Annotated in this window: 95 protein-coding genes and 2 tRNA genes (2 of these 97 cut by a window edge); 39 read left to right on the top strand and 58 right to left on the bottom strand. The window is 64.7% G+C overall.

Annotated features, from left to right (window positions below):
* On the bottom strand, positions 1-369 hold the 5' portion of the coding sequence (locus N0B71_RS06410) for a metallophosphoesterase family protein (protein ID WP_259757918.1). The gene continues 99 nt to the left of window position 1, outside the view; the window shows 369 of its 468 coding nt (coding positions 1-369); it begins with the start codon at positions 367-369; the stop codon falls past the left edge of the window.
* A gap of 48 nt (positions 370-417) precedes the next feature.
* Positions 418-1,809 carry a uracil-xanthine permease family protein gene (locus tag N0B71_RS06405; protein ID WP_259757916.1) on the bottom strand — a complete coding sequence of 464 codons (1,392 nt, stop codon included), beginning with the start codon at positions 1,807-1,809 and terminating at the stop codon, positions 418-420.
* Positions 1,810-2,077: 268 nt separating this feature from the next.
* Here N0B71_RS06405 and N0B71_RS06395 point away from each other — a divergent pair, with 268 nt between their 5' ends.
* Positions 2,078-2,536 (top strand): pilin, encoded by a 459-nt coding sequence (locus tag N0B71_RS06395; protein WP_311197212.1) that lies wholly within the window; start codon positions 2,078-2,080, stop codon positions 2,534-2,536.
* Between the two features lie 68 nt (positions 2,537-2,604).
* Here N0B71_RS06395 and ilvD read toward each other — a convergent pair whose 3' ends face one another.
* Positions 2,605-4,443, bottom strand: a complete 1,839-nt coding sequence (ilvD, locus tag N0B71_RS06390; RefSeq protein WP_259757915.1) for a dihydroxy-acid dehydratase — start codon at positions 4,441-4,443, stop codon at positions 2,605-2,607.
* Positions 4,444-4,818: 375 nt separating this feature from the next.
* Between ilvD and N0B71_RS06385 the strand changes: the two genes are divergently transcribed.
* Positions 4,819-5,133, top strand: a complete 315-nt coding sequence (locus N0B71_RS06385; RefSeq protein WP_259757914.1) for a hypothetical protein — start codon at positions 4,819-4,821, stop codon at positions 5,131-5,133.
* A 155-nt stretch (positions 5,134-5,288) separates the two neighbouring features.
* Here the strand turns inward: N0B71_RS06385 and N0B71_RS06380 are convergent, their stop codons facing one another.
* The gene (locus tag N0B71_RS06380; protein WP_259757913.1) at positions 5,289-6,485 is read right to left on the bottom strand and encodes a class I SAM-dependent rRNA methyltransferase; all 1,197 of its coding nucleotides are present in this window, start codon (positions 6,483-6,485) and stop codon (positions 5,289-5,291) included.
* A gap of 251 nt (positions 6,486-6,736) precedes the next feature.
* On the opposite strand from N0B71_RS06380, the gene N0B71_RS06375 reads away from it, so the two are divergent.
* On the top strand, positions 6,737-7,561 hold the full coding sequence (locus tag N0B71_RS06375; RefSeq protein ID WP_259759489.1) for an HDOD domain-containing protein: 825 nt from the start codon (positions 6,737-6,739) through the stop codon (positions 7,559-7,561).
* Positions 7,562-7,782: 221 nt separating this feature from the next.
* Here N0B71_RS06375 and N0B71_RS06370 read toward each other — a convergent pair whose 3' ends face one another.
* From N0B71_RS06370 to panM, 39 genes are all read right to left on the bottom strand, one after another.
* Entirely contained in the window at positions 7,783-9,681 is a 1,899-nt protein-coding gene (locus tag N0B71_RS06370) for a beta-ketoacyl synthase (protein ID WP_259757912.1), read from the bottom strand.
* A 258-nt stretch (positions 9,682-9,939) separates the two neighbouring features.
* Positions 9,940-10,872 (bottom strand): carbamate kinase, encoded by a 933-nt coding sequence (gene arcC / locus N0B71_RS06365; protein WP_259757910.1) that lies wholly within the window; start codon positions 10,870-10,872, stop codon positions 9,940-9,942.
* 71 nt (positions 10,873-10,943) lie between these two features.
* Positions 10,944-11,954, bottom strand: a complete 1,011-nt coding sequence (locus N0B71_RS06360; protein WP_259757909.1) for an ornithine carbamoyltransferase — start codon at positions 11,952-11,954, stop codon at positions 10,944-10,946.
* Positions 11,955-12,096: 142 nt separating this feature from the next.
* Entirely contained in the window at positions 12,097-13,353 is a 1,257-nt protein-coding gene (arcA, locus tag N0B71_RS06355) for an arginine deiminase (protein ID WP_259757908.1), read from the bottom strand.
* Between the two features lie 16 nt (positions 13,354-13,369).
* Positions 13,370-14,818, bottom strand: a complete 1,449-nt coding sequence (arcD, locus tag N0B71_RS06350; protein ID WP_259757907.1) for an arginine-ornithine antiporter — start codon at positions 14,816-14,818, stop codon at positions 13,370-13,372.
* Between the two features lie 604 nt (positions 14,819-15,422).
* Entirely contained in the window at positions 15,423-16,817 is a 1,395-nt protein-coding gene (gene dctD / locus N0B71_RS06345) for a two-component system response regulator DctD (protein ID WP_259757906.1), read from the bottom strand.
* A complete protein-coding gene (locus tag N0B71_RS06340) occupies positions 16,814-18,625 on the bottom strand; it encodes a sensor histidine kinase (protein ID WP_259757905.1) in 1,812 nt (603 codons plus the stop codon). Before N0B71_RS06340 ends, dctD begins: the two co-directional genes overlap by 4 nt.
* A gap of 36 nt (positions 18,626-18,661) precedes the next feature.
* On the bottom strand, positions 18,662-19,261 hold the full coding sequence (cysC, locus tag N0B71_RS06335; RefSeq protein WP_259757904.1) for an adenylyl-sulfate kinase: 600 nt from the start codon (positions 19,259-19,261) through the stop codon (positions 18,662-18,664).
* A gap of 30 nt (positions 19,262-19,291) precedes the next feature.
* Complete coding sequence (locus N0B71_RS06330) at positions 19,292-23,332, bottom strand: rhamnan synthesis F family protein (RefSeq protein WP_259757903.1); 4,041 nt, start codon at positions 23,330-23,332, stop codon at positions 19,292-19,294.
* Positions 23,333-23,336: 4 nt separating this feature from the next.
* Entirely contained in the window at positions 23,337-23,882 is a 546-nt protein-coding gene (gene rfbC, locus N0B71_RS06325) for a dTDP-4-dehydrorhamnose 3,5-epimerase (RefSeq protein ID WP_259757902.1), read from the bottom strand.
* Positions 23,882-24,763 carry a glucose-1-phosphate thymidylyltransferase RfbA gene (rfbA, locus tag N0B71_RS06320; RefSeq protein ID WP_259757901.1) on the bottom strand — a complete coding sequence of 294 codons (882 nt, stop codon included), beginning with the start codon at positions 24,761-24,763 and terminating at the stop codon, positions 23,882-23,884. Before rfbA ends, rfbC begins: the two co-directional genes overlap by 1 nt.
* Positions 24,760-25,665 (bottom strand): dTDP-4-dehydrorhamnose reductase, encoded by a 906-nt coding sequence (rfbD, locus tag N0B71_RS06315; protein ID WP_259757900.1) that lies wholly within the window; start codon positions 25,663-25,665, stop codon positions 24,760-24,762. The genes rfbA and rfbD overlap by 4 nt, the downstream gene beginning before the upstream one ends.
* Entirely contained in the window at positions 25,662-26,720 is a 1,059-nt protein-coding gene (gene rfbB, locus N0B71_RS06310) for a dTDP-glucose 4,6-dehydratase (RefSeq protein ID WP_259757899.1), read from the bottom strand. The genes rfbD and rfbB overlap by 4 nt, the downstream gene beginning before the upstream one ends.
* Before the next feature lie 4 nt (positions 26,721-26,724).
* The gene (locus N0B71_RS06305) at positions 26,725-27,624 is read right to left on the bottom strand and encodes a glycosyltransferase family 2 protein (RefSeq protein WP_259757898.1); all 900 of its coding nucleotides are present in this window, start codon (positions 27,622-27,624) and stop codon (positions 26,725-26,727) included.
* A 230-nt stretch (positions 27,625-27,854) separates the two neighbouring features.
* Complete coding sequence (locus N0B71_RS06300; RefSeq protein ID WP_259757897.1) at positions 27,855-28,997, bottom strand: glycosyltransferase; 1,143 nt, start codon at positions 28,995-28,997, stop codon at positions 27,855-27,857.
* A gap of 87 nt (positions 28,998-29,084) precedes the next feature.
* Positions 29,085-30,239, bottom strand: coding sequence for a glycosyltransferase family 4 protein (locus N0B71_RS06295; RefSeq protein WP_259757896.1), 1,155 nt, complete (start codon positions 30,237-30,239; stop codon positions 29,085-29,087).
* Between the two features lie 72 nt (positions 30,240-30,311).
* The gene (gmd, locus tag N0B71_RS06290; RefSeq protein WP_259757895.1) at positions 30,312-31,346 is read right to left on the bottom strand and encodes a GDP-mannose 4,6-dehydratase; all 1,035 of its coding nucleotides are present in this window, start codon (positions 31,344-31,346) and stop codon (positions 30,312-30,314) included.
* Between the two features lie 268 nt (positions 31,347-31,614).
* A complete protein-coding gene (locus N0B71_RS06285; protein WP_259757894.1) occupies positions 31,615-32,520 on the bottom strand; it encodes an NAD-dependent epimerase/dehydratase family protein in 906 nt (301 codons plus the stop codon).
* Complete coding sequence (locus N0B71_RS06280; RefSeq protein WP_259757893.1) at positions 32,517-35,552, bottom strand: glycosyltransferase; 3,036 nt, start codon at positions 35,550-35,552, stop codon at positions 32,517-32,519. Before N0B71_RS06280 ends, N0B71_RS06285 begins: the two co-directional genes overlap by 4 nt.
* A 9-nt stretch (positions 35,553-35,561) precedes the next feature.
* Complete coding sequence (locus N0B71_RS06275; RefSeq protein WP_259757892.1) at positions 35,562-37,070, bottom strand: hypothetical protein; 1,509 nt, start codon at positions 37,068-37,070, stop codon at positions 35,562-35,564.
* The gene (locus N0B71_RS06270) at positions 37,063-38,313 is read right to left on the bottom strand and encodes an ABC transporter ATP-binding protein (RefSeq protein WP_259757890.1); all 1,251 of its coding nucleotides are present in this window, start codon (positions 38,311-38,313) and stop codon (positions 37,063-37,065) included. The genes N0B71_RS06275 and N0B71_RS06270 overlap by 8 nt, the downstream gene beginning before the upstream one ends.
* Positions 38,310-39,107, bottom strand: coding sequence for an ABC transporter permease (locus N0B71_RS06265; RefSeq protein ID WP_259757889.1), 798 nt, complete (start codon positions 39,105-39,107; stop codon positions 38,310-38,312). The genes N0B71_RS06270 and N0B71_RS06265 overlap by 4 nt, the downstream gene beginning before the upstream one ends.
* A gap of 186 nt (positions 39,108-39,293) precedes the next feature.
* Positions 39,294-40,730 (bottom strand): mannose-1-phosphate guanylyltransferase/mannose-6-phosphate isomerase, encoded by a 1,437-nt coding sequence (locus N0B71_RS06260; protein WP_259757887.1) that lies wholly within the window; start codon positions 40,728-40,730, stop codon positions 39,294-39,296.
* A 237-nt stretch (positions 40,731-40,967) separates the two neighbouring features.
* Positions 40,968-41,043: transfer RNA gene (locus tag N0B71_RS06255), tRNA-Thr, on the bottom strand.
* 74 nt (positions 41,044-41,117) lie between these two features.
* Positions 41,118-42,656 carry a DHA2 family efflux MFS transporter permease subunit gene (locus tag N0B71_RS06250; RefSeq protein WP_259757886.1) on the bottom strand — a complete coding sequence of 513 codons (1,539 nt, stop codon included), beginning with the start codon at positions 42,654-42,656 and terminating at the stop codon, positions 41,118-41,120.
* 12 nt (positions 42,657-42,668) lie between these two features.
* A complete protein-coding gene (locus N0B71_RS06245) occupies positions 42,669-43,853 on the bottom strand; it encodes an HlyD family secretion protein (RefSeq protein WP_259757884.1) in 1,185 nt (394 codons plus the stop codon).
* A gap of 13 nt (positions 43,854-43,866) precedes the next feature.
* Positions 43,867-45,348, bottom strand: coding sequence for an efflux transporter outer membrane subunit (locus tag N0B71_RS06240; protein ID WP_259757883.1), 1,482 nt, complete (start codon positions 45,346-45,348; stop codon positions 43,867-43,869).
* Positions 45,345-45,824, bottom strand: coding sequence for a MarR family winged helix-turn-helix transcriptional regulator (locus tag N0B71_RS06235; RefSeq protein ID WP_259757882.1), 480 nt, complete (start codon positions 45,822-45,824; stop codon positions 45,345-45,347). The genes N0B71_RS06240 and N0B71_RS06235 overlap by 4 nt, the downstream gene beginning before the upstream one ends.
* 389 nt (positions 45,825-46,213) lie before the next feature.
* On the bottom strand, positions 46,214-47,434 hold the full coding sequence (locus N0B71_RS06230) for an SAM-dependent methyltransferase (protein ID WP_259759487.1): 1,221 nt from the start codon (positions 47,432-47,434) through the stop codon (positions 46,214-46,216).
* Positions 47,435-47,498: 64 nt separating this feature from the next.
* Positions 47,499-48,191: an ABC transporter permease gene (locus N0B71_RS06225; RefSeq protein WP_259757881.1), complete on the bottom strand. Its 693-nt coding sequence runs from the start codon at positions 48,189-48,191 to the stop codon at positions 47,499-47,501.
* Entirely contained in the window at positions 48,188-48,883 is a 696-nt protein-coding gene (locus N0B71_RS06220) for an ABC transporter permease (RefSeq protein WP_259757880.1), read from the bottom strand. The genes N0B71_RS06225 and N0B71_RS06220 overlap by 4 nt, the downstream gene beginning before the upstream one ends.
* Positions 48,884-48,938: 55 nt before the next feature.
* Complete coding sequence (locus N0B71_RS06215) at positions 48,939-49,691, bottom strand: ABC transporter substrate-binding protein (RefSeq protein WP_138523706.1); 753 nt, start codon at positions 49,689-49,691, stop codon at positions 48,939-48,941.
* A 14-nt stretch (positions 49,692-49,705) separates the two neighbouring features.
* Positions 49,706-50,479, bottom strand: a complete 774-nt coding sequence (locus tag N0B71_RS06210; protein ID WP_259757879.1) for an ABC transporter ATP-binding protein — start codon at positions 50,477-50,479, stop codon at positions 49,706-49,708.
* A 282-nt stretch (positions 50,480-50,761) separates the two neighbouring features.
* Positions 50,762-53,092 carry an LTA synthase family protein gene (locus N0B71_RS06205; RefSeq protein WP_259757878.1) on the bottom strand — a complete coding sequence of 777 codons (2,331 nt, stop codon included), beginning with the start codon at positions 53,090-53,092 and terminating at the stop codon, positions 50,762-50,764.
* A 228-nt stretch (positions 53,093-53,320) separates the two neighbouring features.
* A tRNA-Phe gene (locus N0B71_RS06200) sits at positions 53,321-53,396 on the bottom strand.
* Between the two features lie 78 nt (positions 53,397-53,474).
* Positions 53,475-53,747, bottom strand: coding sequence for an oxidative damage protection protein (locus N0B71_RS06195; protein WP_015479334.1), 273 nt, complete (start codon positions 53,745-53,747; stop codon positions 53,475-53,477).
* Positions 53,744-54,811 carry an A/G-specific adenine glycosylase gene (mutY, locus tag N0B71_RS06190; RefSeq protein ID WP_259757876.1) on the bottom strand — a complete coding sequence of 356 codons (1,068 nt, stop codon included), beginning with the start codon at positions 54,809-54,811 and terminating at the stop codon, positions 53,744-53,746. The genes N0B71_RS06195 and mutY overlap by 4 nt, the downstream gene beginning before the upstream one ends.
* Positions 54,808-57,036: an AsmA family protein gene (locus N0B71_RS06185; RefSeq protein WP_259757875.1), complete on the bottom strand. Its 2,229-nt coding sequence runs from the start codon at positions 57,034-57,036 to the stop codon at positions 54,808-54,810. The genes mutY and N0B71_RS06185 overlap by 4 nt, the downstream gene beginning before the upstream one ends.
* A 139-nt stretch (positions 57,037-57,175) precedes the next feature.
* Positions 57,176-57,574 (bottom strand): aspartate 1-decarboxylase autocleavage activator PanM, encoded by a 399-nt coding sequence (panM, locus tag N0B71_RS06180; protein WP_259757874.1) that lies wholly within the window; start codon positions 57,572-57,574, stop codon positions 57,176-57,178.
* A gap of 140 nt (positions 57,575-57,714) precedes the next feature.
* Here panM and hisB point away from each other — a divergent pair, with 140 nt between their 5' ends.
* From hisB to N0B71_RS06145, 7 genes are all read left to right on the top strand, one after another.
* Complete coding sequence (gene hisB, locus N0B71_RS06175; protein WP_152226950.1) at positions 57,715-58,308, top strand: imidazoleglycerol-phosphate dehydratase HisB; 594 nt, start codon at positions 57,715-57,717, stop codon at positions 58,306-58,308.
* Complete coding sequence (gene hisH / locus N0B71_RS06170; RefSeq protein ID WP_259757873.1) at positions 58,308-58,946, top strand: imidazole glycerol phosphate synthase subunit HisH; 639 nt, start codon at positions 58,308-58,310, stop codon at positions 58,944-58,946. Before hisB ends, hisH begins: the two co-directional genes overlap by 1 nt.
* 3 nt (positions 58,947-58,949) lie before the next feature.
* Positions 58,950-59,210, top strand: a complete 261-nt coding sequence (locus N0B71_RS06165) for a DUF2164 domain-containing protein (protein WP_259757872.1) — start codon at positions 58,950-58,952, stop codon at positions 59,208-59,210.
* Positions 59,211-59,250: 40 nt separating this feature from the next.
* Positions 59,251-59,988, top strand: a complete 738-nt coding sequence (gene hisA / locus N0B71_RS06160) for a 1-(5-phosphoribosyl)-5-[(5-phosphoribosylamino)methylideneamino]imidazole-4-carboxamide isomerase (RefSeq protein ID WP_259757871.1) — start codon at positions 59,251-59,253, stop codon at positions 59,986-59,988.
* 107 nt (positions 59,989-60,095) lie between these two features.
* Positions 60,096-60,866, top strand: coding sequence for an imidazole glycerol phosphate synthase subunit HisF (gene hisF, locus N0B71_RS06155; RefSeq protein ID WP_259757870.1), 771 nt, complete (start codon positions 60,096-60,098; stop codon positions 60,864-60,866).
* A gap of 224 nt (positions 60,867-61,090) precedes the next feature.
* Positions 61,091-61,846 carry a substrate-binding periplasmic protein gene (locus N0B71_RS06150; protein WP_442964668.1) on the top strand — a complete coding sequence of 252 codons (756 nt, stop codon included), beginning with the start codon at positions 61,091-61,093 and terminating at the stop codon, positions 61,844-61,846.
* A gap of 152 nt (positions 61,847-61,998) precedes the next feature.
* Positions 61,999-62,754: a substrate-binding periplasmic protein gene (locus N0B71_RS06145; protein ID WP_259757868.1), complete on the top strand. Its 756-nt coding sequence runs from the start codon at positions 61,999-62,001 to the stop codon at positions 62,752-62,754.
* 139 nt (positions 62,755-62,893) lie between these two features.
* On the opposite strand, the gene N0B71_RS06140 is transcribed toward N0B71_RS06145, so the two are convergent.
* The 4 genes from N0B71_RS06140 to gpmI form a co-directional block, all read right to left on the bottom strand.
* Entirely contained in the window at positions 62,894-63,676 is a 783-nt protein-coding gene (locus tag N0B71_RS06140; protein WP_259757867.1) for a divergent polysaccharide deacetylase family protein, read from the bottom strand.
* Between the two features lie 3 nt (positions 63,677-63,679).
* On the bottom strand, positions 63,680-64,990 hold the full coding sequence (locus N0B71_RS06135; RefSeq protein WP_259757866.1) for a S41 family peptidase: 1,311 nt from the start codon (positions 64,988-64,990) through the stop codon (positions 63,680-63,682).
* A 27-nt stretch (positions 64,991-65,017) separates the two neighbouring features.
* A complete protein-coding gene (locus N0B71_RS06130) occupies positions 65,018-66,307 on the bottom strand; it encodes a murein hydrolase activator EnvC family protein (RefSeq protein ID WP_259757864.1) in 1,290 nt (429 codons plus the stop codon).
* Between the two features lie 138 nt (positions 66,308-66,445).
* Positions 66,446-67,981 (bottom strand): 2,3-bisphosphoglycerate-independent phosphoglycerate mutase, encoded by a 1,536-nt coding sequence (gpmI, locus tag N0B71_RS06125; RefSeq protein ID WP_259757863.1) that lies wholly within the window; start codon positions 67,979-67,981, stop codon positions 66,446-66,448.
* 145 nt (positions 67,982-68,126) lie between these two features.
* On the opposite strand from gpmI, the gene N0B71_RS06120 reads away from it, so the two are divergent.
* From N0B71_RS06120 to secB, 3 genes are read left to right on the top strand one after another with little or no spacing between them, the layout of a single operon-like run.
* A complete protein-coding gene (locus N0B71_RS06120; protein ID WP_138523680.1) occupies positions 68,127-68,549 on the top strand; it encodes a rhodanese-like domain-containing protein in 423 nt (140 codons plus the stop codon).
* Position 68,550: 1 nt separating this feature from the next.
* A complete protein-coding gene (gene grxC / locus N0B71_RS06115; RefSeq protein WP_024762249.1) occupies positions 68,551-68,805 on the top strand; it encodes a glutaredoxin 3 in 255 nt (84 codons plus the stop codon).
* A 38-nt stretch (positions 68,806-68,843) separates the two neighbouring features.
* Positions 68,844-69,326, top strand: a complete 483-nt coding sequence (secB, locus tag N0B71_RS06110; protein ID WP_017517171.1) for a protein-export chaperone SecB — start codon at positions 68,844-68,846, stop codon at positions 69,324-69,326.
* A gap of 768 nt (positions 69,327-70,094) precedes the next feature.
* On the opposite strand, the gene N0B71_RS06105 is transcribed toward secB, so the two are convergent.
* Complete coding sequence (locus N0B71_RS06105; protein ID WP_259757860.1) at positions 70,095-70,547, bottom strand: hypothetical protein; 453 nt, start codon at positions 70,545-70,547, stop codon at positions 70,095-70,097.
* Here N0B71_RS06105 and trmL point away from each other — a divergent pair.
* Positions 70,546-71,007 carry a tRNA (uridine(34)/cytosine(34)/5-carboxymethylaminomethyluridine(34)-2'-O)-methyltransferase TrmL gene (gene trmL / locus N0B71_RS06100; protein WP_259757859.1) on the top strand — a complete coding sequence of 154 codons (462 nt, stop codon included), beginning with the start codon at positions 70,546-70,548 and terminating at the stop codon, positions 71,005-71,007. The genes N0B71_RS06105 and trmL overlap by 2 nt on opposite strands.
* Before the next feature lie 458 nt (positions 71,008-71,465).
* Here trmL and ntrC read toward each other — a convergent pair whose 3' ends face one another.
* The 4 genes from ntrC to N0B71_RS06080 form a co-directional block, all read right to left on the bottom strand.
* Complete coding sequence (gene ntrC, locus N0B71_RS06095) at positions 71,466-72,896, bottom strand: two-component system response regulator NtrC (RefSeq protein WP_259757858.1); 1,431 nt, start codon at positions 72,894-72,896, stop codon at positions 71,466-71,468.
* A 2-nt stretch (positions 72,897-72,898) separates the two neighbouring features.
* A complete protein-coding gene (gene glnL / locus N0B71_RS06090; RefSeq protein ID WP_259757856.1) occupies positions 72,899-73,975 on the bottom strand; it encodes a nitrogen regulation protein NR(II) in 1,077 nt (358 codons plus the stop codon).
* 207 nt (positions 73,976-74,182) lie between these two features.
* Entirely contained in the window at positions 74,183-74,764 is a 582-nt protein-coding gene (locus N0B71_RS06085; RefSeq protein ID WP_442964667.1) for a DUF4124 domain-containing protein, read from the bottom strand.
* Positions 74,765-74,775: 11 nt separating this feature from the next.
* Entirely contained in the window at positions 74,776-75,324 is a 549-nt protein-coding gene (locus N0B71_RS06080; protein WP_259757853.1) for a DUF4124 domain-containing protein, read from the bottom strand.
* A 193-nt stretch (positions 75,325-75,517) separates the two neighbouring features.
* Between N0B71_RS06080 and N0B71_RS06075 the strand changes: the two genes are divergently transcribed.
* Positions 75,518-77,725: a mechanosensitive ion channel family protein gene (locus N0B71_RS06075; protein ID WP_259757851.1), complete on the top strand. Its 2,208-nt coding sequence runs from the start codon at positions 75,518-75,520 to the stop codon at positions 77,723-77,725.
* 240 nt (positions 77,726-77,965) lie between these two features.
* Here N0B71_RS06075 and glnA read toward each other — a convergent pair whose 3' ends face one another.
* Positions 77,966-79,375, bottom strand: a complete 1,410-nt coding sequence (glnA, locus tag N0B71_RS06070; RefSeq protein ID WP_259757849.1) for a glutamate--ammonia ligase — start codon at positions 79,373-79,375, stop codon at positions 77,966-77,968.
* 332 nt (positions 79,376-79,707) lie between these two features.
* On the opposite strand from glnA, the gene thiI reads away from it, so the two are divergent.
* The 9 genes from thiI to N0B71_RS06025 all read left to right on the top strand — a co-directional run bounded on the left by thiI (position 79,708) and on the right by N0B71_RS06025 (position 93,613).
* Positions 79,708-81,162 carry a tRNA uracil 4-sulfurtransferase ThiI gene (gene thiI, locus N0B71_RS06065; protein ID WP_259757847.1) on the top strand — a complete coding sequence of 485 codons (1,455 nt, stop codon included), beginning with the start codon at positions 79,708-79,710 and terminating at the stop codon, positions 81,160-81,162.
* A 169-nt stretch (positions 81,163-81,331) separates the two neighbouring features.
* Positions 81,332-83,152, top strand: coding sequence for a translational GTPase TypA (gene typA / locus N0B71_RS06060; RefSeq protein WP_259757846.1), 1,821 nt, complete (start codon positions 81,332-81,334; stop codon positions 83,150-83,152).
* A 587-nt stretch (positions 83,153-83,739) separates the two neighbouring features.
* A complete protein-coding gene (locus N0B71_RS06055) occupies positions 83,740-87,447 on the top strand; it encodes a DUF2339 domain-containing protein (RefSeq protein ID WP_259757845.1) in 3,708 nt (1,235 codons plus the stop codon).
* Positions 87,444-88,808 carry a DUF3999 domain-containing protein gene (locus N0B71_RS06050; protein WP_259757844.1) on the top strand — a complete coding sequence of 455 codons (1,365 nt, stop codon included), beginning with the start codon at positions 87,444-87,446 and terminating at the stop codon, positions 88,806-88,808. The genes N0B71_RS06055 and N0B71_RS06050 overlap by 4 nt, the downstream gene beginning before the upstream one ends.
* Before the next feature lie 102 nt (positions 88,809-88,910).
* Complete coding sequence (estP, locus tag N0B71_RS06045) at positions 88,911-90,818, top strand: esterase EstP (RefSeq protein WP_259757843.1); 1,908 nt, start codon at positions 88,911-88,913, stop codon at positions 90,816-90,818.
* Between the two features lie 235 nt (positions 90,819-91,053).
* Positions 91,054-92,067, top strand: coding sequence for a class 1 fructose-bisphosphatase (locus tag N0B71_RS06040; RefSeq protein ID WP_259757841.1), 1,014 nt, complete (start codon positions 91,054-91,056; stop codon positions 92,065-92,067).
* The gene (locus tag N0B71_RS06035) at positions 92,067-92,672 is read left to right on the top strand and encodes a DUF924 family protein (RefSeq protein WP_259757839.1); all 606 of its coding nucleotides are present in this window, start codon (positions 92,067-92,069) and stop codon (positions 92,670-92,672) included. The genes N0B71_RS06040 and N0B71_RS06035 overlap by 1 nt, the downstream gene beginning before the upstream one ends.
* 74 nt (positions 92,673-92,746) lie before the next feature.
* Entirely contained in the window at positions 92,747-93,001 is a 255-nt protein-coding gene (locus N0B71_RS06030; protein WP_259757837.1) for an outer membrane protein assembly factor BamE, read from the top strand.
* A 72-nt stretch (positions 93,002-93,073) separates the two neighbouring features.
* Entirely contained in the window at positions 93,074-93,613 is a 540-nt protein-coding gene (locus N0B71_RS06025; protein ID WP_259757836.1) for a lipocalin family protein, read from the top strand.
* 236 nt (positions 93,614-93,849) lie between these two features.
* Here N0B71_RS06025 and N0B71_RS06020 read toward each other — a convergent pair whose 3' ends face one another.
* A complete protein-coding gene (locus N0B71_RS06020; RefSeq protein ID WP_259757834.1) occupies positions 93,850-95,214 on the bottom strand; it encodes a formimidoylglutamate deiminase in 1,365 nt (454 codons plus the stop codon).
* Between the two features lie 233 nt (positions 95,215-95,447).
* On the opposite strand from N0B71_RS06020, the gene hutC reads away from it, so the two are divergent.
* Together hutC and N0B71_RS06010 are read left to right on the top strand one after the other, a co-directional pair.
* Positions 95,448-96,158: a histidine utilization repressor gene (gene hutC / locus N0B71_RS06015; protein WP_259759485.1), complete on the top strand. Its 711-nt coding sequence runs from the start codon at positions 95,448-95,450 to the stop codon at positions 96,156-96,158.
* Positions 96,155-96,745: a HutD/Ves family protein gene (locus tag N0B71_RS06010; RefSeq protein ID WP_259757832.1), complete on the top strand. Its 591-nt coding sequence runs from the start codon at positions 96,155-96,157 to the stop codon at positions 96,743-96,745. Before hutC ends, N0B71_RS06010 begins: the two co-directional genes overlap by 4 nt.
* A 489-nt stretch (positions 96,746-97,234) precedes the next feature.
* On the opposite strand, the gene hutH is transcribed toward N0B71_RS06010, so the two are convergent.
* Positions 97,235-98,764, bottom strand: coding sequence for a histidine ammonia-lyase (gene hutH, locus N0B71_RS06005; RefSeq protein WP_259757830.1), 1,530 nt, complete (start codon positions 98,762-98,764; stop codon positions 97,235-97,237).
* 233 nt (positions 98,765-98,997) lie between these two features.
* Between hutH and N0B71_RS06000 the strand changes: the two genes are divergently transcribed.
* The 9 genes from N0B71_RS06000 to hutG all read left to right on the top strand — a co-directional run bounded on the left by N0B71_RS06000 (position 98,998) and on the right by hutG (position 110,299).
* On the top strand, positions 98,998-100,011 hold the full coding sequence (locus N0B71_RS06000) for an ABC transporter substrate-binding protein (RefSeq protein ID WP_259757829.1): 1,014 nt from the start codon (positions 98,998-99,000) through the stop codon (positions 100,009-100,011).
* Positions 100,012-100,470: 459 nt separating this feature from the next.
* Positions 100,471-102,138: a urocanate hydratase gene (gene hutU, locus N0B71_RS05995; RefSeq protein ID WP_259757828.1), complete on the top strand. Its 1,668-nt coding sequence runs from the start codon at positions 100,471-100,473 to the stop codon at positions 102,136-102,138.
* 118 nt (positions 102,139-102,256) lie between these two features.
* Positions 102,257-103,669 (top strand): purine-cytosine permease family protein, encoded by a 1,413-nt coding sequence (locus N0B71_RS05990; protein ID WP_259757827.1) that lies wholly within the window; start codon positions 102,257-102,259, stop codon positions 103,667-103,669.
* A gap of 143 nt (positions 103,670-103,812) precedes the next feature.
* Entirely contained in the window at positions 103,813-104,721 is a 909-nt protein-coding gene (locus N0B71_RS05985; protein WP_442964666.1) for an ABC transporter substrate-binding protein, read from the top strand.
* Between the two features lie 207 nt (positions 104,722-104,928).
* On the top strand, positions 104,929-105,783 hold the full coding sequence (locus N0B71_RS05980; RefSeq protein ID WP_045215843.1) for an ABC transporter permease: 855 nt from the start codon (positions 104,929-104,931) through the stop codon (positions 105,781-105,783).
* A complete protein-coding gene (locus N0B71_RS05975) occupies positions 105,780-106,595 on the top strand; it encodes a quaternary amine ABC transporter ATP-binding protein (RefSeq protein ID WP_259757823.1) in 816 nt (271 codons plus the stop codon). The genes N0B71_RS05980 and N0B71_RS05975 overlap by 4 nt, the downstream gene beginning before the upstream one ends.
* Positions 106,596-106,643: 48 nt before the next feature.
* The gene (locus N0B71_RS05970; protein ID WP_259757822.1) at positions 106,644-108,176 is read left to right on the top strand and encodes an HAL/PAL/TAL family ammonia-lyase; all 1,533 of its coding nucleotides are present in this window, start codon (positions 106,644-106,646) and stop codon (positions 108,174-108,176) included.
* Entirely contained in the window at positions 108,173-109,369 is a 1,197-nt protein-coding gene (gene hutI, locus N0B71_RS05965) for an imidazolonepropionase (protein WP_259757821.1), read from the top strand. Before N0B71_RS05970 ends, hutI begins: the two co-directional genes overlap by 4 nt.
* Positions 109,370-109,495: 126 nt before the next feature.
* A complete protein-coding gene (hutG, locus tag N0B71_RS05960; RefSeq protein WP_259757820.1) occupies positions 109,496-110,299 on the top strand; it encodes an N-formylglutamate deformylase in 804 nt (267 codons plus the stop codon).
* Positions 110,300-110,395: 96 nt separating this feature from the next.
* Here hutG and N0B71_RS05955 read toward each other — a convergent pair whose 3' ends face one another.
* The gene (locus N0B71_RS05955) at positions 110,396-111,370 is read right to left on the bottom strand and encodes a LysR family transcriptional regulator (protein ID WP_442964649.1); all 975 of its coding nucleotides are present in this window, start codon (positions 111,368-111,370) and stop codon (positions 110,396-110,398) included.
* Positions 111,371-111,433: 63 nt separating this feature from the next.
* On the opposite strand from N0B71_RS05955, the gene N0B71_RS05950 reads away from it, so the two are divergent.
* The 3 genes from N0B71_RS05950 to N0B71_RS05940 are packed head-to-tail and all read left to right on the top strand — an operon-like array spanning position 111,434 to position 113,986.
* A complete protein-coding gene (locus N0B71_RS05950) occupies positions 111,434-112,678 on the top strand; it encodes a D-amino acid dehydrogenase (RefSeq protein WP_259757818.1) in 1,245 nt (414 codons plus the stop codon).
* 23 nt (positions 112,679-112,701) lie between these two features.
* Positions 112,702-113,052 carry a RidA family protein gene (locus tag N0B71_RS05945; RefSeq protein ID WP_259757816.1) on the top strand — a complete coding sequence of 117 codons (351 nt, stop codon included), beginning with the start codon at positions 112,702-112,704 and terminating at the stop codon, positions 113,050-113,052.
* A 34-nt stretch (positions 113,053-113,086) separates the two neighbouring features.
* Positions 113,087-113,986, top strand: a complete 900-nt coding sequence (locus N0B71_RS05940; RefSeq protein WP_259757814.1) for a transporter substrate-binding domain-containing protein — start codon at positions 113,087-113,089, stop codon at positions 113,984-113,986.
* Positions 113,987-113,991: 5 nt separating this feature from the next.
* Here the strand turns inward: N0B71_RS05940 and N0B71_RS05935 are convergent, their stop codons facing one another.
* Together N0B71_RS05935 and N0B71_RS05930 are read right to left on the bottom strand one after the other, a co-directional pair.
* The gene (locus N0B71_RS05935) at positions 113,992-114,468 is read right to left on the bottom strand and encodes an NUDIX domain-containing protein (RefSeq protein ID WP_259757812.1); all 477 of its coding nucleotides are present in this window, start codon (positions 114,466-114,468) and stop codon (positions 113,992-113,994) included.
* Complete coding sequence (locus N0B71_RS05930) at positions 114,465-114,893, bottom strand: hypothetical protein (RefSeq protein ID WP_259757810.1); 429 nt, start codon at positions 114,891-114,893, stop codon at positions 114,465-114,467. The genes N0B71_RS05935 and N0B71_RS05930 overlap by 4 nt, the downstream gene beginning before the upstream one ends.
* Before the next feature lie 179 nt (positions 114,894-115,072).
* On the opposite strand from N0B71_RS05930, the gene pip reads away from it, so the two are divergent.
* Positions 115,073-115,343 carry the start of a prolyl aminopeptidase gene (pip, locus tag N0B71_RS05925; RefSeq protein ID WP_259757809.1) on the top strand. It continues 701 nt past the right edge of the window, so 271 of the gene's 972 nt are visible here — the first part of the coding sequence; it begins with the start codon at positions 115,073-115,075; the stop codon falls past the right edge of the window.

Genomic DNA, 115,343 nt, shown 5'->3' with positions numbered 1-115,343 from the left:
CGGGTTGAGGTACAGCACGCCGTCGCGCACCTCGTTCAGCGGCTTGTGCGAATGCCCCGCGAGCACCACGTCGATGCCGTCGGCCACCGGGTCGATGGCCAGCTGCTTGAGGTCGTGGATCAGGTAGAGCCGCAGCCCGCCCAGCTCCAGCCGCAGCGTTTCCGGCAGGGCGGCGGCCCAGTCGTCGGTGTCGTTGTTGCCGCGCACGACGTCCAGCGGCGCGATGTCGCGCAACTGGTCGAGCAGCGAGGCGGGGCCGATGTCGCCCAGGTGCAGGATGCGTTGGCAGCCGTGCAGCGCCGCCAGCGCGTCGGGGCGCAGCAGGCCATGGGTGTCGGCGATGACGCCGATGCGCAGGGTCGTGGTCATGGCAGGAGCATAAACGACGACGCCACCCGAGGGTGGCGTCGTGGCGCTTCAGCCGTTGTGCGAGGCCCTGGCGGCGTCGGACTCGGGCAGGAACCAGTTCAGCAGCAGGGCGCAGATGCCGCCGGTGGCCACGCCCGATTCCAGCACGTTGCGGATGGCGTGGGGCATGTGCGCGAGGAACTCCGGCACCTGCGAGATACCCAGGCCCAGCGCCAGGCTGACGGCGATGATCAGCAGCGCGCGGCGGTCCAGGTGGGTGCCGGCGAGGATGTTGATGCCCGAGGCGGCGACCGCGCCGAACATCACCATTACCGCACCGCCGAGCACCGGCTCGGGAACCGCCTGGATCACCCCGGCGACGCTGGGGAACAGGCCGAGCACGATGAGCATGGCGGCGATCCACAGGCCGACGTGGCGGCTGGCGACGCCGGTCAGCTGGATGACGCCGTTATTCTGCGCGAACACCGAGCTGGGGAAGGTGTTGAACAGGCCGGCGAGCAGCGAGTTGGCGCCATTCACCAGCACGCCGCCCTTGATGCGCTGCATCCACAGCGGGCCTTCGACCGGCTGCTGGGAGATCTTGCTGGTGGCGGTGACGTCACCGATGGCTTCCAGTGAGGTGACCAGGTAGATCACCAGCATCGGGATGAACAGGCTCCAGGAGAACCCCACGCCGAAGTGCAGCGGCACCGGCACCTGGAAGGCCGGCGCCTCGTGCATGCCGGTGAAGTCCAGGCGGCCCAGGTAGCCGGCCAGCGCGTAGCCCACGGCGAGGGCGATGACGATGGCGCCGCTGCGCATCCACACCACCGGGATGCGGTTGAGGATGACGATGATCGCCAGCACCAGGCCTGAGAGCATCAGGTTTTCGCCGTTGGCGAAGGTGCCGTTGGCCATGGCGGAGAAGCCGCCGCCCATGCTGATCAGGCCGACCTTGATCAGCGTCAGGCCGATCATCAGCACCACGATGCCGGTGACCAGCGGGGTGATCAGGCGCTTCACGAAGGGCAGGATGCGCGACACGCCCATCTCCACGAAGGAGCCGGCCATGACCACGCCGAAGATGGCCGCCATCACCGCTTCCACCGGCGTGCCGTTCTTCACCATCAGCGCACCGCCGGCGATCAGCGGGCCGACGAAGTTGAAGCTGGTGCCCTGGACGATCAGCAGTCCCGCGCCGAACGGCCCGAAGCGCTTGCACTGGACGAAGGTGGCGATGCCGGAGATGACCAGCGACATCGACACGATCAGGTTGGTGTCGCGCGGCGACACGCCCAGCGCCTGGCAGATCAACAGGCCAGGGGTGACGATGGGCACGATGATCGCCAGCAGGTGCTGCAGCGCCGCCAGCCAGGCAATGGGCAGGGCGGGGCGATCTTCCAGGCCATAGACCAGGTCGGGTTGGTCCTTGGCGGCGGACGGGTTCTCAAGGGAGCTCATGGGCGGCGGTCCGGGAAAAAAGAGCGCGATTTTACTGGGCCAGGGCGGGATCGCACAGTGCCATGAGGCAGGTCGGGATGAGTGGACTGGTCCCATTGGCGCTTCTCGCTGTACGAGATGGCCCACTGTGGTCCCGATCGGGTGGTCAGCACCGAACTTTCTGCCCCGCAGGCGGGAGGCGTCTGAATGTAAGCGCCGGCTGGCGTGACTTCACTGGACTGCACCCGGAGCCATCCAGGCCTCCGGCTCATCCCAGAAGGACACGCAGATGCGCACACAACATGGTTTTACCCTGATCGAACTGATGATCGTGGTGGCGATCATCGGGATCCTGGCTTCGGTGTCGATCCCGCTGTATTCCAACTATTCCTCGCGCACCAAGGCGGCTGCGGCGGTCAGCGAACTGGCGGCGGTGAAGACGGCGGTCAGCCTGTGCATTTCCGAGGCGGACAAGCCCGAGGAGTGCAAGGGCGGGACATTTGGCATCCCGGCACTGCTGAAGACCGACAACATCACGTCGTACGCTGTGAAGGAGAAAGGCATCATCGACGTCACCACCAGCGCCACGACCAGCGATGGCACGGCGCTGACCCTGTTGATGACACCGACGAAATCGACCGGGGATACCCACGTGCTATGGAAAACCGAAGGCACCATCTGCAACTCGGATCGCGGCATCAAGCTCGGTACGGGCGGCTGCGCGGCCACGGCACCGGTCACGCCGTGACGCGAGTCGGGTGACGTGGGAAAGAAAAAGCCCGGCAGGTGCCGGGCTTTTTCTTGGTTCTACCAGACTCAGCCGTCCAGCAGCGCCTTGTTGCGCACCGCGCCCTTGTCGGCGCTGGTGGCGAGCAGGGCGTAGGCTTTCAGCGCGGTGCTCACCTTACGAGCGCGCGGCTGGGCCGGCTTCCAGCCCTTCTTGTCTTGCTCGACGCGGCGGGCAGCCAGTTCTTCATCGCTCACCAGCAGGTTGATGCTGCGGTTGGGGATGTCGATCAGCACCTTGTCGCCGTCCTGCACCAGGCCGATGGCACCGCCCGCGGCGGCTTCCGGCGAGGCGTGGCCGATGGACAGGCCCGAGGTGCCGCCGGAGAAGCGGCCGTCGGTGAGCAGGGCGCAGGCCTTGCCCAGGCCCTTGGACTTCAGGTAGCTGGTCGGATACAGCATTTCCTGCATGCCCGGGCCGCCTTTGGGGCCTTCGTAGCGGATGATCACGATGTCGCCCGGCTTCACTTCGTCGGCGAGGATGCCTTTCACGGCGCTGTCCTGGCTTTCGAAGATCTTCGCGCGGCCTTCGAATACGTGGATGGATTCGTCGACGCCAGCGGTCTTCACCACGCAACCGTCGAGGGCGATGTTGCCGTACAGCACGGCCAGGCCGCCTTCCTGGGAGTAGGCGTGCTCGACGCTGCGGATGCAGCCTTCGGCGCGGTCATCGTCCAGGGTGTCCCAGCGGGTGCTCTGGCTGAATGCGACCTGGGTCGGGATGCCGGCCGGGCCGGCCTTGAAGAAGGTGTGGACCTTCTCGTCCTGGGTCTGGGTGATGTCCCATTCGGCGATGGCGTCGGCCATGCTCGGGCTGTGCACGGTCGGTACGTCGGTGTGCAGCAGGCCGCCGCGGGCCAGCTCGCCGAGGATGGAGAAGATGCCACCGGCGCGGTGCACGTCTTCCATGTGGTACTTCTGGATGTTCGGCGCGACCTTGCACAGCTGCGGCACCTTGCGCGACAGGCGATCGATGTCGCGCAGGTCGAAGGCGATCTCCGCCTCCTGGGCGGCGGCCAGCAGGTGCAGGATGGTGTTGGTCGAACCGCCCATGGCGATGTCCAGGGTCATGGCGTTCTCGAACGCCTTGAAGCTGGCGACATTGCGCGGCAGCACGGACTCGTCGCCTTCGCCGTAGTAGCGCTGGCACAGCTCCACCGCCAGGCGGCCGGCGCGCAGGAACAGCTGCTCGCGGTCGGCGTGGGTGGCCAGGGTCGAGCCGTTGCCCGGCAGGGACAGGCCCAGGGCTTCGGTCAGGCAGTTCATCGAGTTGGCGGTGAACATGCCGGAGCAGGAGCCGCAGGTCGGGCAGGCGCTGCGCTCGTACTCGGCGACCTTTTCGTCGGAGCAGGAATCGTCGGCGGCGACGACCATGGCATCGACCAGGTCCAGGCCGTGGTTGGCCAGCTTGGTCTTGCCGGCTTCCATCGGGCCGCCGGAGACGAACACCACCGGAATGTTCAGGCGCAGGGCGGCCATCAGCATGCCGGGGGTGATCTTGTCGCAGTTGGAGATGCAGACGATGGCGTCGGCGCAGTGGGCGTTGACCATGTATTCCACGGAGTCGGCGATGATCTCGCGCGACGGCAGGGAATAGAGCATGCCGTCGTGGCCCATGGCGATGCCGTCGTCCACGGCGATGGTGTTGAATTCCTTGGCCACGCCGCCGTGTTTTTCGATCTCGCGGGCAACCAGCTGGCCCAGGTCCTTCAGGTGCACGTGGCCGGGCACGAACTGGGTGAAGGAGTTGGCGATGGCGATGATCGGCTTCTTGAAGTCTTCGTCCTTCATCCCGGTGGCGCGCCACAGGGCACGGGCGCCGGCCATGTTGCGGCCGTGGGTGGAGGTTTTCGAGCGGTAATCGGGCATGACGGGTTCCTGCGCATCAGGTCACGGTGGGAGTCGTTCCGGGTCTTCTATGCGGCGGCGTACAGCGGGTAGGGCTGGCCGACGAGACCTTGAGCAAACTCTAAGTCGTATCGTGAGCGCGGTACGCACCGGATGCAAACAGCAGATGGCCTTGCATGGGCGAGGTCGGCGCGGGGCGTGGCGGGGTCACCGCCTGCGCGGCCGGGGCTCACAGGCCCGCCGGGGGATAAATGGCAGGAATTGCCCGATTCTACGCCGGCCCTTGCCGCCAGGGAAAGGCTGGCGGTCGGGGCGCGGCGTAGACTGTTGCCATCCTGGCGTGGTCTGAATGGCCATTGGCGTTTTTCCGTCCCCCTTGGTTGCAGGAGCAACTTCATGAAAGTCACCCGTATCCTCGTGCTCGCCAGCCTCGTCGCCGGCAGCGCGCAGGCCTCCTCCGATGCGGCCTGGCAGGCGCAGGACAAGCAGCAGCGCGAGGCCTGCCTGGCGCTGAGCCATCTGCAGAACAAGAAGGTGCTGGGCTCGCCGGTGCTGTTCGACGACAGCGTGGGTTACACGGCGCTGATGATCGGCGGGACCTACGCCCAGAAGCACATGAAGGGCAAGCCGGGCCGCGAGCTGTGCCTGTTCGAGCGCAAGACCGGCAAGGCGGCGCTCAGCGAGGCGGATTCGCTGATGCCGATCAGATAAGAACGGGCGGTCCCGGAGGCAAGGCGGAGACGGCGGATAAAGCGTTCCACTTTATGCGCCCTACACGGGCGAGGGCGCGAGCCATCGGCCATTCGCTGACATGAAAACGGGGCGCTTCTGTCAGGGAGCGCCCCGTTTTCCGTTGCCCTGATGCCTCAGCCGTTGGGCAGCAGGCGCACGGTCAGGCTCTTGATGTAGCGGGTCTCCGGGATCGCCAGGTGGACCGGGTGGTCCGGGCCCTGGCCGCCGCGCTCGAGCAGCTGGATATTGCGGTCCAGGTGGCGGGCGCTGCCCAGCAGGATGTTCTGCAGGTCGTCCTCGGGCAGGTGCATGGAGCAGGAGGCGCTGACCAGGATGCCGTCCTTGGACAGCAGGCGCATGGCCTGTTCGTTGAGGCGGCGGTAGGCGGCCTCGCCGTTCTTCAGGTCCTTCTTGCGCTTGATGAAGGCGGGCGGGTCGGCCACGATCACGTCGAAGCGCTCGTCGGCGGCCTTCAGTTCCCGCAGGGCTTCGAAGACGTCGCCCTCGACGCAGGCGACCTTGTCGGCCACGCCGTTCAGCGCGGCGTTGCGCTCCACGCCGTCGAGGGCGAAGCCGGAGGCGTCCACGCACATCACGTCGCTGGCGCCGAACGCCGCGGCCTGGATGCCCCAGCCGCCGATGTAGCTGAACAGGTCGAGCACGCGCTTGCCTTGCACATAGGGCTGCAGGCGGGCGCGGTTCATGCGGTGGTCGTAGAACCAGCCGGTCTTCTGGCCGGCCAGCACCGGGGCTTCGAACTTCACGCCGTTCTCTTCCAGGGCGACCCATTCCGGCACGTCGCCGTAGGCGTTTGCCACGTAGCGCTCGAGGCCCTCGGCGTCGCGGGCGCTGGAGTCGTTCTTCCACAGCACGGCGCTGGGCTTGAGTACCTGCAGCAGGGCGGCGAGGACGTCGTCGCGGTGCTTCTCCATGGTCGCCGAGGCGAGTTGCACCACCAGCACGTCGCCGAAGCGGTCCACCACCAGGCCGGGCAGCAGGTCGGAGTCGCCGTAGACCAGGCGGTAGAACGGCTTGTCGAACAGGCGGTCGCGCAGGCTCAGGGCCACGTTCAGGCGATGAACCAGCAGCGATTTGTCGAGAACGTGCTTGGTATCGCGGGAAATCAGGCGGGCGCAGATGAGGTTGTTCGGGCTCAACGCGACGATGCCCAGCGGCTTGCCGTTGGCCATTTCGAGGATGGCCTGTTCGCCGGCGCCGAATCCGTTCAGCGGGGTGGCGGCAACGTCCACCTCGTTGCTGTAGACCCACAGGTGGCCGGCGCGCAGGCGGCGCTCGGCGTTGGCTTTCAGACGCAGGCTGGGCAGGGTCATGGGGAGGGCTCCGGCAAAAGAGCGGGATTATAGCGCAGCAGGGCGCTGCGCCGGTGCCCGAGGCACGCGCTTTTGGTCGCTTCGCTGCGCGGTAAAGGTTTGGCCGGCGCGGCCGATGCATGAAGCATCGAAAGGGCAGTTCCAGACGGCTCCGCTCTGGGTAAACTGTGCCCCCGTCCACTTCGCCAGCGCGCCCCATGTCCCAAGAACTCTCCGCCGAACAGATCCGTCAGGCCCTGCAGGGCATCAGCGTGCCGCCGCAGCCGCAGATCATGGTTGACCTGCAGATGGAGCAGTTCATGCCCAATCCGGACCTGAAGGCGATCGCCAGACTGATCAGCCAGGACCCGGGGCTCTCCGGTGCGCTGCTGAAGCTGGTGAACTCGCCGTTCTTCGGCCTGGCCAACCGCATCACCTCGATCCAGCGCGCGGTGAACCTGCTGGGCAGCCGCTCGGTGATCAACCTGATCAACGCCCAGTCGATCAAGGGCGAGATGAGCGACGCCACCATCGTCACCCTCAACCGCTTCTGGGATACCGCCCAGGACGTGGCCATGAGCTGCCTGAACCTGGCCAAGCGCATCGGCTACGAGTCGGTGGACGAGGCCTACGCGCTGGGGCTGTTCCACAACTGCGGCATCCCGCTGATGCTCAAGCGCTTCCCGCACTACATGGATGTGCTGGAGGAGGCCTACGCCAGCGCCAGCGATGAGCGCCGCGTGGTGGATACCGAAAACCGCGTGCTGAACACCAACCATGCGGTGGTCGGCTACTTCACCGCGCGCTCCTGGCGCCTGCCGGAGCATGTGTGCGAGGCCATCGCCAACCATCACAACGCGCTGTCGATCTTCAGCGACGACAATTCGCGCGACACCCAGCTGAAGAACCTGCTGGCGATCCTGAAGATGGCCGAGCACATCTGCGGGTCGTACCGCGTGCTGGGCAACCAGGACGAGGACCACGAGTGGGAAAGCGTGCGCGCGGTGGTGCTGGATTACGTCGGCCTGACCGAATACGACTTCGAGAATCTCAAGGCGAGCATTCTGGAGTTGGGCGTGGGGCAGGGGACGTATTGACTGGCCATCTCGGCGCGCGGTCGGTCATCGCGGATAAATCCGCACCTACGCAGGCGGTGGGGTTCGCCGTGGTCCTGTAGGAGCGAGCTTGCTCGCGAACCGCTCAACCTCAATGCCTCCGGTGACTCCGTTCGCGAGCAAGCTCGCTCCTACGAAGAGCCGCTCGTCTTCAGAAGTAAAAAGCCGGGCATTTGCCCGGCTTTTTCGTTGAACGTCGGCGATCAGTCGATCATGTCGCGGAAGCGCTCGTCCTTCTTGTAGGCGATGGTCTGGCTGAAGCCGGGGACCTGGATGCCCTGGTCGCTGATCTCGATGGCCTGCTCGTCGATCATGTCGTTGCCGAAGTTGTAGATGATGTCGAAACGGCCCTGCAGCGCGGCTTCGTCGTACTGCCGGGCAGCGGCGCGGGTGGCTTCGCGGCGGGCCTGGTAGTCGGCGAAGGCGGCGTCGCCGTGGCGCTTGCGCAGCATTTTCTCGGTGACGACCGGGGACAGCAGCACGCCGGTGGCGTTGTTGCCGCCAAAGCCCTTGGAGTTGATGAAGCAGACTTCCAGGTCGTCGCGGCGCACGTCGGTGTTGGACAGGACGATGTGGTCCTTGAAGACGTCGTCGGCGAACTTGTCCACGGTCTTGATGCCGGGTATGACGCCGTAGCGGAAGGTGCCCAGGGCGGAAATCAGCTGGTCGGCGCTGGCGGTCGCCAGGGAGTGGCCGACGAAGGCCTTCACCGCGGCGATGGGCCAGCTTTCGATGCCGAAGGCGGTGGCGACGCGGTCGAGAATCTCCGATTCGGTGACGCGGTTGGCCGGGGTGCTGGAGCCGTGGGCGTGGACGAAGCTGTGCTGGCGCACGCTGTTCTCGCCGACGATCTGCGCGGCGGCGGCCACGGCCTTGGCCATGGTCAGGTAGTTGCCCGGGCCGGGGGCGGAGATGGACTTCTTGAAGCCGTCGGCGTTGATGAACACGTCCGGCACCGAGCCGTGGATGTCCGCGCCCAGCTCCAGGGCCAGCTCGTCGTCCATCAGGACGACGTACTGCGCGGACTCGGCCAGGGAGAAGCCGCAGTTGTCGCCGAACGGGCGGCTGGCGCGGCGGAAGTCGACGTCGTCGCGGCCTTCGATGTGACGCAGGCCTTCCTCGGTGGCCAGCGCGCCCATGGCGGCGTAGCCCTCGATGATCTCCGAGGTGATCGGCGCCTCGGCGTTGCCGACGATGGCCACGCGGGCCTGGCCGGTGGTGATGACGTCGATGCCTTTCTGCAGGTTGTACAGGAAGGTGGCGCAGGCGCCAGTGACGCTGCCGGTCATGCCGACGCTGCCCAGTACGTAGGCATTGATGAAGTCGGTGGGCATGCTGTTGAAGCCCAGCGGCAGTTGCTTGGCCGAGACGCGGTGGCCGCGCAGGCGCGATTGCAGCAGGCCGCCGAAGCCGTTCTCGTCCAGCTGGCTCATGATGCTGCTGGAGAACACGGCGATTTCGTCGGGCTGTACGGCGTTGCAGATGGTCTGCCAGTCGAGGCCGGTGGAGCGCACCGCGTCGGTGGCGGCGACCACGGACATCTGCAGGCCGCGCGGGTGGAAGCGCGAGTTGTACAGCTCGCTCGGCTCGAAGCCGGTGGGCAGCTGGCCGGCGGATTTCACCGGCAGCGCGCGGTAGCTGTCGACCTTGAATTCGCAGCTGTCGTGCAGGGTGACGCGGACTTCGCCGCCGTCGAGGTCTTCCACCGACCAGTTGGCCGGCAGCGGCTCGGGCAGTTGCTTGCGCAGGGTGGTGAAGGTCACCGGGCTGCCCGCGGCGCTGACGGTCAGGCTCTTGTGGCAGTGGGCGGCGTCGACGTCGAGGTATTGCAGCTCGATGCGGCGGATCAGGGTGGACTGGCGAATCTGTTGCTCGAAGCGCTGCTCGATGGCGGCGAGGTCGAGGGGGTTGCCGTCGGCATCCTGGTGCTGGCCGTCGACGACCTTGACCAGTTTCATCATCACCGCAAGACCGGCGAGGGTTTCCTGGCGGGCGGTGCTCTCCATGGATTCGAGGACGGTGCGGCGGAACCCATGGTGGAAGGAACTGCGGCCTGCCGCGTTATATCCACCAAAACCAACGATGACCGGTAGTCGAGACATCTCTCGGAAACTCCTTCAGCAAGTGCATCTTGCGCGCCGGACGACGGTGGCCCATGGCGGGGCTGCCCGGTGGCACAAAGCCAGGCGGTGGCTTGTAGTGATTCGGAATGCTTTAGCTGACGAGGATGATGACCGCCGAGTCACGCTCGCGCCAGGATTTGACGGAAGAAGGCGACGAATTTCCGGGCAGATCGTGCAGGGACGTATGAATGAAAACGGGAGCCACAGAGGGCTCCCGTTTCTGACAGCAGGCGAAACTCAACGGTATTCGATGCCTGCTTTCTTGGTGCTGACGCGAGTGCCGGACTTGCCCTGGGTGATGGCAACGATGTTTTCCAGCGAGCCGATCACCGCGTCCTTGCCGGTGTTGCGGGCGAACTCCATGGCGGCCTGGACCTTCGGGCCCATGGAGCCGGCGGCGAAGCCGAGGCGCTCGAGTTCGTCCGGGTGGGCCTGGGCGATGGCTTTCTGGGTCGGTTTGCCCCAGTCGATGTAGGCCGCGTCCACGTCGGTGGCGATGATCAGGATGTCAGCCGACAGTTCCTGGGCCAGCAGCGAGGAGCACAGGTCCTTGTCGATCACCGCTTCGACGCCGGAGAGTTTCTTGCCGGATTCGTCGTACATGGTCGGGATGCCGCCGCCGCCCGCGCAGATGACGATGGTGCCTTTCTCCAGCAGCCACTTGACCGGGCGGATCTCGAAGATGCGCTTCGGACGCGGGCTGGCCACGACGCGGCGGAACTTGTCACCGTCCGGGGCGATGCTCCAGCCTTTCTCCTTGGCGAGGCTTTCGGCCTCTTCCTTGGTGTAGACCGGGCCGATGGGCTTGGTCGGGTTCTGGAAGGCCGGGTCCTTGGCGTCGACCTCGACCTGGGTGAGCAGGGTGGCGAACGGCACTTCGAACGGCAGCAGGTTGCCCATTTCCTGTTCGATCATGTAGCCGATCATGCCTTCGGTCTCGGCGCCCAGGACGTCCAGCGGGTAGGGGCTGACCTTTTCGTAGGCCGCACCCTGCAGGGCCAGCAGGCCGACCTGCGGGCCGTTGCCGTGGGCGATCACCAGTTCGTTGCCCGGGGCAACCTTGGCGATCTGTTCAGCCGCGATCCGTACGTTGGTGCGCTGGTTGTCGGCAGTCATGGGTTCGCCACGACGCAGCAGGGCATTGCCGCCCAATGCGACGACGATACGCATATTCATTTCCTCCGAAAGAGTGGAAACGCGCCCGGAGCCTGCGCGTGGCGCGGCTCCGGGGCGGCCCGGCATTACATGTCGGCGAGGGTCGAAACGAGGATTGCCTTGATGGTGTGCATGCGGTTTTCCGCTTGCTCGAAGGCAATGTTGTACGGGGATTCGAAGACGTCTTCGGTCACTTCGATGCCGTTCTTCAGGTTCGGGTACTGTTCGGCGATCTGCTTGCCGACCTTGGTCTCGCTGTTGTGGAAGGCGGGCAGGCAGTGCATGAACTTCACGCGCGGGTTGCCGGCGGCCTTCATCATCTCGGTGTTGACCTGGTAGGGCAGCAGTTCCTTGATGCGTTCGCCCCAGGCTTCCACCGGCTCACCCATGGATACCCACACGTCGGTGTGGATGAAGTCCACGCCCTTGACCGCGGCTTTCGGGTCTTCGGTGATGGTGATGCGGGCACCGCTTTCCTCGGCGAACTTCTTGCAGGCGGCGACGTGTTCGTCGGTCGGCCAGAGTTCCTTCGGTGCGGCGATGCGCACGTCCATGCCGAGCTTGGCGCCGATCAGCAGCAGGGAGTTACCCATGTTGTTGCGGGCGTCGCCCAGGTAGGCGTAGGCGATCTCGTGCAGCGGCTTGTCGCTGTGCTCGCGCATGGTCAGCACGTCGGCCAGCATCTGGGTCGGGTGGTATTCGTCGGTCAGGCCGTTGAATACCGGTACACCGGCGAACTTGGCGAGTTCTTCGACGATTTCCTGCTTGAAGCCACGGTACTCGATGGCGTCGTACATGCGGCCGAGGACGCGGGCGGTGTCCTTCATCGATTCCTTGTGGCCGATCTGCGAGGAGTTCGGGTCGATGTAGGTGACGTTGGCGCCCTGGTCATAGGCGGCGACTTCGAAGGCGCAGCGGGTGCGGGTCGAGGTCTTTTCGAAGATCAGCGCAATGTTGTTGCCTTTCAGGTGCTGCTGCTCGGTACCGGTGTACTTGGCGCGCTTCAGGTCGCGGGACAGGTCGAGCAGGTAGCGCAACTCGCGAGTGCTGTGGTGCATCAGGCTGAGCAGGTTGCGGTTGTGCATATTGAAAGCCATGGTCTATCTCCTTGTGGGATTCGTTCTCGGCCCTCGTCAGTACAGCTCGTGGCTGGCGGGGCTGGCGGCCCTGGCTAGGGCCGCCACATGAGGTGCTTGCGCTCTGGTTGAGGTAGTCGCGTCTATCTGTATAGCGCGCGGATCAGTAGTCGATCGGATCGCGGATGATCGGGCAGGTCATGCAGTGACCGCCGCCACGGCCCCGGCCCAGTTCGCCGGCGCTGATGGTGATGACTTCCACGCCGGCCTTGCGCAGCAGGGTGTTGGTGTAGGTGTTGCGGTCATAACCCACCACCACGCCCGGTTCGAGGCAGACCACGTTGTTGCCGTCGTCCCACTGCTCGCGTTCGGCGGCGAAGCTGTTGCCGCCGGTTTCGACGACGCGCAGTTTCTTCAGGCCCAGCGATTCGGCGACGACCGTGAGGAAGTCCTTGTCTTCGCGCTGGATGCTGATGCCGTAGGGGCTCTTCTCGTCGGGGCGCAGGATGAAGGGAACGATTTCCTTCACCACTTCCGGGAAGACGGTGACCAGGTCGCGGTCGCAGAAGGTGAAGACAGTGTCCAGGTGCATCGCGGCGCGGGATTTCGGCAGGCCGGCGACTATGACTTTCTCGGCGGCGCCCTTGGCGAACAGCGCCTGGGCTACCTGGCCGATGGCCTGGCGGGAGGAGCGCTCGCCCATGCCGATCAGGACGATGCCCTTGCCGATCGGCATCACGTCGCCGCCTTCCAGGGTGGAAGAGCCATGGTCCTTGTCCGGGTCGCCGTACCAGACTTCGAAGTCGGCGTTGGTGAATTCCGGGTGGAACTTGTAGATCGCGGTGGTCAGCAGGGTTTCCTGACGTCGCGCCGGCCAGTACATCGGGTTCAGGGTGACGCCGCCGTAGATCCAGCAGGTGGTGTCACGGGTGAACTGGGTGTTGGGCAGCGGCGGCAGCAGGAAGCTGGAGTGGCCCAGGTAGTCGCGGTACATCTTCAGCGCCTTGGCGCCTTCGCTTTCCGGGATATCGTCGGAGGCCACGCCACCGATCAGGAATTCGGCCAGCTTGCGCGGCTCCAGGCTTTCCAGCCAGCCACGCAGTTCCTGGGTCAGGCCCAGGCCGACGCTGTCGGCGGTGATCTTGCGGTCGAGAATCCACTTCAGGGCTTCGGGGTTCTGGACGGTCTCGGTCAGCAGGTTGTGCATTTCCAGGACGTCGATGCCGCGTTCACGCATCTTGGTGACGAAGTCGAAGTGGTCGCGCTTGGCCTGGTTCACCCAGATAACGTCGTCGAACAGCAACTCGTCGCAGTTGCTCGGGGTCAGGCGTTGATGGGCGAGTCCAGGCGAGCAGACCATCACTTTGCGTAGTTTGCCAGCTTCAGAATGAACGCCAAGTTTGGTTTTTTCCGTGCTCATGAGATGTCTCCAGGAGTTACAGAGTGAGGAAGCCGTCGTAGAGGCCGTAGGCCGCAATCAGCGCACCGATCACGACTGCCGCGAAGATGAGCTTCTCGACGTTGGTGAAGATGGGTTGGCCCACTTCATGTTTCGCTTTGGCGAAGAGGATGACGCCGGGGGCGTACAGCAGCGCCGACAGCAGCAGGTACTTCAGGCCGCCCGCGTAGATCAGCCACACCGCGTAGATCACCGAGATACCGGCGATGATCAGGTCTTTGCTGCGCTCGCCCGGATCGTTCTCGTAGGTCTCGCCCTTGACGGCCAACAGCAGGCCATAGGCGGCGGACCAGAAGTACGGGACCAGGATCATCGAGGTCGCCAGCAGCAGCATCTTGGTGTACGGGTCCATGCCGTTCGGGTCACCGGAGGTGAAGAAGGTGATCACCAGGAAGACCTGTACGCAGATGTTGGTCAGCCAGAGGGCGTTGGCCGGCACCTGGTTGGCGTTCTCCTTGCGGAGGAACTCCGGCATGGTGTGGTCCTTGGCGGCGGCGAACATGATCTCGGCGCACAGCAGGACCCAGGAGAGCAGGGCACCGAGCAGGGAGATCAGCAGGCCGACGCTGATCAGCACCGCGCCCCAGTGACCGACCACATGCTCCAGTACCAGCGCCATCGACGGGTTCTGCAGCTTGGCCAGTTCCGGTTGGGTCATCACGCCCATGGACAGGACGTTCACCAGCACCAGCAGCAGCAGGACGGTGATGAAGCCGATCACGGTGGCCTTGCCGACGTCCGAGCGTTTTTCCGCACGGGACGAGAAGATGCTTGCGCCCTCGATGCCGATGAACACCCACACGGTGACCAGCATCATGTTGCGCACCTGGTTCATCACGCTACCCAGGTCCGGGTTGCTCTTGCCCCAGATGTCAGCGGTGAAGATGTCCAGCTTGAAGGCGAACAGGCAGATCAGGATGAACAGGAACAGCGGGACGATCTTCGCCACCGTGGTGATGGTGTTGATGAACGCCGCTTCCTTGATCCCGCGCAGCACCAGGAAGTGCAGGGCCCACAGCAGCACCGAGGCGCAGACGATCGCCGCGACGGTGTCGCCCTTGCCGAAGATCGGGAAGAAGTAGCCCAGGGTGCTGAACAGCAGGAGGAAGTAGCCGACGTTGCCGAGCCACGCGCTGATCCAGTAACCCCAGGCCGACGAGAAGCCCATGTAGTCACCGAACCCGGCCTTGGCGTAGGCGTACACCCCACCGTCGAGTTGCGGCTTGCGGTTGGCGAGGGTCTGGAACACGAAGGCCAGGGTCAGCATGCCGACGGCAGTGATGGCCCAACCAATGAGGATGGCGCCAACGTCCGCGCTGGCCGCCATGTTTTGCGGGAGCGAGAAGATGCCCCCGCCGATCATCGAACCCACAACAAGAGCTGTCAAAGCGCCTAGCTTTAATTTTTGGCTGCTTTCTTCTGACATTTCAGAATCTCCCTATAGGAAGTTGGAGAGTGAAGCTATTGAGCGCCTTTCCCCGGGGCGGGCCCCTGACTCAGGTCAATAGCTTGCTATCCAATGTATTAGGCAGTACTTCCTGCTCTGCCCACCCCGCATAAACCATAGGAGAGGTTTTGCATTCCCGCCCCGATTTAGAGGGGATTTCGTGAAATTTTGATCGCGCGCGGATGACGGCTTCGTGGCAGCCCCTCGCGTGGCGCGGCGAGCAGGTGCATTAGCGGATTGGTGCTGAATGAGCACATCGCCTGTGCGACGCGGGATTCGCGCGTGTAGGGATTATCTGAAGGGAGCTGAAGGCTCAGCGAGAGGAAATTGGCCGGGGCAGGATCGCTGCACCCGGCGATGCGCCTTGCGAGTCGAAAGCGCGAGATGGCAAGAAGCCGGAAGGACACCGCCGGGTTCGTGGCCCGCCGGGCGCGGCGTGCCGGGCACGTCGCGAGGTGTGATGCACAAGGCAATCGCACCCGTGTGGAGGAGCAAGGTGTGTGCCAGGACTGCAGACTACGTCACAGTGCTCTACGACGCTGTTCTCCCTTGGTCGCAGGCAAGGGCATCGGCGGATTTCTGCTCAGGCGTCGCTGTCGTCGGCGGAATTTCCGCCACTGCCGGAGAACAGGAGGCCATGCTTGCGCAGCTTGTCGTGCAGGGTCTTGCGCGGCACGCCCAATGCTTCGGCCAGGCTGCGTAGCGAGCTATGCGGACGGCTCATCTCGGCGGCAATCAGGGCGCGCTCGAAGGATTCCACCTGCTCGTTGAGCCCGGCGCCGGGCGTAACGGCCATCGCGTGCCCGTGACTCTCATCCAGGCCCAAGTCCAGGCCGAGCGCATAGCGTTCTGCCGCGTTCTGCAGTTCGCGGACGTTGCCCGGCCAGCCGTGGGCCAGCAGTTGTGCGCGCTGTGCCGAATCCAGCGGGCGCGCGGTCAGGCCGTGGCGCTGCGCGCCCCGTTCGGCGAAATGCTGGAATAAAAGAAGGATGTCGTTACCGCGCTCGCGTAGCGGTGGAATGCGCAGGCTGGCGACGTTCAGACGGTAGTAGAGGTCGGCGCGGAAGCGGCCTTCGTCGGAGGCCAGGCGGAGGTCTTCCTTGGTCGCCGCGATGATGCGGATGTCCAGCGGGATCAGCTGGTTGGAGCCGAGGCGCTCGACGGTACGCTCCTGCAGCAGGCGCAACAGCTTCACCTGCACATCCAGGCTCATGCTTTCGATTTCGTCGAGGAACAGCGTGCCGCCGTTGGCGAATTCGAACTTGCCGATGCGGCGCTTCTGCGCGCCGGTGAAGGCGCCTTGCTCGTGGCCGAACAGCTCGCTTTCGACCACTGACTCAGCCAATGCGCCGGCGTTGATGGCTACGAAGGGGCCGTTGCGGCGGCTCGACAGGTCGTGCAGGGCACGGGCGACCACTTCCTTGCCCGAGCCGGTCTCCCCCAGCACGAGCACGTCCGCCTGGATCGCCGCCAACGATGCCACCTGCTGCTGCAACCGCTGCATCGGCGCGGACTGGCCGACCAGCCGGCCACGGACTTCCTTCTGTTCGGTGAGGGCCAGGCGCAGGCTGCGGTTTTCCAGCACCAGGCGGCGTACGTCCAGCGCGCGGCGCACGCTGTCCAGCAGCGCATCGCTGGGGAAGGGTTTTTCCAGGAAGTCATAGGCGCCGGAGCGCATGGCTTTCACGGCGAGCGGCACGTCGCCGTGGCCGGTGATCAGGATCACGGGCAGTTCGGAGTCCTGCGCGTGCAATTGTTCCAGTAATTGCAGGCCATCGATGCCCGGCATGCGGATGTCGCTGACGATCACTCCGGGCCAGTCGCGCGCCTGCTGTGGGTCGATCTGCCGCGCGTCGCCCAGCGTAACGACGTGGAAGCCCGCGAGGTCGAGTGTCTGGCAGAGCGCCTGGCGCAGGTGCGGATCGTCATCGATCAGCAGCACCTGGGTGGTGGAATCGAACGGCTCGGCCGAACTCATGCGCGGGTTTCCTCTTGCGGCGTCAGGGTCACGCCGGGGATGCCCGGCAACAGGTGCAATTGTACGAGAGCGCCGCCCTCGGGGTGATTCCCGAATTCCAGGTGTCCGCCCAGCGTGCGCAACAGCGTGTCGCAGATGGCCAGGCCCAGGCCCAGACCCTTCGCGCTGGTCTTGGTGGTGAAGAACGGCTCGCGCGCGTGGGCCAGGGCTTCGTCGGAGAAGCCGGGGCCGTTGTCGCGCAACGACAGGATGATGCGCTCGGGCGTCTGCTCGGCGGTCAGCCAGATGCGCCGCGGCAGGCCCTTCTCGGCCAGGGCATCGAGGGCGTTGGAAATCAGGTTGGAGAGGATCTGCCGCAGCCGCGTCTCGCCGGCCTGTACCCAGATCGCGGCATCGGGCAGGTCGCGGAGCAGCTCCACGTTCATCGCCTGGCGACGCGGCGCCACCAGCGCCAGGGCATCGTTGATCGCCGGCTGCAGCGCCACGTTTTCCGGCGCGCGCCGGGCGCCGCGGGCATAGGCCTTGAGGTGGCCGATGATGGAGGCCATGCGCCCGGTCAGCTCGCCGATCTGCACCAGGTTGCCGCGGGCGTCGTCGTAGCGCTCATGGTCGAGCAGCACGCGGGCGTTGTCCGCATAGCTGCGGATCGCCGCCAGCGGCTGATTGAGTTCGTGGCTGATGCTGGCGGACATGGTACCCAGCGCCGTGAGCTTGCCGGCCTGCACGACCTCGTCCTGCGCGTGCATCAGCTCGCGCTGCGCCTGTTCACGGTTGCTGACTTCTTCCTGCAAGCGGATGTTCGCGCTTTCTAGCTCCTGGGTGCGCTCCTGCACCCGCAGCTCCAGTTCGTGCTTGGCCTGGGCTTCCAGCGCGATACGTTCCAGGTAGTGACGGCGGCTGATGGTCAGCAGCGAGAGTAATAAAAGGAGGGCGACCAGCGTGGCCGCGCCGATCAGCACGACGCTGCGCACGGGCGCATCGACCTGGGTGCGCGGGGTGTAGATGCTCACCGTCCAGCCGGTTTCCGGCAGATGGCTGCTCTGGCTGATCCAGCGCCGCGGGTCGATCTTCAACGGCTCCGGGTGGAGCACCGGGTACGGGATGTTCTCGGCGATCTCGCGCTGCTTGGCAGGCGACAGCTCCTTTGCCGTGTGGAAGCGCCAGGCGTTGCTGGAGGACAGGATGACGACACCGTTGGCGTCCATCACCAGCAATTGCTCCGGCGTGTTGCCCCAGAGCTGCTCCATGTGTTCGAGGTCGACCTTGACCACCAGCACGCCGAGCAACTTGCCACCGTCTCGCACGTCGCTGGCGAAGTAGTAGCCGCGCCGTTTGGAGGTGGTGCCGAGCCCGAAGAAGCGCCCCTGCCGACCCTGCTTTGCCTCCTTGTAGTAGGGGCGGAAGGAGAAGTTGCGGCCGACGAAGCTGTCGGGCTGATCCCAGTTGGAGGCCGCGTGGGTCATGCCGTCCGCCTGGATCAGATAAATGACATCCGCCCCGGTGCGCCCGCGGATGCGCTGCAGTTCCAGGTTGGCCGCGTTCTGCGCCGCCAGGCTCTGCGGCGCCTGCAGCGCGGCACGCAACGTCGGCAGCTCGCCGAGGATCGGCGGCAGGTCCTCGTAGCGCCGCAGCGTGCCCAGCAGGTTGGCGACGTAGAGGTCGAGGGTCTGCTGGTTCTGCTCGGCCAGTTGCTGGCTGTAATAGCGCTCGGCGAAGTGGTGGAGGGGCCAGAGCAGCGGTGCGAGCAGGAGCAGGAGAAGCGCCAGCGAGCGCCAGCGGGTCAAATGTAGGTTCAAGGCGGCGTACATCGCATGCGGTTGTTTCCGCCGTCGATGCTACACCGATCAGCGCACGATGGGCTGCAACTGCAGCAGTTTCATCAGGCGCGCCACGCTCTCTTCGAGACTCAGGTGATCGGTGTCGATACGCTCGAAGGGGGCCAGCGGTTCTTCGTAGGGCGAACCGATACCGGTGAAGTCTGGCAGGGCTCCCGCGCGCGCTTTCTTGTACAAGCCCTTGGGGTCGCGCTCCTCGCAGACGCTGAGGGTCGTGCTCAGGTGGATTTCGCGAAAACGCTCTTCGCCGATGATCTGGCGCGCCTGGTCGCGATCCTGGCGGAAGGGCGAGATAAAGGAGGTGATGACGATCAAGCCGGCATCGTTCATCAGTTTGGACACCTCGGCCACTCGCCGGATGTTCTCTGTGCGGTCTTCGTGGCTGAATCCCAGGTCTTTGCACAGGCCGTGGCGGACATTATCGCCGTCGAGGACTACGGCAGAGTAGCCCAGCTCATGCAGGGCATACTCAAGGGCAAAGGCTAGCGTCGACTTGCCCGAACCACTCAGGCCGGTCAGCCAGAGTGTCGCCGGCTTCTGGTGCATCCGATTGTTGCGTTCGTCGATGCTGAGGCGGCCGGTATGCCAGCGTAGATTGCGGTCGGTCATGGCGTCGGTTCTCTTGCGATGCGGTACCTGTCAGCTAACGTAGCCGCGGCCGCAATAATGGTCATCCAGCGTCAGGCGCTGCAGCATGTGTTCTTCTTCCGCGCTGGGGCGTTCTATGAACAGCGACCATAAGCGCAGAGCAAACTCCCTGGGTGGGCGCAGGCCTGGTAGCAGGTTTTCACGTAGCTCGCGAGCGTGTGCAACATACGCCAGCGCCCCTTTTTGGACTGCTCGGCGCGTCACACAGGCGAGCCTTTCCTGCTCGGTTTGCGGTAGAAACCGCCCGAGCGGGTGGCCGGCGTCGTCCAGTTCATAGCGCAGCAATTGGGTGTCGTCGGCGCTGAGCAGTTTCTCCAGCTGAAAGCTCTGCCGGTACAATTCCGCGCCCGGCTGCAGCCGCGTAGCCTGGTCCAGGAAGCAACCCTGCGCCCAGACCCCGAGCGGCTCCACCACTTGGCCGATGTCCTTGTCGGTAATGAAGTAGTAGCCATGGATCGGGCGCGCTAACAGCCGGGTGAGCTGGGCCTGAATAGTGCCGGAATAGCCGACATCGACCACCGCCGTGTTCTGCGCCAACGCCAGGGGGGTCGACTGCAGGTACGCCATCATCGCCGGGCGCTCGCGGGCTCCCTGCTCCAGTAGTTCTGCCTGTAGCGCCTGCAGCACGGGGACGATGGAACGGATATCGTTGTCGATCACTTCCACCTGCTGCTCTTCGCGCCAATGGCCGGCACTGATCAACTGCTGGCGGCGCTCAGCGCTCAGCTGATAGCCGAAGCGTGAGTCGAGGAAGTTTTCCAGACTGTTGGCAAAGTAGGTGGGCCGCGCGAGGCGCTGGATGTCCTCCCAATCCGCGAGCCGAGCCATGGTGGTGGCCCGTCGCGAAACCACCAGGTAGTGCGCGGATGGAGTGTCCTCCAGCCCTTCGCACCAGAGGTCGTAGGCTGCCTTTAGCAACTTTCCTTCGCGGGACAGGAAGTGCAACTGGTCAATCCCGTCGCGCTGCGCGGTATGCCACAGCCAGTCGGAGAAGCTCGCCAGCAATGGGCCGAGGATGTTGTAGCCGAGCAGCTCGGCGTCGTCCCGAGTGATTTGGCGCACTGGCAGCCCCGCGTAGGTAAGCGGAGAGAAGTTGCGCCGTAGCAGGAGACCCAGCATGAGTTCGTGGTCCAACTCGGAATGGCGCTCACATTCTTCCACCAGTGGTCGGAACGCCGGAAGGCCCCGGGCCAGTTCGGTCGGCCGGAGCAGGTGCACCGTGCGAATGCCCAGGTCGTCAGGAATCTGGAAGTCCGAGCGCTCGTTGTCGCCGATCATCAGGAGGTCCTGGGGGGCCAACTGGCGATCACGCAGGACGTGATGGTAGAGCTCGCCCTGGTCCTTGCGCACCCCGACCTCGTTGGACAGGTAGAAGGTCATCCAGCCGTCGATACCGTTGCGACGAAGCATCTGCTCGATACAACGGCGCGGGAGGAACATGTCGCTGATCAGCAGGACCGGTTTGCCCAGTTGGCGAGCATGCATGAACAGGGCGACGGCTTCTGGGCGGGCGCTGACGCTGGCCAGCTCGATGCGCTCTTCGAGTGTTTGGAGTTGGCGCCGTTCCTCATCCTTGATGCCGGTTAGACGCTGCAGTTCGGCATAGATCTCGTCCAGGCCGACGTCTCGCCCGGCACGCTCGCGGGCGCGCCCCTCGGCGCTGGCGCGGTAATCGAGATAGAGGCCGCCAAGGGTGGCGCCGGCCTGCCGGGCGACCAGTTGCTTGGTGGATTCGGCATTGATCAGCGGCCGCAGCAGCAAGGTATCGAAGATGTCGAAGGCGACCGCTTTGGTCTGTTCGGCCGCAATCGCGTGTTGCAGGTGTTCATGGCTGCGGGCGAAGTAGTGGTGCAAGCCCCAGGGCGACCAGGCGTGGGGTTGAGAGTCGGCAAGGATCGCGATTGGCAGTTCCTGTGCCTGGCTGCTCAAGGTCAGCAGTCGCTCCAGGCAATGGGCCAGGGTCCCGTCGCGCTGGCCCGCTTCGGCCTCGAAGTCTTCCAGTTTCAGTTGAGCATCGAACAGCGGTTTGAGCGCTTCGCTGCGAGCCCAGAACATACTGCCGGCGGGGTAGTGAAAATAGCCTTCCGGCACCCGCGCCAGGCCGATGCGCTGTGCCCAGGTATGACCACGCGAACGGTTGGCCAGCCAGGTGTTGGCCATGTAGGGCAGACCGTCGTAGTTCTGCGGGTAGACGATGCCGCATCGGTCACTGTCGAGCAGCGTGAATATCGAGCGGATTCTGTCGGAGCTGCCCAGCAGCGACTCGCACAAGTACTCTCGCCAGCCCTGCGTAGCGCCCCGGTTGTAGAGGGATTTCTTGCTGTGCAGGTGCAACAGATAGTCGTAGTTGCGCAGCACTTCGCCGAAGGTGCAGAAGAATGGCGCCATGTCGCGCCCACGGTTTTCCACCTGTTGGAGGTGCAGGGCGCCACAATTTGGCAACGCGGCGAAAATGCGCTGAGCCACTTCTGACGCTGGCTGATCGCAAACGGAGACGAACAGGTCGTAGGTAAAGGGCATGTTCGCGAAATAGCTGCGAAATTCCTCGGCGAGATCGCTGTAGAACAGATGCAGATGAATCGCGATTCGGCCGTCGAGCGTGCTGCAGGCTGGTACGCGCTGGATATCGATCAGCTCCGGAGCCCGTTGATCGTCGCCAACGCCCTGTCGACCAAGGTTGCGCCACTGTTCGTAGTGCGGCACACCCTTGAAGGCAAAACCCATATGCCGGTAGACCAGGCGCACCATCGGGTCGCGATAGGCAACGGGCAGCTTCCAGTAGGCGCTGCGGCCTAATTGCACACCGTAGTTGCGTAGGCTGATCAGTGCCTCGCGGTGTCTTCCGCTGAACAGTCGGCTGGTGAAGCGGACGGGCTTGGTCAGCATCCACGAGGTGGAGGACTGGATCTTCTCTACAGTGGCACGGGAATCCTTGAGTGCCTGGCGGGTCTCGTCCAGCTCCGTGTCCAGACGTTTGCCTCGCTGCTGAGCGGCGCTCAGTTCAGCTACCAAATTGCGCAGGCGCTCGGCTTGTTCCTCCAGCCGTTGCTCCAGGGCCACACGGGTTTCCTCTACCTCCTCCGCCAAGGCTACGCGCCGTTGGTGTTCGCTATTATCGTGGCGGTGGAACAGCGTAAGGGCGTCGCGTTGGGCTTCAAATTGTTCACACAGGGAGTGCAGCAGGTCCTGCGTCTCGGTCTGTTCCAGGGAACGCCGATCAGCGGCCAACTCCATGCATAACCGATAAAGGTCCAGCAGTGCCGCCGGCGCCTGATTGGCCAGCTCAGGGTCGTCGATGGCGTGGCGGCCGTGCTGCAACTGATCGTCGAGGAATTCATGGACGTATTCGTCGAGGCTTTCACGGCTGCCGGGCTGGAGGTCGAGACGGGCGGCCATGCGCATGACCTGACCCTCTGGGTCGCCCATCAAGTACTCATAACAGATCACCAGGCGTCGGCTGTCGTCGCTGTGGCGCAGCGCATCGAGGGTGTGCTGTTGCCACAGTGCCAGGCTCTTGGCCGTGCTGAAACCGTCGCGCAAGGCAAGCGACCGGGCCACGCTAAGCGGGTGTCGCACGCAGATAACGTAATTGGCCTCGATGTCCTGGCGCTCCAGCAGGCGGCGCCAGAATGGCAGCAATCGGCTGATGCGCGGGTCCTTCAGGCCCAGCAGCGGGGACGTGCGGAAGCGCTCGTCGAGGTAGCGTACGGCACGCTCCTCCAGGTCGACGGTTAGCTGGGCATCAAGCTGGCGCTCGTCGAGCGGTGTCAGCGAGTCCCAGTGGCCGCCCAGGCGCTCCAGCAGAACTTCATTGATCGCCACAACTTCGCGGTCTTCCCAGAAGCCCTTATCATTGTTGCCCTCTACCGCTTCGGTGAGGTTCTCGCCCAGATCCAGATTGAGTGCCTGCAGTCCGCGCGTGAGCGCGCTGGTCCCGCTGCGATGCATGCCGAGGACGATCACAACCTTGCGCCGATGCTGCACAAGCATTCTCCGTACTGCGTTGTTCTTGTTGTGGTGGTATTGCGCCAAACCGTCAGTCGAACAGAGCGGCCTCAGCCAAAGACTTTCCTTCGCGGTCTTTGCCGGACAGTTCAGGCTGGACCTGTATTGGCCACTCGATGGCCAATTCCGGATCGTTCCAGGCTATGCAGCGCTCATGTTCGGGAGCCCAGAAATCGGTGGTCTTGTAGAGAAACTCGGCGCTTTCGCTGGTGACCACGAAGCCGTGGGCGAAACCCTCGGGGATCCACATCTGCAGCTTGTTGTCGGCGCTCAGAACCTGGCCTACCCAGCGGCCAAATGTCGGCGAGCTACGACGCAAGTCGACGGCGACGTCGAATACCTCGCCGTGGGTCACTCGCACGAGTTTCCCCTGAGCCTGGCAGATCTGATAGTGCAGGCCCCTCAGGACGTGGCGAGCCGAGCGGGAATGGTTGTCCTGAACGAATGTGACCGCGTGCCCCACGGCCTGCTCGAATTTCCGTTGATTGAAACTCTCGAAAAAAAAGCCGCGGCTGTCGCCAAAAACCTGCGGCTCCAGCAGTAGCACGTCGGGAATCGCCAGTGGAGTCACTTTCATCAGTAGACCGTTTGTGTCAGAAGACGTTGGAGGTAGCGACCATATCCACTCTTGGCGAGCGAGGCGGCTAGACGTTGTAGGTCGTCGGCACTGATCCATCCCTGGCGGAAGGCGATTTCTTCCGGGCAGGCCACTTTCAACCCCTGGCGGTTCTCGAGCGTTGCGATGAACTGGCTGGCATCCAGCAGGGACTCATGGGTGCCGGTGTCGAGCCAAGCGTAACCGCGGCCCATGATCTCCACCGAGAGTTCGCCCTGCTCAAGGTAGGCGCGGTTGACGTCGGTGATCTCCAGTTCGCCGCGGGCAGATGGGCGAATGCTCTTGGCGATCTCAACGACCTGCCGATCATAGAAATACAGACCGGTCACGGCATAGTTGGACTTGGGCGCGCTCGGCTTCTCCTCCAGGCTGATGGCTTTGCCTTGGCTATCGAACTCCACCACCCCGTAACGCTCCGGATCATGCACGTGGTAGGCAAACACGCTGGCCCCGCTTTCGCGCTGCATGGCACTGACCAGCAGTTCCTGGAAGTCGTGGCCATGGTAGATGTTATCGCCTAGCACCAGGGCACTGGGATTGTCTGCCAGGAAGTCTTCGCCAATCAGGAAGGCCTGCGCCAGCCCCTCGGGAGTCTGTTGCACGGCATATTGCAATTCCAGCCCCCAGCGGCGGCCGTCGCCCAGCAATTGCTGAAACCGCGGAGTGTCCTGTGGGGTGGATATGATTAGGATTTCGCGGATGCCCGCGAGCATCAAGGTGCTCAGCGGGTAGTAGATCATCGGCTTGTCGTAAACCGGCAGCAGTTGCTTGGAGACTGACAGCGTGGCCGGGTGTAGTCGGGTGCCGGATCCGCCGGCGAGGATGATGCCTTTGCGCTTCATGCGGCTTTTTCTCCGATCAGCTCGACCAGCATGCGCTGGACGTGAAACTGCCAGTCCGGCAGGGTTAGACCGAAGGTCTCCCTGAGATGGGTGGTGTCTAGCCTGGAGTTTGCCGGCCTCGGCGCGGGAAGCGGGTATTCGTGGGTCATGATCGGCAGGACGCGCTCGGGAGTGGTACGCAGCGGCAGGCCCAGTCGCTGGGCTTGGGCGATGACGAAGTGGGCGTAACCATGCCAGCTCGTCTCGCCGCTGGCCGTAAGGTGATAGAGACCGCTGAGGCTATCGGGTTGAGGATGGTTCCGGAGGCGCCCCAGCACCTGCGCGGTGATGTCGGCGATAAGGTCGGCGCTGGTAGGCGCGCCGATCTGGTCGGCGACGATGCGCAGCTCTTCCCGGTCTGCTGCCAGGCGCAGCATGGTCTTGGCGAAGTTTGCACCGCGCGCGGCATAGACCCAACTGGTGCGGAAGATCAGGTGGCGACAGCCGCTTTCGCGGATGGCCTGCTCGCCGGCCAGTTTGGTGCGGCCATAGGCGTTGAGCGGTGCCGGCAAGTCCTCTTCGCGAAACGGCTGCTCGCCCTCGCCATTGAACACGTAGTCGGTCGAGTAGTGCACGAGCCAGGCGCCAAGCTCGCCAGCCAGAGAGGCCAAGTGGCCGACAGCCTGGGCATTCACCCGTTGTGCACGCTCGAAATCCGTTTCTGCCTTGTCCACCGCCGTGTAGGCGGCAGCGTTGACGATGATGGCCGGTCGCTCGCTTTCAACAAGCTTTCGCAAGCCGTCCAGGTCTTCAAGGTTTCCCCGCTGACGGTCGCAGATCGTCAGGCGACCTAGCGGCGCCAATGCTCGCTGCAGTTCCCAGCCGACCTGGCCATTACCACCGAGGATTAGAATGTCGTTCATGCGTACTGCTGGCTGAGCCACTCCCGGTAGGCGCCGCTGGCAACGTTCTCCACCCAGGCCTGGTTGTCCAGGTACCAGCGCACTGTTTTGGCGATGCCCGTTTCGAAGGTTTCCGCCGGTTTCCAGCCCAGCTCGCGCTCCAGCCGAGTGGCGTCGATGGCATAGCGGCGGTCATGGCCGGGGCGATCCTTCACGAAGCTGATCTGGTCACGGTAGCTGCGCCCGTCCTGGCGTGGAGCCTCGCGATCCAGGGTGTCGCAGATGTGATGAACGACTTCCAGGTTGGTTTTCTCGTTCCAGCCTCCCACGTTGTAGGTTTCCCCCACCTGCCCGGCCTCGAGCACACGGCGAATGGCGCTGCAGTGGTCCTTCACGTACAGCCAGTCGCGGATCTGTTGGCCGTCGCCGTAGATCGGCAGCGCTTCGCCCGCAAGGGCGTTGCGGATCACCAGTGGTATGAGCTTCTCCGGGAAGTGATACGGCCCATAGTTGTTCGAGCAATTGGTGGTCAGCACTGGCAGACCATAGGTGTGATGGTAGGCACGCACCAGATGGTCGGAGGCGGCCTTGGACGCCGAGTAGGGGCTATTGGGCTGGTAGGGATGCTGCTCGGTAAAGGCAGGAGCCTGGGCTTCCAGCGTGCCGTAGACCTCATCGGTAGATACATGGAGGAAGCGGAACTCCGTCTTGCTCGTTGGCTCGAGGGCGTTCCAGTAAGTGCGTACCGCTTCGAGCAAGTGGAAGGTGCCCACCACGTTGGTCTGGATAAAGTCTTCCGGACCAAGAATCGAGCGGTCCACATGGGACTCGGCGGCGAAGTTCAGCACAGCGCGTGGCTGAAACTGCAGGAGCAGGGAGGACACCAACTGCGCGTCACCGATGTCGCCGTGCACGAAATGATGGCGCCCATCGTTATCAAGACTCGCCAGATTTTCGCGGTTGCCGGCGTAGGTGAGCTTGTCCAGGCTGACGATGGTTTCGTCGTGGCGAGCCAGCCAGTCGAGGACAAAGTTGGAGCCGATAAAGCCAGCGCTGCCTGTTACGAGGATCGTCATTGAGTCACAGCCTCTGCATGAGCGATGCGGCAACCAGTCCGAGGTTGCCGGGAAGCGTTTGTCGGTAAACGCCTGACTGGCTGATCAGCGACAGCTTGCGATACAGCGGCGCGCGGCGCGCACTGCCGAACAACTCGAGGATCTGCTGGTTTTCGTAGGTCAGGTGCTGCCTGAAATGGGAAACGGCCTCCAGATTCACGTCGTTCCAGTGTCGGAACGTTCCTTTGAGCATGCGGTGGAGCCGAACGAGTCGGTCCCTGACACTCGAGTTCGAGCCTATCAGGTTGTTGCCGTGTTGGCGGTAGTCGATCGCCGGATGTGCATCGTAATTCACGCGGCCGCCGCATCCAGTCACGATGATGTATGTCCACCAATCGTGGGAAATGATCGGCACATGGTCCGGCGTCAGGCTCAGCAACCGTGCGGTCGCGGCGTTGAACAGCATGGTGTTGCCGCCGGCAATGCTCTGCACCAGGGCATTGGCGAAGCTGGGGGCCCGGCGGAACAGCGGCGAGAAGCCGATGCCCAGGCCGTCAGCGTCGATCAGACGCGTACGCGAGCAATAGAGAAGGGGAAGGTCCGCCGGATGCGAAGCTGCCCAAGCCAGGCCGCGCGCGAGTTTGTCAGGCTGCCACAGATCATCTTGGTCGCAGAACGCGAAGTAATCGGCCTGCCCCTGGGTGCGTCGGATCGAGGAAAGGAAGTTGGCGGCAAATCCTTGGCGAGGTCCTGCATGGATCAGCAGGCGAGCAGGGCCAAGGCGGCGCTGATATTCACGGAGGATTCCTAGTGTGTCATCGCTGGAACCGTCGTCTGACGCATGGATCACCCAGTCTTGGCACGTCTGCGCGATCAACGATTCCAACTGCTCGCGAAGGTAGGCAGCGCCGTTGTAGGTCGACAACAGAATGGCGACCTTGGCTGGGCAGTCGGGACTGGTGCAAGACACGGCAAGCGCTGAATGCTGTCTTTCCAAAGCGGCATCCCCTGCTTCTTATTAGTTATTTTTTGCTTATATGACGCAGGATAAGTGTCTGGGTTGCGGCCGGGCAACCCCGCTGGCGGATGACTGGTTAGTCAGTTTTTGCCCCAAGGCCTAGAGCTCTGCAATAGGTGATTGCGTCCACTCGGCGATCACAGTTGGCGTATCAGCTCCAGGAAGCGGATGCGGACTGTCTCTTCGGAGAAAACTGTCCTGCAGCGTTGTTGTCCGCCTTGGCCGAGCGTGGCGAGCCGTGCGGGATCATTATGCAGAGCGAGAATCGCCTCGGCGAGCTTGTCGGCTTCGCCCGGTTGTACCGTAACCGCTGCCTCGTCTTCGGGGGCTACCCAATTCACGCCGGTCTGCAGCCGGCAATTGACGATCGGCTTGCCGCAGGCCATGGCGTCTAGCTGGGCGATGCCAAAAGCCTCGGAGTAATACACCGACGGAAACAGGAACATTCTCGCATTATGAATCAGATGGTATTTGTCGATGTCGCTGACGAACGCGTTGATGAAATGAACATGCTGCGGAAACTCTTCTGCGAGCTTCCAGAACCGTTGTTCTTCTGGCCCGATTCCAAAGACTGCCAGATTGATGTGCTCGCCACGTTGCATGAGTAGGCGAAATGCAGCCTCCAGCGGCTCGGTACCCTTGTAGCTCACGAGACGACCGAAGAAAACACAATACCCGTCTTGGAGGAAGTGCTCAGGAAGAGTTTGTGTAGGCGCCTGCGTCAGGCAATCCTCCACATACGGCAGGTTGATGGTGTAAGGCACTGCCGGAATCTCCCGGTCGATATTGCGCAGCACTTCTGAGTGCTCTCGTAACGCCGGGCTACCGGTTATAGCGAGGTCAGCCTTACGCACGGCGAAACGATCAAACAGATATGTCAGTCGCTTGAGGTAGCGTTGGCGATAGACGTCACAGTGATAACTGACCACCGTCTTGCCTCGCATTAGCCAGTGCGTAAGCAGTAGGGCGAGGCTTGCCGATGGAAACTGCAGGTTGATGTGGGTGATATCGGCGTGGCGGGCCAGCCGCAGGAAATGCCAGAAGAAAGCGAAACTTAAAGGGACTGACCAGAGATTCCCCATAGACGCTGCGCGGAGGACACGGATACCGTCGATATACTCCAGATGGCTGCGCAGGCTACGCGAGTTAGCGCAGCAAAGTACGGTCACATCGTGGTCATTATCCTGGTACCAGTGGGCGTACTGCTTGACGGCTGTCTCGATCCCTCCGGTGGAGGGGGCGTAGTACTTGTTGACTAGCAGGATTCGTTTGTTCGCCATTGTTGGTCTCGCGAGGGCATCATTCAGCTTAGCGGCGGATCGGACGAAGGAAAGGTGCGGGAAAAGCTCCGCCGGTGCTTGTACCGGTCAGGTGCGGCGGCCGCTGATGTGCCGATAGACATCCAGTGTGCTTTCGGCGCAAGCGTCCCAAGAATAACGAAGGGCCCGCTCCTGGCCGCGCTCGATGCGCTGCGCCGTACTTTTCGGTTGTTCCAGAATTTCTTGCATCGCTGCCGCTATTGAGTCGGCCTGTAAAGGGTCGACGAGCAGTGCTGCGTCTCCGGCTACCTCCGGTAGCGAGGTCGTATTAGAGGTGATGACTGGACAGCGGGCGGCGAAGGCTTCGACAACAGGTAGTCCGAATCCTTCATAGAGTGAAGGAAAAACCAATGCAGAAGCGCTCTGCAGCAAAGCTCGCACCATCTCCCCAGAGAGGTATTCAAAGCGCCTGCCTTCATTCCGCAGTTCTAGGGCGTCTAACTCGGTGAGCAACTTGTCAGCTTTCCATCCGGTGCGCCCGACAATGACGAGCGGGTGCTGACGACGCGTGGCAGCGGGAAGGGACTTATGCGCCTGTAGTACACGAGTCAGATTCTTGCGTGGTTGCAGAGTGCCGACAAAAAGAAAAAATCCAGGCTGAAGTCCAAGTTCGGACAGCACTCGGTCAACCGAGGGTTGCGGTATTCTCTCGAAGTATTCTGGTGAAACACCCAAAGGCGTCACCGAGATGCACTCCGGAGCGATGCCCAGGTGGTCAATCAGATCGCGCTTGCTGTATTCGGAGATGGTGATGATGTGGTCTGCACTGCGCACCGTGCGCGTGAACAGCCAATTCTTCAATGACCGTAAATTGGCAGCTGCCCATTCGGGATGGAGAATTGGGATCAGATCCATCACGTTGGCGACCACGGGTGTCGCCTTCAGGCGGGGTATGTGGTGATCGGTGGCATGAAATAAATCAATCTGCTTTGCGACATTTTTTGACAGCTTTCCCTGCGCGCCCAGAAGGGTACTGCGAAGGGCGTGCACGGAAAATCTTTCACCCAGACGGTACGGCGGGCCGCAGTCCAATAGGGGCAATGAGCTGCCGAATGCGAACGGGTGTAATGAAAAGCCCGCATCCGCTTGTTGCGCCTTGTTGTTTAATGCATGCCAAAGGGCTCGGGTATATACGCCGATTCCATCGAGATGACCAGCAGTACAGCCTTTGGCCCAGACAGTGACTCCCAGACCAACGCGCATGCGGGGCTCCTGGTTGAGATTACGGAGGGGGTATCGAAGGCGCGCCTTGAGGGCGCGCCCCGACGGGTCGTTTTAGAACGAGAAGCCTGCTTCGTTGCGACGTAGGTCGGCTTCGACCATCATTTTGCAGAGCTCCTCAAGGGTGGTCTTCGGTTCCCAGCCCAGCGTCTTGCGTGCATGAGCTGGATCGCCGATGAGCAGTTCGACTTCTGCCGGACGGTAGAACTTCGGATTGATGCGCACCAGGGTCTTGCCGGTGCCTGCATCGATGCCGATTTCGTTCTCGGCGCTGCCTTCAAAGCGGATTTCGATACCGGCGGCCTTGAAGGCCATGCTCACGAAGTCGCGAACCGTCTCTGTACGGTTAGTGGCCAGGACGAAGGTGTCTGGCTCGTCAGCCTGCAGCATACGCCACATCCCTTCCACATATTCCTTGGCGAATCCCCAGTCGCGTTTGGCGTCCAGATTGCCCAGTTCAAGCACGTCAAGTTTGCCCAGCTTAATTTTGGCAACGGAATCGGTGATCTTGCGGGTCACGAATTCGCGGCCGCGCAGCGGTGATTCGTGATTGAACAGGATGCCGCTGCTGCCAAAAATGCCGTAACTCTCGCGATAGTTGATGGTAATCCAGTGCGCGTAGAGCTTGGCGACCCCATAAGGGCTGCGCGGGTAGAAAGGCGTGTCCTCCTTTTGCGGAATGGCCTGGACTTTGCCAAACATTTCGGAGGTCGATGCCTGATAGAAGCGAATCTTCGGATTGACGATGCGAATAGCTTCGAGGAGATTCAGTGCGCCTACGCCAGTAATTTCAGCGGTGGTTGCCGGTTGCTCGAAGGAAACGCCGACGAAGCTTTGCGCCGCCAGGTTGTAGACCTCGGTGGCCTGGGTATTTTGGAGCAGACGGATGCTGGCGGAGAGATCGGTCAGATCATATTCGACCAGATGCAAGTTCGGGTGCTGGCTGACACCCAGTTCTTCGATACGCCAGAAATTGACGGAACTGGTCCGGCGATAGGTGCCATAGACGGTGTAGCCCTTCTCCAGCAGCAGCTGCGCCAGATAAGCGCCATCTTGCCCAGTAATGCCGGTAATCAGTGCAGTTTTCATAAATCCTCCTGCGTAGCTCCTTTGGTAGTGCGGAATAGAGTTGTGTTGGGTTTGCTTTTTTTAAGGAATGGTTCTTCGATGAACCGATAAGTAATGGTCGAATAATTGCTCCAGAGAGCATCAAGGTTTGGCAGATGAGAGCAAGCTTTATGAGTGGAATTAACGGGCCATATGAATTCCAAGCGCTTACTCGTTGTAGGTAATATCAAGTAAGCGAGCAGCAAGCTGATCAGGGTCAGATGCAGATAGGGAAGCTCGGCCCACATTCTTAAGTATCCCGCTTAAGGTCGTTGTACATTGATTCCAGGATTTGTCTGAGATCCGGCAGCTTGGGATTTGCTTGGAGGAGCTCGTGCAGCCTGCGATGGTCACCTACCAAGCGCCAAACTTCATTCTTGCGTACGAACTTGTCGGAGACCTCGATGTTCGGTCGATAGCCGCTGATTTCCGTCAGGCAGTCCAGCACGTCATAGCCAGTCCAGCCGCGGCCGGAGCACAAGTTCACCGTGAACGGGTCCTGGTGGTTTCTCGCCATTAGCTCTGCAACTATCCAGGCACAACGATGGACATCGACATAGTCACGTACCGAGTTGATATTGCCCAGTTTCAGTTCGGGGGCTCGGTCGACGAAGTGGCGGACGATTTTGGGGATCAGGAAGGATTCCGCCTGCCCAGAACCAATGATGTTGAAGGGACGGACGATGTGAATTTTCAGCTCGTCGGAGTACTGCTTTGCCAGCATCTCCATGACCATCTTGCTGTATGAATAATGGTTGGATGGGTTGTACGCCAGGTCTTCGGAAAGAAACTCCACGTTCTGGTTGCCGTATACCCCAGCCGTACTGGCTAGCAGCATTGTCGGGCGTTTGATGTTGGCAGCAAGTACTGCTTCGAAGAGATTTTCCGACCCCAGGACGTTAACGCCATAGATCTGCTGAATATCTCCGTGGGTGACAAGGGCAATGGCCGCGAGATGGACGATCCAGTCGGGAGCGAACTCCTCAATGGTACGAGTCAGCGTATCCTTGTCCGATAGCGAAATTGGCACCAGATCATTAGTCTTGGTGCCCATCGAGGTACCGAGCACGGTCGCACCGCGGTCTTTTAGCTCATTAATCAGATAATGGCCTATGAAGCCACTGCCGCCGGTGACGAGAACGCGGGAGCCTTTCATGCTTTATCCTCCGATTTGCTTTGGACTATCTGCTTGAAATAGCCAGTGAGGTTAGTGGCGCACTCTTTCCAGGTGATGGTGTGCCATTCCTGCTGGATGCGCTGTTCACGCTGCTTCAGTTCGTCGGGGCTGTTGGAATAGAAAGCGATGCGCTCCGCCCAGCGGACCACATCCCATGGATGGATGTATTCGACCAGATCGCGCCCGGTTTCCCGCAGCGGTGGAACGTCCGAGGTCAGGCAGAACTTCCCATAGCCAAGACTTTCGGGGAGCGTCAGGCTCCAACCTTCGTAAAGGCTGGACAGAAGAGTAAACTGGCAGTGACGATACAGGACATCCAACTGCTGATCGGTGGTACGCAGGATCAAAATACGGCCTTTGACGCGCTCGTCCCGCATGATCACTTCGAAGAGATCCTGAGCTTTCCAGCCTGGTCCGCCGACGAAGACCATCTGCGGTAGATCTTCAGTGCCGTCTTCCAGCAATTTGAGGTACGCCTTGTAGAGCGTTTCATGATTCTTACGGATTTCCAGTGTGCCCACGCTGAGGACGAAGGGACCGGTGACGCCCATCTCCTGCAGCAATTGCTGGTCGCGGGAATGATCTGTGTGTGGGGCGATATCCGAGCCGAACTTGATGGGCAGGCCCTCAACGACTGTCCAACCGTGGTCCTTCTGCCACTTCTGCCCGTCGAGCATTGCGGTTTCGCCACCATAGATAATCTTGTCGCTGGCGAGACCTGCTAGGTAGAAGAACTTCTGATACCAGTCGTAGGCTTCCTTGGCGTGCAAATGCGGGGTATTAAGTGGCGTCAGATCATAGATGATCTGAGCGAAATGGAAGGGCGATTGGCGCTTGGCCTTGATAATCTCGGCCAGAGGTTTGGGATCCCAATTAATACCGGCAGAGAACACCATGTCATCGCGGTCAAATGGCAACTTCTGCGCGGGCCCTTCCAACAATGGGAGGATGTCGGCGCGAATATCGCCCTGAGCAGGGCTGGCTTCCTGATTGCGCTTGTACTCTTCGGCAGTGAGCGCGTGTGCCGGAATGTTCCCGCTACGCTTGGCATACCGGATCGCCATTTCTCGCAAAGGCATTGGCAATACGCTGATTATATAGGCTGCAGCGATCTTCAGACGGGCGCGGCTAGTAATTGCCGGTGATGCTACGTGTTCCAGAGCCGGAATGTGCGGCTGCAGAATCGGAGCGGGGGTGCTGTCGCCCGGGCTTGTATGATAATTGGGGATGCGATGCCCTTCCCCAGTAGCTTCTTTTTCGCCCCAGAACTTCTGGAAGTGTGCATAGGAAGTGCTCACGTCAGAGTCGCCGAACAGCCAGAGCAAGCGATCTCTGGGAATTTCGAAGTATTGGCCTTCGTGGAACGCAAAGAAGCGTACGCCCGGAACCAATCTTTCCAGATGATGTGCAAGGATCAGTTCGGAGCGGATGATGCCGGTCACGCCGCCACGCCACACGGCATAGGACAGTGTCAGATCAACCCACAGTCGCCCGGTTTTTCTTCCGGATTGTGCAATAGCGGCGAAGCTCAGGATGGCGTCGAGAACATCACTGCCGCACTTTTCCCAGGAAGTGCCTTGCCAGTTGTCGCGAATGATTTCTTCTTTCTTGCGCAAGGCTTCGGGATTGTTGCTGTAGAACTCGATGCGATCGGCCCACCCCATGACGTCCAGCGGATGGATGTAATCGGGGAACTGGCCACCAATCTCCCGCAACGGCTCCACGTCGGACGCCAGGCAAAGCTTTCCGTAGCTGAGACCTTCCGGCATAGGGAGGCTCCAGCCCTCATAAAAGCTAGGCAACATGGTAAACAGGCAGTTGCGGTAGAGCGCATCCAATTCGGCGTCGGTAGGAGAAAGCACTAAGAGTTTTCCTGCCACTCTCGGATCGCGCTTGATGGTGTCGATCAAATCACCGGTGCGCCAGCCCGGCTTCCCTGCAAATACCATGGTGGGCAGGTTCTTCGCGCCTCGCTCAATGAGGGATACGTAGGCCTTGTACAAAGTGTCATGGTTCTTGCGAACCTCGACTGTGCCGACTGTGAGCACGAACGGGCCTTCGATGCCAATACTCTTCAGGAGCAGTTGGTCATCACCGTCACCGGACCTTTTCGTGAGGTCCGTTCCTCCATAGGGGATAGCGATGCTCGGGGGAGTCGGCCAGCCGAACTTCTTCTGGTAGTACTCACCATCACGCTGCGGGCTGCGACCACCATACAGAATGAAATCGCAATTCTCGGAAATCCACTTGAAGTAGGTGCGGAAGCTTTCTTCTTCCTGCGGTCGATAGAGATGATGAGTCGATTCGCCTAGCAGGATAGTGTCGTAGCACATGTAAGCCAATGCCACGCCCGGTTCGCGTTCTTTCACCTGTGTGTAGAAACGTTCCTTGCCGCTGTCTAACCAGCCCAGACAGACCACGAGGTCGCCGCTCTTGTACGGATAGCTCAGAGGTGGCATGCCAATCTGCGCGGGAGCGCCACCAGCAGTAGGCTGCGCAGGAGCGTTGGGCAGCAGATTGCGGAGCCATCGGTTTGTCCGGATGGCTACCCCCAGGGCCTTTCGTGGCAACCAGCTCAATGCAAGGCCTGCCGGCTGATAACGGTACGGCAGAGCACTGGCGCTCAGTAGCATTGCACGCTCGAGTCGAAGAGATCGACTGGGGGTCTCTGCTTGCAGATTCGCCAGATAGGTGTCTACCTTGGTGTTTTGTTCCGCCGCTTCAAGTCTGGCGAGTTGCTGTCCCTTCTTGTTGCGCGTTTCCAAATATTTTTCGGCGACGTTCTGATTGCCGTGTAACCAAGCCAGCTCTTTCTTGTCGATCTCGACGAAGCTTCCGTTGCTGAACATGCTGAAGCGCAGTTCGGGAAACTGACGGTTCAGGGCGGCGGCAACTTCTAGCTCCGCTCGAACGATGCCCACCACACCGCCGGGCCATTGCATGGAAGTCGTGATGTCCAGCCAAATGCTATTCGTGTTCAAAGTGCGGTCCTGATTAATTCTGCTATCCATGGATGTGAATCAGTTGTCTGGCTCTGCCGTGCGGAACCGGGCAAGTTCGGTCTCTAGTAATTCAACTCTCGCGAGTGCGTCCAACCGCGCTGTGTCCAGGTTCCGGGCATGGTCTTGGACCTTATTTAATGCGCTCTCCAAATCTTCCACGTAGCTGCGCAGGCGGGAGACAGCATCATCGTATTCGGCGATTATCTGACGAGACGTTTCACCATGCTCGGTCAGCAGCTTGATGGCGCGGTCCTGATCGGCAATCTGTTGGCGAGACGTGTCGCTGTGCGCAGTCAGGCGTTTGATAGCGTCATCCTGATCGGCGACCAGTTTGCGGGTTGCTTCTTCGTGCTCTTTCAGCAATTTGATGGCGTGATCTTGATCGGCAATCTGCTTACGAGAGGCATCTTCGTGTTCTTTCAACAGCTTTATCGCGTGATCTTGGCTCCCGATGTGGGTGCTCAGGCGCTGCAGCGTGTCCTGCAGGGAAAGGGTTTCCCTCGCTGCTTCAGCGTTGCGATCAAGTAGCCGCAGAGCCACAGAGCGAATATTGGCCGCAGCGCTGGTCGACGGGCTCTTCTCCAATGCCTGGAGAGAATTGATCCGCTCAAGCGCTTCTTCGATTCTTGGCGCGGGCTGCCCGTTAGCGATGAAGATGTCCGCGACTTGTTGTTCTATCTCACGGAAATCCGTCGCTTCGACATCAGATAGCCGTATCAGCGGGGAGCGGCAATCGGAAAGATCCAGATCAGCTATCCCCAGCTTGGCGAACTCCTCTAATTTGGCATTTCGATAAGAGTCGTCATGTGTAAGGTGATCGATACTCAGGTCGATATCACCGCAGTTGCCAAGTGTCAGTTGGGCGTGTAACCAGAGAGCAAAAAATGCCTTGTAATTATCACGCCACTTTAACGGACTTCGCTCCGCCAGCACTCTGTCGTGGCCGAGGTCTCCGTTGGTAGACAGGGCAATGCCGCAACTTGCCTTGACTGCTTGAAGCGCCGGCGGGAGTTGTGCAGCGCCATAGATCAACTGAGTCGCGGCGTCAAAGTAGTCATTGATCTTGAATGACCACCACTGGCTGCGAGGTTCGCGCCAGAGATGCACATGTATACCTCCGAATTGCTCTTTAAATGCCAAAGGCTGGCCGAAGCTGCGGCAAAACTGGAAGACGGTGCGTGCTCTGGAGGCGTTAATCAGTGCCTGGTAATACGTGCGCTGCTGTACAGACAGTGACGGGAGAAAAATTTCCTCGAAACAGAATTCCGCCTTGAACAGGCCCTTCAGTTCATCGCGAACTTCGTGGAACTCCCAGAAGTATGGCTTACCGATGTCGGGATGATGGATGTTGCCGCCATTGTTCGAGGTCAGAGCGAGTAGTGCATCCGGGTTGCTGTCCAATTCCAGCAACCATTCGTTCTCCGGCTCTTGATAGCACCAGTAATGGCCGGTGCGTCGGAATACGCTGAACAGAAATGTACTGCCTGAGCGAAACAGCGAATGGATGAAGATTGGGCTGTTATCCATGGGTTGCCTGCACACTGACAACGGCCTGCAGGTCGGTTAATCCTGCCAGCGCCGTTGAGCTTTCACTACTGGTAACTCTAAACATGGCGACATCCACCCTTCTATGAAGGAAGTCGGTATCAGATTCGCTGGGGTCGCGAACGCCACAGTTAATGTAATAAATGCCTGGCAGCAAAGCCGCCTTGAATGCGAATTCCACTTGCACGGAATTGCCCGCATCCACTGCGAGGATTTCTTGCTTGAGGAATGCAGAGTCCGTTCCGAATATCGCAATCCCTTCCCTGGTTTTTACCAAGCAAGTGAAAACCGGATTTCGTACGGTCTGGTGGAAATCCACCGTGAAGACAATCTTCATTGTCTCGTTGCAGCGCAGCACATTGGCGCTCATGCCACTGGAGTTGGCGAGCGCAACATCGCGGATGATTGCTCGCCCGTCGCCATAGGATAACTCGCAATCGCTGACCAGGCCGGCGTCCATGATCGGCATGGGAGTAGCGGACTCGGAAATGGCCGATGTTTTACTGAAGAGAGCCTTTTCGTAGCGATCGCAGACAGGTTTCGCCTCGCCGACTTCGACGAGGCTACCTGCTTCGATATGGACTGCCTTCTGGCAGATCTTCTTGATGCTTTCTATGTCATGACTAACGAATAGCAGGGCGGTGCCTTTATCGCAAAGCTCTTCCAAGCGCCTGAAGCACTTGCGTTGGAATGCAGCATCGCCTACGGCGAGGGCCTCGTCGATAATCAGGATGTCGGAATGAAAACTGGTCGCTACAGCGAATGAAACCCGCGACTGCATGCCGCTGGAATAGATTCGAACTGGCTGGTCGAAGTATTCACCGATATCGGCGAAGTGCTGGATTTCTTCGACAACCTCTTCTATCTGTTGCTGATTGAACCCCATCAGGCCTGCGGCATGGAAGACGTTCTGGCGCCCGGTTAACTCAGGATTGAACCCCATGCCAAGCTCTAGGATCGCCGCGACCCTTCCTCGTACGGATACATGGCCTTCGCTGGGCTGCAGGGTGCCCGTAATCATTTTGAGCAGTGTACTCTTGCCCGCACCGTTCTTGCCGAGAATGCCAATTTTCTCGCCGGGAAGAACGTCGAAGCTCACCCCGCGAACGACCCAGTGCTCGTGAGCAGGTCGGGACGGAATACCGAACCAGCGGGCGAAGCGTTGCCACTCGCTGTGATACTGCCGGTAGGATTTCCCTAGATTAGAAACGGTCAGGAGGCTCATAGCGAGTCCACGATTTCAGGCGCTGCGCGACGGAAGATGAACAGGCCAAAGGCGAGCAGTCCGAGCGCAAAGGCGATCAGTTGGAGCGATGTGACGTCCAACTGCGGTGCGGCGTTATACAGGATGATCTGATGGTATGCGCCGATGATGTGGTACAGCGGATTGTACTCAACCAGGCCCTTGAGACTTTCAGGAATGATGTTCACTGGATAGACGATCGGAGTGAACCAAAAGAGTATCTGCAGGAAAATCGGCACTACTTGCCCGATGTCGCGGACGAACACGTTCAAAATGCCCAAGGTTAGTCCTGCTCCCACCGCAATGGAGATCACCAAGAGGGTCAGCGGGATGAGCCAGAGCAGCTCCAGGCCTGGCGGATGACCGAGGACAAACAGCACCGCCACCATGGCGATCGCTAGCAGGGCATTGTTAACAAGGCACGAGCCCACTGCGATGGCTGGCAGAGTTATTCGTGGGAAGAGCATCTTTTTAAGGAGATTACCCTGATCTGTGAAAATGGTCAGGCACCGGCTGACGATTTCTGAAAACAGGTTCCAGCCAAGCATCCCAGCCAAAAGGTAGATCGCATAGGCGTAGTGATTGCTTACGCCAGGAAGTTTGGCTGCCAGGACGTTCGAAAGCACCAGGGCGTAGATCAGTACCTGGGTCAAGGGGTGAACCAGCATCCATAGTGCGCCTAGCCGACTTCTAGAAAATCGGACCAAGAATTCGTTTTTGATCGAAGAAAGGATGAAGTGCCGGTAAAGCCAGATGTTCTTGAGTAATCCAATCATTCTTCGGGTCCAGCAAGGAGCCGCATCACCATGTTCAATGCCCGGTGGCGCCGAGCGTCCGAGCAATTATGAAGACAATGACGATCACGGATAAGATCCGAACAGGTCGTCGGCCTGCTCGGAAGTGCGTGATTCCGACATGGGCGCTCATGGGCTAGCCAGAGCGCCTTTCGTCGTTGCACAGGTTCAACAGGGTGCGCGGCCGTAATTGTCCTGGAAGCGCACGATATCGTCTTCGCCCAGGTAATCCCCACTCTGTACCTCGATCAGCACGAGATCGATTACTCCGGGATTCTCCAGCCGATGTTTGTGTCCCGCGGGGATGAACGTCGATTCATTGCTGTTGAGCATCATGGTGCTGTCGCCGTTGACCACTTGAGCCATGCCGGTGACCACGATCCAGTGCTCGCTGCGGTGATGATGCATTTGCAGCGACAGCGATGCTCCCGGCTTGACCACGATGCGCTTGATCTTGAAGCGGTGGCCTTCCTCAAGCGTGGTGTAGGTGCCCCAAGGGCGGTGTACCGTGCGGTGCAGAAGGTGGGCGCTGTGGCCGTTCTTTTTCAGCTGCGCCACGATCTGCTTGACGTCTTGGGTATGCTCCTTATGCGCGATCAGCAGTGCGTCCGGAGTATCCACGACAATGAGGTTCTGTACTCCGACCAGAGCGGCAAGACGTTCAGGGCTGTGCACATAGTTGTTATTGGCGCCATGGACCAGCACTTCGCCTTCGCAGCGATTGCCGTTTGTGTCTTCCGGCGTCAGTTCGCTCAGGGCGTTCCAGGAACCGATATCGCTCCATCCCAGATTGCAGGGGACGGTGGCCACTTTCGAAGAGCGTTCCATCAGTGCGTAGTCGATCGAGATGTCTGGAACGTTCTTGAACAGGTCGCCTTCAAGCGACAGGCAGCGATGAGCGGGGGCCTCTGTCAGGCGGGATTGCTCAAGGGTGGCCTCTACGGCTTCGTGCACCTCAGGGGCATGGATCTTCATCTCGTCGATCAGAGTGCCCACTCGGAAGCAGAACATGCCCGAGTTCCAGAAGTAGTTACCTGCAGACAGGTACTCTTCGGCTTTCTCCAGGCTCGGCTTCTCCACGAAGCGTTTGACCTTCAGGCCGCCATCAAGGACATCGCTGTCACTTTCGATATAACCAAAGCCGGTCTCCGGGTACTGCGGCTCAATGCCAAAGGTGACGAGCCAGCCGGCACCTGCCAGGCGCGTCGCATTGGCGACTGCTTCAGCGAACGCATCGGTGTGTTTGATCAAATGGTCCGCAGGCAAAACCAGCATCAGCGCGTCCGGGCCGTGTGCCTGACTCAATTGCAGCGCAGCGGAAAGAACAGCAGCAGCGGTATTGCGGCCAAACGGCTCCAACACGTAGCTCAGGCAGGTGGCCTGATGCTTGAGGGCGCGGTATTCGTCTTCGGTCTTGAAAAACAGTTCGCGGTTGGTGACGGTCATTACTTCCGATACGCCATCCAAGGCAAGAGCGCGGAGCAGTGTCTTCTGCAAAAGATTCTGCCCATCGGGAAGGGGCATGAAGGGTTTGGGGTGCGCTTCGCGCGAAACTGGCCACAACCGGCTGCCTGCGCCGCCGCAAATGATCACTGGGATCAGCATCTATGAAAATTCCTTTGCAAAAGTCGTCCTGCGCCGCGTCGCTTGATAACGGGGCGATCCAGTGGATAACGGCACCCGTGCTCAAGGCGAGCGCGTAAGACTACCGCAATGAGGCCAGATGCTCCTAGAGCATCCGACCATTGAATCGGTCATACGCAACTACTCCAGTGATTGGAGTGCGTGGAAATGATTCAGTTCAAAAATGCAAAAACCCACCGACGGGTGGGCTTTTGAGAATGGTGCCGGCACCAGGAATCGAACCCGGGACCTACTGATTACAAGTCAGTTGCTCTACCAGCTGAGCTATACCGGCAAGGAGGGGCGCCATTATAGTCACGTCGCCGGGGGTGTAAACCACTGATTTGTCAGAATGATCCGCAGTTTTGGTCAGTGCCCTCCGGCGGTCGCTGCGCCGGGCTTGGCGCCGAAGGGGGGCTTGGCCAGGCAGATTACGACCAGCATGGCGAGGAACAACCAGCCGAGCAGGGTGAAGTAGTCGATGGTGCTGATCATGTAGGCCTGGCTTTCCACCATGCGCTCCAGCAAGGCAGCGCTGTGCTGGCCGGGGCCGCCGAGTTGTTCGACGGTGGCGCGGGTGGCCGGGTCGTACTGGCTGAGGTTCTCGGTCAGGTAGGCGTGGTGCATGGTGGCGCGGCGGTTCCAGATCCAGGTGGTGAGCGACGCGGCGAAGCTGCCGGCCAGCGTCCGCAGGAAGGTCGCAAGACCGGAGCCGTCGGCGATCTGGTCCGGCGGCAGGTCGGATAGCAGGATGCTCAGGATCGGCATGAAGAAGAACGCCACGCCCAGGCCCATGAACATCTGCACCAGGGCGATGTGCAGGTAGTCGACTTCGGTGGTGAAGTCGGCGCGCATGAAGCAGGTTGCCGCCATGGCGAGGAAGGCCAGGCCGGCGAGCAGGCGCAGGTCGAAGTTGTTCGCGTAGCGCCCGACCAGCGGCGAGAGGAACACCGGCAGGATGCCGATCGGCGCGGCCGCGAGGCCCGCCCATGTCGCCGTGTAGCCCATCTGCGTCTGCAGCCACTGGGGCAGCAGCAGGTTCATGCCGAAGAAGCCTGCGTAGCCGCCGACCAGTGCCAGGGTCCCCACGGTGAAGTTGCGGTGCACGAACAGTCGCAGGTTGACGATCGGGTGCTTGTCGGTCAGCTCCCAGATCACGAAGACCGCCAGGGCGATCACCGCGATCACCGTGCCGCCGATGATGAAGCCGGATTTGAACCAGTCCAGGTCGTTGCCCTTGTCGAGCACGATCTGCAGGGCGCCGACGCCGATCACCAGCATCGCCAGGCCCATGTAGTCCATGGGCGCGTGCTTGATCACCACCGGACGGGCGCGCAACTGCTGGTAGACGACCATGGCGGCGAACAGGCCGATGGGCACGTTGATGAAGAAGATCCACGGCCAGCTGTAGCTGTCGGTGATCCAGCCGCCGAGGATCGGCCCGGCGATGGGCGCGACCACCGTGACCATCGCCAGCAGTGCCAGCGCCATCCCCCGTTTTGCCGGGGGATAGATGGAGATCAGCAGTGTCTGGGTGATCGGGTAGAGCGGCCCGGCGACGAAGCCCTGGATGGCGCGGAAGCCCACCAGCATTCCCATCTGCTGCGCGACGCCGCAGAGGAACGAGGCGATCACGAAGAGCAGGGTGGCGGCGATGAACAGCCGAACCTCGCCGACCTTGCGGCTCAGCCAGCCGGTCAGCGGCAGGGCGATGGCGTTGCTCACCGCGAAGGAGGTGATGACCCAGGTGCCCTGCTCGGAGCTGACCCCGAGGTTGCCGGAGATGGTTGGCAGGGCGACGTTGGCGATGGTGGTGTCGAGGACCTGCATGAAGGTCGCCAGCGACAGCCCGATGGTGGCCATGACCAGGCTGGGCGGGCTGAAGCTGCTGCTGTTGGGCTGGCTCATGGCGACGGCTGATCAGCGCTGGGCGGTGCGATGGTTGGCGTCGGCCAGGTTGGCCTGGATCAGCTTCTCGATCAGTTGGTCGGCCGATGCCAGTTGCTCCTGGTACACGTCGGTGGAGAACACCGCCTGGTGCGGCGGCTGCTGGGCCAGGGCCGGGCCGCTCTGGTCGTGCAGGCTGACGTTGACGTCCATCGACAGGCCGATGCGCAGCGGATGCTTCGCCAGCTCCTCGGCATTGACGCGGATGCGCACCGGCACGCGCTGGACGATCTTGATCCAGTTGCCGGTGGCGTTCTGCGCCGGCAGCAGGGAGAAGGCGCTGCCGGTGCCGACCCCGAGGCTGTCCACGGTGCCGGAATACTTCACGTCGCTGCCGTAGAGGTCGGAGCGGATCTCCACCGGCTGGCCGATGCGCATGTGCTTGAGTTGGGTTTCCTTGAAGTTCGCGTCGATCCACACCTGGTCCAGCGGGATCACCGCCATCAGCGCGGCGCCCGGCTGCACGCGCTGGCCGACCTGTACGGTGCGCTTGGCGACGTAGCCGGTCACCGGCGCGATGATGACCGCGCGGGCGTCGTCCAGGTAGGCCTGGCGCAGCTTGGCGGCAGCGGCTTTGACGTCCGGGTGCGAGGCGATCACGGTGTCGTCCACCAGCGCGCGGTTGGTGTCCAGTTGCTGCTCGGCATTGGTCAGCGAACTGCGCGCCGTATCCAGGGCGTCGCGGGCGTGGGCCAGTTCCTCCTGGGAGATGGCGCCGTCGTTGGCGAGGTTCTGGCGGCGCTTGAAGTCGGCCTCGGCCTTGGCCAGGGCGACCTTCTTGGTGGCGACGTCGGCCTTGTAGCCATCGACATTGCTGAACAGCCCGCGCACCTGGCGCACGGTGCGCGCGAGGTTGGCCTCGGCCTGTTGCAGGGCGATGTCGGCGTCGCTGGGGTCGAACTTCACCAGCACCTGGCCCTTCTGCACCAGGTCACCGTCGTCGGCACCGATGCTGACCACGGTGCCGGTGATCTGCGGGGTGATCTGTACCACGTTGCCGTTCACGTAGGCGTCATCGGTATCCTCGTGCCAACGGCCGTAGAGGACTTCCCAGGCGACGCTGGCGAGGCCGGCCAGGATCACGACGGCGAGCAGGATCAGCAGCCAGCGTTTGCGCTTGGGATTGCTGTTGGGCGTCTCTTGGGTGGCGGTGCTCATGTCGATGCCTCGTTCAATGCGCGGCGGCCGCGCTCGCCTGGGCGAGCGGGGCGGAGGTGGAAGGGGTGTCGGGCCGGTAGCCACCGCCCAGGGCCTGGATCAGTTGCACCGAGAGGTCGATGCGCTGGGCGTCCAGGTTGGCCAGCTGGCGCTCGGCGAGGAGCAACTGCTGCTGCACGCTGAGGGCGTCGAGGTAGTTGCCGACGCCTTCGCCGTAGCGGCGCATGGCCAGGTCGAAGTTGGATTTGGCGATGTCGCGGGCATCGCGCTGGTCGTCGATCTGCTGCTCCAGCGAGCGCAGCTTGCCGAGGTCATCGGTGACTTCGCCGAGGGCGTTGACCAGGGTCTTGTTGTACTGCGCGACGGCCAGGTCGTAGTCGGCGTCCTTGCCGGCCAGGTTGGCGCGCAGGCGCCCGCCGTCGAAGATCGGCAGGGAGATCGCCGGGGCGACCTGGAAGAACCGGCTCGGCGCCTTCAGCACGTCGCTGGTGTGCAGGGCGGCCAGGCCGACCATCGCGCCCAGGTTCACGTTGGGATAGAACTCGGTCTTTGCCGAATCGATGCTTTTCGACGCAGCTTCGACGCGCCAGCGCGCGGCGACGATGTCCGGGCGGCGGCCCAGCAGTTCGGCCGGCAGGTTCGATGGCAGGCTCAGCGCGCCGGGCTTGAGCACCTGCGGGCGCTGCAGCTCCTGGCCACGGTCCGGGCCCTGGCCGAGCAGGACGGCGAGGGCGATGCGGTCGCTGGCGATCTCCTGTTCCGCGGCAGCCAGTTGCTGCTTCGCGCTGGCGACCTGGGACTGCGTCTGTTGCAGTTGGACCTTGCTGTCCAGCCCCGCGTCCATGCGCTTCTGGCTGAGCTGGAAGAGGTGCTGGGAGCGCTCCAGCTCATCGCGCGCCAGATCGCGGGCGACGAATGCGTGGGCCAGGTTGCTGTAGGCGCGGGCCACGTTGGTGGAGAGCGTGATCGCGGCGGCCTGGCGATCGACTTCGGCGGCGTTGGCCTGGCCGAGGGCGGCTTCCCAGGCATCGCGTTGGCCGCCCCAGAGGTCGAGGTCGTAGCTGAAGCTCAGCGACAGGTATTTCACGGCCGAGTAACGGCCGCCGGTCGGCGCCGGCAGAACGCTTTCGGGCGCGCGAATGCCGGCGTAGCTGGCGGTACCCTTGACGCTGGGCAGGCGTTCGGCATCCTGCGCCTGGGCCGCGGCGATGGCCTGGCGGGCGCGGGCGCTGGCGATGTCCAGGTCCGGCGTGCCCTGCAGGGCTTCGTTGATCAGGCTGTCCAGTTGCGGGTCGCCCAGGCTGGTCCACCAGTGGTCGCTGGGCCAGGCGGCAGGCGACAGCGCGGTACCGTCGAGGCTGACGCCTGCCTTCAGGCTGGCCGGGTCAACGGCCTTGCCGCTGGTGCCGAGGCCCGAGTAGCTGACGCAACCCGAAAGCCCCAGCAGGGCCGCGAATACGGCGGCTGGCAGCAGGGCGATGCGGAGGTGGCTCATGGTCTTTGCTCCTGCGCCGCGCAATGGGCCCCGGCGCCGTGGGCTCGCAGGATCTTGTCGAGCAGGCCGGTGAGGGTTTGCAGTTCATCGCGGGAGAGACCGCCGACCAGCTCGTTCATCGCCGCAGCGGCGATGCGCGGGGCCTCGTCGTTCACTGCCTGGCCTGCGCGGCTCAAGCTCAGGCGCACGCTGCGGCGGTCGTTCTGGCAGGGCGCGCGAAGCAGCAGGTCCTTGCGCGCGAGCCGATCGAGCATGCGGGTCATGGAGCCGCTGTCGATGGACAGCTCGCGGCACAGCTCAGCGGGCGTATTGGCGCGGTCGTTGCCGATGAAGAACAGCACCTTGAACTGCGCGGCCGTGATGTCCAGGTGAGCCAGGTGCTTGTCCAGCAGGCGATCCTTGAGGATGGCGGTGGCGCCCAGCAATTGGCCGATGGAGCCTTTGAACGGGAAATCCGCGACGTCGTAATGATTCATGTCAAAACAGATGGCTGCTTAGGCAGTGAAATGTTTCGAAATGATACTGCCTAGGCAGCGATTAACAAGATTCGATTGTCGCGATTACGCAACAATCCGTTCGAAGAAGCGCCATTGGAGCGGGAATTACAACAGGAATGGCTGATTTCCTACGACCTTGTCGGCCCTTTATGCACAACGGCGAACGTTGTAGGGCAAAAAACGCATATGGGATGTGATCGCAATCACGATTGTTCGTAACTTATTGTTTTTTAAAGAATATATTGGTGTGTTCAGAAAATGATCAGATCGCAGCGAGGCGGTCTGGAAGGACAGAAACGGGACTTTTTTCCGCAGTTACGAACAGAGTTATCCACAGGGGCTGTGAGTGAAGCCTTGGAACGCCCGTCTCAGATGCGTTCGGCAAGCAGCAGCAGATTGCGTGGGGTCATGTGGGTGGCACAGAAGGCGCCCAGGGTGGCGCGATAGCCCTGCTCTTCGAGGAATAACGCGCGGTCAAGCAGCAGCCACAATTCCATCGGCCGGCGGAACAGCCCGCGCACCAGTTCGAGATTGCGTACCTGGGCCAGGCGTTGCCAGCCTTGGCTTTCCAGTTGCGGCCAATCGAGGTCGTCGGGCAGGGCCAGGTCCTTGAGTGCGGCCAGCTCGCGGCAGTAGTCGGCGAAGGATTTGTCCAGCCAGGTCGGCGGCACGGAGGGAATGGGAAGGTAGGCGTCAACGCCGCGGACTTCTCGTTGCAGCAGGTCGAAGGCCAGTCGGCGCGCCATCGACCCATCCCGCTGGCGACGCACGCGGGCGCCGGCGGTCACGGTTTCTGCCAGTGGCAGGCGCAGGTCGTCGCGGGAGAGTTGCAGGGCCGATTGTTGCGCGGCCTGGGAGAGTGGTTGGTAGTGCTCGCTGTCGATGCGGTTGTAGCAGCAGGGCGCCACCGCGAGCTGGCGGCAGCCGCGGGTACTGGCCAGTTGCAACAGGCGCACGTGCAGATCGCCGCAGGCGTGCAGGGCGACGGCGGTGTGTTCGGGCTGCAGATGCTGGCCGGCGTCGGGAGCCAGCACATCCTGCTGACGATGATGGGCGTGCAACCGTAGCCGGTCACTCAGGCGCTGGCCGTCTTCCACCAGGGCGTTGTCGAACTCCAGGCTCAGCAGCGGCGTGCCGTGGCGCGCCAGCAGGCGACCCAGGTGGCCCTTGCCGGCGCACCAGTCGAGCCACTGGCGCGGCGCCTCGGCGAATGCCAGGCGGCTGGCAAAGGCTTCGATCTGCTGCCATTTCCGCCCGGGCACATCGACGGTGAGCAGATTGGGCAACGCGCCCAACGGCGTGCCGGGCAGCTCACCGACGGCGGCCAGCTCGGCCGCCCTGGCAGCCAGCGCGGGGAAGGGCGCGGGAGCGTCGAGTTGCGCGGGGCTGTTGTGCGCTGCGTCGGCGTCCTCGAGGCTGCGGCGGCGCAGCCAGGTGGCCAACTCCGGGTGATTGTGCTCCCACGGCAGCTCCAGCACGGTGAAGGGCTTGGGCCGCCACAGCGCCTGATTGGCCAGGAGGAAGCCATCCAGTGCCTGGAAGCGCTGGAGCAGGTTGGAGCCGGTCAGGGGCGCGTCGTTCGGGAGCACGGTGCGAGGAGGGCAAGCCACGGGGCGCGCATTATAACGGCCCCGTGGGCGGTCGGCGCGCCGGTCAGCGGCCTTGCATGGAGTCCACCTTCAGCCAGTGTTCCAGCAGGCGGAAGATGCGGGTCAGCAGCAGCGTGATGACTAGGTAGAACACCCCGGCCAGGCAGAAGAACAGCATGGCCTCGTAGGTGCGCGCGATGATGGTGCGGGTCATGCCCATGATGTCGAACAGCGTCACGGTGTACACCACGGCGCTGGCCTTGAGCATGAGGATCACCTCGTTGCTGTAGGCCGGCATGGCGATGCGCGCTGCGCGCGGCAGGATGATATGGAACAGCGCCTGGCGCCGGGACATGCCCAGCGCGCGGGCGGCTTCCACTTCACCCACCGGGATGGCGTGGATGGCGCCGCGCAGGATTTCGGCGATGTAGGCCGCGGTGTGCAGCGTCATGGTCAGCAGGGCGCACCAGTACGGGTCGCGCAGGTACGGCCAGAAGGGCCCCTTGCGCACGCTCTCGAACTGGGCGAAGCCGTAGTAGACGATGAACAGCTGCAGCAGCAGCGGTGTGCCGCGGAAGAAGAAGATGTAGGTGTAGGGCACCGCGCGCACGTACCAGTGCCGCGACGCGCGGGCGATGCCCAGCGGCACCGCCAGGCACAGGCCGGCGACCACGGCGATGGCCAGCAGCTCCAGGGTCAGCATGGCGCCCTGGAGCATCTTCGGCAGCCATTTGAGGATCAGCTCGAAATCGGTCATAGCTCGTTCCTCACGAAGCCACGGCCGGCGCGACGCTCGAGGAAGTGCAGGGCGGCCATGATGAAGACGGTCAGGCCCAGGTAGATGAAGGCCGCGGTCATGTAGAAGGTGAAGGGTTCCTTGGTCGCGTTGGAGGCGACCTGGGCCTTGCGCATGATCTCGTCGAGGGTGATCAGCGAGACCAGTGCGGTGTCCTTCAGCAGAATCAGGTAGAGGTTGCCCAGCCCGGGCAGCGCCACGCGCCATACCTGCGGCAGCACGATGCGCCAGAAGATCCGCGGCGCGGAGAGGCCCAGCGCCTGGCCGGCTTCGCGGTGGCCCTTGGGGATCGCCAGCAGCGCGCCACGGAAGACTTCAGTGGCGTAGGCGCCAAAGCACAGGCCCAGGGCGCAGGTGCCCGCGGCGAAGGGCGAGAGGGCGAATTCGGGGTAGCCGAACAGATTGCCGATGGCGTTCAGGCCGGTGACGGTACCGAAATAGATCATCAGTACCCAGAGTGTCTCGGGTACGCCACGCACCACGGTGGTGTAGAAACCGCCGAGCATGCGCAGGAAGGTGTTCTTCGAGGTCTTGGCGACGGCGCCGAGCAGGCCGAGGATCAGTCCGACGCAGACTGCGGCGAGCGAAAGCTTGAGCGTCATCCAGGTGCCGGCGATCAACTGATCGCCAAAGCCGTGCAGGTCGAAAATCATGGGGAGTCACGCCTGAAGGCGCGCGCCGCCCGGGACGGGCGGCGCGGCACGTGCATCAGTAGATGCTGAAGGGGAAGTACTTGTCGTTGATCTTCTTGTAGGTACCGTCGTCGACGATTTCCTTCAGAGCGGCGTTCAGCTTGTCACGCAGCGGGTCGCCCTTGCGCACGGCGATGCCGATCTTGTCGTTGTCGAACACCGGCTCGCCCTTGAACTCGAAGTCCTTGCCGGCGTCGCTTTTCAGCCAGTCGTACTGCACGAACTTGTCGGCCAGCACGCCGTCGAGGCGGCCCGAGGACAGGTCGAGGTAGGCGTTTTCCTGGGTGTCGTACAGCTTGATGGTGACGGTGTCGGACATATTGTCCTCCAGCCAGGTACCCGCGATGGTCGCGCGCTGGGCACCGATCACCTTGCCTTTCAGGTAACCCTTGTCGGTCTTGAAGTCGGTCGACTTGGGCGCCACGAACTGCAGCTTGTTGGTGTAGTAGGGGTTGGTGAAGTCCACCGCCTGCTTGCGCTCGTCGGTGATCGACATGGAGGCGACGATGAAATCGAACTTCTTGGCGTTCAGGGCGGGGATGATGCCGTCCCAGTCGGAGGTGACGACGTCGCACTCGGTCTTCATCTTGGCGCACAGCGCCTTGCCGATCTCGATGTCGAAACCGACGACCTGGCCGCTGGCGTCGATACCGTTGAAGGGCGGGTAGGCGCCTTCGGTGCCGATGCGCAGTTTGTCCGCGGCGATGGCCTGGCTCCCCAGTGCGAAGGTGGCCGCGATAGCCAGAACGATCTTCTTATAGTTGTTCATGCAGTGATGCTCCGTTAGCGGTGGCTGGACATGAATTGTTTACAGCGTGCCGATTGCGGGTTGTCAAATACCTGCTGCGGCGGTCCCTGCTCTTCTACCAGGCCCTGGTGGAGGAACACCACCTCGCTGGATACCTGGCGTGCAAAGTTCATTTCATGGGTGACCAGCAGCATGGTGCGACCCTCGTCGGCGAGCGCGCGGATAACGTTAAGCACTTCCTGGACCATTTCCGGGTCCAGTGCCGACGTCGGCTCGTCGAAGAGGATGACCTTGGGCTGCATCGCCAGGGTGCGGGCGATGGCGGCGCGCTGCTGCTGGCCGCCGGAAAGCTGCGCGGGGAAGCAGTGGCGCTTGTCGGAGATGCCCACCTTGGCCAGCAGGGCCTCGGCAATCTCGGTGGCTTCGGCGCGGGTCTTGCCCAGCACGCGGCGCGGGGCCTCGATGATGTTGTCGAGGATGCTCATGTGCGGCCAGAGGTTGAAGTTCTGGAAGACGAAGCCCAGTTCGCTGCGCAGCCGGTTGATCTGCTTGCTGTCGGAGGCGATCAGCGAGCCGTCCTTGGACTTCTTCAGCTTGAGCTCTTCACCGGCGACCAGGATCTGGCCCTGGTGCGGGTTCTCCAGCAGGTTGATGCAGCGCAGGAACGTGGATTTACCGGAACCGGAGGAGCCGAGGATGGAAATCACATCGCCGTCGCGGGCGGTCAGGGAAATGCCTTTGAGCACTTCCAGGTCACCGTAACGCTTGTGCAGGTTACGGATTTCCAGTGCGGGTATGGCCGTGGCCATAGGGGGCTCCTCTTTTGTTATTCGGACGCTTTCGCAGCGGGGTTACTGCAGAATCGGGGCCATCCTGGCGAGGGGCAACCTAACACGCACTCCAGAGTGCGCCAAGCGCCCATCTGCCGCGGTCGTCGGCTGTAGTGGCAAGTTGTCGCATTGCCGCTCGGCGTTGTCGCCTGGGCTGAACTAGCCGCGCCGGATGAGGGCATCAGGTGGGCGCGGGGGCGGGATAGTGCCAGTTTGGACCGGCCAGTAAAAGTCCGGCGGCCCTGGGGCCGCCGGATCGCGTTACTGCATCATCTGCCGCAATTGCGGGTTGGGATCGTCCAGTGTCTCGGCCGGGGTGATGTCGTCCTGGCCCTCCGGCGGCTGGCTGGCCATCAGGTTCGGGTGGCCGGACAGGCGCGGGATCGGCAGCGGCTTGGCGTCGGCGAGCCCGGTGCCGCCGGACCCGGTGGCATTGATCGTCGACTTGCGCGGCTGGGTCAGTACATGGAAGTCGGTGATCTCGATCACGCCCTTGCCTTCGGCCAGCAGGTGGAAGGAGAACGCCTTGCGTGCCTCCTCGTTGTCGAAGCCGAAGGTCACTTCCAGCGGCTGGTTGCGCTTCACCAGCGGGAAGTCCGGCATCTGGATGGGCACCGGTTTTTCGAAGGAGCGCGTCTTGAGCGTCACCTTCGCGCCATTGGCGTCCATCTGGATCGCGCGGATCTTCAGGCGCACCGTGGTGTGGGTGTTGGCCGGGAATTCCAGGTACTGCGCGCCGATCAGGTTGTCGGTGTACTCATTGTCGATCTGCGGCTTCAGGCGGATGCGCTCCTTGGTGGCGAACTGGTATTCGCGCGCCGACTGCGCCTTGGTCACCGACTGGTCGAGGAGGTCCGCGCGGGCGGTCATCAGGCGCGCGTCGCGGCCGCTGAAACGGCCTTCGAACTTGGCGGTGTCGGCGATGAAGCCATCGCTCTGGTAGCGCCGACACACCTGCTGGAAGTCGCACTCGGTGAAAGTGCCCTTGCCGTCGTGGTAACGCTGCATGCCGTTGGTGAACGACACCATCTCGCGGCCCGTGCTGTATTCACGGAACAGCGAGCGCCCGGCGATATCCTGGGGCGCCTTGATGGCGAAGTAATCCAGCACCGAGGACTCCAGGTCGACGTGGCCGTAGACGCCGGCCTTCACCGGCGGCAGCGCGGCCTGTTCCGGTGCAAGGATCAGGTTCAGGCCCCAGGCCGAGGCAAGGCGCACGTTGTCGATGCCGTGGGATTCGTCGGAGGTGACGATCACCAGGGTGTCCTTGAGGACGCCTTTCTCTTCCAGCCCCTTGAGGAACGCATCGACGGCGTCGTCCAGGTAGGCCACCGCCGCCTGGCGCGGCGTCGGGTACTTGGCCAGGTACTCGGGCGTGGCCGAATAGGGCTGGTGGGTGCCGACGGTGAGCAGCGTCAGCATCCACGGCTCTTTCTTCTGGCGCAGTTGGCCGACGTAGTCCAGGGCGCCCTCGAAGAAGGCCTTGTCATCCATGCCCCAGGCGAATTCCAGGTAGGGCTTCTTCTTGAACCAGTCGCGGCCCAGGGTCTTGTCGAAGCCCATGGCCGGCATGACCTTGTCCTTGGCCATGAAGCGCAGCCCGGCGCCCTGCAGGAAGTGGGTGCTGAAGCCGGCCTGGTGCATCTGCGCCGGCAGGCATTCGGCGGCGCGGGTCGGGTTGCCCAGCAGCTCGACGCCCTTGGGCGTGCCGTTGTCCAGCTTGCTGTAGTCGCCGCAAAGCATGGCGTAGAGGCCGCGGATGGTCTGGTGGCTATGCACCACGTAGTCCGGGGTGGTCATGGCGCGCTCGGCCCAGGTGCTCAGGCGCGGCATCATGGATTCTTCGTAGCTGCTGCTCAGCGCCGCACGGTTGGTGGCGACGTAGGCGCCGGGAATCCCCTCCATGGCGATGATCAGCACGTTCTTCGCCTGGCCGCGGCCGGCCAGCAACGGGGTGCCGTTGAGATCGTGCTGGGTCAGGCCGGTGACATCCGGGCGGACTTCCGGCAGGTCGCGGTCGCGCCAGTCCTGGTAGGCCATCTCGCCACCGGTGATGGCGCGCGAAACGAGCTGGTGGGGCAGGTTGAACTGCTTCCACATCTCCGCATCGCTGGGCTGGACGTACTGCACGCCGGCATGGGCGGCCAGGAGCGCGGCCGGCAGGGCGTAGGCATAGCGCGGCAGGGCCTTTTCGCGGCGGCGCCAGAGCAGGGCGCAGATCAGGATGCCCGCACCGATCAGGATCGCCAGGTGCAGGTGGTTCAAGCCGCCGCCCTCGGTGGAGTTGGCGACGAAGGTCGGGTCGGCGAGGAAATGCAGGTCTTCCGGCGCAGGCATGCGGCCCACGGCGCTGACCAGCTCGGCGGTGCCGATGACCGACAGCGCCCAGATGAGCATGACCGGAATCGCGATGAACAGTCGGCGGTTGTGCAGCGCGACGACCAGCAGCGTGCCGAGCGCGAGGTCCGACAGGTAGCCCAGCGGGGAGCCCCAGCCAAGGCTGTAGCGGCCGATCACCGGCACCAGCAGGAAGAGGGCAGACAGGGAAACCAGGTTGCCCCGGGAATTCCACCAGCTTATGAGTTTGCGCACAGTGACTCCGCTACGAAACATCGAATCCCGGAGGGTATCCCACTGAATGGCGAGAATCGTCCGGATGGTCATGATTCTGAAAGATCGATGTGCTACGTGCCAGTAGACACTGCAGTTAAGCAAACATTCGATACGAATCGTCGGGGCGGTGAGACGGGGGAGTGACTTGTGCGGAGCGCAATGAAAAAGCCCCTGAAATCTCGCGATTTCAGGGGCTTTCGGAAGGCTTGGTGCCCAGGGACGGAATCGAACCGCCGACACGGGGATTTTCAATCCCCTGCTCTACCAACTGAGCTACCTGGGCAACGTGGCGCGCATTAAAAGGGTTTTCGGAAGGGGTGTCAAGCGTGCCGCGAAAAAATTTTTCAAATAATACCGAAGCTTACGCGCTGGGCGGGACGTAGCCCTCGGCCTGGGCGTATTCCTCGCCGGAGAGGAACTTGTCCATCTCGGCAGTGAGGAACTTGCGATCCTCGGCATTCATCATGTTCAGGCGACGCTCGTTGATCAGCATGGTCTGGTGCTTCTGCCATTCATCCCAGGCTTTCTTCGAGACGTGCTCGTAGATGTCCTGGCCCTTGGCGCCGGGGTAGGGCGCGCGATCGAGGCCGGGCAGCTCTTCTTTGTACTTGCGGCACATCACCAGTCGGGTCATGACATTTCTCCTGCATTCAACACATCGGCGGCTCGTTTGAGCAGCTTCTTCACCGGGGCGGCAAGGCCGAGCCGCGGCGGGGTGGCGAGGTTATACCAGAGCCAGTCGGCCTCGGCCACGGCGGGCGCCGCGTCCTCGACGCGCACCAGCCAGGGCTCGATGGCCAGCTGGAAGTGGCTGAAGGTGTGGGTCAGGCCGGGCAGCTCGCGGCGCTCGCCCAGGCGCAGGGCGTGGCGCTGGGCCAGCGGATCGAGCGCGGTCAGGTCGTCCAGTTCGGGGAAGCTCCACAGGCCGCCCCAGAGGCCGGTCGAGGGGCGGCGGTAGAGCAGGATGTCGCCCTCGCGGTTGGCCAGGATCGGCATCAGCGTGCGCTTCTGCGGCAGTGCCTTGCGTGGCTTGGACACCGGGAAGTCGGTCTCGCGGCCGAGGAAGTGCGCGCGGCAGCCTTCGCGCAGCGGGCAGAGCAGGCAGCTCGGCTTGCTGCGGGTGCAGAGGGTCGCGCCCAGGTCCATCATCGCCTGGGTGTAGTGGTTGACCCGCTCCTGCGGCGTGAAACGCTCGGCGGCCTCCCACAGCTGCTTGGCGACCTTGGGTTCGCCCGGGTAGCCCTCGCAGGCGAGGTAGCGCGCCAGCACGCGCTTGACGTTGCCGTCGAGGATCGGTGCGCGCAGGCCCATGGAAATGCTGGCGATGGCGCCCGCGGTGGAGCGGCCGATGCCGGGCAGCTCGGCGAGCTGTTCGACGTCGCGGGGGAACTCGCCGCCGTGCTGCGCCATGACCATTTTCGCGGTCTTGTGCAGGTTGCGCGCGCGGGTGTAGTAGCCCAGGCCCGTCCACAGGTGCAGCACTTCGTCTTCCGGCGCGTTGGCGAGATCGGCCACGGTCGGCAGCGCGGTCATGAAGCGGTCGTAGTAGCCCATCACGGTGCTGACCTGGGTCTGCTGCAGCATGATTTCCGACACCCACACCCGGTACGGCGTGATGTTCTGCTGCCAGGGCAGGTCGTGGCGGCCGTGCGTGTCGAACCAGTCGAGCACGGCCGAGTTGAAGCGTTGCGGTGTCACTTCTTGAACAGCCCTTTGAGTGCGTCTTTGAGTTCGGGACTGACCTTGTCGCCGAGCTTCTCTTCGATTTTCTGGTTCAGCCGGTCCCCGGCCAACCGTGCGGCGATCTTGCCGATGCCGTCCTTGTCCAGGCGGCAGGCCTTGGCGCCCAGCTCCAGCGGCCCGCGGCAGCGCAGCGGCCATTCGATGCCGACGTAGCGCTGGTTCACCTCGCAGGCCGGGTCGGGCATGTCGCTCTTGTCACCTTCGATGGTGACGCCGACGCGGTAGTCCATGCCCAGCACGCGCAGGTCGATGTCGCCGTCGGCCTTGACGGAGAGGCCGGGAATGCTGGCCTTGAGATCGGGGTTGCTGGCGACGCCATTTTTGAACACCAGGTTGCCCTGCAGCTCGCGGAACGGTGTGTCCTTGCCGCCATGATCGCCGCTCAGCGACTTGCGGTTGAGCGTGGCGATGCCCTGGCACAGCTGCTGTTCGAGGTTGGCGTTGAGCAGCACGCCCTGGGCCAGAACGAAGTGGGCAGTGCCGTTGAGGTTGTCGATCCAGGCCTTCTGGCTGTTGCCCTGGGTGGTGAGGTCGGCGTCGAGGTCGAGCAGGCCCTTCACCGGCGGCTTCTGCCCCTGGGATTCGAGCAGGCGCTCCACCGGCACGTCGGCGATGTGTTTCTTCGCCTGCAGGGTCGGCACGTCCTGGCGCACGTCAAGGGTGGCGCTGGCGTTGAACTTGCCGTCGTACAGCTCGCCACGCAGGTCGTCGAGATTCAGCAGGCCGCCCTGGCCGCGCAGCTTGAGCACGGCGTTGTCGATGGGCAGCTTGTCCAGGGTCAGTTGGCCGAGGTTCAGGTTGGCGTCCAGGTCCAGCGCGCGCAGGCGGGCGATGGGCAACAGCGGGGCGTCGCTCCAGGCCTGCTGGGTCGGCTGGCTGGGCAGCGGGGTGTCGCCCTTGATGGCGTTCTGTTCGGTGCTGGCGACTTCCGCCTTGCGCGCACTGTTGGTGGCGTCCTGGGCTTGCTTGACCTTGGCGGGCAGGTAGCGATCCAGGTTCAGCTGGTCGCCGGAGAGTTGGGCGCGGATCGCCTGCTTGCCGAAGTCGGCGATGCCGAGGTTGCCGCTGAAGCTGCTGTCGTCCAGCTTCAGCTTGATGTCGCCCAGGGTCAGGCTGTTGCGGGTTCCGCTGATGCGGGTGGCCAGCTCCAGCTTGGTCAGGGTGTTGGCGTCGGCCATCTCCGGCAGGGTCTGGCCGATGCCCTGGAGGAATTCGCGCAGGTTGAACGGTGCCAGCGACAGGCCGCCGTCGAACTTGGGTTCCTTGTCCAGCTCGCGGGCCTTGATCTCGCCGAGGGCGCGCAGCTGGTTGACGGTGACCTTCAGGCCGTTCCACTCGGCGACCTGGGCGGCCTGGTCGAGCACCAGCTGGCCCTGGGCGCTGTAGCTCGCGGTCTTGCCCTGGAATGGGTCGCCGGAGACTTCGCCGGAGAGCTTGGCGTCTTCGAGCTGGTAGCGCTTGAGCGCGCGGTCGAAGCGCAGGCTGCCGGTCAGTTCGGTGCGCGCGCGGATCACCGGCTGGTTGGTGCCCAGGTAGGCGCTGAGCTTGAGCGGAATGTTGCTGCCCTCGCGGATGGCGCCGGTGGTCAGTTCGATGCCTTCGACGCTGTAGTTCTTGCCGCTCTGGGCGTCGGCGTAATCGATGCGGGCGTTCTTCACGCTCAGGCTGTCGATGTCCAGCTTCATGGCCTGGTGGGATTGCTGTGCGTCCGCCTTGGCCTGCTCGCTCGGCGCGGGCGCCGGTTGCGCGGTCGGCGATGAGCCGTTGGCGGTCTCGACGGGCTTGCCGATGCTTTCCCAGTTGCCGACGCCGTTCTTGTCCTTGTTCAGGGTCAGGGTCAGGCCTTCGACGCGGATGTCGCTCATCTGCACTTCCTTGCGCAGCAGCGGCAGCACGCGCACGGACATTGCCAGCAACTGCGCGTCGGCAAACGGCTGGTCCGGTGCCTGCAGGGTCGCCACGCTGGTGTCGTGCAGCTCCAGGCCCAGCCAGGGGAACAGGCTCCAGCCGATATCGCCCTTGAGGTTCAGCTCGAGGTGGGCCTTGTCCCGGGCGAGCTGGCGGATCTCGTCCTTGTAGTCGTTCGGGTCGAAGAAGTGGGTCAGCACGAAGCCGGCAGCGACGATGAGCAGCAGCAGGACCAGGGCAATGATGCCGATGATTTTGCCGAACGCTTTCATGGACGGGTCCTTGTTCAGGCGACGGGTTGGAGTCGCGGGAAGTATACCAATGACGCAGCGGCGCCCCAGCCCGAATGGGCGGTGCCGGTGTTGCCGAGTTGGAACGGCGTGATCGCCAGCGGTTCCCGCTGCGCCGGGATCAGGCCGGTTGCAGTGTCAGGCCCAGATGCCGCGCAAACTGTGCGGCCTGGGGTTGGTCGGCAGGCGCGCTCAGGCGCAGTGCGGCGCCCTGCAGCACCGCCAGGCGCTGCGCCTCTTCCAGCAGGCGGCGGGCCACGCCGCGGTAGCGGGTCACCTGGCGCACGCACAGGCGCGAAAGTCGCCAGGTTTCACCGTCGCGCTCGACCCAGGCGGCGCCCAGCAGGCGGTCATTGAAGCGCCCGGTGAACAGCCGGCCTTCGGCCAGGCCGCGTTCGACCAGTTCGCCGGCGTCGGCGAAGGGGGCGAGCAGCCATTGGGGCGCGTCGGCGTAGATCTTCAGCAGGTCCTGGCGGTCCTGGTCGCTGGGCTGGGTCAGGTGCTGGATGACGACGGGCATGGGCAATCCTCGGAAGGCGAGCCGCGCAGTGTAGGACGATCGGCCGGCGCCGACCACCGCCCATAGCCGCGCGGCGCCTGCCGCGCCTATAATGCCGGCCCTTCTTATAATTACGTGCAGTGTTAGCTGTGGAGCTGGTGATGGCCGAACGCAAGGCATCCGTCGCGCGCGACACCCTGGAGACCCAGATCAAGGTTTCCATCGACCTGGATGGAACGGGCAAGGCCCGCTTCGATACCGGGGTTCCCTTCCTCGAGCACATGATGGACCAGATCGCCCGCCACGGCCTGATCGACCTGGACATCGAGTGCAAGGGCGACCTGCATATCGACGACCACCATACCGTCGAAGACATCGGCATCACCCTCGGCCAGGCCTTCGCCAAGGCCATCGGCGACAAGAAGGGCATCCGCCGCTACGGCCATGCCTACGTGCCGCTGGACGAAGCGCTGTCGCGCGTGGTCATCGACTTCTCCGGCCGCCCCGGCCTGCAGATGCACGTGCCGTTCACCCGCGCCAGCGTCGGCGGCTTCGACGTCGACCTGTTCATGGAATTCTTCCAGGGCTTCGTCAACCACGCCCAGGTGACCCTGCACATCGACAACCTGCGCGGGCACAACACCCACCACCAGATCGAGACGGTGTTCAAGGCCTTCGGCCGCGCGCTGCGCATGGCCATCGAGCTGGACGAGCGCATGGCCGGCCAGATGCCGTCCACCAAAGGGTGCCTGTAATGCAGACGGTAGCCGTCATCGACTACGGCATGGGCAACCTGCACTCGGTGTCCAAGGCGCTGGAGCGCGTGGGCGCCGGGCGCGTGCTGGTAACCAGCGACGCCAACGTGATCCGTGAGGCGGACCGGGTGGTATTCCCCGGCGTCGGCGCGATCCGCGACTGCATGGCCGAGATCAAGCGCCTGGGCTTCGATGCCCTGGTGCGCGAAGTCAGCCAGGACCGACCGTTCCTCGGCATCTGCGTCGGCATGCAGGCGCTGCTGGAGCACAGCGAGGAAAACGACGGCGTCGACTGCATCGGCGTGTTCCCCGGCCAGGTGCGCTTCTTCGGCAAGGACCTGCACGAGGACGGCGAGCACCTGAAGGTGCCGCACATGGGCTGGAACGAAGTGGCGCAGAGCGTGGATCACCCGCTGTGGCACGACATCCCGAACCAGGCGCGCTTCTACTTCGTGCACAGCTACTACATCCAGGCTGGCAACCCGCGCCAGGTGGTCGGCCGCGGCCACTACGGCGTCGATTTCGCCGCCGCGCTGGCCGATGGCTCGCGCTTCGCCGTGCAGTTCCACCCAGAGAAGAGCCATACCCACGGCCTGCAGCTGCTGCAGAACTTCGCCGCCTGGGACGGCCGCTGGTAAGCCATGGCCCGTCAGAAGGACAAGCCGGCGATCCTCGAACTCGACGGCGCCCAGCGCCAGAGTGCGGCGCGGGCGATCCAGCGCTTCCTCGAAGATCGCTTCGAGCTGGACGTCGGTTCCTTCGAGGCCGAGGAGGCGCTGGACTTCATCCTGCGCGAGCTCGGCCCGCTGTTCTACAACAAGGCGATCTTCGATGTGCAAGCTCACCTGAAAGACCGGTTCGAGAGCATCGAAAGCGACTTGTGGGCGCTCGAGAAGAGCTGACCCGACCCCATTCATCTTTGGATTCGAGCAGGTTCAACCCATGCTGATCATCCCCGCAATCGATCTGAAAGACGGCGCCTGTGTGCGCCTGCGCCAGGGCCTGATGGAAGACGCCACGGTGTTCTCCGACGACCCGGTGTCCATGGCCGCCAAATGGGTGGAGGGCGGCTGCCGCCGTCTGCACCTGGTGGACCTGAACGGCGCCTTCGAAGGCAAGCCGGTCAACGGTGACGTGGTCACCGCCATCGCCAAGCGCTACCCGAACCTGCCGATCCAGATCGGCGGCGGCATCCGCTCGCTGGAAACCATCGAGCACTATGTCCGCGCCGGCGTCAGCTACGTGATCATCGGCACCAAGGCGGTCAAGCAGCCGGAGTTCGTCGCCGAAGCGTGCAAGGCATTCCCGGGCAAGGTGATCGTCGGCCTCGACGCCAAAGACGGCTTCGTCGCCACTGACGGCTGGGCCGAAGTGAGCTCCGTGCAGGTCATCGACCTGGCCAAGCGCTTCGAAGCCGATGGCGTCTCCGCCATCGTCTACACCGACATCGCGAAGGACGGCATGATGCAGGGCTGCAACGTCGAAGCCACCGCCGCCCTGGCCAACGCCACGCGCATCCCGGTGATCGCCTCCGGCGGCATCCACAACCTGGGTGATATCCAGAAGCTGCTGGACGCCCGCACCCCGGGCATCGTCGGCGCCATCACCGGCCGCGCGATCTACGAAGGCACCCTGGACGTCGCCGAAGCACAGGCGCTGTGCGACAGCTTCAACGGCTGATTCGAACGTAGGGTGGGTTAGCCGCGCAGCGGCGTAACCCACCGCTGAGGTCTCCGGTGGCGCGCATGGGTATCGCTGCGCTCCACCCATCCTACGAGAGCATTGCTATGGCACTGGCTAAACGCATCATTCCCTGCCTCGACGTGGACAACGGCCGCGTGGTGAAGGGCGTCAAGTTCGAGAACATCCGCGATGCCGGCGACCCGGTGGAAATCGCCCGCCGCTACGACGAGCAGGGCGCGGACGAGATCACCTTCCTCGACATCACCGCCAGCGTCGATGGCCGCGACACCACCCTGCATACCGTCGAGCGCATGGCCAGCCAGGTGTTCATCCCGCTGACCGTGGGCGGCGGCGTCAGGACGGTGCAGGACATCCGCAACCTGCTCAATGCCGGTGCGGACAAGGTCTCGATCAACACCGCCGCGGTGTTCACCCCGGAATTCGTCGGCGAAGCCGCCGCGCGCTTCGGCTCGCAGTGCATCGTGGTGGCCATCGACGCCAAGAAAGTGTCGGCACCCGGTGAAGCCCCGCGCTGGGAAATCTTCACCCACGGCGGCCGCAAGCCCACCGGGCTGGACGCGGTGGAGTGGGCGAAGAAGATGGAAGGCCTGGGCGCCGGTGAAATCCTGCTCACCAGCATGGACCAGGACGGCGTGAAGAGCGGCTACGACCTCGGCGTGACCCGCGCCATCAGCGAGGCGGTGGGCGTTCCGGTGATCGCTTCGGGCGGGGTCGGCAACCTGCAGCACCTGGCCGACGGCATCCTCGAAGGCAAGGCCGACGCGGTGCTCGCGGCGAGCATCTTCCACTTCGGCGAGTACAGCGTGCCGGAGGCCAAGGCCTACCTGGCCAGCCGCGGCATCGTCGTGCGCTGATTCCCTCCGGGCCGGGGTTCTCCCGGCCCGCTGGCTCACCCCGAGCCACCCCTGCATCCGCTGGGCGCATCCCCTGCTGCGCACGAAGCTTGCTAGCTGAAGGCTTCGGTCAAGGTAATGGCGGTTTCATGTCCCATTGCCATATTCATAGGGTTTATTGGCGTCAAATCTCCGAGTAAGCTCTGCCGCTTCTCAGAAACGTCTTACGCAGGAATATCTCGATGCTGAAGCGCATTCTGCTCGCATGGCTAGGCTGCGGCCTGCTTCTGGCCAGCGCGGCAAGGGCTGAAACGGATTCTTCGGACTACAGCGTGGTGCTGCTCACCGAGAACTTCCCCCCGTACAACATGGCCATCAACGGCAAGAACTTCGCCCAGGAAGACAGCATCGACGGCATCGCCGTGGATATCGTCAAGGAGATGTTCAAGCGTGCCGGCGTGCCGTACAGCCTGACCCTGCGCTTCCCCTGGGACCGCATCTACAAGCTGGCGCTGGAGAAGCCCGGCTACGGCGTGTTCGTCACCGCGCGGCTGCCCGAGCGCGAGAACCAGTTCAAGTGGGTCGGCCCGATCGGGCCGGACGACTGGGTCCTGCTCGCCAAGGCGGACAGCACGATCACCCTGAACAACCTGGACGAGGCGAAGAAGTACCGCGTGGGTGCCTACAAGGGAGACGCCATGGCCGACTACCTCGCCAAGCACGGCTTCGAGCCGGTGCTGGCGCTGCGCGACCAGGAAAACGCCGGCAAGCTGCAGGAAGGCTCCATCGATCTGTGGGCCAGCGGCGACCCGGCCGGCCGCTATCTGGCCAAGCAGGTGGGCGTCACCGGCCTGAAGATCGTCCTGCGCTTCAACAGCGACCAGCTGTACCTCGCGCTGAACCGCGAAACCCCGGATGCGGTGGTGCAGAAGCTGCAGGGCGCCCTGGACAAGATGCGCGCCGAAGGCTTCGTCGACGACGTGCTCAACAGCTACCTGTAACACCCGAAGGCCGGCCACTCGCCGGCCTTCGCGTTTGGCGCCGACACCCCTCGGCGCCGGTTTGGCCATGGAAGGCAGACGAGCGAAGTAGTCCGTCCCCTCTGCAGGGATGCCGCAAGCCCAATAACGATAACCACGCGAGCGGTATGACCATGCTGAAAGTCCTGATCAAGACCCTGACCCTGGGTCTGTTGCTGGGGGCCGCCACGGCCCGCGCCGAGTTGCCCGCCGATTACAAGATGGTGCTGCTCACCGAGAACTTCCCGCCCTTCAACATGGCGGTGGACGACAAGAACTTCGCCCGCGACGACGGCATCGACGGTATCAGCGCCGACATCGTCCGCGAGATGTTCAAGCGCGCCGGCATCCAGTACACCCTGAGCCTGCGCTTCCCCTGGGATCGCCTGTACAAGCTGGCGCTGGACAAGCCCGACTACGGGCTGTTCTCCACCACCTACACCCCCGAGCGGGTGCCGCTGTTCAAGTGGGTCGGCCCGATCGCCAAGACCAACTGGGTCCTGCTGGCACCGCCGGGCAGCACCATCAAGGTCAAGGACCTCAAGGACGCGGCCAAGTACAAGCTGGGCGCCTACAAGAACGACGCGGTCAGCCAGAACCTGGAAAGCCAGGGCATCCCGGTGATCAACGCGCTGCGCGACCAGGAAAACGTCAAGAAGCTGACCACCGGCGAGATCGACCTGTGGGCCACCACCGACCCGGTCGGTCGTTACCTGGCCAAGCAGGAAGGCGTGTCCGGCCTGCAGACCGTGCTGCGCTTCAACGAGGCCCAGTTGTACCTGGCGATCAACAAGGACACCCCCGACGAGGTGGTGGCGAAGCTGCAGAAGGCGCTGGATGAGATGCGCGCCGAGGGTTTCGTCGAGCAGGCGACCAATAACTATCTGTAAGCCTGCAGTCCGGGCACCCAGGTCCTACTGCTCTTTGTAGGAGCGAGCTTGCTCGCGAACCGCTCTCGGAAACTCTGGTGCCGGGGCTGTTCGCGAGCAAGCTCGCTCCTACGAAAAGCTTCCTGCGCTGGTTGAAAAGTTAGCGGTAGATCCCGTCCCGCCCATGCCCCGCCATGGCGCGGTTGCCGCGTTCGGCGATCATCAGCGGCGGCTGCACCAGCTCGAAGCCCTGGGCCTTCAGGCTCGGCAGCACGCGCCTGAGCACCGCCAGGGTCGCCGGCTTCGGGTGGCCGATCATCACGACCGTGCCCTGCTTGCGCGCCAGCGCAAGGCCGCGCTGCATCTGCTCCAGCACCGCCGCTTCGCTCGGGTCGTCGTCGAGGAACACGTCCCGCGACAGGCTGGCGAGGCCGATCTTCTGCGCCTCCGCCGCGGCCACCGTGGCGGCGCTGGTGCGGCTGTCGAGCAGGAACAGGTGGCGCCGCTGCAGTTCGACCGCCAGCCAGGCCATGGCGGGGCGGTCGGCGGTCATGCGGCTGCCTTCGTGGTTGTTCACGCCCTGCACGTAGGGCACCTTCGCCAGCGCGGCGTCGAGGCGGCGGGCGCGCTCGTCCTGGGTCAGTTCGGGGCGCCAGGCGTAGTCACCGCCGGCCGGGTCCATGGGCATGTGCAGCAGCACGGTGCGCCCGCGTTGGTGCGCCTCGCGCGCCAATTCCGCGGCGTGGGGCGTGTCGGGGATGATCGCCAGGGCAATGGCGGGGGAGATGTCGAGCACCTGGCGATCACGCGCCAGGTTCTGCCCGAGGTCGTCGATGACGATGCTCACCAGCGGCTTGCTGCCGTCCGGCCGGGGCGCGGCGGCCACCGGCAGGCACAGCAGCGCGCCCAGGCACAGGCCGAGCAGTAGCCGGGCCGGGCGCATCGGTCAGTTGTTGCCGCGGCTGACGCTGAGTCCTTTCAGCAGGCTGAGGGCTTGGCTGAGCTGGTAGTCGGCGTCCTGCGGACGATCCACCGGCGCCTTGCCGGCGGCGGTCGGGCGGTCCTTGCCGCCGTTGCCGTTGGCCAGGTGGCCTTGCAGGTCGGCTTCCTTGAAGCCGTCGAAATCGCTCTGCTCGCGGGTCACCTTGGCGCGTTCCACCTCGATGTCCGGGGTGATGCCCTGGGCCTGGATGGAGCGGCCGTTGGGGGTGTAGTACAGCGCGGTGGTGAGCTTCAGGGCGCGGTCGTTGTTCAGCGGCAGCACGGTCTGCACCGAGCCCTTGCCGAAGCTGTCGGTGCCCATGAGGATCGCGCGCTTCTGGTCCTGCAGGGCGCCGGCGACGATTTCCGCCGCCGAGGCGCTGCCGCCGTTGATCAGCACCACCAGCGGAACGCCGTCGCTCGGGTCGGCCGGGTCGGCGGAGAAGCGCAGCTCGGAGTTCGGGATACGGCCCTTGGTGTAGACGATCAGCCCTTTGGTGAGGAAGGCGTCGGCCACTTCCACCGCCGACTGCAGCACGCCGCCGGGGTTGTTGCGCAGGTCCAGCACCAGGCCCTTGAGCTTGCCCTTGTTGTCGTTGCGCAGCTTGGACAGCGCCTTGACGGTCTCTTCGCCCGTGTTCACCTGGAACTGGGTGATGCGCAGGTAGCCGTAGCCCGGTTCGAGCATCTGGCTGCGCACGCTCTTGACCTTGATGATGGCGCGCTTGAGTTCGACGTCGAACGGCTTGCCGCCACCGCGAACGATGGTCAGGGTGATCGGCGAGCCGGCCTTGCCGCGCATGCTGTCCACCGCCTCGTTCATCGACTGGCCCTTGGTCGGCTTGCCGTCGATCTTGACGATCAAATCGCCCGGCTGGATGCCCGCGGCAGCCGCCGGGGTGTCGTCGATGGGCGAGATCACCTTGACGAAGCCGTCTTCGCTGCCGACCTCGATGCCCAGGCCGCCGAACTCGCCGCTGGTGCTTTCCTGCAGCTCGGCGAATTCCTCCGGGCCGAGGTAGGCCGAGTGCGGGTCGAGGTTGCTGAGCATGCCCTTGATGGCATTCTCCAGCAGCGTCTTGTCGTCCACCGGCTCGACGTAGGCCGCCTTCACCCGGTCCAGGACCTCGGCGAAGGTGCGCAGCTCATCGAGCGGCAGCGGAGCCTCCTTGCCGTTGGCCGCGGGGGATGCGGCCGGCGCGTCGGCGGCCTGGGCCGCACCGACACCGAGCAGCAAGGCCAGGGCCAGGGTAGTGAGACGGAAAGCTTGCGACATGTTTGGCTCCTAATGCGTGATCGCCGCTTATCCCTGCGTGCGACACCAGGTCGAAGGGTCCGCCGGGCGACCCTGATGGCGAATGGCAAAATACACCGCCGGGGTACTCTGACCCCCGCTGGCTCCCACGGTTGCAATGGGATCGCCCGCTTTGACGGTATCGCCGGCGTCCTTCAGAAGACTTTGATTATGCCCATAAAGGCTGAGGTAGCCACCACCGTGGTCGAGAATGACCAGCAGGCCTGAGCCCCGCAGCCAGTCGGCGAATACCACGCGGCCGCCATGGACCGCGCGCACGGTGCTGCCGGCGGAGGCGCCGATCAGTACGCCATCCCAGGTGGCGCGGGGGTCGTCGCCGCGCGGGCTGCCGTAGCGCGCCAGCACGCGGCCATCCACAGGCCAGGGCAGCTTGCCCTTGGTGGCGGCGAAGGCGCCGCCGAACCCTGCGCCGCTGGAGACCAGCGGGCCGCTGTAATCGGGGCGCTTGGACGGTGTTTCCGGCTTCTCGCCGCGGCTGGCCAGTTCCTGCTCCCGCTTGACCCGCTCGCGCTCGGCGGCCAGGGCGCGCTGGCGCGCTTCCTCGGCTTCGCGTGCCTGGCGGGCGAGGGTTTCCTCGATGGTCTTGAGGACCTTGTTGAGGTCTTCCTGGCTCTGCTCGCGATCCTTGAGCTTGCTGCTGCTGTCCTTCAGGTCGCTGTTGAGCTTGGCCAGGGTCTCCTGGCGCGCCTTGCGGGCGTCGGCCAGTTCCTGGCGGCGGGCTTCGAGGGCGGCCTGCTGGGCGACCTGCTCGTCCTTCTGCGAAGTGATTTCCTGCTCGACGTTGCTCAGCTGGCGCAGGGTCTCGTTGAAGGCCGAGAGCTGCTCAAGGCGCGCCTTGTTGATGTACTCGTAGTAGGTGAGGGTGCGGCTGAACTTCTCCGGGTGTTCCTGGTTCAGCAGCAACTTGAGGTATTCCTGGCGGCCGCTCTGGTAGGCGGCGCGGGCCTGGATGGCGATCAGGCGCTGCTGCTCAAGGCGCGCGCCCTGGAGTTTTTTTTTCTCGTTGTCGAGGCGCTGCAGCTCTTCCTCGTTCTTCTTCATCTCGTCCTGGATCTGACGGATCTGCTTTTCGAGGTCGCCCATCTGGGTTTCGGTGGACTTGAGCTGCTTCTGCACCCCGGACTTCTCGTCCTGGATGTTCTTCAGGTTCTTCTTCAGCTCATTGATGTCTTTCTGCGTCTGCTCCAGCTGGCGCTGGGTGTCGGCGCGTTCGTCGGCGACGACCGCGAGCGGGCTCAGGAGGCAGATCAGCAGCAGCGGGAGGAGGGCGCGAGGCATTGGGCGGCGGGCACCTGGATTCTGGACCGGGCTAGTATGCCCGTGGCGGGCGCTAAAACAAACGCCCCACACCGCATGGCGTGGGGCGTTTGCTCTGACCGGCGGGAGCTGGCTCACGTTCCCGCGCAATCGGGGGCCTTACAGCAGGGTGATGATCGATTGGCCGGTCATCTCTTTGGGCTGCTCCAGACCCATCAGTTTGAGCAGGGTCGGGGCCACGTCGGCGAGCACACCGCCCTCGCGGATGCTGACCTTGCGCTTTCCGACGTAGACGAACGGCACCGGCTCGCAGGTGTGAGCGGTGTGCGCCTGACCGGTCATGGCGTCTTCCATCTGCTCGACGTTGCCGTGGTCGGCGGTGATCAGGGCTTCGCCGCCGACCTTGTCCAGCGCCTCGACGATCCGACCGACGCAGGTATCCAGGCACTCGACGGCTTTCACCGCAGCCTCGAACACGCCGGTGTGGCCGACCATGTCGCCGTTGGCGTAGTTGACGATGATCACGTCGAAACGCTGGTGCTCGATGGCGTCGACGATCTTGTCGGTGACTTCCGGCGCGCTCATTTCCGGCTGCAGGTCATAGGTGGCGACCTTGGGCGAGGGGATGAGGATGCGTTCTTCGCCTTCGAACGGCTCTTCGCGGCCGCCGGAGAAGAAGAAGGTCACGTGGGCGTATTTCTCGGTCTCGGCGATGCGCAGCTGGGTCTTGCCGTTCTTGGCCAGGTATTCGCCCAGCACGTTGTCCAGGGATTCGGGCTTGAACGCGCTGGGCGCCGGGATGCTCGCCGCGTACTGGGTGAGCATCACGTACTCGGCCAGGTGCAGCTCGCGCTGGCGCGGGAACTCCTTGAAGCCGGGCTCGACGAAGGCGCGCGACAGCTCGCGGGCGCGGTCGGCGCGGAAGTTCATGAACACCACGGCGTCGCCGTCTTCCACGCGCACCGGCTCGCCGATGCGGGTGGCCTTGACGAACTCGTCGCTCTCGCCGCGCTCATAGGCGGCGTTCAGCGCGCCCACGGCGGTCTCGGCGGTGTACTCGGCGGCGCCTTCGGTGATCAGGTTGTAGGCGGCTTCCACGCGGTCCCAGCGGTTGTCGCGGTCCATGGCGAAGTAGCGGCCGATGATGCTGGCGGTGCGGCCCTTGCCCAGGCGGGCGAAGGCGTCGTCGAGCAGTTTCAGCGACGGCTCGGCGCTCCTGGGCGGTGTGTCGCGGCCGTCGAGGAAGGCGTGCAGGTAGATGTTCTGCGCGCCGCGCTGCGCGGCCAGTTCGGCCATGGCGATCAGGTGGTCCTGGTGGCTGTGCACGCCGCCATCGGAGAGCAGGCCGAGGATGTGCACGGCCTTGCCGGCTCCCACGGCCTTGTCGACGGCGCCGGTCAGCACCGGGTTCTGGAAGAACTCGCCGTCGCGGATGGCCTTGGTGACGCGGGTGAAGTCCTGGTAGACGACACGGCCGGCGCCCAGGTTCATGTGGCCCACCTCGGAATTGCCCATCTGGCCGTCGGGCAGGCCGACGTCCATGCCCGAGCCGGAGATCAGGCCGTGCGGCTGGCTCGCCAGCAGGCGGTCCCAGTTGGGCTTCTTCGCGGCGTAGATGGCGTTGAATTCAGGGCTATCGCTATGGCCGAAGCCGTCCAGAATGATCAGGACCAGCGGTTTGCGCGTTGCAGTCATAGGTACGGCTCTTTCCGAGAATAGGGGTCAGAAAAGGACCGACATTTTACCGATTGGTGCCGACAGACGCCATGATCCGCAGGGTTCAGCCGTCAGATACGCGCGTGTATACTGGCCGGCATTTTTACGTCTGGATGTCTTGCGCATGTCTTCGTTTCTCCCTCGTCTGATCGAATTCGCCACCCACCACTACCTGCTGGTCGGTGCCCTGGTCATCCTGCTGGTGCTGCTGGCCCTGCACGAAATGCGCAAGGGCGGCCGCGCCCTGTCCACCCGCGAGCTGACCGCCATGGTCAACGCCGAGCAGGCCGTGGTGCTGGATATCCGCCCGACCAAGGAATTCGCCACCGGCCACATCGTCGGCGCGCTGAACATCCCGGCGGACAAACTGAACGCGCGCATGAGCGAACTGGACAAACACAAGGCCAAGACCATCATCGTGGTCGATGGCATGGGCCAGCACTCGGGCACCTGGTGCAGCGTGCTGCAGAAGGCCGGCTACACCGCTGCCAAGCTTTCCGGCGGCATCGGTAGCTGGCGTGGTGACAACCTCCCCCTGGTGAAGTGAGATGCCGTCGACCTTGATCTATACCAGCGCGTGGTGCCCTTATTGCATCCGCGCCAAGGCCCTGCTGGACAAGAAGGGTGTCGCCTACGAGGAAATCTCCGTGGACGGCAAGCCGGGCGTTCGCGCCGAGATGGCCAGCAAGGCGGGCCGCACCTCGGTGCCGCAGATCTGGATCGACGGAACCCACATCGGCGGCTGCGACGATCTTTACGCGCTGGAACGCGCGGGCAAGCTGGATACGCTGCTCTCGGCGTGATCCCTCATTACTGAAACGATGCACAAGAAGGTCCCGAAATGACTGAACAAGCCAGCAACGGCGCAGCCGAGCAAGACAACAACCCGCAGTTCTCGCTGCAGCGCATCTACGTGCGCGACCTCTCCTTCGAGGCGCCCAAGGCTCCGGAAATCTTCCGCCAGGAGTGGCAGCCCAGCATCGCCATGGACCTCAACACCCGTCAGAAGCAGCTCGATGGCGACTTCTACGAAGTGGTGCTGACCGTTTCGGTGACCGTGAAGAACAACGAAGAAACCGCGTTCATCGTTGAAGTGCAGCAGGCCGGCATCTTCCTGATCAAGGGCCTGGACGCGTCCAGCATGAGCCACACCCTGGGTGCCTTCTGCCCGAACATCCTGTTCCCGTACGCCCGCGAAACCCTGGACAGCCTGGTGGTGCGCGGCTCCTTCCCGGCGCTGATGCTGTCCCCGGTGAACTTCGATGCGCTGTACGCGCAGGAAATCGCCCGCATGCAGGCTTCCGGCGAGATCCCGGCCCAGTAAGCACTGAGGCCGCATGACAAAGGCGCCTTCGGGCGCCTTTTTCTTTGTCTGGCGTTTTGTTTGGTCAATTTTTGATCGGTCTCGCGCAAGCCATGTGCCCCTTCGGTTCCGCGCATTTATCCACAGGCTGTTCCCCCAGTTGCCCAGGAATGCTGTGAGTAAGCCTCAGGCTCTTCGTAGGAGCGAGCTTGCTCGCGAACCGCTTTTCCAAGTGCCTGCGGACACCGGCTGTTCGCGAGCAAGCTTGCTCCTACAGAAAAAGCGCAGCCGCGCGGCGTTCAAGTTTGGTGCGTGCGCACTAGAGGGGCGCAGGCGGGTGGCGGTCTGCTGCCTCGGTATTGGCCGCTCCGCGGTGTGCGCACGGGCTCTTGGAAATCCGCCGAAAGCCCCGTCGTTACTGGCTTTCAGGCGGTCAGCCGAGGTGCTGTGCGACACCAGGGGCGATCTTGGCACGCCCTCTGCAATACCCCTGACAACAGCGATTTCAGGGGCCTCGGTACAGGCAGGCTGGGGAACCCCTCTTTTACAACGTGCGAGCGTGCCACCCGAAGCGGTGGCCGTCGCAACCGGTTCGGGGGTCCTGGTACAGGCAGGCCGGGAAAACCCCCTTTTTATGCCCGCAGGCGCGTCCATGGCGCGCCGCGCACCCGTTAGGGGTCCTGGTACAGGCAGGCCGGGGAAACCCCTCTTTTATGCCGCGATCCTCCGTCGGAGGGTTCGCTTCCCACTTCGGGGCCCCGGACCAGGCAGGCCGGGAAAACCCCGCTTTTATTCGGGCCGCGCGCTGATCGTCAGCCGCCACTGGCCCTTGATCTCGGCGCTGTTCCAGGTGCCCTGCAGGCGCCGGGTCGACAGCAGCGTCAGCAGAACCCCCTTCTCCTGTGGCTCCAGCTTCCAACGCACCGGCGCGTCGCCGATCCGCAACTGGCCCTGCTGTGGCGTGCCGCGGGCGGCGATGTGCAACGCCAGGGCGCCTTCCAGTTGTCCGGCACGCACGGCAGGCTGCGCGTCCAGCACGAGTACCAGCCCCGTCGCCGAGGGCTCTACGGCAAGGATCTGAGGCGGGCCTTCGTGCGGCGGATTGACCAGGCGGCCGAGCATCAGGCCCAGCAGCAGGCCGAGCACGCCCAGCGAAACCATCACCTTCAGCCAGGGCCTGGGCCGCATTTGCGCCTGCGCGGGGGTAGAATGCCCGCCGTTCTCAGGCTCGGAGCGCTGCATGTTCCACGTAATCCTTTTTCAACCGGAAATCCCGCCCAATACCGGCAACATTATCAGGCTGTGCGCCAACGCGGGTTGCAGCCTGCACCTGATCGAGCCGCTGGGCTTCGAGTTGGACGACAAGCGCCTGCGCCGCGCCGGGCTGGACTACCACGAGTACGCCAGCGTGAAGCGTTACGCGACGCTGGAGGAGTGCCTGGAGCAGCTGGGCCGGCCGCGCCTGTTCGCCTTCACCACCAAGGGTTCGCAGCCGTTCCACGAGGTGGCCTACGCCCGCGGCGACGCCTTCCTGTTCGGACCGGAGAGCCGTGGCCTGCCGGAGGAGGTGCGTGATGCGCTGCCCCCCGAACAGCGCGTGCGCCTGCCGATGCGTCCCGGTTGCCGCAGCCTGAACCTGTCCAACACCGTGGCGGTCACCGTCTACGAAGCCTGGCGTCAGCACGGCTTCGCGATGGATTGAGCGTTTTCTGATCGATCCGCGCAAAGCCGCGCCGGGCGTGGAGGGCAGCGGCTTGCCCCAAGCTTATCCACAGGCGGGCGCACAGTGGATGTGGGCAAGCTGGAAAGTCCTGCACAGAAACCAGGCAAACCCACAGACCGCGCGTGCTCTGGGCTGTAGCACGTTCCTTCCCCGTTCCGTGCACAGGGTTATCCACAGGTTGTGGGGATAGATAGTGAAGGTATGTGAGGAGGCATCGGCGGTGCTACACGCTTTCTGTAGGAGCGAGCTTGCTCGCGAACGGGCTATCCGTCGGCGCCAGTGGTGGGGCGGTTCGCGAGCAAGCTCGCTCCTACAGGGGTTATCTGGCGCGTAGGAGCGGACTCCGTCCGCGATTGGCCTGAGCCGGCACCGCGGATACGGCGACGCGCGATGGAACAAAAAAAGGGGCCTTCCGGCCCCTTTTTCGCGACAGGACCTCAGTCCTCGCCATCCTCGTCCGGGCCGTCGATCTTCATGCCCAGTTCCTTGATCTTGCGGGTCAGGGTGTTGCGGCCCCAGCCCAGCAGCACGGCGGCGTCGCGGCGGCGGCCGGCGGTGTGCTTGAGCGCGGTCTCGATCATGATCCGCTCGAAGGCCGGCACGGCGGTGTCCAGCAGGCTGGACTGGCCGCGCGCCAGCGCCTGGTCGGCCCAGTGGCGCAGGGCCTGTTCCCAGTTGGCGGCCGGCACGCTGTCCTGGGGCTGGGTCATCAACTCCGGCGGCAGGTCGTCGATGTGCACCTCGCGGCCGGAGGCCATGACGGTGATCCAGCGGCAGGTGTTTTCCAGCTGGCGCACGTTGCCCGGCCAGCCGAGGTTCTTCAGGTATTCCTCGGTTTCCGGCTTCAGCAGCTTGGGTTCCACTGCCAGTTCCTGGGCGGCGCGGGCGAGGAAGTGGCGGGCCAGCGCCGGGATGTCCTCGCGGCGGTCGGCCAGGCGCGGGATGTGCACGCGGATGACGTTCAGGCGGTGGAACAGGTCCTCGCGGAACTTGCCCTCGCGCACGAGGTTTTCCAGGTTCTGGTGGGTCGCGGCGATGATCCGTACATCCACCTTCACCGGGGTGTGGCCGCCGACGCGGTAGAACTCGCCGTCGGCCAGCACGCGCAGCAGGCGGGTCTGGGTATCGGCGGGCATGTCGCCGATCTCGTCGAGGAACAGCGAGCCGCCGTCGGCCTGCTCGAAGCGCCCGCGACGCTGGTTGGCCGCGCCGGTGAAGGCGCCTTTTTCATGGCCGAACAGCTCGGATTCCATCAGGTCCTTGGGAATCGCCGCCATGTTCAGGGCGATGAACGGCGAGGCCGCGCGCGGGCTGTGGCGGTGCAGGGCGTGGGCGACCAGCTCCTTGCCGGTGCCGGATTCGCCGTTGATCAGCACGGTGATGTTGGAGTGGGAGAGGCGGCCGATGGCGCGGAACACCTCCTGCATCGCCGGCGCTTCGCCGATGATCTCCGGGGTGCGCGTCTGGTTGGCCGGCGCTTCCAGGCCCTGTTGTTCCTGGGCGTGCTGGTTGGCGCGCTTGACCAGGGAGACCGCTTCGTCGACGTCGAACGGCTTGGGCAGGTATTCGAAGGCGCCGCCCTGGTAGGAGGCCACCGCGCTGTCCAGGTCCGAATGCGCGGTCATGATGATCACCGGCAGGCGCGGGTGCACTTCGCGGATCTGCGCCAGCAGGTCCAGGCCGCTGGCGCCGGGCATGCGGATGTCGGAGATGATCACGTCCGGCTGCTGCCGGCCCAGGCGGCTCATCACGCTGTCGGCGCTGTCGAAGCTGACCGTGGTCATGCCTTCCTGCTGCAGGGCCTTTTCCAGTACCCAGCGGATGGAGCGGTCGTCGTCGACGATCCAGACGGTCTCTGATCGGCTCATGGTCAATGGACTCCTTGTTCCAGGGGCAGGAACAGACTGAACACGGTGTGGCCGGGATGGCTCTCGCATTCGATCAAGCCCTGGTGCTGGCTGATGATGTTCTGGGTAATCGCAAGACCCAGGCCGGTGCCGTCGGCGCGGCCGCTGACCATGGGATAGAAGATGGTGTCCTGCAGTTCAGCCGGGATGCCGGGACCGTTGTCGATGATCTCGACCTTGCACACCAGGCGGTGGCGCGTGTGGCCGATGGTGAACTGGCGCAGGGTGCGGGTGCGCAGGGTGATGCGCCCCAGCTTGAGTTCGTTCTGCGCGGCAATCGCCTGCATGGCGTTGCGCACGATGTTGAGCACCGCCTGGATCATCTGCTCGCGGTCGATCAGCAGGTCGGGGATGCTCGGGTCGTAGTCGCGCACCAGCGGGATGCTGCCCTGGGTTTCGGCTTCCACCAGGCTGCAGACGCGCTCCAGCACTTCGTGGACGTTGGTCACCGAGAGCTGCGGCAGCTTGTTCGAGCCGAGCATGCGGTCCACCAGGTTCCTCAGGCGGTCGGCTTCTTCGATGATGACGTTGGTGTAGTCCTTGAGCGATTCGTCCGGCAGCTCGCGGGACAGCAGCTGTGCCGCGCCGCGAATGCCGCCCAGCGGGTTCTTGATCTCGTGGGCCAGGCCGCGCACCAGCAGCTTGGTGGTCTCCTGCTTGGAGAGCTGGGCCTCTTCCTTGGTGATCCGCAGCAGTCGGTCGCGCGGGTGCACTTCCAGCAGCAGCAGGGTGTTGCGGCGGTCGAGGATCGGCGTCACCGCGTAGTCCACAGTGATGGTCTGGCCGGTCAGCGAAGTCAGGGTCGCCTCGCGCTTGGTGAACGGGTGCGCCTCTTCCACCGCCTGGCGCAGCGACTGCAGCGCCTCGGGCGATTCGGTGAACAGCTCGCTGATGAACTGCCCGTGGCTGCGCTGGCCGCTGACCGCCAGCAGCATTTCCGCCGCCGGGTTCATGTACTCCAGGCGCAGCTCGGCATTGAGCAGGATCACCGCCGTGGTGAGGTTGTCGAGCAACAGGCGGAGCTGGGTTTCTGTAGGCATGGTGTAGGAGATGTCCCAAGACTGTGCGGGAAAATGCAAAAAGCAAACCAGGCCCTGAAAAGACGCGTATTTAGCGGCACCGCGCTGATTGGCGGTGCGCGGACGGCCGGATCGGCCCTCGAGCGTGACCTGAAATGGGGAGAGTATAGAAAGTGGTGCAGGCATATGCACCGTTATGGTGCATTTGTGCTGACCGGTGCGCCGGACTCAACGACTGGCGGCGTTGAAGTCCGGCGTGGCGTCGAGGGTGGTCGCTTCGGCGATCGAGACGCGGAACATGTGGAAGGGCTGGTTGGGCGTCTGTTCGATGGTGCGCCCAAGGGTATCGACGATCTCCACCGATAACTGATGGGTGCCGCGGTCGATGTTGTACAGCGGGAATACCGGGCTGCGGCCGGGTTCGCCGACCGGCTTGCCGTCCAGCAGCAGGCGGTAGAGGTGGCCGGGGAGCAGGGCCGGGTCGCTGGTGGCGGAGACGATCAGCGCACCGTCGTTGGCCCGCACGGTGGCATCGGGCTCCGGCACGATGATGCGCAGCAGCTGGTACGCCGGCGGGCCGGGCGGCAGCGCCGGGGTGGCCGGGGCATAGAGCGGCGGCGGCATGCGCACGCCATTGGGGGCGCCCGGCTGGGCGTTGGTCGGCGCCAGTTGCAGTTTCTGCGCGTTGCCGCGCGGTGGCTGGTCGGTGAAGACGCGATTACCTTCCTTGTCGATGTAGGTGTACACCTCGGCGCTGGCCGGCAGGCAGCTCAGCGCCGACAGCAGGGTCGACAACAGGAGGGTCAGCAGCAGGCGCATCGTCAGCCGCCCACCCGGGGTTGGACTTTCGGTCGTTGCGGGCTGTGGGTGCTGATGCGCTGCAGGGTGAAGCTCACCGGCGCGCTGGCCTGGATCACGCGGCTGCCTTGCAGTACCTGGACCGCCAGGGTGTGGTCGCCGCGGTCGAGGTTGTCCAGGCCGATGCTGGTGCTGCTGGTCGGTGCGCCGTAGGGCTGGCCGTCGAGGACCAGTTGCAGTTGATGGGCCGGCGACAGGGCCGGCTGCACCACCACGTTGACCGTGAAGGTGCCGTTGTTCTGCCGCAGCGCCTCGTCATCGGGCAGGTTGCTCAGGGCGAGAATGGCGTAGGTGTTGCTGGCTTGGCTGCCCGTGTCGCTGTCGCTCGGCGCAACGACCGGCGCCTGCGGGCCGACGGTGTTGGTCGGCGGCAGTTCCACCGGCTTGGCGTCGACGTCGGTGGGGGGCTGGTTGGTGAACACCGTCTTGCCGTCGGCGTCGGTGTACTTGTAGATCTGCGCGCTGGCTGGCAATGCGGCGGCGAGCAGCAGGGCGGTAAGGATCAGGCGCATGAAGAATCTCCGGATGGTCGTGCCAAGCCTTGCACCGCCGGCGGCGGCTGGCAAGTTGCCTATTGTCTTTCAGGAGGGCGCCGCGCGTTGTGCGCTGCTGCTCGCCGGGGGACCTTTCCTGCGTGGGACGGGTCCGAGCCTGGCGCCGGCGTCTGTATGATGCGGCGAGCGTCATTGTCCATGGTTGTGGGGTATGTCTGTGATTCCAATTCGTTACCTGCTTCGTCAGTGGCTGTTGCTGTGCTGCCTGGGTCTGGGCTGGTGCGGCGCCGGACCGGCGCAGGCGGCGCTTCCCGGGCCGCTGGCCGGGGTGACGGGCAGTGGCGAGGCGAAGGTCAGCGACGCCCAGCTGGAGCAGTCGCTGAACCAGGTGATCAAGACCCTGGAGAATGACCAGCAGCGCGCCGACCTGTTGAAAAAGCTCAAGCAACTGCGCGACGCCACGCAGAAGAGCTCCGAGGACCAGGGCGGCGTGCTCGGGTTGATCGGCGACACCCTGGGCAGCCTGGAGCGGCAGTTCGAGGGTGCCAACAGCCCCGTGGTGCGCTGGTCCGAGCTGTTCCAGGGCGCCGGCTACGAGTTGGACGCGCGCACGCCGTCGCTGGCCGAGTGGCCGGGGATGATCCTCGATTTCGCCCTGGTGATCCTCATCTGGGCCTGCGTCGCCCTGGGCCTGCGCTGGCTCGCCGGGCGCATGCGCCAGCGCTTCGGCCTGGAGAGCGAGCTGCCCCAGCACCCCAAGACCCGCGACCTGCTGCTGTTCGCCCTGCGCAAGCTGGGCCCCTGGCTGGTGGCCTTCCTGATCACCGTCTACCTGTCCGTGGTGCTGCCCAGTTCGCTCGGCAAGCTGGTGGCCATGGTGATCGCCTACACCCTGGTGTGCGGCACGCTGTTCTCGGCGCTGTGCGTGATTTCCCTGTCGCTGCTCAGCGGCCCGCACCGCATGCGGGCCCTGGACATCCTGCGGCGCCGCGCCTTCCGCCCGTTGTGGCTGATCGGCAGCCTCGCCGCGCTGGGCGAGGTGATGCACGACCCGCGGGTGATCGAGAGCCTGGGCATGAACATCTCGCTGTTCGTCGGCTCGCTGGCGAACATCTGCGCGGCGCTGCTCACCGCCTTGTTCGTCCTGCAATTCCGCCGGCCCATCGCCCATCTGATCCGCAACCAGCCGCTGGAGCGTCGCCTGAAGCGCCGTGGCCTGAGCGACCTGGTGGAGCTGATCGGCTCGATCTGGTTCCTGCCCGTGCTGGTGCTGGTGGGCATCTCGCTGTTCGCCACCATCGTTACCGCCGGCGACAGCAGCTATGCCCTGCGGCGCGCCCTGGTCTGCGCCGCCGTGGCGGTGGTGGCGATGACCGTCAACGGGCTGATCCGCCGCGCCCACCTGCGCTCGACACGGCGCGGCGCGCGCCGGCATGCGCCGTACATCGAGCAGTTGCAGAACTTCGGCTACACGCTGCTGCACCTCGCCAGCCTGTTGTTCTTCCTGGAGATCGGCCTGCGCGTGTGGGGCATGTCGCTGATCCGCTTCGCCGAGGGCGATGGTTCGCAGATCAGCCTCAAGCTGTTCAGCTTCGGCACCACGCTGCTGGTCGCCTGGCTGGTGTGGATTCTCACCGACACTGCGGTGCAGCACAGCCTCGGGCTGGGCGGCAAGAAGAGCGCCAATGCCCGCGCCCTGACCATGCTGCCGCTGATCCGCAACGTGCTGTTCGTGACCATCGCGGTGATCGCGCTGATCGTCGCCCTGGCCAACATGGGCATGAACGTCACGCCGCTGCTCGCCGGTGCCGGCGTCATCGGCCTGGCCATCGGCTTCGGTGCGCAGTCGCTGGTGGCGGACCTGATCACCGGCCTGTTCATCATCATCGAGGACTCGCTGTCCATCGACGACTACGTGGACGTCGGCGGGCACCTCGGCACGGTGGAGGGCCTGACCATCCGCACCGTGCGCCTGCGCGACCTGGACGGCGTGGTGCACACCATCCCGTTCAGCGAGATCAAGAGCATCAAGAACTACTCGCGGCAGTTCGGCTACGCCATGTTCCGCTGGCCGGTGCCGGCGACCATGCCCATCGACGATGCGCTGGCGCTGGTCAAGGAGGTCTCCGGCGAGTTGCGCGGCGACCGCACCATCAACCGCGCCATCTGGTCGCCGCTGGAAATCCAGGGCATCGAGAGCTTCGACGCCGGCCAGGCGATCCTGCGCTTCCGCTTCAAGACCGCGCCCATTCGCCAGTGGGAGGTGCAGCGCGCCTTCAACCTGCGCCTGCGGCAGAAGCTCGACAAGGCGGGGCTGGAACTCTCCATGCCACGCCTGAACGTGCAGCTCTCACGCATGCGCAAGCCGCGCCGCGAGGACGACGAGGAACACGGCGCGCCGGCGGACGGTGGCATCTGATCCTGCGGCTCTTCGTAGGAGCGAGCTTGCTCGCGAACCGCCCGGCACCGGCGTTGCCGGGAAATCCGTTCGCGAGCAAGCTCGCTCCTGCAGGGATTCAGCCCGGACCTGTAGGAGCGGGCCACGCCCGCGATCGCGCGCATGGCGCGCCCTTACAAGGCGCGTCCGCTTTCCTGAGCCCATAAAAAAGGCCTCCCGAAGGAGGCCTTAATGGTGTCGCTATTTATAGGTATTCGTGGATCAGACGCTGTAGTACAGGTCGTATTCCAGCGGGTGCACGAAGGTGCGCACCTTGATTTCTTCTTCCGACTTCAGCTCGATGTAGGCATCGATGAACTCGTCGGTGAACACGCCGCCCTTGGTCAGGAACGCGCGGCCCTTGTCGAGTTCTTCCAGCGCCTCTTTCAGGCTGCCGCACACCTGCGGGATTTCCTTCGCCTCTTCCGGCGGCAGGTCGTACAGGTTCTTGTCGGCGGCATCGCCGGGGTGAATCTTGTTCTGGATGCCGTCCAGGCCCGCCATCAGCAGTGCAGCGAAGCACAGGTAGGGGTTGGCAGCCGGGTCCGGGAAGCGCGCTTCGATACGGCGGGCTTTCGGGCTGGAAACGTACGGGATACGGATCGAGGCGGAACGGTTGCGAGCCGAGTAGGCCAGCATGACCGGGGCTTCGAAGCCCGGAACCAGACGCTTGTAGGAGTTGGTGGCCGGGTTGGTGAAGCCGTTCAGGGCCTTGCCGTGCTTGATGATGCCGCCGATGAAGTACAGGGCGGTGTCGGACAGGCCGGCATAGCCTTCGCCAGCGAAGGTGTTCTTGCCATCCTTGGAGATGGACATGTGCACGTGCATGCCCGAGCCGTTGTCGCCGTACAGCGGCTTCGGCATGAAGGTCACGGTCTTGCCGTAGGCGTCAGCCACGTTGTGGATGCAGTACTTCAGGGTCTGCACTTCGTCAGCCTTGGCAACGAGGGTGTTGAACTTCACACCGATCTCGTTCTGGCCGGCGGTGGCCACTTCGTGGTGGTGCACTTCCACGGTCAGGCCCATTTCTTCCAGGGCGTTACACATGGCGGTACGGATTTCGTGGTCGTGGTCGACCGGCGGTACCGGGAAGTAGCCGCCCTTGACGCCGGGACGGTGGCCTTTGTTGCCGGTCTCGATGTCGGCGTCGGTGTTCCAGGAAGCCTGCTCGGAGAAGATCTTGAACATCGAGCCGGAGATGTCGGACTTGAACTTCACTTCGTCGAAGATGAAGAACTCCGGCTCCGGGCCAACGAATACGGTGTCACCGATACCGGTGGACTTCAGGTATTCCTCGGCGCGCTTGGCGATGTTGCGCGGGTCGCGCTCGTAGCCTTGCATGGTGCTCGGCTCGATGATGTCGCAGACGATGATCAGGGTCGGCTCTTCGGTGAACGGGTCCAGCACGGCGGTGCTGTCGTCCGGGAGCAGGATCATGTCGGAGGCTTCGATTCCTTTCCAACCGGCGATGGAGGAACCGTCGAACATCTTGCCGGCTTCGAAGAATTCATCGTCCAGGGCGTCGCGGGCGGGCATGGTGACGTGCTGCTGCTTGCCTTTGGTATCGGTGAAGCGCAGGTCAACCCACTTCACGTCATGATCTTTGATCAGTTGTTGCGACTTGTACGACATGCTGTCCTCCAGGAGGGATTAGAGCTGGGAGCTTTTCTATGCCCCAGTATCGGGTGATGCCGGCCGGAATACTCCGCCAGGGCAACCTGCCTCACAAGAGAGCAAGTTGCGTGCCAGTGCCCGTAAATGGGCAGGGGCCCTGAAATCACGGGTTACGGCGAGGGTGACGGGATTTCGCGCCACAATAGTGCACTGCTTTGGTGCTCCGTCATGGTGCATAAGTCCATTTTGGTGCACTCAAAAGAAAGTCTCCGATTTCTGCTCAAGTCTTGAGCAATTTCGGATATAATTCCGCCCCTTTTTTTCAGTCCCATGGCAATCGCCCGGTTCGCATGAAACTCATCGTCAAGGTCTTCCAGGAAATCACCATCAAGAGCCGGCCGGTGCGCAAGCGCTTCATCCGCCAGCTGGCGAAGAACATTCGCACGGTGCTCCGCGACCTCGACCCCGAACTGCTGGTCGAAGGCGAGTGGGACAACCTCGAGGTCGAGACCCAGGTCACCGACGCCAAGGTCCTGCGCGAGATGATCGAGCGCCTGACCTGCACGCCGGGCATCGGCCACTTCCTGGAAGTGCACGAATACCCGCTGGGCGATTTCGACGACATCCTCGAGAAGTGCAAGCAGCACTTCGGCGACAAGCTGCCGGGCAAGATCTTCTCCATGCGCTGCAAGCGCGCCGGCAAGCACCCGTTCACCTCTATAGATGTGGAGCGCTACGTCGGCGGTGGCCTGCGCCAGCACTGCGGCGCGGCGGGCGTGTCGCTGAAGAACCCGGAAGTGGAAGTGCGCGTGGAAATCCGCCACGACCGCCTCTACGTGATCCATGCCCAGCACGATGGCCTGGGCGGTTACCCGTTGGGCGCGCTGGAGCAGGTGCTGGTGCTGATGTCCGGTGGCTTCGACTCCACCGTGGCGGCCTACCAGATGATGCGCCGCGGCATGATCAGCCACTTCGTGTTCTTCAACCTCGGCGGCCGTGCCCACGAGCTGGGCGTGATGGAAGTCGCGCATTACCTGTGGGAGAAGTTCGGTCGTTCCCAGCGCGTGCTGTTCGTCAGCGTGCCCTTCGAGGAAGTGGTCGGCGAGATTCTCACCAAGGTCGACGACAGCTACATGGGCGTCACCTTGAAGCGCATGATGCTACGGGCCGCCAGCCGCGTGGCCGAGCGCCTGGAGCTCAATGCCCTGGTCACCGGCGAGGCGATCTCCCAGGTGTCCAGCCAGACCCTGCCGAACCTCTCGGTGATCGACCGGGTGACCGACACCCTGGTGCTGCGCCCGCTGATCGTCAGCCACAAGCAGGACATCATCGACACCGCGACGAAGATCGGTACCGCCGAGTTCGCCAAGCACATGCCCGAGTACTGCGGCGTGATCTCGGTGAACCCGACCACCCAGGCCAAGCCGTACCGGGTCGACCACGAAGAATCCAAGTTCGACATGGCCGTGCTCGACCGCGCCCTGGAGCGCTCCACCCAGATGACCGTCGACCGCGTGATCGACGAACTGGGCAAGGACCTGCCGGTGGAAATGGTCGACGAGGTGCTGCCCGGGCAGATCGTGGTGGACATCCGTCACCCCGACGCCCAGGAAGATGAACCGCTGGCCATCGACGGCATCGAAGTGCTGCCGATGCCGTTCTACGCGATCAACAGCAAGTTCAAGGAACTGGACCCCAACCGCCAGTACCTCCTGTATTGCGACAAGGGCGTCATGAGTCGCCTGCACGCCCACCACCTGGTCAACGAAGGGCACACCAATGTGCGTGTTTACCGTCCGCAATAAAGGCGCGGACCAACGCCGCCAGCCCGGACTGTTCGGCGGCAGCATCCGCCACCGACCTCCCGACACATTCGGTGCGTAGGCTCACGCCCTGACCTTTTGCACCGCCGCGCCACGGCCCGGCCCCCGCTGCCGAAACGGCAGCCGAAGATTCACTATCGAGACTGACACTGTGATCGAAAAACTGCGCAACATCGCCATCATCGCCCACGTCGACCATGGCAAGACCACCCTCGTAGACAAGCTCCTGCGCCTGTCCGGCACCCTCGACCGCAAAGAAGCGGAAAACGAGCGCGTGATGGACTCCAACGACCAGGAAAAAGAGCGTGGCATCACCATCCTGGCGAAGAACACCGCCCTGAAATGGAATGACTACAGCATCAACATCGTCGACACCCCCGGCCACGCCGACTTCGGCGGCGAGGTAGAGCGCGTGATGTCGATGGTGGACTCCGTGCTGCTGGTGGTCGACGCCCAGGACGGCCCCATGCCGCAGACCCGCTTCGTGACCCAGAAGGCGTTCAAGGCCGGTCTGCGTCCGATCGTCGTGGTGAACAAGATCGACCGTCCGGGCGCGCGTCCTGACTGGGTCATCGACCAGATCTTCGACCTGTTCGACAACCTCGGCGCCACCGACGAGCAGCTGGACTTCCCGATTGTCTACGCCAGTGCCCTGAACGGCATCGCCGGCATGGACCACGAGAAGATGGACGACAACATGGACGCGCTGTTCCAGGCGATCATCGACCACGTTCCGGCGCCGAAAGTCGACGTCGACGGTCCGTTCCAGATGCAGATTTCCCAGCTGGACTACAACAGCTTCCTCGGCGTGATCGGCATCGGCCGTATCGCCCGCGGCAAGATCAAGGCCAACACCCCGGTCGTGGCCATCAGCGACGACGGCACCAAGCGCAACGGCCGTATCCTGAAGATCATGGGCCACTCGGGCCTGCAGCGCATCGAAGTCGCTGAAGCCGAAGCCGGCGACATCGTCTGCGTGTCCGGCATGGACGAGCTGTTCATCTCCGACACCCTGTGCGACCCGCAGCACGTCGAAGCGCGCCCGCCGCTGACCGTTGACCAGCCGACCGTGAGCATGACCTTCCAGGTCAACGACTCGCCGTTCGCCGGCAAGGAAGGCAAGTTCGTCACCAGCCGCAACATCAAGGACCGTCTGGACAAGGAACTGCTGCACAACGTGGCCCTGCGCGTCGAGCAAGGCGACTCCCCGGAGAAGTTCAAGGTCTCCGGCCGTGGCGAACTGCACCTCTCGGTACTGATCGAAACCATGCGTCGTGAAGGCTTCGAGCTGGCCGTGGGCCGTCCGGAAGTGGTGATCATCGAGACCGCCGAAGGCGAGAAGCAGGAGCCTTACGAGAACGTCACCATCGACATCGAAGAGCAGCACCAGGGCTCGGTGATGGAGCAGATGGGCCTGCGCAAGGGCGATCTGACCAACATGATCCCCGACGGCAAGGGCCGCGTGCGCCTGGAATACACCATCCCGGCGCGTGGCCTGATCGGCTTCCGTAACAACTTCCTGACCCTGACCTCGGGCACCGGCATCCTGACCTCGACCTTCAGCCACTATGGCCCGATCAAGGCCGGCGAAGTGTCCAACCGCCAGAACGGCGTACTGGTCTCCATGGCCACCGGCACCGCGCTGACCTACTCGCTGGAAACCCTGCAAAGCCGCGGCAAGCTGTTCCTCGGCCCAGGCGACGAAATCTACGAAGGCCAGCTGGCCGGCATCAACAGCCGCGACAACGACCTGGTGATCAACCCCACCAAGGGCAAGAAGCTCGACAACATGCGTGCTTCGGGCAAGGACGAAGTCATCGCCCTGGTTCCGCCGATCCGCTTCACCCTGGAGCAGGCGCTGGAATTCATCGCCGATGACGAGCTGGTGGAAGTGACGCCGAAGTCGATCCGTCTGCGCAAGAAGCTGCTCAACGAAAACGACCGCAAGCGCTACGAACGCGCCAAGGTCTGATTCGATCAGCCGCACAAAAAGCCGGGCATCTGCCCGGCTTTTTTTGCCTGCCGAACGGCCCGTATCCGCCGGGCTCCGCGGTGCGACCCTGTAGGAGCGAGCTTGCTCGCGAACGCTTTTGCCGCCCACGCCGGAGCTGAGAGGTTCGCGAGCAAGCTCGCTCCTACGAAAGGCCACCGGGGCCTGGCATGGCGTAGGGCGAATAACGCGCCAGCGTTATCCGCCGCGAGATAGCCGGCGGATAACCCGTCCCGGGTTATGCGCCCTACGGGGCTGCTCTGTTTCGCCGGAGGGCCGTGGATGTAGGAGCGAGCTTGCTCGCGAACGCTTCGCCGCCTACGCCGGAGCCGAGAGGTTCGCGAGCAAGCTCGCTCCTGCCAAAAGCCATCGGGGCCGGGCAGGACATATGGCGTGCCCTGCGAAAAGAAACCCGCTCCCCGTGTCCGCGGGGCGTCGTGAAGACGTCTGAATCTTCGAAGCTGTGAGATCGTGAGCGCAGGCCAGGGACTCGGGCCGATATACTCAGCTGCCGGATGTTGCCGTCCGGATCGGGATGGATTCGCACAGAACCTCAAGGATTCGAAAGCATGCAATGGATTTTCATGCTGGTCGGCCTGGTCATCGGCGCCGCTGCGGGCGAGTCGATCACCGGGGCGGTGTTGGGCGCGGTAGCGGGGCTCGCGCTGGGGCAGACGTTCGCCCTGCACAGCCTGAAGCGGGAGAACGCCAGCCTTCGCGGCGAGTTGAAGGCCTTCGGCGCGCGCTTCGACCAGGGCACCCAGGCCCTGTACGAGCGGCTGCTGCAGGTGGAGCGCAGCGCCAGCGCGCAGACGCCGCCGGCGGGCAGCGACGCTGCCGCGCCGCCGATGCCGACCCCTGCTGCCGAATCCGAGCCGGAAGCCGAGGCGCCGGTCAGCGAACCCGCCGCCGGCGACCTGGACTGGAACATCGAACTGCCCACCGACGAGCCGGCCCCGGCGGCGGCTGCGCGGGTGCAAGCGCCCATCGAGTGGTCGGACCTGGTGCTGGAGCCGATGGAGAAGCCCGCCGCCCAGGCCCGCGCCGAAGCCCCCGACGCCCAACCGCAACCGGCGCCTGCCGCGCCTCCGCTGCCGCCGTCTCCGCCCGCTCCGTCCCTGTTCGACCGCGCCTTCGGCGCCGCCCGTGACTGGCTGCTGGGCGGCAATACCGTGCTGCGCGTCGGCGTGGTGCTGCTGTTCCTCGGCCTGGCCTTCCTGCTGCGCTACGCCACCGAAGGCATGACCCTGCCGCCGCAGGGGCCGTACATCGGTACCGCCGCCGCCGCGCTGGCGCTGCTCGGGCTCGGCTGGTGGCTGCGCCACCGGCGTCCGGCCTATGCGCTGATCCTCCAGGGCACCGGCGTCGCGGTGCTCTACCTGACGGTGTTCGCCAGCATCAAGCTGTACCCGGCGATGAACCACGGCGAGGTGCTGATCGACCCGAAAGCCGGCTTCGTGCTGCTGGTGGCGGTCACCCTGTTCTCGGCGATGCTCGCCATCCTGCAGGACGCCGTGGGCCTTGCCGCGGCCGCCGCCCTGGGCGGTTTCGCCGCGCCGATCCTGGCGTCCACCGGCGGCGGCAGCCATGTCGCGCTGTTCAGCTACTTCGCCCTGCTCAACGCCGGCATCTTCGCCATCGCCTGGTTCAAGGCCTGGCGCATGCTCAACCTGATCGGCTTCTTCGGCACCTTCGGCATCGGCCTGGCCTGGGGGCTGCGCTCCTACCAGCCGGAGTTGTTCGCCACCACCGAGCCCTTCCTGATCCTGTTCTTCCTGACCTACGTCGCCATCGGCCTGCTGTTCGCTCGCCGTCGCCTGCGCGAAGCCGCCGGTGCGCCGGAGGACGATTCCCGCGAGGCGCTGCTGCGTTGGTCGGCGCGGCAGACCGACTATGTCGACGGCACCGTGCTGTTCGGCACGCCGCTGGTGGGCTTCGGCCTGCAATACGCGATCATCCAGCACCTGGCGTTCGGCGCGGCGTTCAGCGCCCTGGCGCTGGGCCTGTTCTACATGCTTCTCGCCCGCCTGCTGGCCGGGCGTACCGCCGGCCGCGCGCTGCTGCTGGTGGAAACCTGCCTGGCGCTGGGCGTGGTGTTCGGCACCCTGGCGATCCCGCTGGGCCTGGACGCCCGCTGGACCTCCGCCGCCTGGGCGGTGGAAGGCGCCGGCATCTTCTGGCTCGGCTTGCGTCAACAGCGGCCGCTGGCGCGGATCTTCGCCCTGCTGCTGCAAATCGGCGCGGCGCTGGCCTTCCTCGGCGAACTGCGCGTCGACCCGCAGTCACTGACGCTGCTCGACGGGGCACCGCTGGGGGCGCTGATGCTCGGCGTCGCGCTGCTGTTCAGTTTCTGGAACCTGCGCACTGCCGACGCGCAAACCCTGCGCAGCTGGGAGCCGAATGCCCGCCCGGTGCTGGCAGCTTTTGGCCTGGCCTTCCTCTACCTGATCGCGCCGCTGTTGCTGGGCGCGGACGGCACCGCCATGGCCTGGGCCGTGGCCGGCCTGGCCACGCTGTTTGCCGCACTGCGCCTGCGTTCGCGCACCTTCCTGGCGTGCGCCTTCGCGGTGCAGTTGCTGGGCGGGGCGGTGTTCCTCCTGCATCTGCACGGCGCGGACGAGGGCAGCGGCGTTCTCGGCTCCGGCTGGCGCGGGCTGGTGACCGCCTCGCTGATCGGCCTGGCGCTGATCGCCGCCATGCTGATCGCCGCGCGCGATGCCATGGTGCGCGACGACCGCCGGCTGATGCTCGGCCTGAGCGTCGTCCTGCTGCTGGGCCTGGCCTTCATCAACCTCGCCGTGCTCTTCGTGCTGCCCTGGCAGACCGCCGCCGCGGTATGGGCCGGCAGCGGCCTGCTGATCCTCTGGCTGAGCCTGCAGTTGCAGCAGCGCGCGGCGTTCGTTTTCGGCCTGCTGCTGCAGGTGATCGGTGCGGGGGCCTTCCTCTTCGGCGGCGCGGCGCTGTTCGGCGATTTGCCCAGCGAAGGCCTGAAACCGCTGGCGCACATGGGCTTCTGGACACCAGCAGTGCTGGCCCTGGCGGCGATGATCGGCGCCTGGCGTCTGCACCGGGCCAGTGAGCGCGAGCGCAACCTGGCGCTGGGTGGGTTGGGGCTGGCGCAACTGTCGCACCTGCTGCTGGCGTGGGGCGCCGGCTGGTGGGCGCTGACCGCCCTGTGGGAGATTGCCCGCTTCGTGCCCGGTGAGAAGCGCGAGCACGTGGCGCTGCTGGTGGCGGCGCTCAGTGTCGGCCTCTGGTCGCTGCTGGCGCGCCGCGAGCAATGGCGCGCGCTGGCGCTGCTGTGCCTGGCACTGGTGCCGGTGTCGCTGGTGGCGCTGGCCAGCGCCTGGAACCTGCAGTATCACCCGCTGGCGGAGCTGGGCTGGCTCGGCTGGCTGGCGGTATTCGCGGTGCACTTCTTCACCCTGCGTCGCCTCGCCGAGTGGCTGCCACCGCGTGCCGCACAGGCCGCCCACGTGCTGGGCTGCTGGCTGATCCTCGGCGTGCTGGCGCTGGAATTGCGCTACCTGTTCTTCGCCCTGGCCGAGCACTACAACGCCTGGCGCTGGCTGGGTTGGGCGCTGGTACCGAGCCTGTTCCTGATCCTCATGGGCGGCGTCGCGCGCTTGCCATGGCCGGTGGCGGCCTTCGAGCGCGAGTATCGCGCCATCGCCGCCGCGCCCGTCGCGGCGGCGCTGCTGGGCTGGTTCTGGCTGGTCAACCTGTTCAGCAACGGCGCGGCCGACCCGCTGCCCTACCTGCCGTTGGTGAACCCCCTGGAGCTGGGCATGCTCATCGTGCTGGCGGCAATCTTCCAGTGGACGCGCCTGGGCCTGCCGCAGCTGGGCGTGGCCGAGTCCACCCTGCGCCTGCCGGTGCAGGCGCTGCTGGGCGCCTCGCTGTTCGCCCTGTTGACCATGGCCGTGTGCCGCACCGCGCACCACTGGGGCGGCGTGCCGTTCGAGTTCGACGCGCTGGGCCAGTCGATGCTGGTGCAGGCCGGGCTGTCCATCGTCTGGGCGCTGATCGCCCTGGGCCTGATGATCGTCGGGCACCTGCGCGGTCGCCGCGACTTCTGGGTGGTCGGCGCGGTGCTGATCGCCGTGGTCGTGGCCAAGCTGTTCTTCGTCGACCGCGCCAGCAGCGGCAGCCTGGAACGCATCATTTCCTTCATCGGCGTCGGCGTCCTCATGCTGATCGTCGGCTACTTCGCGCCGCTGCCGCCACGCCGGCCCGCGCCGCAAGAGCACCTGCAACAGGAGCAACCCAGCGCATGAAGCTGACATCCTTCGTCCTGCTCGCCGCGGCGAGCCTGTTGGGCAACGCCGCCGGTGCCGCGCCGGCGCCTGCGGACTTCGCCCACCGGGTGCCGCTGGAGGTGTCCGGCAACGGCCCCTGGTACCGCGTGCAACTGCCCATCGAGGTCCTGTTCGCCGCGCGCCATGGCGACCTGCGCGACCTGCGCATCTTCAACGCCGAAGGCGAGGCACTGCCTTATAGCCTGCGTACCAGCGCGGCCAGCGAGAAACAGGTGCGCAGCGAGGTGCAGGCGCGCATCTTCCCGCTGCGCGGCGCCACCGGCAGCGCTGCGGGCGACAACCTGAAGATCGTTCGCAGCACCACCGGCACCATCCTGGAGATCACCCCGAACGCACCCGCGCAGGACAAGACCCAGGTGCTGCGCGGCTGGCTGCTGGAAACCGGTTCCGGCGACCTGCCGCTGGACCGCCTGCAACTGGACTGGACGGCGGAGGGCGACGGCTTCCAGCGCCTGCGCATCGAGGCCAGCGACGACCTGGAACACTGGCGCTCGCTGGGCGAAGGCCAGCTGGCGCGGCTGGACTTCAATGGCCAGCGCATCGAGCAGAACGACATCCCGCTGCCCGGCCAGACGGCGCGCTACCTGCGCCTGTGGTGGGAATCGCCGGAGCAGGCGGCGCAACTGGTCGGCGCCACCCTCAGCGGCAGCCGCAGCAGTACCGGGCCGGTGCCGATGCTCTGGTCCGAGCCGCTGGCGGCCAAGGCCGACAGCAAGGGTGAATTCAGCTGGAGCCTGCCCCTGGCGCTGCCGGTGGAGCGCGTGCGGATTCCCCTGCAGCAGGACAACACCCTGGCGCCGGTGGTGATCTCCGGCCGCCACGACGGCAATGTGCAATGGACGCCCCTGGCGCGCGGCGTGCTGTATCGCCTGCCGGGGCAGGGCGGGGAAATCACCCAGGAAGAGCTGGAGCTGCCGGGCATCAGCCTGGGGCAACTGCGTCTGCAGGTGGACTCGCGCGGCGGCGGTCTGGGCGGTTCCACCGCGCACCTGAGCGTCGGCGTGCGCGCCAGCGAGCTGGTGTTCCTCGCCCGCGGCGGCGCACCCTACGAACTGGCCGTGGGCAGCGATTCGATCAATGACGGCAGCCTGCCGCTGACCACCCTGGTGCCCGGGTACGAGCCCAAGCGCCTGGCGAGCATGGGCGAGGCGCGGCTCAAGGGCACGCTGCAGGCGCCGGCGGCAGCGGTGCCCGCCACTGTCGCGACAGCCGATACACAGTGGAAACGCTACGGTCTTTGGGCGTTGCTGCTGGCCGGCGTCGGCCTGCTCGCGCTGATGGCGCTGAGCCTGTTGCGGAGCAGTCGTCAAACGGGCTGATCGCCGCGGATCGCCGCACGATAGGGGTGTCGCCTGTAGAAATTCTGATACTGTCTTGTGGTTTCTGATTGCCCGAATAACAACAACGCATGGAGTAGCAGAATGATCAGAAAGGCGCTCACCCCGCTGGCGGCTGCGTGCGCGATGGCCATTGCCACACAGGCCCTTGCAGCCCCTTCGCCGTATTCCACCCTGGTCGTCTTCGGCGACAGCCTGAGCGATTCCGGCCAGTTCGCCGATGCCGGCGGCCCGGCTGGCGCCAGCACCCGTTTCACCAACCGCGTCGGCCCGACCTACCTGGACGGCAGCGGCGAGATCTTCGGCCCCACCGCGCCGATGATCCTGGGCGGCAAGCTGGGGATCGGTGGCACCGACCTGAACCCCTCGACCTCGCTGGTCCCCGGCACCGTGGACGGCAACAACTGGGCGGTCGGCGGCTACCGCACCGACCAGATCTACGATTCGATCACCGCCCCGGGCGGCTCGGTCGTCACCGCCGGCTCCACCAGCCGCACCCGTGACGGCTACCTGGTGAACAACCGCGCCGATCCGAACGCGCTCTACTACCTCACCGGCGGCGGCAACGACTTCCTCCAGCTGCGCATCACCAACGACCCCACGGCCCGTGCCGCGGCCGGCCGCCTGGTGGACAGCGTGGACGCCCTGCACAATGCCGGTGCGCGCTACATCATGGTCTGGCTGCTGCCCGACCTGGGCCAGACGCCGGCCACCAACGGCACCGCGCTGCAATCCTTCGGCACGCAGCTGTCGGGCATCTTCAACCAGGAACTGGTCAGCCAGCTGGCGGCCTCCAACGCCAACGTCATCCCGCTGAACATCCCGGCGATGTTCAAGGAAGTGCTGGCCAACCCGGGCGCCTACGGCCTGGCCACTGACCAGAACCTGATCGGCACCTGCTTCAGCGGCAACAGCTGCCCCGAGAACGCCGTGTACGGCCGCCACGGGAGCAACCCCGACCCGACCAAGCTGATCTTCAACGATGGCGTGCACCCGACCATCGCCGGCCAGACCCTGATCGCCGACTACGCCTACTCGGTGCTCGCCGCCCCGTGGGAAGCCACGATGCTGCCGGAGATGGCCCTGGGCAGCTACAACGCCTACCAGGACCAGTTGCGCAGCCAATGGCTGGCAGACTGGGAAAACTGGCAGGCCACCGGCCAGTGGCGCGGCTTCGTCACCGGCGGCGCCCAGCACCTGGACTACGACGACCAGGACAGCGCTGCCGATGGTTCCGGCTACGGCGCCAACCTGACCCTGGGCACCAGCTACCGCCTCGACGACGCCTGGCGCGTGGGCGGCTCGCTGGGCTTCTACCGGCAGAAGCTGGAACTGGGCTCGGACGACTCCGACTACAGGCTGAACAGCTACCTGGGCAGCCTGTTCGTGCAGTTCCAGCAGAACCGCTGGTGGGCTGACGCGTCGGTGACCGGGGGCAAGCTCGACTTCGAGGACGCCAACCGCAAGTTCACCATCATCAACCACGAGGTCGAGGAGAAGGCCGACACCGACGGCAGCCTGCTGGCCTTCAGCGGTCGCCTGGGCTACGACATTGCCCAGGGTGGCGAGAACTGGCACCTGTCGCCCTTCGTCAGCGCCGACTGGGCGCGGGTGAAAGTGGATGGCTACGACGAGGGCAGCGGCCGCTCCACCGCGCTGGCCTTCGAAGAGCAGAACCGCTATTCCCGTCGCCTCGGCGTCGGCCTGCAGGGCAAGCTGGACCTGTCGCAGGAAACCCAGCTGTTCGGCGAGGTCGCCGTGGAGCGCGAATACGCCGACGACACGCAGAATGTCGGGATGAACTTCACCAGCCTGCCGGACATCGGCTTCAGCCTGCAGGGCTATACCCCGCAGAGCCACCTGCAGCGCGCCACCATCGGCTTCGCCCAGAAGCTGACTCCGGAGCTGTCGCTGCGCGGCGGCTACAGCGCGCACCGCAGCAGCGACGACCTGGCCCAGGGCGTGAACCTGGCGTTGAGCCTGGACTTCTGATCGGCTCAGGTAGGCGATGCGGGGCGACGGCCGGGTCCGGCTGTCGCCCCGCTTTCTTTCCGGCGCGCACTGCGTTGCGCGGCTGAAGGTCGCGGCGCCGATGAGCGTCGGGGAACTGCCCGTGCCCGGCGGGCTCCAAGCATTCGGCGAGGCCACCGTGCAGGAGGCGTCGCGGACGTTTCCACGCTAGAATGCGCCCTGATTTTTTCTACCTTCTTCTCCCCTGGAGCCTTCCATGTCCCGCGTTACCCTGAGCCGCTACCTGATCGAGCAGACCCGCAGTCACAACACCCCGGCCGACCTGCGCTTCCTCGTCGAGGTGGTAGCGCGTGCCTGCAAGGAAATCAGCCACGCCGTCTCCAAGGGCGCCCTCGGCGGCGTACTGGGCAGCATGGGCACCGAGAACGTGCAGGGCGAAGTGCAGAAGAAGCTGGACGTGATCTCCAACGAGATCCTCCTGGAAGCCAACGAGTGGGCCGGCAACCTGGCCGGCATGGCCTCCGAGGAGATGGACCATCCCTACCAGATCCCCGGCAAGTACCCCAAGGGCGCCTACCTGCTGGTCTTCGACCCGCTGGACGGCTCCTCCAACATCGACGTCAACGTCTCGGTCGGCACCATCTTCTCCGTGCTGCGCTGCCCCACCGAGTACCTGAGCCAGAATGACAGCCTGCGCGAGGAAGCCTTCCTCCAGCCGGGCACCACCCAGGTCGCCGCTGGCTACGCCATCTACGGCCCGCAGACCATGCTCATCCTGACCCTGGGCAACGGCGTGAAGGGCTTCACCCTGGACCGCGAGCTGGGCAGCTTCGTGCTGACCCACGAGAACATCACCGTTCCGACCAGCACCGCCGAATTCGCCATCAACATGTCCAACGAGCGCCACTGGGAAGCCCCGGTGAAGCGTTACGTCAGCGAACTGCTGGCCGGCAAGGAAGGCCCGCTGGGCAAGAACTACAACATGCGCTGGATCGCCTCCATGGTGGCCGACGTGCACCGCATCCTGACCCGCGGTGGCGTGTTCATGTACCCGCGCGATTCCCGCGAGCCGGAGAAGCCCGGCAAGCTGCGCCTGATGTACGAAGCCAACCCGATGTCCTTCATCATCGAGCAGGCCGGCGGCGCCGCCACCAACGGCCACCAGCGCATCCTCGACATCAAGCCGGAAAACCTGCACCAGCGCGTCGCGGTGTTCCTGGGCTCGAAGGAAGAAGTCGAACGCGCCACCGCCTACCACCAGGAGGGCTGATGAGCACCGCGCCCTGGCAGAGCCTGCTCGACTGGTGGTTCGGTAGCGCACTGGATGCCAACGAGGTCGCCGCCCAGCGCAATGCGCTGTGGTTCGGCAAGAGCGCCTGCCAGGACGTGGACTCGGAGAACCGTTTCGGCGGCCTGGTGCGCCAGGCCCTGGACGGTGGTTTGCAGGCGTGGGAGCGCGAGCCGCAGAGCTGGCTGGCGCTGATCCTGCTGCTGGACCAGCTGCCGCGCATGGTCTTCCGCGATTGCCCGCGCGCCTATGCCGGTGACGCCCGCGCCCAGCAACTGGTGCGCCGGGGCCTGGAGGCCGGTTTCGACCGCCAGTTGCCGCGCATCGAGCGGGTGTTCGTCTACCTCGTGCTGGAGCACGCCGAGGACCTGGCCAGCCAGAACGAGGCGGTGCGCCTGTTCGAGCAGTTGCAGGCCGAGGCCAGCGAGAGCGAGAAGGTGCTGTTCGCCGGCTACCTCGCCTACGCGCGCAAGCACCAGGTGGTGGTCGAGCGCTTTGGCCGCTTCCCCCATCGCAACGCCATCCTCGGCCGCGAATCCACCGCCGAAGAAGCGACGTTCCTCACGGAACCTGGCTCACGTTTCTGACTCCAACCCGGCGGCCGAACCGGCCGCCCTGTGCCAAGCTTGTTGGCCTGTCCCCCAAAACCATGGAGTCGTCGATGTCCTTCCGCCGCCTCGCGCTCGTCGCGTTCTGTGTCGTCCTGGCCGCTTGCAGCAAAGTGAACCAGGAGAACTATTCCAAGATCAAAACCGGCATGAGCAAGGCCGAGGTCGAAGGCCTGCTCGGCAAACCCGCCGAATGCTCCGGCGCACTGGGCGTTTCCAGCTGCACCTGGGGTGACGAAAAGGCCTTCATCAGCATCCAGTACGCTGGCGACAAAGTGCTGCTGTTCTCCGCCCAGGGTCTGAAGTAAGCATCTTGGGCGAAGCCGGCGGCCAAGGAGAAGCGAATGCGTCGACTCATCCCTCGATCCATCTCTCGATCCATGAGCTGGCTGGTCTGCCTCGGGGTTCTTGGCGGTTGCGCGGGGTCTGCCCAGCAACCGCCGCAGACCGTGCAGGTCGACCTCAAGCGGTACGAGGGGACCTGGTACGAGCTGGCGCGCAAGCCGATGTTCTTCCAGCGCCAGTGCGCGCAATCCGAAGCCCGCTACCGCCTGCAGGAAGACAGCAGCATCGCGGTGACCAACCGCTGCCTGACCAAAGACGGCGAATGGGACCAGGCCACTGGCCGCGCCGAAGCGCAGGTGCCGGGCCGCACGGACAAGCTCTGGGTGCGCTTCGACAACACCTTCTCGCGGATCTTCCCGGGCCTGGCCAAGGGCGACTACTGGGTGCTCTACGTCGACGATGACTACCAGACCGCGCTGGTGGGCAACCCCAACCGCGAATACCTCTGGCTGCTCTCGCGCCAGCCCGTGGTGCCCGATGCCACCCGCCTGAAATTGCTCGAGCTGGCCCACGAACGCGGCTACCAGACCGACGACCTGATCTGGCGGTCTGGGAAGACGACGACCGCGCCCTGACGAAAAAACGCCCCGAGGGGCGTTTTTTTCATGGGGGCATGTTTCGAGTGCTTTTCGTAGGAGCGAGCTTGCTCGCGAACCGCATAGCTCCGTGTCGTGCAGGTTCGCGAGCAAGCTCGCTCCTACAGGGAGAGGCCAGACGTAGGATGGGTGGAGCGCAGCGATACCCATGCTGTCGGCGCTGGGCTATCGATGGGTATCGCTGCGCTCCACGCCTTCCTACAAAGGCGTTCGGGTCAGCCCAGTAGTTCGTGGAGAACGCCAGCGAACTCGCGGGCGCTCTGTTCTTCCAGCGCATGCCGGCCGCCGCGCACGCGCCAGCGCCCGGCCACCATCACATCGCGCACCTGGCGATCGCCGCCGGCGAACAGCCAGCGGTTGAGGATGGCGTCGGCGCGGGCGGTCTGCAGGTACGGGTCGCCGCCATCGAGCACCAGCAGGTCGGCGCGCTTGCCCACCGCGAGCTCGCCACTGGGTTGGCCAAGGGCCTGGGCGCCGCCGCTCAGTGCAGCGTCGAACAGGGTGCGGCCGACCATCGGCTGGTCCTGGCCGTATAGGCGGTTGCGGCGCTGGTCGCGCAGGCGCTGGCCGTACTCCAGCCAGCGCAGTTCCTCGACCACGCTGAGCGACACGTGGCTATCGGAGCCGATGCCGAAACGGCCGTGCTGGGCGAGATAGTCCACGGCGGGGAAGATGCCGTCGCCCAGGTTCGCCTCGGTGGTCAGGCAGAGGCCGGCCACCGCGCCGCTGCGGGCCATGGCGGTGACTTCATCGGGCTCGGCATGCGTGGCGTGGACCAGGCACCAGCGCTCGTCCACCGCGACGTTCTCGTACAGCCATTGCAGCGGGCGGCGGCCACTCCAGGCCAGGCAGTCGTCCACCTCCTTCTGCTGTTCGGCGATGTGGATGTGCACCGGGCAGCCGCTGCCATCGGCGGCCAGCACTTCGGCGATCTGCTGCGGCGTCACGGCGCGCAGGGAGTGGAAGCACAGGCCGAGGCTCTGCTGCGGCTGGGTCGCCAGGTGCTGGCGCAGGCCGTCGATCAGTTTCAGGTAGTTGCCGGTGCTGTTGATGAAGCGGCGCTGGCCGTCGCTGGGCGCCTGGCCGCCGAAGCCGGCGTGGGAGTAGAGCACCGGCAGCAGGGTCAGGCCGATGCCGGCCTCCGAGGCCGCCTGGCTCACGCGCAGGGCCAGCTCTGCGGGGTTGGCGTAGGGCTTGCCGTCGACGTCGTGGTGCACGTAGTGGAATTCCGCGACGCCGGTGTAGCCGGCCTTGAGCATCTCGATGTACAGCTGGCGGGCGATGACGCCGACCTGCTCGGGCGACAGACGCCCGACCAGGCGATACATCAGGTCGCGCCAGGTCCAGAAGCTGTCGTTGGGGTTGCCGGCGACTTCCGCCAGCCCCGCCATGGCACGCTGGAAGGCGTGCGAATGCAGGTTCGGCATGCCGGCCAGCAGCGGCCCGGCAACGCGCTCGGCGCCCTCCGCGCTGGCGTCCGGGGTGATCGCGGTGAACAGGCCGTCGGCATCGATCTCGAAGCGGACATTGCGCGCCCAGCCGGAGGGCAGCAGGGCGGATTCGGCGAACAGGACGGACATGCGCAGAGGCCTCGCGGGTTTCTTGGAATTTGTATATACATATACAGACGTTTGCCGAGCCCGTAAACTGCAAGGCACCCGGCGGTCGTCAGAGGACTTGTATGCACCGGTCGATTCCGGTACATGCCGGAGTCAGATTGGTCGCTTCGCACCGTCGCCACGACAAGGAGTTTCCCGTGCCCGCATCGCCCACGCCAACCCAGCCCGCCGAGGGTTCGTCGCTCGCCGCGCAGATGGGGGAAATTCCCGCGCCGCTGTACGCCCGCGTCAAGCAGCTGATCGTCCAGCAGATCCAGTCCGGTACCTGGCCGCCGCACCATCGCGTGCCGTCCGAAGCGGAGCTGGTGGATGAACTGGGCGTCAGCCGCATGACCATCAACCGCGCCCTGCGCGAGCTGACCGCCGACGGCCTGCTGGTGCGCATGCAGGGCGTGGGCACCTTCGTCGCCGAGCCCAAGGGCCAGTCGGCGCTGTTCCAGGTGCAGAACATCGCCGAGGAAATCACCGCCCGCGGGCACAAGCATCATCTGGTAGTGATCAGCCTGCTGGAGGAACTGGCCAGTGCCGAACGCGCCCTGGCGCTGGACGTGCGCGAAGGCCAGCGCATCTTCCACTCGGTGATCGTGCACTACGAGAACGATATCCCGGTGCAGATCGAAGACCGCTACGTGAATGCGGCCGTGGCGCCGGATTACCTGAAGCAGGATTTCACCGGGCAGACGCCGTTCGCCTACCTCACCCAGGTTGCTCCGTTGAGCGAGGGCGAGCACGTGGTCGAGGCGGTGCTGCCCACCCCCGAGGAATGCAAGCTGCTGTCCGTCGACCGTCACGAGCCGTGCCTGCTGATTCGCCGGCGCACCTGGTCGGGGCGCAACACCGTCACCAGCGCGCGCCTGTTGTATCCGGGCTCGCGCTACCGCCTGGAAGGACGTTTCAGCTCATGACCGATGTAACGCTGCTGCGCGCCGCCGACTACCCGGCGATGCCCTGGAAGAACGGCGCGGGCACCACCCGCGAGATCGTCCGCGACGCCGGCGATGGCCTGGAAGGCTTCGGCTGGCGGGTGTCCATCGCCGATGTCGGCGCACCGGGGCCGTTCTCCGCGTTCACCGGCTACCAGCGCGTGATCAGCGTGCTGGAAGGCGAGGGCATGCGCCTGAACGTGGAGGGCGCCGATTCCCGGGACCTGCGCGCACTCGACGCCTTCGCCTTCGATGGCGCCAGTGTGGTGGAGTGCACCTTGCTGGGCGGCGCGATCCGCGACTTCAACCTGATCTATTCGCCCGCTCGCTACCGGGCGCGGCTGCAATGGCTGGCGCTGGAGGGTGCCGCGCACTTCTTCAGCAGCGCATCGACGGTGCTGCTGTTCAGCGCGGGCGAGGGCATCCATGTGGGATGGGGCGGTGACGCCCGTGGGGTGCTGGGGCTGCATGACACGCTGATCGCCGAAGGCGACGGCGCGCTGCGCGAGTGGCGGCTGACGGTGAAGGGTAGGGCGGACATCTGCGTGATCGAGCTTGAGCCACGCTGAATAGAAAAGGGCGCCTTCGGGGCGCCCTTTTCGTTTGTGTGAAAAGCGCCTTGCAGGCGCTGTTTGGCTGCTTTGATTCAGGCGTTCCAGCGCCGCTTCGGCGCACGCGCGAATTCCGTGTTTCGCCCCCTCGGGCGACCTTCTTTGGCAAACGCCCCAAAGAAGGCAAAGGTCTTGCCCCGGACATCCGGTTTTTCGCTTATGCGAAAAATTCCCTCGTTGAAGCGAAGTTTCAGGGGCACGCCGCGAAGGGCCATCCCTGGCCCATCGCTGCTCTCGCGGCATCCATGCCGCTCAACCCCTAAAACTCCGCTTCAACGAGGCCTCCTGAACGGGGCCGTTCGGAGTGCTTGGACATTTCTCTGGAAGTCTTCACAGTCAAAGCCGGGGAGATGGCTCTTCGTAGGAGCGAGCTTGCTCGCGAACCGCCTTGCGCCGAACTCCCCTGGTAGGAGCGGGCCATGCCCGCGATGGCGTAAAACGCCACCGTCACTCGTACAACCGCGAATACTCGATCCACCGGCTCATCACCCCTTCCTCCACCCAGGCCCGCGCGGCGGCGATGTCCGGGGCGAAGTAGCGGTCCTGCGCGTAATGGGGCACCTGGCTGCGGATCAGCGTGCGCACCTCCTGCAGCTGCGGGGAGCTTTGCAAGGGCGCGTGGAAGTCCACGCCTTGCGCTGCGGCGAGCAGTTCGATGGCGACCACGCCGGCACTGTTGCCGGCCATGTCCAGCAGGCGACGGGCGGCGAAGGTGGCCATGGAGACGTGGTCCTCCTGGTTGGCCGAGGTCGGCAGGCTGTCCACCGAGGCCGGGTGCGCCAGGGTCTTGTTCTCCGAGGCCAGTGCCGCCGAGGTGACCTGGGCGATCATGAAGCCGGAGTTCAGCCCGCCTTCCTTCACCAGGAAGGCCGGCAGCCCGGACATCGCCGGGTCCACCAACTGGGCGATGCGCCGCTCGGACAGCGCGCCGATCTCCGAGATCGCCAGCGCCAGCACATCGGACGCCATGGCCACCGGCTCGGCGTGGAAGTTACCGCCTGACAGCACGTCGCCGTCAGCGCTGAATACCAGCGGGTTGTCGGAAACGGCATTGGCCTCCCGCAGGAAAACGCCTGCGGCGAAGCGCAGGTGATCCAGGCAGGCGCCCATCACCTGGGGCTGGCAGCGCAGGGAGTACGGGTCCTGCACGCGCTTGCAGTCGATGTGCGACTGGTTGATCGGGCTGTCGTGCAGCAACTCGCGGTACAGCGCGGCGACCGCGATCTGCCCCGGTTGGCCGCGCACCGCCTGGATGCGCGCATCGAAGGGCACGAACGAGCCTTTCAGCGCTTCCACCGTCAGGCTGCCGGCGACCACCGCCGAGACGAACAACTTCTCCGCCGCGAACAGTCCGCGCAGGGCCAGGGCGGTGGACACCTGGGTGCCGTTGATCAGCGCCAGGCCTTCCTTGGGCCCCAGCACCAGCGGCTCGGCGCCGGCGATGGCGAGGCCTTCGCTGGCGTCGAGGATGCGCCCCTGATGCCGCACCTGGCCGACGCCCAGCAGGGTCGAGAACAGGTGCGCCAGCGGCGCGAGGTCGCCGGAGGCGCCCACCGAACCCTGGGACGGGATGCAGGGATAGACCCGCGCCTGGTAGAGCTTGAGCAGCGTCTCGATCACCGGCAGGCCGACGCCGGAGAAGCCGCGTGCCAGGGAGCCGATCTTCAGCGCCATGATCAGCGCCACGCTCGCGTCGTCCAGCAGCGGCCCGGTGCCGGTGCAATGGGAGAGGATCAGGTTGCGCTGCAGGGTGGCGAGTTGGTCTTCGGCAATGGAGGTGCGCGCCAGCAGGCCGAATCCGGTGTTGATGCCGTAGACCGTGCGCTGGTCGGCGATGATCTGGCTGACCGTCTGCGCGCTGCGCAGGATGGCCTCGCGGCATTCATCCGCCAGGCGCAGGGCGGGTTGGTGCTGGTAGATGGCGCGCAGCTGGTCGAGGTCGAACTCGCCGGGCGTCAGGAGCAGGGTGTCGGACATGGGGGCATCCTGGGTCGGGGAAAGTGTTACCGTGGATCGGTCCTGTATATACAGGTATAGCAATCGCTGTGCCATGGCGCGACGGGGCCGGAACCCTGGCGATTCGCCGGTGCGTAGGGCCGCTCTGTAGGCAGTGAATGTCACCGCCGGTGGCATTTCCAGTCCGATGGTCGTGGGCAAATCGCTGATACGCGGCTACACCCAATGGGACACCAACGCGTCCGGAGACGCCCATGTCCACCCCCCGTTGCCTGTTCGCGCTGCTGCTGGCCTTTGGCCTGTGCGCGCAGACCTTCGCCGCCTGTCCCTATCCGAAACCCGTGGTGTTCGCCGGGCTGAACTGGGAGAGCGGCATGTTCACCACTGAGGTGCTGCGTTTCATCCTGGAGAAGGGCTACGGCTGCCAGACCGACGCGCTGCCGGGTAACACCGTGACCATGGAGAACGCGCTGAAGCAGAACGACGTCCAGGTCACCGGCGAGCAGTGGGCCGGGCGCAGCAACGTCTGGCAGCAGGCGGAGCAGGCCGGCCAGGTGTTCTCCGTCGGCGAGACGGTGAAGGGCGCCAGCGAAGGCTGGTGGGTGCCGGACTATGTGGTCCACGGCGATGCCAAGCGCGGCATCAAGGCCGCCGCGCCGGGGCTGAAATCCGTCAGCGACCTGCCCAGGTACAAGGCGCTGTTCAAGGATGACGAGGAGCCGGACAAGGGCCGTTTCTACAACTGCCCCACCGGCTGGACGTGCGAGATCGTCAATACGCAGAAGCTCACGGCCTATGGGCTGGAGAGCAGCTACGTGAACTTCCGCACCGGCGCCGGCCCTGCGCTGGATGCGGCCATCAGCTCGGCCATCGCCCAGGGGCGGCCGGTGCTGTTCTATTACTGGGCGCCGACGCCATTGCTGGGCCGTTTCAAGCTGGTGCAACTGGAGGAGCCGCCGTTCGACGAGGCGGCGTGGAAGACCCTCACCGACCCCAACGACCCGCACCCGAAGGGCTCGCGCTCGCTGCCGGCGAAGATCAGCATCGGCGTGTCCCGCGACTTCCACGACAAGGCGCCGGCGCTGGTGCAGGTGTTCGAGAAGGTCGAGCTGCCGCTGCCGCTGTTCAACGCGCTGCTGGCGGACATGGCCGAGCACCACCGGGATGTGGCGGACGTGCGGGCGAAGTTCTTCCGCGAGCATCGGGAGCTGTGGTCGAAGTGGGTGACGGCGGAGGCGGCAACGCGGATCGATGCGGCGTTGAAATAGCACGGCGGGAAGCGGTTCGCGAGCAAGCTCGCTCCTACAGGTAAGCACCGGTGCGCTCTTCGTAGGAGCGAGCTTGCTCGCGAACGACGCCGCTGCGGGCTTCAATTTTCGCACTCGGCATCAGCTTGTCTATACAACCTGTGTCCCTTGGTAGCGAGCGGTGTTACCGAACGCAACGAAACGGTGCAGCGAAGCTTTCTTCTGGTGCAATTGTCTGAAGGAAGGAAATGTCCTTCAGCCATTCCCGAACCTCGTCGTTCAATTTTTATTTCTTTTAAATCAACAACTTGATTTTTCTGTCCAACTGCCCGGCACCGTCCCCAGGCAAGGTTGGCCCTCGCTTTGCTTATACTTGTACATACAAGCATAGACATGATGGTTTCGAGTCCTTCGAAACTGTCGAACGAACCGCCAAGCCCTCACCGGCTTAAACGATCCGAGCAAGCGAAGGAGCCTTCCGTGACCAAATTCCGCGACGTCGAAATCCGTGCCCCGCGCGGCACCCAATTGAACGCCAAGAGCTGGCTGACCGAAGCGCCGCTGCGCATGCTGATGAACAACCTCGACCCGGAAGTCGCCGAGAACCCGAAGGAGTTGGTGGTGTATGGCGGCATCGGTCGCGCTGCGCGCAACTGGGAGTGCTACGACAAGATCGTCGAGACCCTGAAGGCACTGAATGAAGACGAGACCCTGCTGGTGCAGTCCGGCAAGCCGGTCGGCGTCTTCAAGACCCACGCCAACGCCCCGCGCGTGCTGATCGCCAACTCCAACCTGGTGCCGCACTGGGCCAACTGGGAGCACTTCAACGAACTGGATGCCAAGGGCCTGGCCATGTACGGCCAGATGACCGCCGGCTCCTGGATCTACATCGGCAGCCAGGGCATCGTCCAGGGCACCTACGAAACCTTCGTCGAGGCCGGCCGCCAGCACTATGACGGCAACCTCAAGGGCCGCTGGGTCCTCACCGCCGGCCTGGGCGGCATGGGTGGCGCCCAGCCGCTGGCCGCGACCCTGGCCGGCGCCTGCTCGCTGAACATCGAGTGCCAGCAGAGCCGCATCGACTTCCGCCTCGCCAGCCGCTACGTCGACGAGCAGGCCAAGGACCTCGACGACGCCCTGGCGCGCATCGCGAAGTACACCGCCGAAGGCAAGGCCATCTCCATCGCCCTGCTGGGCAACGCCGCGGAAATCCTCCCGGAACTGCTCAAGCGCGGTGTGCGTCCGGACATGGTCACCGACCAGACCTCCGCCCACGACCCGCTCAACGGCTACCTGCCGGCCGGCTGGACCTGGGAACAGTACCGTGACCGCGCGCAGACCGAGCCGGCCGCCGTGGTGAAGGCCGCCAAGCAGTCCATGGCCGTGCACGTCAACGCCATGCTGGAGTTCCAGAAGCAGGGCATCCCGACCTTCGACTACGGCAACAACATCCGCCAGATGGCCAAAGAAGAGGGCGTGGCCAACGCCTTCGACTTCCCCGGTTTCGTCCCGGCCTATATCCGCCCGCTGTTCTGCCGTGGCGTCGGTCCGTTCCGCTGGGCTGCGCTGTCGGGCGACGCCGAGGACATCTACAAGACCGACGCCAAGGTGAAGGAACTGATCCCCGATGACGCCCACCTGCACCGCTGGCTGGACATGGCCAAGGAGCGCATCAGCTTCCAGGGCCTGCCGGCGCGCATCTGCTGGGTCGGCCTGGGCCAGCGCGCCAAGCTGGGCCTGGCGTTCAACGAGATGGTGCGCAGCGGCGAGCTGAAGGCACCGATCGTGATCGGCCGCGACCACCTGGATTCCGGCTCGGTGTCCAGCCCGAACCGCGAGACCGAAGCCATGCAGGACGGCTCCGACGCCGTGTCCGACTGGCCGCTGCTCAACGCCCTGCTGAACACCGCCAGCGGCGCCACCTGGGTCTCGCTGCACCATGGCGGCGGCGTGGGCATGGGCTTCTCCCAGCACTCGGGCATGGTGATCGTTTGCGACGGCACCGACGAAGCGGCGGCGCGTATCGCCCGTGTGCTGACCAACGACCCAGGCACCGGCGTGATGCGCCATGCCGATGCCGGCTACCAGATCGCCATCGATTGCGCGAAGGAGCAGGGCCTGAACCTGCCGATGATCACCGGCAAGTAACGCAGTAGCAGAAACGCAGGACCAGGGAGAGGGCCGCCGCACGGCGTGGTGCGGCGGCCCGGTCCGTCAAGCAGCAGTACATCGACAGAAAAGAATTCCCTTCGGGAGAACAATAACGATGTCCCAGGCCAGTGATAGCTCCAAACCCCTGATCGAAGTCCGTTCGATCAACTACATCCCCGAGGCCGAGCGCCACGGCAAGCTCTACAGCCAGTTCACCCTGTGGCTGGGCGCCAACCTGCAGATCACCGCCATCGTCACCGGCGCCCTGGCCGTGGTGCTGGGCGGCGACGTGTTCTGGTCGCTGATCGGCCTGCTCATCGGCCAACTGCTCGGTGGCGGCGTGATGGCGCTGCACGCGGCGCAAGGGCCTAAGCTCGGCCTGCCGCAGATGATTTCCAGCCGCGTGCAGTTCGGCGTCTACGGCGCGGCGATCCCGATCGTGCTGGTGTGCCTGATGTACCTGGGCTTCACCGCCACCGGCACGGTGCTGTCCGGCCAGGCGCTGGGCCAGCTGTTCGGCGTCAGCGACAGCGTCGGCATCCTGATGTTCGCCAGCGTGATCGTGCTGGTGACCGTGCTCGGCTACCGGGTGATCCACGTCATCGGCCGCATCGCCAGCGTCATCGGGGTGATCGCCTTCGTCTACCTGTTCAGCCGGCTGATGAGCCAGAGCGACGTCGGCGCGCTGCTGCAGATCCGCCACTTCAGCTGGAGCAGCTTCCTGCTCGCGGTGTCCCTGGCGGCGTCCTGGCAGATCGCCTTCGGGCCCTACGTGGCCGACTACTCGCGCTACCTGCCCAGCAGCACCTCCTCGCTGAAGACCTTCCTCGCCGTGGGCGCCGGCTCGGTGATCGGCGCACAGGTGGCGATGATCTTCGGCGTGTTCGCCGCCGCCGGCGCCAACGGCCAGTTCGCCGGCCATGAAGTGGCCTACATCGTCGGCCTGAGCGGCAGTGGCGCGGTCGCCGCGCTGCTGTACTTCAGCATCGCCTTCGGCAAGATCACCATCTCGACGCTGAACTCCTACGGCAGCTTCATGTGCATCGCCACGGTGATCAGCGGCTTCCGCGGTCACCTGGAAGTGAGCCGCCTGCAGCGCCTGGTGTTCGTCCTGCTGATCGTCGGCGCCGCGACCCTGATCGCGCTGCTCGGCCAGCATTCGTTCCTCGGCGCGTTCAAGTCCTTCATCCTCTTCCTGCTGGCCTTCTTCACCCCGTGGAGTGCGGTCAATCTGGTGGACTACTACTGCATCACCCGCGAGCACTACGACGTGCCGGCGCTGGCCGACCCGGAGGGCCGCTACGGCCGCTGGAACCTCCCCGGCATCAGCGTCTACGTGATCGGCGTGCTGGTGCAGCTGCCGTTCATTTCCACCAAGTTCTACACCGGCCCGCTGGTGGACGCCCTGGGCGGCGTGGATATCTCCTGGATCATCGGCCTGGTGGTCCCGGCCGTTCTCTACTACCTGGTCGCCCGCCGCGTCACGCGGGCAGTACCGGACCGGCTGATCCTGCCGGCCCGCACCTGAACAGACCCGGCCGGCCGCGCGGCCACAAGCAGGCGCGGCCCTTGCACTGCCCCAACCTCATTCACGTTTAGGAGCATCAGATGAACAACACCAAGAAGACGCTGCTGGGCCTGTTCCTTTCCGCCGGTCTGCTGGGCGGCACCATGGCGTCGGCGCAGGCCGCCGGCTGGTGCGAAAGCGGCAAGCCGGTGAAATTCGCCGGTCTGAACTGGGAGAGCGGCATGCTGCTCACCGACCTCATGCAAATCATCCTGAAGAACGGCTACGGCTGCGACACCGACAGCCTGCCGGGCAACTCCATCACCATGGAGCAGGCGCTGGCGAACAACGACATCCAGATATTCAGCGAAGAGTGGGTCGGCCGCAGCGACGCCTGGAACAAGGCCGCCGCCGCCAACAAGGTGGTCGGCGTGGGTGCGCCCATCGTCGGCGCCACCGAGGGCTGGTACGTGCCGCGCTTCGTGATCGAGGGCGACAAGGCGCGCAACATCGAAGCCAAGGCGCCGAAGCTCAAGTCCGTCACCGACCTCGGCCAGTACGCCGAACTGTTCCGTGACCCGGAAGAGCCGGGCAAGGGCCGCTTCTACAACTGCCCGGCCGGCTGGACCTGCGAGCTGGAAAACTCCGAGATGCTCAAGAAGTACGGTCTGGAGGACAAGTACACCAACTTCCGCCCCGGCACCGGCCCGGCCCTGGATGCCGCCGTGCTGTCGAGCTACAAGCGCAAGGAGCCTATTCTCTTCTATTACTGGTCGCCGACGCCGCTGATGGGCCAGGCCGACCTGGTGAAGCTGGATGAGCCGGGTGTGAACAAGGATGTGAAGATCCAGGTCGGCCTGTCCAAGGCCTTCCACGACCAGGCCCCGGAGCTGGTGGCCGTGCTGGAGAAGGTCAACCTGCCGATCGACCTGCTGAACCAGAACCTGGCGAAGATGGCCAAGGAAAAGCTCACCTCCGAGCAACTGGCCAAGGCCTTCCTCAAGGAGCACCCGGAGGTGTGGACCACCTGGGTCAGCGAGGACGCTGCGAAGAAGGTCCAGGCCGCGCTCTGAGCGCCTGATCCCTGATCGTCGCGAGCGACGGCCAGGCAAGGCGAGAGACGGTGAGGACGCGGAGTTTACCCGTAGTAAATGAGCAGTCCGAGCCGGCTTTCAACGCCGCCTGGCCGAGCGCAGCAGATCAGGGACAGGTGCTCAAGCCGCCGAATCCGGAGGGAGCCCGCTCCTTCCGGTGATGCCCACTCCTGACGAGTACGTACCATGTTTCCCGAACGCTTCACTTTCTCCATCGCCGACTGGGTCAACGGTTGGGTCGATGCCCTGGTTACCAACTACGGCGACGTGTTCCGCCACATCTCCGACACCCTGCTGTGGGCCATCGTCAACCTGGAGAGTGTGCTGCGAGCCACGCCCTGGTGGCTGATGCTGGCCATCGTCGCCGGCATCGCCTGGCACGCCACCCGGCGCATCCTGCCGACCGTGGTGATCGTCGGGCTGCTGTTCCTGGTGGGCGCCGTTGGCCTGTGGGACAAGCTGATGCAGACCCTCGCGCTGATGATGGTGGCGACCATCATCTCGGTGCTGATCGGCATCCCGCTGGGCATCGTCGCCGCGCGCAGCGACCGCTTCCGCGCCGTGCTGCTGCCGATGCTGGACATCATGCAGACCATGCCCAGCTTCGTGTACCTGATCCCGGTGCTGATGCTGTTCGGCCTGGGCAAGGTGCCGGCGATCTTCGCCACCGTGATCTACGCCGCGCCGCCGCTGATCCGCCTGACCGACTTAGGGATTCGCCAGGTCGACCGCGAGGTGATGGAAGCCATCACCGCCTTCGGCGCCAATCGCCGCCAGCAACTGTTCGGCGTGCAGCTGCCGCTGGCGCTGCCGAGCATCATGGCCGGCATCAACCAGACCACCATGATGGCCCTGTCGATGGTGGTCATCGCCTCGATGATCGGCGCCCGTGGCCTGGGCGAGGACGTGCTGGTGGGCATCCAGACCCTCAACGTCGGCAAGGGCCTGGAAGCGGGCCTGGCCATCGTCATCCTCGCCGTGGTCATCGACCGCATCACCCAGGCTTACGGCCGCTCGCGCCACCATGAGGCCAGCAAATGAGCAAGATCCAGGTCAAGAACGTCTACAAGATCTTCGGCGCCAAGGCCGACACCGCCCTGGCGATGATCCGCCAGGGCAAGAGCAAGGCCGAGGTGCTCGCCGCCACCGACTGCGTGGTCGGCGTCAACGACCTCTCGCTGTCCATCGAGGCCGGGGAAATCTTCGTCATCATGGGCTTGTCCGGTTCCGGCAAGTCGACCCTGGTGCGCCACTTCAACCGCCTGATCGACCCCACCAGCGGGCAGATCCTGGTGGATGGCGAGGACGTCCTCGCCTACGACGCCGCCGCGCTGGAGAACTTCCGCCGGCGCAAGATCAGCATGGTGTTCCAGAGCTTCGGCCTGCTGCCGCACAAGAGCGTGCTCGACAACGTCGCCTACGGCCTGAAGATCCGCGGCGAGAGCAAGGCGCTGTGCCAGGAGCGCGCGCTGCACTGGATCGCCACCGTGGGCCTGAAGGGCTACGAGAAGTCCTATCCGCACCAGCTCTCCGGCGGCATGCGCCAGCGCGTCGGCCTGGCCCGCGCACTGGCGGCGGACACCGACATCATCCTCATGGACGAAGCCTTCAGCGCCCTCGACCCGCTGATCCGCGCGGACATGCAGGATCAACTGCTGGAGCTGCAGAAGACCCTGCACAAGACCATCGTCTTCATCACCCACGACCTCGATGAAGCCGTGCGCATCGGCAACCGCATCGCCATCCTCAAGGACGGCCAGCTGATCCAGGTGGGCGCGCCCACCGACATCCTGCACAAGCCCGCCGACGAGTACGTCGACCGCTTCGTCCAGCGCCGCGTCGCCGCGCTGTAACACCATTCGCCGGCGGGGAAGGCGCTTCCCCGCCTACAGGAGTCTTGCATGTCGTCCTCTACCACCATCACCTTCGGCAACGGCCCGCTGCGCTGGCAGGACCTGGTCGCGGTGGCGCGCCAGGGTGCACGCCTGCAACTGTCGACGGCCGCCTGGGCGCGCATCGACAATGCCCACGGCATCGTCGAGCGCATCGTCAGCCGGGGTGAGCGGGCCTATGGCATCAGCACCGGCCTGGGTGCGCTGTGCAACGTGGTGCTGCAGGGCGAGCAACTGGCGCAGCTGTCGCGCAATACCCTGCTCAGCCACGCCTGCGGCGTCGGTGAGCCGCTGAAGGACGAACAGACCCGCGCCATCATCGCCGCCGCCATTGCCAACTACAGCCACGGCAAATCCGGCCTGCACCGCCGCGTGGTGGAGGCGCTCCTGGCGCTGCTCAACCACGGCATCACCCCGCGCGTGCCGGCGCAGGGCTCGGTGGGCTACCTGACCCACATGGCCCACGTTGGCGTCGCGCTGCTGGGCATCGGCGACGTGAGCTATCGCGGCGAGGTGGTGCCGGCCTGCCAGGCGCTGGCCGCCGAAGGGCTGGAGCTGGTGCAGCTGGGCGCCAAGGACGGGCTCTGCCTGGTCAACGGCACGCCGTGCATGACCGGCCTGAGCTGCCTCGCCCTCGACGAGGCGACCCGCCTCGCGCAGTGGGCCGACGTGATCGGCGCCATGAGCTTCGAAGCCCTGCGCGGGCAGATCGACGCGTTCGACGCGCAGATCATCGCGCTCAAGCCGCACCCCGGCATGCAGAAGGTCGGCGCCAACCTGCGGGCGCTGCTCGAAGGCAGCGAGGTGATCGCCTCGAGCCGTGGCATCCGCACCCAGGACGCCCTGAGCATCCGCTCCATGCCGCAGATCCATGGTGCCTGCCGCGACCAGCTGGAGCACGCGGCGAAGCAGATCGAGACCGAACTCAATTCCGCCACCGACAACCCGCTGGTGCTGGGCACGCCGGACGATTACCGGGTGGTGTCCCAGGCCAACCCCCATGGCGAGTCCGTGGCCATGGCCGCCGACCTGCTGGCGATCGCCGTGGCCGAGCTGGGTGGGGTTTCCGAGCGCCGCCTGGACCGCCTGGTGAATCCGCTGGTCAGCGGCCTGCCGGCTTTCCTGGTCAGCCAGCCGGGCGTCAACTCCGGGATGATGATCGCCCAGTACGTCGCCGCCTCCCTGGCCGGCGAGAACCGCCAGCTGGCGCAACCCGCCGTCCTCGACAACTTCGTCACCTCCGGCCTGCAGGAAGACCACCTGAGCCTGGGCACCAGCGCCGCGCTCAAGCTCGGCCGTGCCCTGGACAACAGCCGGCGCATCCTCGCCATTGAATTCCTGCTGGCCGCCCAGGCCTTCGAATTCCTCAAGCCGCAGCGCTTCGGCGCCGGCACCGACTGCGCCTGGAGCCTGCTGCGCGAGCAGGTGCCTGCCTACGACAGCGACCGCTGGCTGGCGCCGGACATCGCCCGCACCGCCGAGCTGCTGGCCAACCCGGCGGCCCTGAACAGCGTGGGCGCGAGCATCGGGAGACTGCAATGAAACACCTCTGGCAGCACTGCCACGCGGCGACGATGAAGGATGGGCGCTACTCGATCATCGAGGACGCCGCGATCATCACCGAAGGCGAACGCATCGCCTGGATCGGCCCGCGCGCCGAGCTGCCCGAGCGCCCCGTGCAGAGCACAGACCTGGGCGGCGCCTGGGTCACGCCCAGTTTCATCGACTGCCACACCCACCTGGTGTTCGGCGGCGACCGCAGCGGCGAGTTCGAGCAGCGTCTCAACGGCGTCAGCTATGCCGAGATCGCGGCAGCCGGCGGCGGCATCGCCAGCACCGTGCGCGCCACCCGCGAGGCCAGCGAGGACGAACTGCTGGCCAGCGCCATCAAGCGCGCCCGGCCGCTGCTGGCCGACGGCGTCACCGTGCTGGAAGTGAAGTCCGGCTATGGCCTGGACCTGGACAGCGAACGCCGCATGCTGCGCGTGGCCCGCCGGCTGGAGCAGGAGCTGCCGGTGACGGTGCGCACCACCTGCCTGTCCGCCCATGCCCTGCCCCCGGAATACGCCGGCCGTGCCGACGACTACATCGAGCAGGTGTGCAATCACATCCTCCCGGCGTTGGCCGAGGAAGGCCTGGTGGACGCGGTGGACGCCTTCTGCGAGCACCTGGCGTTCTCCCCGGCGCAGGTCGAGCGGGTGTTCCAGGCGGCGAAGCGCTTGGGCCTGCCGGTGAAGCTGCACGCCGAACAGCTGTCCTCGCTGCATGGCTCCAGCCTGGCAGCGCGCTACGGAGCGCTGTCCGCCGACCACCTGGAATTCATGGACGAAAGCGACGCCATCGCCATGGCCGAGGCCGGCACCGTCGCCGTGCTGCTGCCGGGCGCCTTCTTCGTCCTGCGGGAAACCCAGCTGCCGCCGATGGAGGCCCTGCGCAAGCACGGCGTGCACATCGCCATCGCCAGCGACCTCAACCCCGGCACCTCGCCCGCGCTGTCCCTGCGCCTGATGCTGAACATGGCCTGCACCGCCTTCCGCCTGACCCCGGAAGAAGCGCTGGCCGGCGTCACGCTCAACGCCGCCCGCGCGCTGGGCATGGCCGACAGCCACGGCAGCCTGGAAGCAGGCAAGGTGGCCGACTTCATCGCCTGGGACATCCAGCGCCCCGCCGAACTCGCCTACTGGCTCGGCGGCGACCTGCCCAAGCGCGTCATTCGTCATGGCGAAGAGCTGTGAGCTTGCTTTTCGTAGGAGCGAGCTTGCTCGCGAACAGCTTCACGTTGGGGGTTAATTCGCGAGCAATAACAATGGCGTCCCCCTCGCTCCTACAGGTTCGTCTTCGCCCGGTTTGGAGATAGCCCCATGGACAACGTTCTCGAATTCAAACGCGGCCGCGTGCCCCTGCTGATCAGCATGCCGCACCCCGGCACCCGCCTGACCCCGGCGGTGGAAGCCGGCCTGGTGGACGAGGCCCGCGGGCTGGACGACACCGACTGGCACATCCCGCGGCTCTACGCCTTCGCCGAGGAGCTGGGCGCCAGCACCCTGGCCGCCGGCTACTCGCGCTACGTCATCGACCTCAACCGCCCGTCCGATGACAAGCCGCTGTACAGCACCGCCACCACCGGCCTCTACCCGGACACCCTGTTCGACGGCCGCCCGCTGTTCAAGGAGGGTCTGGCGCCGTCGGCCGAGGAGCGCGCGCGTTACCTCGCCGAGGTCTGGACGACCTACCACCGCACCCTGGCCGACGAGCTGGCGCGCCTGAAGGCCGAGTTCGGCTACGCGCTGCTGTGGGATGCCCACTCGATCCGCTCGCTGATCCCGCACCTGTTCGACGGCAGGCTGCCGGATTTCAACATCGGCACCCACAGCGGCGCGAGCTGCGATGCGGAAGTGGCCGAGCGACTGGTCGCCGTCTGCGCGGACGCCCCGGCCTACCGGCACATCCTCAATGGCCGCTTCAAGGGCGGGCACATCACCCGCCACTACGGCCAGCCCCAGGACAACGTCCATGCCGTGCAGCTGGAACTCGCCCAGTGCAACTACATGGATGAGCAGGCGCCCTTCGGCTACCGCGAGGACCTCGCCGCGCCCACCGCCCAGGTGCTCCGCAAGATGCTGGAAACCTTCCTCGCCTGGGGCCGCGAGCGCTACGGCCGCTGAGTTTTACGCAGCTTCCTGCCGCACCGGGACCGTCGGCGCGGCGCCGCCGGACCACGCATCCCGGCGGCGTTGCCCCGGGGCGGCAGGGGCTGTCTTTTATTCGCGATGCTGCGCCAGTTGCCCCTCGGCATGCCGCACCAGCATCTCCAGCAGCAGCGCCTGGGTATGCGGCGGCGTTTCGTCGGCGCGGGTCAGGGCGTAGAGCGTCACCTTCACGGTGGGCGTCAGGGTGCGCTGCACCGTCAGGTGTGCGTCCGCACCCAGCGCGGTGAAGGGATCCACCAGCGCCAGTCCCGTACCGGCTTCCACCAGTGTTCTTGCCAGGGCATAGGTCTGCACCGCGATGCGCACGCGCGGCGGCGGTTCGACGTTGGCCAGGTGGCTTTCCAGGCGGGCGGACAGCGGGTCGGAGGTGGATAATCCGATCATCGGCTCGCCGGCCAGTTCGTCCAGCGTCAGGGGATGGCCCAGGCGCTCGTCCGGCCAGTGGCCGCGCGGCGCCAGGGCAACCAGCGGGCCGCTGGCAATGGGCTGCGAGCGCAGGCCGGGATGGTCGGTCTGTTGCAGGGTCAGGGCGAGGTCGAGCTCGCGCATCAGCAGGTTCTGCACCAGTTCGCGGGAGTGCTGGGTGGCCAGCTCGCAACTGCTCTGCGGATAGCGGTCGGTCCATTCGCGGATCACCGGCGGCAGCAGCGACAACGCCATGGCTGGCGTCGCACCCACGCGCAGGCGGTTTTCCGGCTGGCCGCGCAGGCTCTGCGCCAGGCGCCGGACGCCCTGCAGGCTTTCGCTGACCTTGGCCACTTCGCGCTCCAGCTCCAGTGCCTCGGGGGTTGCCTGCAACTTTCCGCGAACCCGCAGGAAGAGCGGGAAGCCCAGTTGCTGCTCGGCATGCTGCAGCACCTTGGTCACTGCCGGCTGCGAGACGTGCAGCAACTGCGCGGCGCCGCTGACCGAGCCGGTCTCGCGAATGGCCTGGAACACTTCGATATGGCGCAGGCGCATGGCTTTCCCTCGTGTGGATATCGCGCGTGTATAACGCAAGGTTATGGGTTGCCCATGTTTATTCATTGTTCGCCGCCTGTCACCCGGCACTAAGGTCGAGGCCAGGATCGAAAGGGCAGTGAGGCGGCAATGGCACAGCGGGTTTGCATCATCGGCGCGGGCGTGGTCGGACTGGCCACGGCGCACGCGCTGGTCCTCGAAGGCTTCGACGTCACCGTGCTGGAGGCGCGGGATCAGGCCGGGCTGGAAACCAGCTTCGCCAACGGTGGCCAGTTGTCCTACCGCTATGTCGCGCCGCTGGCCGATGCCGGCGTGCCGCAGCAGGCGCTGGGCTGGCTGCTGCGTGGGGACTCGCCGCTGCGCCTGCGCCCGCGCCTGGACCCGGCGCAGTGGCGCTGGCTGCTGGAATTCACTGCCGCCTGCCGGCGCTCGGTGAACCAGGCCAACGCGAAACACCTCCTGCGCCTCGCGCTGTTCAGCCAGGCCACCCTGGCGCAGTGGCGCGAGGGCGGGCTGGATGGCTTCGACTGGCGGCGCAACGGCAAGCTCGTGGCCTTCCGCGACGAAGGCAGTTTCCGCAGCGCGCGGCAGAGCCTGTCGGATCCGGCCGCGCAATTCGTGCTCTCGGCGCAGCAGTGCCGCGAGCTGGACCCGGCGCTGGAGCGGGCGCCCTTCGTAGGTGGCATTCATACGCCGGACGAGGAGGTCGCCGATTGTTTCCTGTTCTGCCAGCGGCTGGCCGAGCGGCTCGAAGCGTCTGGCCGCTGCCGGATTCTCTATGGCCATCCCGCGTCGCGGCTGACGCTGCGCAATGGCGCCGTGATCGGCGTGGAGGCGGGCGGGGAGAACTTCGCGGCCGATCATGTCGTGCTCGCCGCCGGCTACCGCAGCGCGGCGCTGCTGCCGGGCGGGCCGCGCCTGCCGCTCTATCCGCTCAAGGGCTACAGCCTGACCGCGCCGATCCGTGCCGGCGACCACGCGCCGGACGTGAGTCTGACGGATTACGACCGCAAGGTGGTCTACGCGCGCATCGGCGACCGGCTGCGTATCGCCGCCATGGTCGACATCGTCGGTTTCGACCCACGCCTGGAGCCCAAGCGGCTGGCGCTGATTCGCCAGCAGGCGGCGGATACGCTCCCTGACGCCTGTGATTACGGCGCGGCCATCGAATGGGCCGGCATGCGCCCGGCGACGCCCACCGGCGTGCCGTTGGTGGGCGCCTGCGGGCCACGCGGGCTGTGGCTGAACCTTGGCCACGGTGCGCTCGGCTTCACCCTGGCGTGCGGCAGCGCGCAACTGATCGCCGCGCAGATCGGTGGGCGCAAACCCGGCATCGACACCAGCGGCCTGACGCCCGAGCGGCTGGCCGGCTGATTCCCTCGGACAGGAGACTCCCCATGCAACTCACCCGTATCGCCACCAACGACCGACTTTCCGGCGCCATGGTCTTCGGCTCGCTGGTGTTCCTCTCCGGGCAGGTGCCCGGTCAGGCCACCGACATCCAGGGCCAGACCGGCGAGGTGCTGGCGAAGATCGACGCACTGCTGGCCGAGGCCGGCACCGACAAGGCGAACCTCCTCAGCGCCACCATCTACCTCAAGGACATCGCGGCCGACTTCGAGGCCATGAACGCTGTCTGGTCCGCCTGGTTGCCCGACGGCTGCGCGCCGACCCGCACCACGGTGCAGGCGCTGCTGGCGCGACCGTCCGTGCGGGTGGAAATCACCGTCATTGCCGCTCGGCCTTGAACCACGACTCACAACAACAAGAGGGATCGAACCCATGAAACGACTCGCACTCGGAATGCTGGCAGCGTCCAGCCTGGTCTGCGCACTGGCACAGGCGAACGAGGCCCTGGACGGTACGCTGAAGAAAGTCGCCGAGCGCGGCACGATAACCCTGGGTTATCGCGACGCCTCGGTGCCGTTTTCCTATCTGGGCGACAACAGCGGCCAACCCATGGGCTACTCGGTGGAGCTGGCCGGCAAGGTGGTCGAGCGCATCCGCCAGCGGCTCGGCAAGCCGGACCTGGCGGTGAAGTACAACCTGGTGACCTCGCAGACCCGCATCCCGCTGGTGCAGAACGGCACGGTCGACCTGGAGTGCGGCTCCACCGGCGTCACCGCCGAGCGCCTGAAGCAGGTCGCCTTCTCCTACGGCTTCATCTACGTGAAGGGCCAGCTGCTGACCGCCAAGGACAGCGGCATCCAGGGCTTCGACGACCTCAAGGGCAAGAACGTGGTGACCACCGCCGGCACCACCAACGAGCGCTACCTCAAGGCCTACAACGCCGAGCACAAGCTGGGCATGAACGTGGTCAGCGCCAAGGACCATGGCGAGGCCTTCCTCATGCTGCAGTCCGGCCGCGCCGTGGCCTTCTACATGGACGACGCACTGCTCTACGGCGAGAAGGCCAAGGCCCGCGACCCGCACCACTGGGTAGTGGTGGGCGAGCCGCAGTCGCGGGAAATCTACGCCTGCATGGTGCGCAAGGACGATCCGCAGTTCCTCGCCCTGGTCAACCAGACCCTGGCCGACCTCTATTCGTCTGGCGAGATCAAGGGCATCTACCAACGCTGGTTCGAGCAGCCGATCCCGCCGAAGAACCTCAACCTGGAATTCCCCATGACCGCCGAGCTGCAGGCGATCATCGCCAAGCCCACCAGCGAACCGGTGCAGTAACGCCGCTAGCGCTGCAGGCCGAGGTGGCGGATCAGCGGCTGTGCCTCGGCCAGGCGCTCCCACACATCGTCGAGCAATTCGGCGGGGTAGTAGGAGGGCAGGCGCGGCAGTTCCTGGCGCGGGACCCAGGCGACCTCGCGGATGTCGAACTCGTCGCCGCCCAGGCCGCGCAGGTTGTCCAGGCTGACGCGGCCGTCCCAGGCGTCCACGCGGTAGAACAGCTCCATGTGAAAGCGCCCGGCCAGCGGCTCGGCGAACTCGCGCACGTACACCAGCGGGCCGACGTCCACCGTCAGCCCGGTTTCCTCGCGGCATTCGCGGCGCACGGTGTCGCGGGTCGATTGGTCCTTGTCCGATTCGAAGCCGCCGCCCGGCGGAATCCAGTACACGTCGCCGCCCACCTCATGGCGCACCAGCAGGATCTCGTCGCGGCGCACCAGCAGGCCGGCGGCGCGGATACGGTGTTGCAGGGGAGACGTCATTGCCAGTCCAGCCTCGCCAGTTTCCATTGGGCGCCGTCGCGCCACCATTCCAGCTTCACCGAATAATGCCCGGCGCTGTCGGGAATCAGGTTCTCGGCGCCGGTGAGGGCCACCTGCGCGTCGGTATGGCCGCGATTGGGGTAGGTCGGATCGAGCTGGCTGGTGCTGCGCAGCAGGATCACCTTGACCTGCTGGTGGCGCAGGAACAGCAGCGCCATGGTGCGCCGCGCCCAGTCGCGGTCGAACTCGCCGTTGGCGCGGAAGTCGCCGGCGAGCTGATTGATCACCGCCCCGCTATTCTTGGCCTCGAGGTTGTCCTGCAACTGCTTGACCGCCGCATCCAGCTGCGCCCGCGGGTCTTCCCGGCCGCAACCGGCGAGGGCGAACAGCGCGAGCAGTAGAGAAAGAAACAACTTCCGTGGCATGGCTCACTAACTCCCTTATGGGTTTTCCGCTGGCCCGAGTATCATGCCCGACACCGTGGGGGCCGAAGACTGTCGATGGAAGTTGCGCCGCGGCAACGCGCCGTTCTCTTCAATGAGCGACAGGCCCTAGGATGGTTACTGGTCCGGAGCGACCGTACGCACTGATCCAGGAGCGAGCCATGCAAACTTTGTATCCGGAAATCAAGCCTTACGCCCGCCATGAACTGGCCGTCGAGGAGCCGCACGTTCTCTATATAGACGAGAGCGGTACGCCCGACGGATTGCCGGTTCTGTTCATCCATGGCGGCCCGGGTTCCGGTTGCGATGCCATGTCGCGGCGCTTCTTCGATCCGAACATCTACCGCATCGTCACCTTCGACCAGCGCGGCTGCGGCCGCTCCACGCCCTACGCCAGCCTGGAGAACAACACCACCTGGCACCTGGTGCAGG

The sequence above is a fragment of the Pseudomonas sp. GCEP-101 genome, assembly GCF_025133575.1.
GTDB classification, from domain to species: Bacteria; Pseudomonadota; Gammaproteobacteria; order Pseudomonadales; family Pseudomonadaceae; genus Pseudomonas; species Pseudomonas nitroreducens_B.
The sequence above is the reverse complement of the archived record's forward strand: the minus strand, read 5'-3'. Positions and strand labels throughout refer to the sequence as shown.

Bases quoted from the DNA above. Each gene is read 5' to 3' on its own strand.
- N0B71_RS06405 (WP_259757916.1), bottom strand. From the start codon at position 1,809: ATGAGCTCCCTTGAGAACCCGTCCGCCGCCAAGGACCAACCCGACCTG.
- N0B71_RS06395 (WP_311197212.1), top strand. From the start codon at position 2,078: ATGCGCACACAACATGGTTTTACCCTGATCGAACTGATGATCGTGGTG.
- ilvD (WP_259757915.1), bottom strand. From the start codon at position 4,443: ATGCCCGATTACCGCTCGAAAACCTCCACCCACGGCCGCAACATGGCC.
- N0B71_RS06385 (WP_259757914.1), top strand. From the start codon at position 4,819: ATGAAAGTCACCCGTATCCTCGTGCTCGCCAGCCTCGTCGCCGGCAGC.
- N0B71_RS06380 (WP_259757913.1), bottom strand. From the start codon at position 6,485: ATGACCCTGCCCAGCCTGCGTCTGAAAGCCAACGCCGAGCGCCGCCTG.
- N0B71_RS06370 (WP_259757912.1), bottom strand. From the start codon at position 9,681: ATGTCTCGACTACCGGTCATCGTTGGTTTTGGTGGATATAACGCGGCA.
- arcC (WP_259757910.1), bottom strand. From the start codon at position 10,872: ATGCGTATCGTCGTCGCATTGGGCGGCAATGCCCTGCTGCGTCGTGGC.
- N0B71_RS06360 (WP_259757909.1), bottom strand. From the start codon at position 11,954: ATGGCTTTCAATATGCACAACCGCAACCTGCTCAGCCTGATGCACCAC.
- arcA (WP_259757908.1), bottom strand. From the start codon at position 13,353: ATGAGCACGGAAAAAACCAAACTTGGCGTTCATTCTGAAGCTGGCAAA.
- arcD (WP_259757907.1), bottom strand. From the start codon at position 14,818: ATGTCAGAAGAAAGCAGCCAAAAATTAAAGCTAGGCGCTTTGACAGCT.
- dctD (WP_259757906.1), bottom strand. From the start codon at position 16,817: ATGAGTTCGGCCGAGCCGTTCGATTCCACCACCCAGGTGCTGCTGATC.
- N0B71_RS06340 (WP_259757905.1), bottom strand. From the start codon at position 18,625: ATGTACGCCGCCTTGAACCTACATTTGACCCGCTGGCGCTCGCTGGCG.
- cysC (WP_259757904.1), bottom strand. From the start codon at position 19,261: ATGACCGACCGCAATCTACGCTGGCATACCGGCCGCCTCAGCATCGAC.
- rfbC (WP_259757902.1), bottom strand. From the start codon at position 23,882: ATGAAAGTGACTCCACTGGCGATTCCCGACGTGCTACTGCTGGAGCCG.
- rfbA (WP_259757901.1), bottom strand. From the start codon at position 24,763: ATGAAGCGCAAAGGCATCATCCTCGCCGGCGGATCCGGCACCCGACTA.
- rfbD (WP_259757900.1), bottom strand. From the start codon at position 25,665: ATGAACGACATTCTAATCCTCGGTGGTAATGGCCAGGTCGGCTGGGAA.
- rfbB (WP_259757899.1), bottom strand. From the start codon at position 26,720: ATGACGATCCTCGTAACAGGCAGCGCTGGCTTTATCGGCTCCAACTTT.
- N0B71_RS06300 (WP_259757897.1), bottom strand. From the start codon at position 28,997: ATGGCGAACAAACGAATCCTGCTAGTCAACAAGTACTACGCCCCCTCC.
- N0B71_RS06295 (WP_259757896.1), bottom strand. From the start codon at position 30,239: ATGCGCGTTGGTCTGGGAGTCACTGTCTGGGCCAAAGGCTGTACTGCT.
- gmd (WP_259757895.1), bottom strand. From the start codon at position 31,346: ATGAAAACTGCACTGATTACCGGCATTACTGGGCAAGATGGCGCTTAT.
- N0B71_RS06285 (WP_259757894.1), bottom strand. From the start codon at position 32,520: ATGAAAGGCTCCCGCGTTCTCGTCACCGGCGGCAGTGGCTTCATAGGC.
- N0B71_RS06280 (WP_259757893.1), bottom strand. From the start codon at position 35,552: ATGGATAGCAGAATTAATCAGGACCGCACTTTGAACACGAATAGCATT.
- N0B71_RS06275 (WP_259757892.1), bottom strand. From the start codon at position 37,070: ATGGATAACAGCCCAATCTTCATCCATTCGCTGTTTCGCTCAGGCAGT.
- N0B71_RS06270 (WP_259757890.1), bottom strand. From the start codon at position 38,313: ATGAGCCTCCTGACCGTTTCTAATCTAGGGAAATCCTACCGGCAGTAT.
- N0B71_RS06265 (WP_259757889.1), bottom strand. From the start codon at position 39,107: ATGATTGGATTACTCAAGAACATCTGGCTTTACCGGCACTTCATCCTT.
- N0B71_RS06260 (WP_259757887.1), bottom strand. From the start codon at position 40,730: ATGCTGATCCCAGTGATCATTTGCGGCGGCGCAGGCAGCCGGTTGTGG.
- N0B71_RS06250 (WP_259757886.1), bottom strand. From the start codon at position 42,656: ATGAGCCAGCCCAACAGCAGCAGCTTCAGCCCGCCCAGCCTGGTCATG.
- N0B71_RS06245 (WP_259757884.1), bottom strand. From the start codon at position 43,853: ATGAGCACCGCCACCCAAGAGACGCCCAACAGCAATCCCAAGCGCAAA.
- N0B71_RS06240 (WP_259757883.1), bottom strand. From the start codon at position 45,348: ATGAGCCACCTCCGCATCGCCCTGCTGCCAGCCGCCGTATTCGCGGCC.
- N0B71_RS06235 (WP_259757882.1), bottom strand. From the start codon at position 45,824: ATGAATCATTACGACGTCGCGGATTTCCCGTTCAAAGGCTCCATCGGC.
- N0B71_RS06225 (WP_259757881.1), bottom strand. From the start codon at position 48,191: ATGACCGATTTCGAGCTGATCCTCAAATGGCTGCCGAAGATGCTCCAG.
- N0B71_RS06220 (WP_259757880.1), bottom strand. From the start codon at position 48,883: ATGATTTTCGACCTGCACGGCTTTGGCGATCAGTTGATCGCCGGCACC.
- N0B71_RS06215 (WP_138523706.1), bottom strand. From the start codon at position 49,691: ATGAACAACTATAAGAAGATCGTTCTGGCTATCGCGGCCACCTTCGCA.
- N0B71_RS06210 (WP_259757879.1), bottom strand. From the start codon at position 50,479: ATGGCCACGGCCATACCCGCACTGGAAATCCGTAACCTGCACAAGCGT.
- N0B71_RS06195 (WP_015479334.1), bottom strand. From the start codon at position 53,747: ATGACCCGACTGGTGATGTGCCGCAAGTACAAAGAAGAGCTGCCCGGC.
- N0B71_RS06185 (WP_259757875.1), bottom strand. From the start codon at position 57,036: ATGAAAGCGTTCGGCAAAATCATCGGCATCATTGCCCTGGTCCTGCTG.
- panM (WP_259757874.1), bottom strand. From the start codon at position 57,574: ATGCCCGTCGTCATCCAGCACCTGACCCAGCCCAGCGACCAGGACCGC.
- hisB (WP_152226950.1), top strand. From the start codon at position 57,715: ATGGCCGAACGCAAGGCATCCGTCGCGCGCGACACCCTGGAGACCCAG.
- hisH (WP_259757873.1), top strand. From the start codon at position 58,308: ATGCAGACGGTAGCCGTCATCGACTACGGCATGGGCAACCTGCACTCG.
- N0B71_RS06165 (WP_259757872.1), top strand. From the start codon at position 58,950: ATGGCCCGTCAGAAGGACAAGCCGGCGATCCTCGAACTCGACGGCGCC.
- hisA (WP_259757871.1), top strand. From the start codon at position 59,251: ATGCTGATCATCCCCGCAATCGATCTGAAAGACGGCGCCTGTGTGCGC.
- hisF (WP_259757870.1), top strand. From the start codon at position 60,096: ATGGCACTGGCTAAACGCATCATTCCCTGCCTCGACGTGGACAACGGC.
- N0B71_RS06145 (WP_259757868.1), top strand. From the start codon at position 61,999: ATGCTGAAAGTCCTGATCAAGACCCTGACCCTGGGTCTGTTGCTGGGG.
- N0B71_RS06140 (WP_259757867.1), bottom strand. From the start codon at position 63,676: ATGCGCCCGGCCCGGCTACTGCTCGGCCTGTGCCTGGGCGCGCTGCTG.
- N0B71_RS06135 (WP_259757866.1), bottom strand. From the start codon at position 64,990: ATGTCGCAAGCTTTCCGTCTCACTACCCTGGCCCTGGCCTTGCTGCTC.
- N0B71_RS06130 (WP_259757864.1), bottom strand. From the start codon at position 66,307: ATGCCTCGCGCCCTCCTCCCGCTGCTGCTGATCTGCCTCCTGAGCCCG.
- gpmI (WP_259757863.1), bottom strand. From the start codon at position 67,981: ATGACTGCAACGCGCAAACCGCTGGTCCTGATCATTCTGGACGGCTTC.
- N0B71_RS06120 (WP_138523680.1), top strand. From the start codon at position 68,127: ATGTCTTCGTTTCTCCCTCGTCTGATCGAATTCGCCACCCACCACTAC.
- grxC (WP_024762249.1), top strand. From the start codon at position 68,551: ATGCCGTCGACCTTGATCTATACCAGCGCGTGGTGCCCTTATTGCATC.
- secB (WP_017517171.1), top strand. From the start codon at position 68,844: ATGACTGAACAAGCCAGCAACGGCGCAGCCGAGCAAGACAACAACCCG.
- trmL (WP_259757859.1), top strand. From the start codon at position 70,546: ATGTTCCACGTAATCCTTTTTCAACCGGAAATCCCGCCCAATACCGGC.
- N0B71_RS06105 (WP_259757860.1), bottom strand. From the start codon at position 70,547: ATGCAGCGCTCCGAGCCTGAGAACGGCGGGCATTCTACCCCCGCGCAG.
- ntrC (WP_259757858.1), bottom strand. From the start codon at position 72,896: ATGAGCCGATCAGAGACCGTCTGGATCGTCGACGACGACCGCTCCATC.
- glnL (WP_259757856.1), bottom strand. From the start codon at position 73,975: ATGCCTACAGAAACCCAGCTCCGCCTGTTGCTCGACAACCTCACCACG.
- N0B71_RS06080 (WP_259757853.1), bottom strand. From the start codon at position 75,324: ATGCGCCTGATCCTTACCGCCCTGCTGCTCGCCGCCGCATTGCCAGCC.
- N0B71_RS06075 (WP_259757851.1), top strand. From the start codon at position 75,518: ATGTCTGTGATTCCAATTCGTTACCTGCTTCGTCAGTGGCTGTTGCTG.
- glnA (WP_259757849.1), bottom strand. From the start codon at position 79,375: ATGTCGTACAAGTCGCAACAACTGATCAAAGATCATGACGTGAAGTGG.
- thiI (WP_259757847.1), top strand. From the start codon at position 79,708: ATGAAACTCATCGTCAAGGTCTTCCAGGAAATCACCATCAAGAGCCGG.
- N0B71_RS06055 (WP_259757845.1), top strand. From the start codon at position 83,740: ATGCAATGGATTTTCATGCTGGTCGGCCTGGTCATCGGCGCCGCTGCG.
- N0B71_RS06050 (WP_259757844.1), top strand. From the start codon at position 87,444: ATGAAGCTGACATCCTTCGTCCTGCTCGCCGCGGCGAGCCTGTTGGGC.
- estP (WP_259757843.1), top strand. From the start codon at position 88,911: ATGATCAGAAAGGCGCTCACCCCGCTGGCGGCTGCGTGCGCGATGGCC.
- N0B71_RS06040 (WP_259757841.1), top strand. From the start codon at position 91,054: ATGTCCCGCGTTACCCTGAGCCGCTACCTGATCGAGCAGACCCGCAGT.
- N0B71_RS06035 (WP_259757839.1), top strand. From the start codon at position 92,067: ATGAGCACCGCGCCCTGGCAGAGCCTGCTCGACTGGTGGTTCGGTAGC.
- N0B71_RS06030 (WP_259757837.1), top strand. From the start codon at position 92,747: ATGTCCTTCCGCCGCCTCGCGCTCGTCGCGTTCTGTGTCGTCCTGGCC.
- N0B71_RS06025 (WP_259757836.1), top strand. From the start codon at position 93,074: ATGAGCTGGCTGGTCTGCCTCGGGGTTCTTGGCGGTTGCGCGGGGTCT.
- N0B71_RS06020 (WP_259757834.1), bottom strand. From the start codon at position 95,214: ATGTCCGTCCTGTTCGCCGAATCCGCCCTGCTGCCCTCCGGCTGGGCG.
- hutC (WP_259759485.1), top strand. From the start codon at position 95,448: ATGGGGGAAATTCCCGCGCCGCTGTACGCCCGCGTCAAGCAGCTGATC.
- N0B71_RS06010 (WP_259757832.1), top strand. From the start codon at position 96,155: ATGACCGATGTAACGCTGCTGCGCGCCGCCGACTACCCGGCGATGCCC.
- hutH (WP_259757830.1), bottom strand. From the start codon at position 98,764: ATGTCCGACACCCTGCTCCTGACGCCCGGCGAGTTCGACCTCGACCAG.
- N0B71_RS06000 (WP_259757829.1), top strand. From the start codon at position 98,998: ATGTCCACCCCCCGTTGCCTGTTCGCGCTGCTGCTGGCCTTTGGCCTG.
- N0B71_RS05990 (WP_259757827.1), top strand. From the start codon at position 102,257: ATGTCCCAGGCCAGTGATAGCTCCAAACCCCTGATCGAAGTCCGTTCG.
- N0B71_RS05985 (WP_442964666.1), top strand. From the start codon at position 103,813: ATGGCGTCGGCGCAGGCCGCCGGCTGGTGCGAAAGCGGCAAGCCGGTG.
- N0B71_RS05980 (WP_045215843.1), top strand. From the start codon at position 104,929: ATGTTTCCCGAACGCTTCACTTTCTCCATCGCCGACTGGGTCAACGGT.
- N0B71_RS05975 (WP_259757823.1), top strand. From the start codon at position 105,780: ATGAGCAAGATCCAGGTCAAGAACGTCTACAAGATCTTCGGCGCCAAG.
- N0B71_RS05970 (WP_259757822.1), top strand. From the start codon at position 106,644: ATGTCGTCCTCTACCACCATCACCTTCGGCAACGGCCCGCTGCGCTGG.
- hutI (WP_259757821.1), top strand. From the start codon at position 108,173: ATGAAACACCTCTGGCAGCACTGCCACGCGGCGACGATGAAGGATGGG.
- hutG (WP_259757820.1), top strand. From the start codon at position 109,496: ATGGACAACGTTCTCGAATTCAAACGCGGCCGCGTGCCCCTGCTGATC.
- N0B71_RS05955 (WP_442964649.1), bottom strand. From the start codon at position 111,370: ATGAATAAACATGGGCAACCCATAACCTTGCGTTATACACGCGCGATA.
- N0B71_RS05950 (WP_259757818.1), top strand. From the start codon at position 111,434: ATGGCACAGCGGGTTTGCATCATCGGCGCGGGCGTGGTCGGACTGGCC.
- N0B71_RS05945 (WP_259757816.1), top strand. From the start codon at position 112,702: ATGCAACTCACCCGTATCGCCACCAACGACCGACTTTCCGGCGCCATG.
- N0B71_RS05940 (WP_259757814.1), top strand. From the start codon at position 113,087: ATGAAACGACTCGCACTCGGAATGCTGGCAGCGTCCAGCCTGGTCTGC.
- N0B71_RS05935 (WP_259757812.1), bottom strand. From the start codon at position 114,468: ATGACGTCTCCCCTGCAACACCGTATCCGCGCCGCCGGCCTGCTGGTG.
- N0B71_RS05930 (WP_259757810.1), bottom strand. From the start codon at position 114,893: ATGCCACGGAAGTTGTTTCTTTCTCTACTGCTCGCGCTGTTCGCCCTC.